The sequence below is a fragment of the Chitinivibrionales bacterium genome (assembly GCA_035516255.1).
In the GTDB taxonomy this organism is placed as follows: Bacteria; Fibrobacterota; Chitinivibrionia; order Chitinivibrionales; family FEN-1185; genus FEN-1185.
In genome coordinates this window covers 1-97,664 of the sequence record DATJAL010000035.1, presented here as the reverse complement: position 1 = coordinate 97,664, position 97,664 = coordinate 1, and the positions used below count along the sequence as shown (strand labels likewise).

General features: G+C 54.2%; 72 protein-coding genes and 1 pseudogene. 31 read left to right on the top strand and 42 right to left on the bottom strand.

The genetic code is table 11. The features are described from left to right. Positions 1-426: 426 nt before the first annotated feature. From VLX68_10860 to VLX68_10850, 3 genes are all read left to right on the top strand, one after another. Positions 427-1,674: a FlgD immunoglobulin-like domain containing protein gene (locus VLX68_10860; protein ID HUI92737.1), complete on the top strand. Its 1,248-nt coding sequence runs from the start codon at positions 427-429 to the stop codon at positions 1,672-1,674. Positions 1,675-2,454: 780 nt separating this feature from the next. Beyond that, positions 2,455-2,736, top strand: coding sequence for a hypothetical protein (locus VLX68_10855; protein ID HUI92736.1), 282 nt, complete (start codon positions 2,455-2,457; stop codon positions 2,734-2,736). A gap of 159 nt (positions 2,737-2,895) precedes the next feature. Beyond that, positions 2,896-3,390, top strand: a complete 495-nt coding sequence (locus VLX68_10850) for an SRPBCC family protein (protein ID HUI92735.1) — start codon at positions 2,896-2,898, stop codon at positions 3,388-3,390. A 307-nt stretch (positions 3,391-3,697) separates the two neighbouring features. Here the strand turns inward: VLX68_10850 and VLX68_10845 are convergent, their stop codons facing one another. Next, positions 3,698-5,107 carry a hypothetical protein gene (locus VLX68_10845; protein HUI92734.1) on the bottom strand — a complete coding sequence of 470 codons (1,410 nt, stop codon included), beginning with the start codon at positions 5,105-5,107 and terminating at the stop codon, positions 3,698-3,700. A 30-nt stretch (positions 5,108-5,137) separates the two neighbouring features. Continuing rightward, positions 5,138-6,550: a beta-1,3-glucanase family protein gene (locus VLX68_10840; protein ID HUI92733.1), complete on the bottom strand. Its 1,413-nt coding sequence runs from the start codon at positions 6,548-6,550 to the stop codon at positions 5,138-5,140. Between the two features lie 789 nt (positions 6,551-7,339). Between VLX68_10840 and VLX68_10835 the strand changes: the two genes are divergently transcribed. Both VLX68_10835 and VLX68_10830 read left to right on the top strand, forming a co-directional pair. Then, positions 7,340-8,527, top strand: coding sequence for a carboxypeptidase-like regulatory domain-containing protein (locus VLX68_10835; protein ID HUI92732.1), 1,188 nt, complete (start codon positions 7,340-7,342; stop codon positions 8,525-8,527). A 935-nt stretch (positions 8,528-9,462) separates the two neighbouring features. After that, the gene (locus tag VLX68_10830) at positions 9,463-10,656 is read left to right on the top strand and encodes a hypothetical protein (protein ID HUI92731.1); all 1,194 of its coding nucleotides are present in this window, start codon (positions 9,463-9,465) and stop codon (positions 10,654-10,656) included. Positions 10,657-10,758: 102 nt separating this feature from the next. Here VLX68_10830 and VLX68_10825 read toward each other — a convergent pair whose 3' ends face one another. Then, the gene (locus VLX68_10825) at positions 10,759-11,106 is read right to left on the bottom strand and encodes a PAS domain-containing protein (protein ID HUI92730.1); all 348 of its coding nucleotides are present in this window, start codon (positions 11,104-11,106) and stop codon (positions 10,759-10,761) included. A gap of 488 nt (positions 11,107-11,594) precedes the next feature. Here VLX68_10825 and VLX68_10820 point away from each other — a divergent pair, with 488 nt between their 5' ends. Then, complete coding sequence (locus tag VLX68_10820; GenBank protein HUI92729.1) at positions 11,595-12,122, top strand: CxxxxCH/CxxCH domain-containing protein; 528 nt, start codon at positions 11,595-11,597, stop codon at positions 12,120-12,122. A 99-nt stretch (positions 12,123-12,221) separates the two neighbouring features. On the opposite strand, the gene VLX68_10815 is transcribed toward VLX68_10820, so the two are convergent. The 7 genes from VLX68_10815 to VLX68_10785 all read right to left on the bottom strand — a co-directional run bounded on the left by VLX68_10815 (position 12,222) and on the right by VLX68_10785 (position 19,559). Further along, on the bottom strand, positions 12,222-13,097 hold the full coding sequence (locus VLX68_10815; protein HUI92728.1) for an ATP-binding cassette domain-containing protein: 876 nt from the start codon (positions 13,095-13,097) through the stop codon (positions 12,222-12,224). 1 nt (position 13,098) lies between these two features. After that, positions 13,099-13,770: a molybdate ABC transporter permease subunit gene (gene modB / locus VLX68_10810; protein ID HUI92727.1), complete on the bottom strand. Its 672-nt coding sequence runs from the start codon at positions 13,768-13,770 to the stop codon at positions 13,099-13,101. Then, positions 13,767-14,171, bottom strand: a complete 405-nt coding sequence (locus VLX68_10805) for a TOBE domain-containing protein (GenBank protein ID HUI92726.1) — start codon at positions 14,169-14,171, stop codon at positions 13,767-13,769. The genes modB and VLX68_10805 overlap by 4 nt, the downstream gene beginning before the upstream one ends. Then, positions 14,168-14,890, bottom strand: coding sequence for a molybdate ABC transporter substrate-binding protein (gene modA, locus VLX68_10800; protein ID HUI92725.1), 723 nt, complete (start codon positions 14,888-14,890; stop codon positions 14,168-14,170). The genes VLX68_10805 and modA overlap by 4 nt, the downstream gene beginning before the upstream one ends. Positions 14,891-14,974: 84 nt before the next feature. After that, entirely contained in the window at positions 14,975-16,300 is a 1,326-nt protein-coding gene (locus VLX68_10795) for a hypothetical protein (protein HUI92724.1), read from the bottom strand. A 24-nt stretch (positions 16,301-16,324) separates the two neighbouring features. Beyond that, a complete protein-coding gene (locus VLX68_10790) occupies positions 16,325-17,191 on the bottom strand; it encodes a substrate-binding domain-containing protein (GenBank protein HUI92723.1) in 867 nt (288 codons plus the stop codon). Positions 17,192-17,441: 250 nt separating this feature from the next. Then, the gene (locus VLX68_10785) at positions 17,442-19,559 is read right to left on the bottom strand and encodes a hypothetical protein (GenBank protein HUI92722.1); all 2,118 of its coding nucleotides are present in this window, start codon (positions 19,557-19,559) and stop codon (positions 17,442-17,444) included. Between the two features lie 222 nt (positions 19,560-19,781). Here VLX68_10785 and VLX68_10780 point away from each other — a divergent pair, with 222 nt between their 5' ends. Then, positions 19,782-20,519 (top strand): sulfite exporter TauE/SafE family protein, encoded by a 738-nt coding sequence (locus VLX68_10780; protein HUI92721.1) that lies wholly within the window; start codon positions 19,782-19,784, stop codon positions 20,517-20,519. A gap of 27 nt (positions 20,520-20,546) precedes the next feature. Here VLX68_10780 and modD read toward each other — a convergent pair whose 3' ends face one another. Continuing rightward, positions 20,547-21,395 carry a ModD protein gene (gene modD, locus VLX68_10775; GenBank protein ID HUI92720.1) on the bottom strand — a complete coding sequence of 283 codons (849 nt, stop codon included), beginning with the start codon at positions 21,393-21,395 and terminating at the stop codon, positions 20,547-20,549. 28 nt (positions 21,396-21,423) lie between these two features. Beyond that, complete coding sequence (locus tag VLX68_10770) at positions 21,424-22,227, bottom strand: TOBE domain-containing protein (protein HUI92719.1); 804 nt, start codon at positions 22,225-22,227, stop codon at positions 21,424-21,426. A 118-nt stretch (positions 22,228-22,345) separates the two neighbouring features. On the opposite strand from VLX68_10770, the gene VLX68_10765 reads away from it, so the two are divergent. Next, positions 22,346-22,867 (top strand): hypothetical protein, encoded by a 522-nt coding sequence (locus tag VLX68_10765; GenBank protein HUI92718.1) that lies wholly within the window; start codon positions 22,346-22,348, stop codon positions 22,865-22,867. A 21-nt stretch (positions 22,868-22,888) separates the two neighbouring features. Here VLX68_10765 and VLX68_10760 read toward each other — a convergent pair whose 3' ends face one another. Further along, entirely contained in the window at positions 22,889-23,836 is a 948-nt protein-coding gene (locus tag VLX68_10760; protein ID HUI92717.1) for a hypothetical protein, read from the bottom strand. 95 nt (positions 23,837-23,931) lie between these two features. On the opposite strand from VLX68_10760, the gene VLX68_10755 reads away from it, so the two are divergent. Beyond that, complete coding sequence (locus tag VLX68_10755; protein ID HUI92716.1) at positions 23,932-25,305, top strand: hypothetical protein; 1,374 nt, start codon at positions 23,932-23,934, stop codon at positions 25,303-25,305. 74 nt (positions 25,306-25,379) lie between these two features. On the opposite strand, the gene VLX68_10750 is transcribed toward VLX68_10755, so the two are convergent. After that, positions 25,380-25,997, bottom strand: a complete 618-nt coding sequence (locus VLX68_10750) for a sulfite exporter TauE/SafE family protein (protein ID HUI92715.1) — start codon at positions 25,995-25,997, stop codon at positions 25,380-25,382. A gap of 11 nt (positions 25,998-26,008) precedes the next feature. Then, positions 26,009-26,752: a fibrobacter succinogenes major paralogous domain-containing protein gene (locus VLX68_10745; GenBank protein ID HUI92714.1), complete on the bottom strand. Its 744-nt coding sequence runs from the start codon at positions 26,750-26,752 to the stop codon at positions 26,009-26,011. Positions 26,753-27,137: 385 nt separating this feature from the next. On the opposite strand from VLX68_10745, the gene VLX68_10740 reads away from it, so the two are divergent. Then, complete coding sequence (locus tag VLX68_10740; GenBank protein HUI92713.1) at positions 27,138-28,556, top strand: fibronectin type III domain-containing protein; 1,419 nt, start codon at positions 27,138-27,140, stop codon at positions 28,554-28,556. A gap of 412 nt (positions 28,557-28,968) precedes the next feature. Here VLX68_10740 and VLX68_10735 read toward each other — a convergent pair whose 3' ends face one another. The 13 genes from VLX68_10735 to VLX68_10675 all read right to left on the bottom strand — a co-directional run bounded on the left by VLX68_10735 (position 28,969) and on the right by VLX68_10675 (position 44,178). Continuing rightward, positions 28,969-29,901, bottom strand: a complete 933-nt coding sequence (locus VLX68_10735; protein ID HUI92712.1) for a hypothetical protein — start codon at positions 29,899-29,901, stop codon at positions 28,969-28,971. A 62-nt stretch (positions 29,902-29,963) separates the two neighbouring features. After that, positions 29,964-30,410 carry a hypothetical protein gene (locus VLX68_10730; GenBank protein ID HUI92711.1) on the bottom strand — a complete coding sequence of 149 codons (447 nt, stop codon included), beginning with the start codon at positions 30,408-30,410 and terminating at the stop codon, positions 29,964-29,966. 431 nt (positions 30,411-30,841) lie between these two features. Next, a complete protein-coding gene (locus tag VLX68_10725; GenBank protein HUI92710.1) occupies positions 30,842-32,104 on the bottom strand; it encodes an exo-alpha-sialidase in 1,263 nt (420 codons plus the stop codon). Positions 32,105-32,162: 58 nt separating this feature from the next. After that, positions 32,163-33,266, bottom strand: a complete 1,104-nt coding sequence (locus VLX68_10720) for a 2Fe-2S iron-sulfur cluster-binding protein (GenBank protein HUI92709.1) — start codon at positions 33,264-33,266, stop codon at positions 32,163-32,165. After that, positions 33,245-33,535, bottom strand: coding sequence for a 4Fe-4S dicluster domain-containing protein (locus tag VLX68_10715; GenBank protein ID HUI92708.1), 291 nt, complete (start codon positions 33,533-33,535; stop codon positions 33,245-33,247). Before VLX68_10715 ends, VLX68_10720 begins: the two co-directional genes overlap by 22 nt. 16 nt (positions 33,536-33,551) lie before the next feature. Continuing rightward, complete coding sequence (locus VLX68_10710; GenBank protein ID HUI92707.1) at positions 33,552-35,270, bottom strand: acyl-CoA dehydratase activase; 1,719 nt, start codon at positions 35,268-35,270, stop codon at positions 33,552-33,554. 92 nt (positions 35,271-35,362) lie between these two features. Further along, positions 35,363-36,703: a 2-hydroxyacyl-CoA dehydratase family protein gene (locus tag VLX68_10705; protein ID HUI92706.1), complete on the bottom strand. Its 1,341-nt coding sequence runs from the start codon at positions 36,701-36,703 to the stop codon at positions 35,363-35,365. After that, positions 36,700-37,686, bottom strand: a complete 987-nt coding sequence (locus tag VLX68_10700; protein ID HUI92705.1) for a 4Fe-4S binding protein — start codon at positions 37,684-37,686, stop codon at positions 36,700-36,702. Before VLX68_10700 ends, VLX68_10705 begins: the two co-directional genes overlap by 4 nt. 1 nt (position 37,687) lies before the next feature. Next, positions 37,688-38,614: a hypothetical protein gene (locus VLX68_10695; protein ID HUI92704.1), complete on the bottom strand. Its 927-nt coding sequence runs from the start codon at positions 38,612-38,614 to the stop codon at positions 37,688-37,690. Beyond that, complete coding sequence (locus VLX68_10690; GenBank protein ID HUI92703.1) at positions 38,611-39,477, bottom strand: substrate-binding domain-containing protein; 867 nt, start codon at positions 39,475-39,477, stop codon at positions 38,611-38,613. The genes VLX68_10695 and VLX68_10690 overlap by 4 nt, the downstream gene beginning before the upstream one ends. Before the next feature lie 32 nt (positions 39,478-39,509). Beyond that, positions 39,510-41,861, bottom strand: coding sequence for a hypothetical protein (locus tag VLX68_10685; protein ID HUI92702.1), 2,352 nt, complete (start codon positions 41,859-41,861; stop codon positions 39,510-39,512). A gap of 38 nt (positions 41,862-41,899) precedes the next feature. Next, positions 41,900-42,388 carry a hypothetical protein gene (locus tag VLX68_10680; protein ID HUI92701.1) on the bottom strand — a complete coding sequence of 163 codons (489 nt, stop codon included), beginning with the start codon at positions 42,386-42,388 and terminating at the stop codon, positions 41,900-41,902. Between the two features lie 428 nt (positions 42,389-42,816). Then, positions 42,817-44,178, bottom strand: coding sequence for a glycoside hydrolase family 88 protein (locus VLX68_10675; protein HUI92700.1), 1,362 nt, complete (start codon positions 44,176-44,178; stop codon positions 42,817-42,819). Between the two features lie 241 nt (positions 44,179-44,419). Here VLX68_10675 and VLX68_10670 point away from each other — a divergent pair, with 241 nt between their 5' ends. Beyond that, positions 44,420-47,143 (top strand): beta-galactosidase, encoded by a 2,724-nt coding sequence (locus VLX68_10670; protein ID HUI92699.1) that lies wholly within the window; start codon positions 44,420-44,422, stop codon positions 47,141-47,143. Positions 47,144-47,189: 46 nt separating this feature from the next. Here the strand turns inward: VLX68_10670 and VLX68_10665 are convergent, their stop codons facing one another. The 3 genes from VLX68_10665 to VLX68_10655 are packed head-to-tail and all read right to left on the bottom strand — an operon-like array spanning position 47,190 to position 50,879. Next, positions 47,190-48,206: a hypothetical protein gene (locus VLX68_10665; protein ID HUI92698.1), complete on the bottom strand. Its 1,017-nt coding sequence runs from the start codon at positions 48,204-48,206 to the stop codon at positions 47,190-47,192. 32 nt (positions 48,207-48,238) lie between these two features. Next, on the bottom strand, positions 48,239-49,030 hold the full coding sequence (locus tag VLX68_10660; protein HUI92697.1) for a hypothetical protein: 792 nt from the start codon (positions 49,028-49,030) through the stop codon (positions 48,239-48,241). Positions 49,031-49,040: 10 nt separating this feature from the next. Further along, positions 49,041-50,879 (bottom strand): hypothetical protein, encoded by a 1,839-nt coding sequence (locus VLX68_10655; GenBank protein ID HUI92696.1) that lies wholly within the window; start codon positions 50,877-50,879, stop codon positions 49,041-49,043. Positions 50,880-51,162: 283 nt separating this feature from the next. On the opposite strand from VLX68_10655, the gene VLX68_10650 reads away from it, so the two are divergent. After that, positions 51,163-51,414, top strand: a complete 252-nt coding sequence (locus VLX68_10650) for a hypothetical protein (protein HUI92695.1) — start codon at positions 51,163-51,165, stop codon at positions 51,412-51,414. Continuing rightward, positions 51,405-51,860 (top strand): retropepsin-like aspartic protease, encoded by a 456-nt coding sequence (locus VLX68_10645; GenBank protein HUI92694.1) that lies wholly within the window; start codon positions 51,405-51,407, stop codon positions 51,858-51,860. Before VLX68_10650 ends, VLX68_10645 begins: the two co-directional genes overlap by 10 nt. A 4-nt stretch (positions 51,861-51,864) precedes the next feature. Here the strand turns inward: VLX68_10645 and VLX68_10640 are convergent, their stop codons facing one another. Together VLX68_10640 and VLX68_10635 are read right to left on the bottom strand one after the other, a co-directional pair. After that, positions 51,865-52,155 (bottom strand): hypothetical protein, encoded by a 291-nt coding sequence (locus VLX68_10640; protein HUI92693.1) that lies wholly within the window; start codon positions 52,153-52,155, stop codon positions 51,865-51,867. Then, positions 52,148-53,011, bottom strand: coding sequence for a hypothetical protein (locus VLX68_10635; protein ID HUI92692.1), 864 nt, complete (start codon positions 53,009-53,011; stop codon positions 52,148-52,150). The genes VLX68_10640 and VLX68_10635 overlap by 8 nt, the downstream gene beginning before the upstream one ends. An 897-nt stretch (positions 53,012-53,908) precedes the next feature. Here VLX68_10635 and VLX68_10630 point away from each other — a divergent pair. The 3 genes and pseudogenes from VLX68_10630 to VLX68_10620 all read left to right on the top strand — a co-directional run bounded on the left by VLX68_10630 (position 53,909) and on the right by VLX68_10620 (position 56,943). After that, a pseudogene (locus VLX68_10630) lies at positions 53,909-54,001 on the top strand (IS1 family transposase). Between the two features lie 529 nt (positions 54,002-54,530). After that, on the top strand, positions 54,531-54,866 hold the full coding sequence (locus VLX68_10625; GenBank protein ID HUI92691.1) for a hypothetical protein: 336 nt from the start codon (positions 54,531-54,533) through the stop codon (positions 54,864-54,866). Positions 54,867-55,290: 424 nt separating this feature from the next. After that, entirely contained in the window at positions 55,291-56,943 is a 1,653-nt protein-coding gene (locus VLX68_10620) for a hypothetical protein (GenBank protein ID HUI92690.1), read from the top strand. A 14-nt stretch (positions 56,944-56,957) separates the two neighbouring features. Here the strand turns inward: VLX68_10620 and VLX68_10615 are convergent, their stop codons facing one another. From VLX68_10615 to VLX68_10590, 6 genes are all read right to left on the bottom strand, one after another. After that, positions 56,958-57,230: a DUF4404 family protein gene (locus VLX68_10615; GenBank protein ID HUI92689.1), complete on the bottom strand. Its 273-nt coding sequence runs from the start codon at positions 57,228-57,230 to the stop codon at positions 56,958-56,960. 77 nt (positions 57,231-57,307) lie between these two features. Further along, complete coding sequence (locus VLX68_10610; protein HUI92688.1) at positions 57,308-59,359, bottom strand: glycosyl hydrolase family 28-related protein; 2,052 nt, start codon at positions 59,357-59,359, stop codon at positions 57,308-57,310. Between the two features lie 173 nt (positions 59,360-59,532). After that, a complete protein-coding gene (locus tag VLX68_10605) occupies positions 59,533-59,706 on the bottom strand; it encodes a hypothetical protein (GenBank protein HUI92687.1) in 174 nt (57 codons plus the stop codon). A gap of 217 nt (positions 59,707-59,923) precedes the next feature. Next, positions 59,924-60,901 carry a hypothetical protein gene (locus VLX68_10600; protein ID HUI92686.1) on the bottom strand — a complete coding sequence of 326 codons (978 nt, stop codon included), beginning with the start codon at positions 60,899-60,901 and terminating at the stop codon, positions 59,924-59,926. 132 nt (positions 60,902-61,033) lie between these two features. Then, positions 61,034-61,924, bottom strand: coding sequence for a methylenetetrahydrofolate reductase [NAD(P)H] (gene metF, locus VLX68_10595; GenBank protein ID HUI92685.1), 891 nt, complete (start codon positions 61,922-61,924; stop codon positions 61,034-61,036). Between the two features lie 406 nt (positions 61,925-62,330). Continuing rightward, positions 62,331-68,780 (bottom strand): fibro-slime domain-containing protein, encoded by a 6,450-nt coding sequence (locus VLX68_10590; GenBank protein ID HUI92684.1) that lies wholly within the window; start codon positions 68,778-68,780, stop codon positions 62,331-62,333. Between the two features lie 604 nt (positions 68,781-69,384). Between VLX68_10590 and VLX68_10585 the strand changes: the two genes are divergently transcribed. The 14 genes from VLX68_10585 to VLX68_10520 all read left to right on the top strand — a co-directional run bounded on the left by VLX68_10585 (position 69,385) and on the right by VLX68_10520 (position 93,161). Beyond that, positions 69,385-71,733 (top strand): PAS domain-containing protein, encoded by a 2,349-nt coding sequence (locus tag VLX68_10585; GenBank protein ID HUI92683.1) that lies wholly within the window; start codon positions 69,385-69,387, stop codon positions 71,731-71,733. Between the two features lie 175 nt (positions 71,734-71,908). Continuing rightward, on the top strand, positions 71,909-74,032 hold the full coding sequence (locus tag VLX68_10580; protein HUI92682.1) for a tetratricopeptide repeat protein: 2,124 nt from the start codon (positions 71,909-71,911) through the stop codon (positions 74,030-74,032). Between the two features lies 1 nt (position 74,033). After that, a complete protein-coding gene (locus tag VLX68_10575; protein HUI92681.1) occupies positions 74,034-77,075 on the top strand; it encodes a chitobiase/beta-hexosaminidase C-terminal domain-containing protein in 3,042 nt (1,013 codons plus the stop codon). Next, positions 77,063-83,119, top strand: a complete 6,057-nt coding sequence (locus VLX68_10570; GenBank protein HUI92680.1) for a tetratricopeptide repeat protein — start codon at positions 77,063-77,065, stop codon at positions 83,117-83,119. The genes VLX68_10575 and VLX68_10570 overlap by 13 nt, the downstream gene beginning before the upstream one ends. 185 nt (positions 83,120-83,304) lie before the next feature. Next, positions 83,305-84,408, top strand: a complete 1,104-nt coding sequence (locus VLX68_10565; protein HUI92679.1) for a carboxynorspermidine decarboxylase — start codon at positions 83,305-83,307, stop codon at positions 84,406-84,408. Between the two features lie 15 nt (positions 84,409-84,423). Then, complete coding sequence (locus tag VLX68_10560; GenBank protein ID HUI92678.1) at positions 84,424-85,767, top strand: saccharopine dehydrogenase family protein; 1,344 nt, start codon at positions 84,424-84,426, stop codon at positions 85,765-85,767. Between the two features lie 25 nt (positions 85,768-85,792). Next, positions 85,793-86,011, top strand: a complete 219-nt coding sequence (locus tag VLX68_10555) for a hypothetical protein (protein HUI92677.1) — start codon at positions 85,793-85,795, stop codon at positions 86,009-86,011. Continuing rightward, positions 85,983-86,177, top strand: a complete 195-nt coding sequence (locus VLX68_10550) for a hypothetical protein (GenBank protein HUI92676.1) — start codon at positions 85,983-85,985, stop codon at positions 86,175-86,177. Before VLX68_10555 ends, VLX68_10550 begins: the two co-directional genes overlap by 29 nt. Then, positions 86,158-86,337, top strand: coding sequence for a hypothetical protein (locus tag VLX68_10545; GenBank protein HUI92675.1), 180 nt, complete (start codon positions 86,158-86,160; stop codon positions 86,335-86,337). The genes VLX68_10550 and VLX68_10545 overlap by 20 nt, the downstream gene beginning before the upstream one ends. A 413-nt stretch (positions 86,338-86,750) precedes the next feature. Continuing rightward, positions 86,751-87,350 carry a penicillin-binding protein activator LpoB gene (locus tag VLX68_10540; protein ID HUI92674.1) on the top strand — a complete coding sequence of 200 codons (600 nt, stop codon included), beginning with the start codon at positions 86,751-86,753 and terminating at the stop codon, positions 87,348-87,350. Between the two features lie 2 nt (positions 87,351-87,352). Next, the gene (locus tag VLX68_10535) at positions 87,353-88,780 is read left to right on the top strand and encodes a hypothetical protein (GenBank protein ID HUI92673.1); all 1,428 of its coding nucleotides are present in this window, start codon (positions 87,353-87,355) and stop codon (positions 88,778-88,780) included. Between the two features lie 151 nt (positions 88,781-88,931). Next, complete coding sequence (locus tag VLX68_10530) at positions 88,932-90,878, top strand: tetratricopeptide repeat protein (protein ID HUI92672.1); 1,947 nt, start codon at positions 88,932-88,934, stop codon at positions 90,876-90,878. Between the two features lie 295 nt (positions 90,879-91,173). Beyond that, complete coding sequence (locus tag VLX68_10525; GenBank protein ID HUI92671.1) at positions 91,174-92,340, top strand: hypothetical protein; 1,167 nt, start codon at positions 91,174-91,176, stop codon at positions 92,338-92,340. Continuing rightward, complete coding sequence (locus VLX68_10520; protein ID HUI92670.1) at positions 92,337-93,161, top strand: hypothetical protein; 825 nt, start codon at positions 92,337-92,339, stop codon at positions 93,159-93,161. Before VLX68_10525 ends, VLX68_10520 begins: the two co-directional genes overlap by 4 nt. A gap of 39 nt (positions 93,162-93,200) precedes the next feature. Here the strand turns inward: VLX68_10520 and VLX68_10515 are convergent, their stop codons facing one another. The 3 genes from VLX68_10515 to VLX68_10505 all read right to left on the bottom strand — a co-directional run bounded on the left by VLX68_10515 (position 93,201) and on the right by VLX68_10505 (position 96,286). Next, the gene (locus VLX68_10515; protein ID HUI92669.1) at positions 93,201-94,226 is read right to left on the bottom strand and encodes a hypothetical protein; all 1,026 of its coding nucleotides are present in this window, start codon (positions 94,224-94,226) and stop codon (positions 93,201-93,203) included. Positions 94,227-94,457: 231 nt separating this feature from the next. Beyond that, positions 94,458-95,168, bottom strand: coding sequence for a pyridoxine 5'-phosphate synthase (locus VLX68_10510; GenBank protein HUI92668.1), 711 nt, complete (start codon positions 95,166-95,168; stop codon positions 94,458-94,460). A 116-nt stretch (positions 95,169-95,284) separates the two neighbouring features. After that, the gene (locus tag VLX68_10505) at positions 95,285-96,286 is read right to left on the bottom strand and encodes a divergent polysaccharide deacetylase family protein (GenBank protein HUI92667.1); all 1,002 of its coding nucleotides are present in this window, start codon (positions 96,284-96,286) and stop codon (positions 95,285-95,287) included. Between the two features lie 216 nt (positions 96,287-96,502). On the opposite strand from VLX68_10505, the gene miaA reads away from it, so the two are divergent. Further along, the gene (miaA, locus tag VLX68_10500; protein ID HUI92666.1) at positions 96,503-97,435 is read left to right on the top strand and encodes a tRNA (adenosine(37)-N6)-dimethylallyltransferase MiaA; all 933 of its coding nucleotides are present in this window, start codon (positions 96,503-96,505) and stop codon (positions 97,433-97,435) included. The last annotated feature ends 229 nt before the right edge of the window (positions 97,436-97,664 follow it).

The window sequence follows — 97,664 nt, the reverse complement described above, 5'->3', positions numbered from 1 at the left end:
ATGAACAAATTCCATAAAGGCCTCCTTTTTTAGGAATGTGGTTTGTGGAACGAAGTAACTATAAGCTACGTTCCGTTGGGGGCCTTTATCTATAATATCAACGCGCTAAATCATGACCGTCCGCATCTGCAAACACCCTTGGCTCGCGGGCGGCTAGTTCTTCAAGCAAGATTCGTGGTTTGCGCAGGGAAAATGCGGTCATAGTCCGGCATATTAGCGCGGCGTTATGCTTGAAATTGAAAGGCAATTAATCGAACAAGAAAAGATGATTACCACGGGGATATTTTCCGGAACAAGCCGGAATTCGATGGAATCGCTTCACACAATACCGAGTTGGCCAAAATTCTTGGCCTCCTCCCATTAAAGACTCGCGGGGAACAGGAAAAAATAATAACAAACAACAATTACAAGGAAGGGAAGGTTCATATGAAAAAGTTCCTGATTCGGCTTGCTCTTTGCTTGGGGTTGCTGGCTTTTTCTACGCATGTGGCAAGTGCTGGTTGGGTACAAACGTTTGATTCGTCGTGGAACATTAATGCACTTTCAATAGGCGCGGTTATCTGTGCTGGGACTGGGGGATTTGGTGTATGGATGACGCCGCCGGACATGTTAGGCAATGGTTGGAATAATGGCGAGTACGCCAGCAATATAGATGTCAAATCTCTTTTAATAAACGGCGCCAATATCTTTGCCGGCACAAATGGAAAAGGGATTTACTTTTCCAACGATTTGGGTTACTCTTGGGCAACGGTCAATTCCGGCCTAAATGCTGGATTTTCGCAAGAGGTATATGCTCTTGCAGTTATTGGCAGCAATATTTTCGCCGGGACTTGGAGTGGCGTTTTCCTATCCACGAATAATGGAACAAACTGGACTGCGACAAATTCCGGGCTTACGAATGTTTATGTCCATGCTCTTGCAGTGAGCGGCAGCAATATTTTTACCGGGACGGAAGGTGGCGTTTTCCTATCCACCAATAATGGAACAAGTTGGACTGCGGTAAATTCCGGGCTTACAACGACAGGGGGTGCAATTGCAGAATTTGTCAATTCTCTCGCAGTGAGAGACAGCACTATCTTTGCCGGTACTAATGATGACGGTGTTTTCCTATCCACCAATAATGGAACAAGCTGGACTACGGTTGACTCCGGCCTCACAAATACCATTGTTATGTCTCTTGCCCTGTGCGGCAGCAATATTTTTGCCGGGACTGATGGTGGTGGTGTCTTTCTATCCACCAATAATGGAACAAGCTGGACTGCAGTAAATTCCGGGCTTACGAATTTACGAATTCTGTCTCTTGGCGTGGACTCCAACAATATTTTTGCCGGGACTAGGGGCAGCGGTGTATGGTACAGGTCGCTTTCAGAAGTTGGAGTACTTAACAATAAACTGCAGCGAGGGAAATTAGACCAGGTATATTTGAGGGTACACTCTCCGGGCCATACTAACCCTATCGTAGCCATTGAATTTTCTCTTACGCATTCAGATCAGGTGGTGGTTAATATTTATGACCTATCCGGCCATGAAGTGGCAACTCTTATCAATAAGAATCTTGCATCAGGCGCGCACAGCATACTATGGGATACGCGCCATTTAGCCACAGGTTGTTATACCGTAAGAATGAGGGCAGGATCGGATACCTATGTAAGGAGTATTCCGATTTTCCGATAATTTGTTATAAAAACAGGCCCCCTTCACGCGAAGAGAAGAAAATGTGTGGGGGCAAAGAACTGTCGGCCAACAGCCCAAGTGATGCAATAGCTTGTTTGACGCCTCCGACGGTTTCATTCTGCACCGTCACATCGCGGCGATCAGGCCACTGCACACGGTTGGGCGCACGTTAATGGAGGCGAAAGACAATCAATTCGGAATTAATTACAGATTAATCACGGGATTCGCAGGAATCGGTTTTCACCAAACCGGATTAATGAAGGCAAGACGAAATCGATTCAAAAAAGGCAAAAAGAGAGAAAAGGCATAACAACGCGCTAAATCATGACCGTCCGCATTTGCAAACAGCTTTGGTTCGCGAGTGGTCGTTTCTTCATAGAAAGATTCGTGGTTTGCGGCGGGAAAATGCGGTCGTAGTCCGGCATATTAGCGCGGCGTTAGGCAGTAAAACAAAGAATGAAATGTTGTTGCCATAAGGCACACAATCAGTTATAATTCTACTATGGATTTCTTCTATTGGAACATTAAAAAGAATGAACGACTCAAGAAGGAACGTGGAATCTGCTTTGAAGATATCGTTTTGCGAATACATACCGACCATGTTCTGGCGATCGTGGACCATCCGAAGAAAGAAAAATATCCGAATCAGAAGATCATGATCATTAATGTGGATGGGTATGCTTACATGGTTCCTTTTGTGCCGCACGAAAAAGGTTTTTTATTAAAAACGATAATTCCAAGCAGGAAATACACCAAGAAATATTTGAGGAGGGGCTAATTATGAAATACAATTTGGATCAGGAAGAACAGGAAATTCTGAACGCATTTGAAAAAGGTGAATTAAAACCCGTCAGGCACCAAGCAGCCCTTATTTCGAGACTTCGCACTGCAGCTCGCAATACCATTAAAAAAGATAAAAGGGTTAATATCAGAATTTCGACAAAAGACCTGACTGAACTTCAGGTTTTGGCAATTGAGGATGGCATTCCCTACCAGACTTTAATGTCCAGCGTTCTCCACAAATACGCTAGCGGCCGATTAAGAGATAATAAAGCCGCCTAACAACGCGCTAAATCATAACCGTCCGCATCTGCAAACACCCTTTGTTCGCGTTCGGTTGGTTCTTCATACAAGATTGGTGGTTTGCGGCGGGAAAACGCGGTCGTAGTCCGGGATATTAGCGCGCGGCGTTAGCCGGACAATAAAAGAGGGCGTTACGCGATGACCGACTCCAATATGGTGACCGTTCATGGCGACTGGCTGGTGCACGCGGACCGCGCGTCGGTCTACGCGATTGTCTCGGACTTCGAGCGAATGCCTGAGCACTTTCCCAAGATCGCTCGCTCGATCAGACTCCTGAAGCGTGATGGCGATGTGCTTACACTCGAAGCGGAGGCCGGTTCGTTTGCCGCATGGCTCCCATCTGCCAAGATCGAGCTCACGGTGATGCTGCTACCGGGTCAAGGCTACCGCTGTACCACCCGCAACCTCACCTTCAACACGACCGGGGATGAGGAGCTGCTACTCGTCGATGACCCGGAAGGTACACGCATCAAATACACGTACTTCGTTACTGTGCGACGCCGTTGGTTCAAGCCGCTGTTTGAATGGATGGTCGCGACGTTCGGCCTTCCGTTCTGGAAGCGGTCGTTCGTCGATCCGCTCGAATCGCTGGTGGAGGCACGTCGCGACGGTGGCCCGATGCCTGCCGGCTAACAAGCGATTCAACTTGACGCGTGCGCTCCGCGCCTGCGTAAGTTAATCTCAATTCGTTATGGCCAAAAATTGAAATGCAATAAATCGGAAAATACAAGAAAATATTCGGGGATATTTTCGGGGAAATTCAAATCTAAAAATATCAGTCTCGTGGCTTCGGCTCGAAGCGTAAGAACGGCGGGTTTTTCAGGCGCAGGTTTTTTCAAAGAACCCGTAATCGAGGACAGATTCCTCGACCCCGGGCGGCCACCGTCGGCGGGTTCACGGCGAGCGTCGAAAAGAACACTCGCCGTGAAGGTTACTTCCTTTATCGATGGCTCACCAAAATGCGCTTGCAGCGTCCGTCCGGGGCAACAGAATAATAGACGCCTTGCATGAGTTTGGATGTTGATTGGGCATCCGGCACGAAGCGGCCTCTAATATCTACTATGTATTTGTTGCCTTGTAGCGGAATGCCGCGATACGCCAGGTGATTGCCAGGCACGGGTGCAATGGTTCCTGTTTGGCACGATGCATCTTGACATATCCATACCGCCGGGTGGCTAAGCCTTACGCCCGCGGGTAAATGCAGTATCATTGTCCAGGTGTTGGTATTGTAATTCACAAGCCAAATGGTCCCCGAGTCCGGCATACGGCTGCCGGCGCAAGAATCCGGGTGAAGCGAACAATTCCCATATGCAATGCAATCCCCGTCCCCCACGATATAGCTGGTGTCGTTGGTGTAATTCCAATCTTTGAAATCAGACCAGAAGTTGCTGCTTACGGCATTCAGACCTTGTGTGGAGTCCGTAGGACTCAGGAACAAATATTTTTTAGGCGCCCAGTTTACGCTGAAGGCCATGGACATTTCAAGGGCGGTTTGCCAGGCCACTGGGGGCGCGGTCTTCTCCTGAAAAGGAACCAGGATAAATGATTTGTGCCTGAGGAGGCAGAATTCATCGGCCATACAGCAGCACCATTGGTCGTACCCTGGATTGAAGCAGCCGATTGCCCCGTTATGGGACAGGGTACACATGCATCCCATTTGGGGAATACCGCCATTGCCGGTGGCCGGGTGCCACACATTGGAATCGGTGGCCGCGGCGCCGCTGCCGGGAAGGGTAACCATTGCCGGCCCATAATTGCACACTCCGGAATTCGGGTCATAGTCTATTCTGGCAAAAAAATGATCGCGCGCGCAGCCCATAGAAAACTCCAACGCTTTGGTGAATTGGGCGATAACACGGTCTGTGCCGAAGGTCGGTGCGGCATTTGTCGAAAAGGTGACAGGCACCGCGTGGACTGTTTTATCGCCGTTTTCTCTATAGACAACTTCCAGTTTCCCGCTGGGAGCGTTCCACCAGAACGTGCAGCTGCCGTCGCTGGTGGATGGATTGGTGGCGGGGACGGTGGTCTTGAACATGCCGTCAACGCGGATGAGCTTGACCCCGCCTCCATTGTAAAGGACCCACTGGCCGTCTTCCGTTATCTGCGTGCTCGTGGTATATTCACCGGCCGTGTTCGGTATCAATGCGGGAGCGTCATTTCCCAGGGAAGAACTATAGAGGCCGCCATTTCTTCCTCCGGCCACGACCGTACCCTTGACCGGGAGCGTGGCCCCGGAATCAAGGTACTGCGTTATATTGATTTTGTGGACAAACGGCGGCGTCGCCGCCCAAACCGCGCCGGTGCTCGCCAGCAACGCCGCGGCGAATGTCATGAGATCGATCCGTTTCATGCTTTCAACCCTTTTCTCTTTAGATAGTGATTACTCTTTCCAAATTTTTTGCGTTGTCGTGAGACCCTGCTTGTCCGTTATCCGCACACAATAGGTGCCGGCCGAAAGACCCGCAATGCTGAAGGCATTATTGTTCACCAGCACGCTCTTGTGAAGCGATTTTCCGTTCAGCGAAACCAGCGTGACTTTTTCAATGGGGTTTGCACTTTGAATGGTGACAATATCATGCGCCCCCATCCGGATCGCATGCGAGTTCGCCCGCGACTTCTGCTCCGGAACAACCGAGCCGACGGTGGCGGGATCGAACGATCCCAAATCAAAGACAAGGGAGTCGAGCGGTTGCGAGCTGCCCACAATCAGGACCGAACTCTGATTGTTGTTGTCGTCAAAGCCAAAACCGTAGGCCTTATTATGAATGCTGATCCTGTGCAGGAGATCGGCGAATTCGCTTCTGGTCTTGCTTTTGTGATAATAGGTGGAAGGGTTGTTATACCAACTGGAGTCCCGCGCCACTCCGCGACACAGTGCCGATGAAAGTGGAGCCACAAAGTTAAGACTCATCTGGTCAAAGCTGTTGTTGGCCCAGATCGACCTCGCGGTGGGCTTGCTCATTTTTCCTGAATTGCTACCGCTGACGGTCACCGTATCGGTACCATTTCCGGTTATCGTCCAGGTGCTGCCGCCGTATTTGAACGTGAACGGTTTAGCCGACCAGTCCGTCCAGAGAGAATCAAGAAGGGGTTTGAAATAGTCGGCGTAGGCGCCTCCAACATAGAACTGGCTCGAGTTTTGCGGTGCCAAAACACGGGTAGGTTTGATGGATGCCTGGAAAGGGGCCGACAGACTGTCCTTGAAGAGTTGCATGATCCGTGGCATAGACCAGCCGCTGCTGGTGCTTATACCGCAACTGTCCATGAAATGCGTTGAAGACTGACAGACTTTTACGGAATAGGGGAAACCGAAAATATCGACCTGGGTCGTATTGCCGCCGAACTGAAGTGCGTTATATGCGTAGGCCATTTCGTACCAGTCCCAGTAGGCATCTGCCATGGGATCACCCGGGTTCTGGGGATCGGGCAACGCGAACCCGCCGTCCGAGACGTTTACCAGGAACGGACTGCCGACCGACATGTAGAGTCGTCCGCCGCCGACCGAAGTCGGACACCTGAAATTGACCATATCGGAAAGACGGACGGAAACGGCGGCATAATTCTTGCCGTCCTTGGTATAATGCCCTGGCGCATTGACGTCTGCCGCTTGAAAGGGCTGCAGCGCGCCGTTTTTGTCAACCCAATATTTATTTTGCACCCAGAATAATACATAAATCTGGCTGTCGGCATACACCTTGGTATTGTTATGGAATATGACCGGGAAAGTCCCGGCCTGGCCGAACACTGCGGCACTGAACAGCGCAACGAGCAAAAGGCTGAGGTGCTTTTTCATACGCTCTCCTGTCTGTTAAAAGGGGGTATTCTTCTCGGAAGTTCCGGTTTACAGGGAGACGTCCCGTCCGGTGCGAAAAGTCTCTCCTGCCCATAAATATAAGCGCAATGGCTGGTTTTTGGGATGATTCCATACACGCTAGAGGTTTATCTGTTATATAATTTGGTAACAGGTAACGGCAGACACGGCAGGGACATGCGGCATTTTAAAGAAACGAGCGGTAGAATCTGGACCAAGGTGTGCGGCCGACTATACCCCGATGCTCAGGTCCATGACCGCGGGCCCGCTTCAGATCAATTTTCGCGGCGGCATTCCCAACGGCACGTACCTGCTGAGGGCATGCAATGCACGATGCATCAGACCAAGGCAATCACTATTGTAAAGTAAAGGCTTGTTTATGCGGCAATTGGAAAAGGGAGCTGATGCTCCCTTTTTTATTGGATTGGCTTTGCCATAAAAAGACGATGGCTGCCGATCGACAACCAGTGCGCGGATCCGAACGGTTTCTGACCATCATTTTGCACCCCTCATGACAAAATGGAACAATCCCCGCATCTTGTCTGCGCGGCAGAATCCTTCTGCCTCAGAAGCGGCGCCGGGGGCGGAAAAAAAACGATCCTGGCGCGGTGGTGCATGGTAACTCCATGATTAAAGCGCTTCAGGTCACGTGAGCTCCCGCGTAGTTTCCATATTGTAAATTTTGTCTTGTGAAAAACTGCTTTTTCTATTATATTTGTCCCTTCAAAATCGGCAGCTATTCCCTAAACCTTTTCAAATCAGGAGGTCTGTATGGTCGGAAGAAGAATCGCTCTGTGCGCGTTCGTGGCCGCGCTCGCACTTCGGGCGGGAGCGCAGGACATCAACATCACCGGGACCGTGATAGACGGATCGGGCAACGGCGTTTCGGGCGCCACGGTGAGCCTGATGTATGCGGGGCTTTCAACCACCTCGGCAAGCGACGGCTCGTTCTCGCTCGTTCAGACCACGGCGGTCAGGTCCATGCTTGAGTCCTCCGCTCCGGTTTCTGCGGCCGTTTCGGGCAACACGGTGTGTTTCAGCGTCGCCGCGCAGTCGCCTGTTCGTATCGATGTCTATGCCATGAACGGGCGCATGGTTTCTTCCTCGCTCAGCAGGATGCTGTGCAGGGGCGTGTATGCCTTCGCGCCCGGCCGGGAGAACATCACGCCCGGTATCTATTTTATAAAGGTAAGCATCGGCGCCTGGTCCACGGTGTGCAAAATGACGCTCGCCGGCGGGCAGACCGCGGGACCTGCGCTCAGGCAGCTTTCCGGTTCGGCGCAGCCGCTTTCCAAGAAGGCCGATGTCGCAGACACGCTTGTGGCGTCCAAGGGCGGATACAAGACGTTCAAGAAGTTCATTTCATCGTATACGCTTGCCAGCCAGATCTGCGTGCTCACCGCGATCACCAAGTCTCCCGAGACCGCCATTTATTCGCAGCGGGTGACCAAGAGCATAGACTGGGCCAATACCACCGTGCAGGTGTGGGATTACACGGCGGCGCATACGGATACGTCGCTTCACCTTACCTCCACGGCGCTTGACGGCGCAAACACCGTCGATCCCTACCCCGGCAACACCAAGTGCTGGCTCGTCACCTGCGGAACGGTCGGCTGGTCCACGTGGGGCTTTGTGGTGAGCGCCGCGGTCGGGTCGGTCGACATGTCCGGGTTTTACGGCGGCAACATTCATTTCTACATCCGTGGGAGTTCGCCGAGCGTGGGAGCGTTCATCGCCTCCACCGGCGGCGCCGGAACCGCGGTCGACCTCTCTACGCTGGGTTATGCGGCTGACAGCACATGGCATGAGATCACGCTTCCGCTTTCCAGCTTCCCGACGGTCGATCTTTCGGCGATTACCGACTACCTTATGTTCGTTGCGCCGGTCACCCAGGGAGCCGGGTATACTGCAGGCTCGTGGTACGCGCTTGACGACATCACGTACCGTCCGGCCCCGTAAGGCGGCTGATTGTTGTTTGTGAAGTTTGAGCGCCCCGTCTTGTAAATGACGGGGCGCTTTTTTTTCATGGCGTTATTAAGACACGGTAAGCTTTGGCTGGAAGGAAGTTGAGGAGTCGAGAAGTTAATAAGGAAAAAACGGCAAATAAAAACGCGCTAAATCATAACCGTCCGCCCCAAAAGGCCGCAAAATCCGCGCCAATTCAACTGGGAAATCCCGCGAGTAAATTCTTCCATTCAGATGTTATTATTTTAAAAAATTTGGAATAACGATCCTGATCATATGGTCGTTTCTCACGCCCTGGTCGATTTATTGACACAGGGCATTTTTATCACACCGACAAATATATGGGGGTTACATGAACTTCAAGAAACTTTGCACCCAGGCGATCATTGCATGCATTGCCATAGCCGGAGAAGCGGGGTTCCGGGGCCAACGAGGTTGACAGTTTCATATGACGCGCTGGGGCAGACGGTGATCTTGGCATGGAGTGGCGCGGATACGTCAATGATTACCGGATACAATGTGTGTCGGGCAATCAAGGGACAGAATTTCAGCCTCATAACCCAAACACCGTTGCCGGACACCGCGACGACGTATCGTGATTCAGCTATTGCAGTGGCAACACGGTCGTCGCAGCGCAACCGTTTTATTTTCGCGGCAAGATAATGAAATCAGCGTTACATGTTTTTGTAACGGAAAATGGCTTTTCGGACTCTATTCTCGGCGAGTCCTGTTTATAAATGCTTATATTGTTGACAAGCCGGTCATAGACATGACGAAATGCCGCGACCTGCTTTCCAAATGCGAAGTCGTCTTGAGCGCTTCTTACCCGGCATTCTTGCGTGAAATCAATGTATTTCGTGAGAAAAAAAACTGGACACACCCAATCGAATCGAGATTCTCCCGTCTCTAACCAAAAGTATGGAGGATGTATGAGATTTTCAAGGCGCTTTCCCGGTCCGTTGTCCTTTTCTATCATGGTCCTCGCCATATTCGTCCTCTCCGCACATTCTTTGGCCGGGAATCAGAAGGTGGTGGTCGCCAACGACTGTCCCATCACGCTCTGGATCCATTTTACCGGTAACCCTGCTCCTGACGGCGGGATAACCCACAAAATGCTTCCCATGGATACGCTGGTTTTCGACAACTGGCCTGATTTCGGCGCCGGGAGGTGCTGGGCCTATTATCACGATCCCGGCACGAAAACAAACCCGTCCGCTCCGATCTTGCCGGAAAACGGGTTTGTGGAAATGACCGTAAGCGGCGGATCCACGGGCGTGCAGAATTACAACATTTCTTATGTAGATTATGCCACGTTGCCGGTGAAGGTTGTGGGTGGTTGCTCAAGTTGTATTCCGACAATTGTGCCCGTTACCTTTAAGGAGATGCAAGGCCAACTCAAACACGGGTGTCCCACACAGCTCAATTATTACGATAGCACTTTGGGAATAGGCATATGCCTTGGTTCCTACAATTACTGCGTCCAGCCCGGATACGATACCGGAAATATATATTGCAATAAGATGTGGCTGGGCCACCACCACCACGGGACTGAAGTGTACGGCGGTTCGCTTAATCCCGGTTCGAGCGACAAATTATTTGATTCGATTGCTGCTTGGCAAAGAGGAACATTTTACCAGGACGCGGATTCTTCCCATTACTGGAAAAAACCGGAACAAGATTCGCTCGGCAATTGGGTAAATCCCTACAACCTTTTCGCCAAGTGGGTCCACAAAACCCTGGGGGCCCAGGTTTACGCTTTTGCCAACGACGACCATCAGAACCAGAGCGGGTTTCAGGCGTGCCCGAATAGTTGCGGCTATGGCGAGCTCCAAATCACCTGGTGCCCTTGCGAAGGCCCGGGAGGGTGCAAGGAGGATCCTCTGACGGCAGTGAAAGAGGAGAAGTATTCGCCGGTCATGCGCATGCAGGACGAGAAATTTATACGATATATTCTCTTCACGCCCGACGGAAGAACAATACGCTCCGGCATCGCCACCTCCATGGACGAGGCAAGCCGTTCAATTTCAAACAAGCTTTCACTTTCGAGAGGTGTGTATTTCATCGCACTCTACAACAAAGAGGGGGGCTTGGCCGCGAGCAAAAAGCTATTCGCGACGTGGTAAATATCGTTACGAATAAAAAGGGTTGGGCTGGAGAATCCGGCGGGGGTCAATGCGCGGTGATTCATGCACTGAACGGGCGACACGGATACCTTAAACTGACATTCAGCGCTTTCGCGAAAGGATGGAATCCGCCAACTTTTCGCCGGACAAATATTTTGTGATCCGTTCCTTAAAGATCTTCCCGCTTTCCTCGGTGAGGACGTCCAGCGGGCTTATCGCCGGTAGCTCCGCGCGGGTGTAATCATCGGGATGAACGAGCTTTCCGACCGCCGCTTTGTCAATCCGGCTCAGCTCATCGCTCGAAAATCCAGTCGCTTCTTGCGCAGACGGACTCATATATTCGAATTTGCCCGTCCGCAAATTCAACCTGTAGACAACGTCCCGGGAATTATCGAGCACCGGGCGGAACCGTTCTTCGCTCTCGCGCAAAACCATTTCCGTCTTCGTCACGTTATTCTTCCAGCGAAATACGTGGCAGATAATCGGTTCTTTGTAATATATTCGAGGATACTAGTTGTCAAGGCCTTTATCCGAGCTTGAGGTACATCGCAAAAGGCTCGGGAAGACATGTTTTTTTCCTTCTCCTCACAGCTTGCAGCGGGGTCTTTCAACGGTTCCTGTCTTGACGACAGCATCTATAAATATTTATATTTTTACTGGACGCTCTTTATATTTAAGCGGCGTATGCGGCATAGTATTAAAGACAAATTTATTCGCTTAAAATCAGGAGGAAAATGACAATGAAAACCCTCATTAAAATCCTTGTAGCGGGAATTTTTCTGGCAGGGGTCAATTGCACTGAAAAGGGCGCTCAGCCGCCAACCGGGATCACGAAAGCGACCTGCGGAAACTGTCACGCGCTTCCTCCCGCCGACGCAGGGCATTCTTACCATGTAGGGATGGGTTATAAATGCGGGGCTTGTCATAAGGGATATGCCATGGATTCGGCAACAAACCAGTTCGCCGTCAATCCCGCGACCCATCAAAACGGCGTTGTCGATGTTGTCTTCTCGGCCCCGTGGGACGACAGCGGCAAAGCAAATTATGCCGCGGCCGCAAAGCAATGCAACAATGTTTTCTGTCACGGCGGCATTCCCCAGGGAACCAATGCCTCCATTCATTGGAACGGCACCGACACGGTTGACCCTGCCAATTGCAGGGCCTGCCACAACCTTGATCAGACTTCCTCAGGGATATACGCCGGGCATTACGGGCATACTCGCAACGGGAAATTTGACAGTCTGGGGAACCAGGTGCGGGGCGCGAATGTGCAATACTGTTTCAATTGCCACGGGACATCCCTTACCGATTCTCAATATAATGTGGGCACCGGGAGCGTTGACTGGTCCCGTCACATCAATCCCAGCGGCACTTTTGGCTCGGCTGATTGCAAAGATTGCCATGCTCCCGACTGGACCACCTGGGCGCAGTACGTGGCCACCCATCCGGGCGCTCAACCGTTTTGAGTGTAAAGTACCCCACCTTGCCGTTGCTGCAAATGCCGATCGTGAGACGGCGTAATCCGCACGTGTTTTGAAAGGCGGCCATTGAGGAATTGACCGGCGCTATTTGACAATCTTGCGGACATCAGGGTTGAACGCCTTTACCGACACGCTCACCAGGTCCCCGACCGCCAGGCCCTCCGCCTCATCGGGGGAGAGCGCAATCCTCGATATTTCTTCCCCCACGGCGATCGTTACCACGTTGATCGCGCCGTGTTTCCTGTTGTCAAGAACCTGTCCGGACACCCTCATGCGGTCGCCGGGGGCGGCGAAAACCTCCTGCGGCGTTCCCGAGGCAGTGATTGACCCGTCGGCGATGCGCACCACCCTGGTTGCGAGCCTGAAGATCTCGCCGCAGTCGTGGCTCACCAGAAACGTCAGCACCGGCATGGCGCGCCGGGCGGAGCAAAGCGCTTCCTGCAGCGAGGTCCTCATGACCGGATCGAGCGCGGACAACGGCTCGTCGAGGAGCAGCACCGAGGGGTTTGCCGCAAGCGTGCGCGCGAGCGCAACGCGCTGCTGCTGGCCTCCCGACAGCATGGCCGGCAGGCGGCGGCGGAGCGGGGCAAGCCCGAAAGTTTCCAAAAGGGAATCGACGCTGCCCCCGGCGTCGCGCGCGAGGCCGTAGCGCACGTTCTGTTCCACGGTCATCCTGGGAAACAGCGCATACTCCTGAAACACGAGCCCCACGCGCCGGTGCTGGGGAGGCACATTGATGCGCGCCGCCGAGTCGAAGAGTACCCGGTCGCCGAGAGCGATGCGGCCCTCGTCGGGAACCGTGAGTCCGGCGATCATGCGCAGCAGCGTGGTTTTTCCCGCGCCCGAGTGTCCGAACAGGGCGACGCAGTCCATGCCGCCGGCGTCTATGCAAAAGTCAAGCTCAAAGGCCGTGTCGCCCGCCGTGAGCCGCTTGCGCACCGTCATTGAAAATGCGGCCATGTCACCACGTCCTTGCGAATCGCTTGTTGACGAGAATGAGCAGAAAGAGCACCGCGAACGAGACGATCACCAGCACCGCCGAATAGAGGTGCGCCGCGGCGAAATGGAGCGATTCCACGTCGTCGTACACCGCGATCGACGCCACGCGCGTCACACCCGGGATTTTGCCGCCGATCATGAGCACCATGCCGAACTCGCCGATGGTATGCGCGAAGGTGAGGATGAGCCCCGTGAGCAGGCTGGGCCTTATCGAGGGCAGCAGCACCCGCCAAAACGTGGTCCATCGGCCCTTTCCCAGGACAAAGCTCGCCTCGCACAGCGACCGCGGCAGCGATTCGAGCCCCGACAAGACCGGATTGACCATGAACGGCACGTTGAACAGCACGGACCCGACCACGAGTCCCTCGAAGGTGAACACGAGGCGCAGGTGAAAAACCTGCTGCAGGAAATGCCCGACCGGCGCCGAAGGGTTGAATAAAAGCAGCAGGTAGAACCCGACCACCACGGGAGGCAGCACGAGCGGCAGGTTGACAAACACGCGTGCCAGGTATCCGGCGGGGGAGCGCGTGAAATACAGCCAGAACGAAAGCGGCATGGCCAGGACCAGCAGGATGACGGCCGAGGCCGCGGCGAGCTTTACGGAGAGGAGCAGCGGCACGGGATCGAAGTTCATGCGGCCTCCGGCGCGATCATTACTTCGGTGGACTTGACAAGAGCAAACACCCGCGTCCCGGCCGAAAGCCCCAGGTCCCGGCCGCTTTCCGACGTGATGAGGGCCGAAAGGCCGGCGCCGCGGAAATCGAGGGACACGCGGCACAGAACGCCGTCGTCATGGACCGACGTCACAACGCAGGGGATGCGGTTGCGTATGCTCAGTTTGCCGTCGAACGTCGCAAGGGCGAGCGCGGTTTCCGATTCCTTGAAACACACGGTCACCGGCGCGCCCTGCACCGGCAGAAGGGGAGGTTCTTCGAGCAGGACCGCGGTTATCGTCACGGTACCGAGATCGACCCTTACCCGTGCGACCGACCCGCCGGATTCGCGCGAGACCAGCGTTCCGGTGAGGCGGTTCATGGCAGCGAATACCCGAACTGTTTCATGATGTCACGCGCCCCGGGTCCCAGCAGAAACGACACGAATTTTTCCGACGCGTCCGGGTTGTTGTCCGCGCCGTACCTGCAGACCATGACGCCCTGGGCGATCACGCTGTACAGCGTGCTGTCAACGTCCGCCCAGGTGCCCTTGTCCTTGTTCTGCGGCGACAAGACGATAGATTTCGCGGTGAACCCGATGTCCGCCGCGCCGGTGACGATATACTGCGCGGCCTGCGCGATGTTGTCGCCGTAAACAATGCGCGAGGAAACGGCATCATACACGCCGCCGTTTTTCATGGCGCGCTCCGATTCCCTGCCGTAAGGCGCGAGCCTCGGATCCGCTATGGCGATTTTTGAGATTCCGGCATCGCCAAGCCCTGCGACGCCCTTCTCGGCGAGTCCGGTCTTGAGCGACCAGAGCACGAGTTTCCCGTAGGCGTAGACTTTTGGCCTGCTTCCGGCATATTTCCATACGTAAAGGCTTTCCGGATAATCCATGTCCGCGGACACGAACACGTCGAAAGGCGCGCCGTTTTTTATCTGCGACGTGAATTTTCCCGACGAACCAAAGACCGATTTTATCCGGCCGCCGGTCTTTTCATACGCGATTTTGATCTCCTCCATGGCGGGCTGCATGTTGGAGGCGCAGGCGACCGTGATCTGGGAATAAATATTTTGGCAAAAAAGGAAAGCTGCCATTATTCCAGCGTGGAGAAATATTTTTCTCATATTTTTTCCTCTGTTTAAAATAATAAACGGCCTGTTTGATCCCGAACATCCCGTTTAAAATTGGAGCTGAAAATTGATCGCCGCCATGTCGCCGCGCACAGTCACGTTGCCGTTTGCGTCGGGCGGCGCGCTCTGATAATTGGACTTGGGCCGTCCTCCCTGCCAGATGTAATGCACCGCGATCTTGAAGTTATTTTTATTGACGTACCAATTAAGCCCGGCGTCCAGGATATGGTCGATGCCGTTGGGATAGACCGCCGACGCCGCATCGCCGTCGAATTCGGTGTACATGAGCGCAGGCTCGAGAAGCTGCTCCTTGGGAAGGGGAATGTCATACCCGCCCCTGATATGATACACCCGGTCAGAAAAGTTCGCGGCCGCGGCCTTCACGAGCCCGCCGTGGTACGAAACGCCGTTCACGCTGCGGGTCATGACATCGTATTCGCCATCGACGGAAAGGCCGAAAATATTCCCCACAAAGTCGCCGCCGAACGATCCGTTTTTCTGAAATCCGCCCACGTACTTTACGGCGCCGGAATAGGTTTTTGCGGCGGCGTTATATTTTACGGCGCTGGTGTCCCAGGTCTCGTCGGTCGCGCCCTGATAGCTGTAATGGCCGCCGAGCGTTATTCCCCTGCGCGCCCCGAAAAAATTGATCTCCGGGGAAAGTTTATACGAAGGCATGTCGGCATCAAAAAAGCTGAGCGCAAGCCTGCCCGTGCCGAGGGGGTGCCATTTGCGCGGACCGCCGTCGGTGCCGGCGATCAATTGCTGGTTCGGATCAAACGCGCCGACGTTGTAGTCCACGCCAAACCATTCGACATGATAAAAACCGCCGAAATTAACGCCGGTTTCGCGCCCGCTCGTCCTGCCCGTCAAAAAATTGCGAAGATAAAGGCTCGTCAACCCTTTGTCGAGGGAATTGACCCCCGCGTCGGGCGCAATGTTCTCGTGGCCGGTTTGCGGACGCAAATACCCGAAGGTGAGATTTGCGAAGGTGGAGTCTATCGCATAGGTCATAAAAAGGTCGTAGAGCAAAAAGGTGTTGTTCGTGGTGGCCTGGCCGGTGCCCAGCGAGCCGGTGAATTGGTCCTTGCCGAGATTGTCAAAGGCGAATGTCGTGGAATAGGTCAGGAAGGGGAGCACGTGCCCTTTGACGCCGATCCTGCCCTGTTTGAGAAAAAGATCCGCGCATGAACTGGTTGCCGGCACATCGTTGACATTTCTGGTGTAGGTGCCCCATAATTGATACGATTGCATCAGCTCCAGATCGCTGTTTCCATTGTTAAAGGTGAATTTCGGACTTGCAAAAAGGGAGGGTGCAGCAACGAGCGCAATTACCAGAAAAACTACCATTGCAGAGACGATGCTACGTTTCATGATGAGTCCTTTCATGGGATATTGTTATTTCTTGTCCTTTTGCTGCTTGCTGATTTTTACCGCCAAGGGAATGAATGACTGCCGGTGAAATTTCTCTATGCCGAAATCGGCGATGTATTTCTGGACCTCCGGGGAGGTTATGAAGCCGATGAAGAGCATGGCCGAAACGTAATTCGCTTTCGGGAATCTTTCGGGATTTATCGCCATGATATCGTAATTCGTGAACAGTTTCGTCGTGTCCTCAACCAGCGGCACCAGATCGACCGTTTCCTCCATTTGTTTGAACGACGCCCATTGGGAAATGAAATACGCCCTTTTCTTTGCGGCAATGACCAGCGTTTCCGATGTCCCGACCCTTGTTTTGATATACCAGTCACCCGCGGGCTTAATCTTGACCATCTTCCACAGCCGCATTTCCAATGAATGCGTGCCCGACGAATCGTCCCGTGAACAAAAGTTTGCCTTTGCTTTGGCGATAATTTTTAGGGCCTCCAGTGCGTCCTTCACGCCCTTGACCTTGGCCGGGTCTTCCTTCGGTCCCACAAGCACGAAATCAGAATAGCACACCTGCCGGAAATTGACCGCGAACCCGTCCTTGATGAACTGCTCCTCGGCTTCCTGGTCATGTCCCATCATGACGTCAACGTCCAGGTCGGCTTCATGTTCCTTGACAAACTTGATGGCATCGCCCGTGCACAGTGAAAGAACCTTGACGGGTATTTTGTACTGGGCTTCGAACAGTTTTGCCAATCCGTTCGCCAGGCCGGGTGAAACGCAGGTCACGGGAAAAATGACTTTCAGTTCCTTGACGGGATTTTCAGCGGCCTTTATTCCAGGCGTCCATCCGAAAAAAAAACCTAAAACGATTAAGGAAAAAACTCTTGCGGCCATCAAAACCCCCTTTTGGAAAGCGCGGCGCGGAATGCGGCGCTTTCGTAATATAATAAAATATATAACGATATCAAAATCAAAAGTGTTTGAAAAGAAACGCCTTGGCAAATAAATCAGGGGAAAAAAAGGACAGGACGAATTTTTGTTTTTTAAAAGGTTTTCACACAAAGACCGACGCCGTGAAAACGATCACTTTTTCCGACGGGCGTCCGACGGATGCGCGTGGTAGCCACTTCCAGGCAGGGGACACCTATTTGACAATAGGCAAATTTTTTGAAAACATCCGTGATCCGGCCTGCATTTTTACAATATAGCAACCCCGGGCCAGATTTTGGATGTTCCACGGTATGGAATAGGAACCCGGGGCGAACCTTGCATTGATAAGCGAGGCAATTTCCTTTCCGGAGAGATTGAAAATTTTAACGACGACAACGTCCGATTGAGCAAGATTGAATTCAACGGCGACAGTATGGTTTCCGCCGCTTGGAAGGCGTATCGTCATGCTGCTTTGGCGTAAAATTCCCTGGTGAGGTCCATGGATTACCCCGAGCATTTCCGAAAGCGGCCTGCGCCATGCGCCGAATCCCCATGGCCCGGCAAAGACGTCGGTGCTGCTCACGCCGAGAGAATGCACCTCGGCATCCGGCGGCAATCCTGTGTTGACCTCGGTCCAACTCTCCCCGCCGTTGTTGGTGAGAAAAACGCCGCCGTGATCGGTTCCGGCAAAAATGTTGCTGCCGCTCGCGGCAAGAGACCAGACTGAGGGATTCGAAAGGCCCGTGTTGACCTTTGTCCAGGTTGTCCCGTTGTCTTTTGAGAGAAAAACGCCGTCGCCTTCCGTCCCGGCAAAAATGTCGCCGCCGCTCACGACAAGGGAAAAGACGAAACCCGCATAATAACTGGTGTCGCCGAAATTGACCAGGTTCCAGCTTTTCCCAGTGTCCGTCGACATAAAGAGGCCGCCCCCTGCGGTGCCGGCAAAGACGTGGTTGCCGAGAACGGCCAGCGAAGCGACTGCCGTGCTGGTGAGGCCGGAGTCGGCGGGGTTCCAGTCCGATCCACTATCAGTCGATAAAAAAGCACCGCTATAGGTGCCTGCGAAGACGTTGTTGCCGAGCACGGCGAGAGCCTTTATGGAGCAATCCGCCGGCAGACCCGAGTTGACCGCTGTCCAGCTTGCTCCGCTATTGGCGGAAAGAAAAACACCGCCGCCATCAGTCCCGGCGAAAATTTTATTGCCGTTTGCGAAAAAAGACCAGACATCAACATTGGCGAGGCCCGCGTTGGCGGGTGCCCAGCTTGCGCCCTCATTAGAAGACAGAAAAACGCCGCCGCCGTAGGTGCCGGAAAAAATGTTGTTGCCGATCACGGCAAAGGCCCAGACATCGGTATTAACTATGCCTGAGTTGACCGGCGTCCAGCTTGTCCCATTATTGGGTGTAAGAAAAACTCCACCTCCATCAGTGCCAACAAAAACGGTGCCTCCGCTCACGGCAAAAGACTTGATAAAGGAATTTACCGGCAAACCTGAGTTGACCGGCGTCCAGCTTGTTCCGTTATTAACGGAATGAAAAACGCCGCTTCCATTAGTCCCTACAAAGACGTTGCCGCCGCTCGCGGCAAGAGCATTAACAGGGGTAGGGGTGCCCAAACCTGAGTCGACCGGATTCCAGCTGGCCCCGTTATTGGTGGAGAGAAAGACGTCGCCGCTGGTGGTCCCCGCAAAGATAGTGCCGCCGTTTACAAAAAGAGCATTAACGGCCATAGCGCTCGTATCACCCAGCCCTGAGTTGACGGGAGTCCACGTTGTTCCATTATTTGCGCTAAGAAAAATGCCGCTGTTAGTTCCGGCAAAGACATTGCCGCCGCTCACGGCAAAAGAATAAACACTGACGGTCGCAGGCAACCCGGAGTTTATCGCGGCCCAGCTTGTCCCGTTATTAGTGGAGAGAAAAACGCCTCCTCCGCCGGTCCCTGCATAGATATTACCGCCCTTTATCGCAAGAGCCACGATATAGGTCTTTGTGAGGCCTGAGTTGACCGCGGTCCAGCTTGCCCCGTTATCGGTGGAGAGAAAAACACCGCTCGCATCAGTCCCGGCAAAAATGTTGCTGCCGCTCGCCGCAAGGGAAATGACGGCGCTTGTTCCAGGCAGACCTGAGCTGACCGATGTCCAGCTTGTTCCGTTGTTGGCGGAAAGAAACACACCGACATTGGTCCCTGCAAAGATATTGCCGCCGCTCAGGGCAAGGGCATTTATGTGTCCGCCGTAGGGACCATTTGCTTGAATCCACTGAGCGGCTATCATGCTTGAAGATCCGATTAAAAAGGTGATGCTCATTGCGACAAGGGTCAGTTTCTTTCTCATTTTCATGCTCCTTTTTTTTCGTCTTGAATGGTGATTATAATATAACAAAAAAGGGCTCCCGGCGCTACAGCAGATTCTTTTTCCGGTCACAGCCCGCAGTATCTGCGCAAAAACTTTTGGCGGCATCGTTCGGATATTTTACCGACGGACGATTCGTATTTTTTTTCCTTTTTATCACTCAGCGCAAATTATTTATTACTTCTCCCGAAAGGATTCCACAACGTGGATGTTGTTGTCCTCTGGCTGACGCTCCTGTTTTTTCTCGTGGCATTTTTATTCAGCTCTGTTGGCCAAGCGGGCGCCTCGGGCTTTATTGCGGTCATGGCGCTTTTCAGCGTTCCGGTGGCTGAGATAAGGCCGATTGCGCTTGTGCTGAATATCATCGTGGCAGCCATCGGCACCTACAAATACGTAAGGGCAAAGCGGTTCTCGTTAAGAACGTTCATCATTTTTGTGCTGCTTTCCATTCCATTCTCGTTTGTCGGCGGAGCAATACAATTGCCCGGTAAACAGATAAAACTTGTCATTGGCATCGTTCTTATATTGTCCTCCTTGTGCATGCTATTGAGGGTGTATCTCAGACGTGAGTATGAGGTCAAAAAGGTCCCTGTCCCGGCGGGGTTCATTTGCGGAAGCATCATCGGTTTCTTTTCCGGGTTGACCTCGATAGGAGGGGGCATCTTTCTCAGCCCGCTGCTGGTATTCTTCAAATGGTCGAGCGTTTGGAGCACGTCGGGAATCACGTCGGCGTTCATACTGGTCAATTCAATTTCAGGACTGATGGGGCAGTTGAGCCAGGGCGTCATTATTAATTGGAGAATCTGGCCGTTTGTGGCGGCGGTCGTGGCGGGCGGCTATGCGGGATCGGATGTGGGTAGCAGGATAAAAAACAATCGCGCCATAATAATGTTATTGATCGTTGTTCTTATTATCTCCGCTATTAAAATAATTATAACATGAGCCGATTCTATTCCCAATTACCAATTTTCAACGGCGTTTTTCAATCTTGAATCCGAAATCCACGGGCGGGCCGAAATAGACGCTTGAGGTCGCGATGACCTGCGCGCCGGTTCGGGCATAAGCCTCGATGTTGTCAAGGGTGATGCCGCCGGTCGCGATGATGAACGCGCGCGGCGCAGCGGCCGCGGCTTTTTTTACAATTTTTTTGATTTGCCCGGGCGGAACCTTGTCGCATTGGACGCCGTCGGCGCCGGCGTCGACGGCACGCGCGGCATCCTCCGCATTGTCAACTTCAACAACGAGCTTTTTCTCCGGGCACTCGGCCCGCAACCGGGGGATCGCCGCAAGCAGCCGGGAAAATCCTCCGGACAGATCGTAATGCTCCCTGAAAAATAAAACGGTCTCCGCAAGGCCGAGCCGGTGGGGCATGGCGCCGCCCGCGTACACCGCTTTGACGGACAGGTCGCGCGTTCCGGGAATCGTTTTTCTGGTTGTGGTCAGCGCGACCGCCGGGTTGATGCGTCGCGCGGCGTCGAGCAGCGTCCTGGTCCTGGTCGCGATGCCGCTGCAATAGCCGAGCAGATTGACCGATGTCTTCCATGCGGCATGCAAAACGCCGGCGGAGCCTTTTGCCCCAATGACGGTTTGACCTTTCTTCGCCCTTTCCCCGTCCTCGCAAAAGCCGGAAACCGCGCCTCCCAGTTTTTTAATGATCCGCGATGCCTCATCGGCACCGCAGACAACACAATCCTGGCGGGCGATGAAAGAAGCTTTTGCAGACACGTCTTTCATGTCCAGCAGCGCGGTGGAAAGGTCACCGAAGCGTATGTCCTCCTCAAGGATGGTATCGACGATTGATTCGCGGATGAAATACATGTCGTCCCTTCAACAATGAACCCGGTTCTTATTCCGTTACCGCAAGAATGACCTGCGAGGCGTTGAACACGGCGCACACGTTGCTGCCCGGCGACAACTTCATGGCTTCCGAGCTTTGTTTGGTGATGGTGGCCACGATGGTCCTGCTTCCGTCGAGCGCGATCTTTATTTCGTTGTTCACCGCGCCCCTGGTGATTCCGGAAACCTTTCCGCAGAGGCGGTTCATCGCGCTTGTCTTGGTTTTTCCGTCATCGATCATGATGATTATGGAGGGCGCCTTGACAAGCGCTATCGCTCTGCCGCCCTTTTCAAGCCCGAGTATTTTAGCGCTTTCGCTCGTTATCACCGCAGTGATCGCATCCGTTTCGCTGATGCGCAGAACGACCTCGGTTGAAACCGGGCCGGGGACGATCTTTTCAACAACGCCGGAGAATTGGTTGCGCGCACTGGTTTTCAAGATAAGGCTCCTTGTAAAATCGGTGAAAAGAGCAAAATCATTTTCTTTCCCGGACAATGTTTTTTTGAAAACCTCGAATTGCTCCTTGTGGTGATTATATTCATCGAGTATCTTTTTGCCGTAGTCCGACAGCCTGCATCCGCCGCCGTGCCTGCCTCCCGTGCTTGAAGCGACGAGCGGCTTCGACGAAAGGTTGTTGAGCCGGTCGACGAGGTCCCAGGCGGTCTTGTAGCTGATGCCGACTTCCCTTGCCGCCGACGTGATCGATCCGAGCCGGTCAATGCTTTTAAGGAGTTCGAGCGCGTTTTTTTCGAGCAGATGGCGGCCGCCGAACAGGAGCCACAACGGGCCTGAATAGGGGGAATGGTTTTCCATGGAGTTCCAGGATCGGTTAAAGGAGCATAACTGCCTTTACAAAGAAAATAGCCTTATCCCGTTATCAAAACAATATTCATTAAAGTGATGATAAAAATATGCAAGGTAGGAGGCAATCATGATGAAACGAACGGCGCTGGTACTTTTTATTTCGGTGGTCTTCTGCTGGATTTCTTCTTGTTCATCCCCGCCTCAGCTTCTTTGGCCGCAAAAAGACATGGATTCAAGCTCAGTAAACGACCCGGCCCTTGCCAAGAAAGTACTCATCGCTTCACGCAAAAGCGATTTCAAACAGGCGCTTGTTGAGAAAATCAAAGGCGCTCTTGCCTATGATTCAGTCTATGTCAAATGCATCGGCCTTACCCTTCTTAAAAACGAGGATGCCTCAAAATATGGCGCGATCGTGATCATCAATACCTGCATGGGGTGGGACTGGGACAGGAACATACGAAAATTTTTCAAGGGAAAACAGGACGCGGCGAACGTGATCGTGCTTACCACCTCGGCGAGCGGAAAATGGCTGCCGAAGAAGAAACCTTCCGGCGTGGACGCGATCGCTTGCGCATCGGAAAAGCCCGTTGCGGACAAGGTTTCGGCCGATCTCATCGGCAGGGTAAAGTCGTTGCTTGCGAAGCGATGACGGCACGGGAAGCTACGTTTGTCAACTTCCGCCGGCTCTTTCGTTCTGGAGGATCTTCGCGCAGGCTTCCCGAACCGGATAGTTCAATTCCTTTACGCTGAACCCAGCCTTGCCGATATAGGCGTGCGTATAAAATGGATCGTTTTTTGATACTTCCTGGATTTTTCCCATCAAATCATTTTCACCGCTTTTCACCAGCATTCCCGCAAGTTTTACCGCCTTGATCCTGATGACGTAGCCGTTTTTTGAATCCCCGTAGCCCATGCAGTCAAGGACGAATTCCTTCATCTCCTTTTTCATTTTCTCGCCGGGTTTGTTGTTTGCCAGCAGATAACTTTCGTACAGGTCCAAAAGGCCGTAGCGCGAATCCTTCTCGAGCATTTCAATGACAAATTCTCTTCCCGGATAAACGCAGCAGAATTTTTCTTTTATCATCTGCAGTCGTTTTAAAGAGGCTGCAGCCAGTTCTTCGCTCATCGGTATCATTTTCAGAATATCCGGATGGCCGCGAAGGTAGAGAAAAGACCGTGCCAGCGTCCCCTGCGCCGTCTTGCTGTCAGCTTTTCCCAGGACATTGAAGAGGGGAGTGTATATTCTCATGTCGTCATCGTCCTCTTCCGAGCCTTCAGGGTTGTACCATCCCAGCAGCCTCGAATCGATGATGTCCGCGGCGCTGCCGACTGCTTTTAGGTCTCCGGATAGCTTGCTGAATATGAATTCAGCCTTTTCGTCACCCTTCTTGAGCCCTTCAAACGCCTTCAGCAGGATGATGCAGCCGGCATCCTGCACCAGAGGGTCTTTCGAAAGCAGGTCCTTCTTGACATTGTCGACAATCGTGGCGGCGTCACCGTGTTCGTAGGTTTCCAGTATCCACAGCTGGTCCTGCAACTGTTTTGCATCGCAGCATGCATTTTGCACGAACATGAAGAGGAACGCGAAAATTGGGTAAATGATGTTTTTTTTTGCCATGCTATGCCCTTTTCTGAAAATTAAAATGCAATTCCACTACGATTATGGACGTATATTAATTTAATCCATGAATACATTTTAATCGAGGAGAAATTATGCGTTGTTCTTCATCCATGCGGATCTCTGTTGAGATATCCCGTTTTATCCTCGCCGTCGCTGCCCTCATGGGCTTCTTATCCCGCCCGGCCGAAGCCAAACTGCCGCAGCAGGTGATCCTCGTGGAGAACCACAGCGATGTTCTCGTGCCCTGGATTAAAACCGGCGTTAAAGGCGCCATCGTGGTGAACGTTGATGCCCATGACGATTGTACTCCGATCACACCGGAGCAGATCGACAAACTCAAGCTCCGCTTTGCGGCCGGTGATCTGGCCGCAATCAGTCGCGCAAACGGCGTCTCAGACTCAGGTTTGTACAACATAGCCGATTTCATCACCGCAGCCTATAACCTCGGCATCGCCCGTGAAGAGGTGTGGGCGGCGCCCCTGCCTGGGAACCTGAGCAGAGTATTTACGCATCTTCCCTTTCGGACCTGGCTCATAGACTCACTTTCCGCGCTCAAGCTTCAAGGGCCTGTGCTGCTCACCGTGGACGCTGACGTCGTGGACCATTTCGCCAATTACCGTTGCATCAACTTGGTCGAAGCCGTGCGCAGGATCGCGGCAATCATCCGGGCACTGCCCTGGGACGTGAAACATTTGAGCGTGGCCTATTCTTGCGACGGGGGATATCTCCCGATAAATATACGCTGGATAGGGTACGCCATGAAAGAGGCGCTTGAAGGGAAGGACCTGTCCCGGCCGCAGGCGCCGTGGCTCACGCTTGTCAAGGTAGAGGATTGGCGCCGCAGTCTCCCGCCGTCCGAGATTGTCAAGCGGGTGAGGCCGCTGGTGCTCGCGCAGCCGGCTAATCCCTGGCTCCATGTTTACATGAGCGATGCCCTTTTCAGGGCAGGGGACGTACCCGGCGCACTGGCCGAAGGCAAAAAGGCGGTGCGCTTGGACTCGGGCTGCTGCCGAATTCTGGCAGAGCTTGGCGGCCAGCTGGCCTCGGCGGGCCGCCTGGACGAGGCGGAGCGTTTCATCGCGGCGGCCCCGGGCGTGGTAAACACTGATGCAGAGTTCACCCTGGCTCAAGGCCTGGACCAGAACGGACACACTGTCGAGGCAATCAAGCACTACAGCCGGATCAGCAAGCTGGAGGCCAACTACAGCATGGATCTGTTGATCGGGTACGGGTACGAGCGGCTTGGCGATACTGCCAGGGCCCGGCAGTATTACCTGCACGCGGTCGCCTTACTCGCCAATCCCGTCAGCGAGATGGCCGGCTTTGCAGATCTTACCCGATCCGTTGCGGCTGCCGAGAGTTACTTTCGGTCCGCCGGGGACGCTGCATCCGCGCAAGCTCTTCGCCGGGATCATCGGCTCACCAAATACTTCACTCAAGATTCCTCGGGAACCTCCGGTCGTTAAGCCGAGGATCCGAGAAAGACGAAGAGGATCCGCAGGGGGGCTTCCATGCGTGGATGCCTCAAGGCATTAAAATCCTACCTGAAGTAGTCATACGCCAGCAGGCCCGCAAGAATCAGAAACCATGCACTTACGGCAACCGCTCCCCAGCGTGCAATCGAGCGAAAAATTCTTCGCTCGCCGAGCAGCCCGAACGCGGCTATCGGCAGCAGAAAAAGTGATGTGCCGGTGAAGAATGCCGCAAAAAGCGTTGCGCCTGCGGCCGGTCCGGACCCGCCGAACGCTTTTGTCAACGCCAAGAGAAAGGGAGGGCAGATATTGATGCCGGTAAGTATTCCCAGGACCAGCGGCCGGTCGATGATTCCCGCCCAGCGGCCCATGGAGCAATTTTGGTCGCGCCGGTACGTTCGGAATGCGGTGGCCAGCAGAAAAACGGAGAACAGGAAGTAACCAGCCGCCGTGATGAGTCCTTTTCCCTCAAAGTGAATCTGCCTGCCCAAAAGTCCGGCGGACGCGCCCACAACAATGTAAGAAAAAAACCTGCCGGCCGAAAGTTCAAGAATTACGAGCAGACTTTTCGCCAAGGTCCGGTCGTATTGCATCAGGTAGGGTGCATAAACCGGTCCGCACGTGGCCAAGCAGGTGGTTCCGGTGGCAAGGCCGAGAAGAAAGCCTTCAGCCAAGGTAGTAATCATATGAAGTAATATTATTTCCTGTCTCTCACCAATCTGACCGGGTAGCCGCAGGTTTTGAGCCAGTCATGTCCATATTTTATCAGGTAGTCGGCGCAGAAGCCCAGCCCATAGACACATGCGATTGACTCGGTGACCTCGGTGGCGCTCCACCACGCAGCCTTATGGCCAGCCGCCCAAAAAACAGAAATACGATGCCAATTTGCGGTGTCACGTGAATCGTGGCGATAGCCGGCGGCAAAGCCCGAAAAACCGCTTCTGTTATTGTCCTTCATATTGTTTCCGGGCATGCCTTCGATGCCGAACGGTTTCCAACCGCTCTGTGCAGCCAAGGATTTTGCTACTCTATTATCCCTTCTCTCGCCGTCCCAGTTGTATCCATGCCTGATCAGGTAATTCTGCAAGGTGTCCCAATCATCATCCGTGGGGACATGCCACCCCGGCGGAGCAAATTTTTTCGAATCGACGCAATACCAATTGTAAAGCGCCCCGAACCGCTTTATGGTGTCGGCATTGTTCGTATTCCCATAATAGCAATAACCGGGTGTCGTAAGGGAATGCCAGGCGACGCTGTCTGAAACGTGTGGAATGGGCGTGCCGTCGTTCCATTTGGTAGCCCTGAAATTTTCAACCATCCAGACTTGCTTGCCGATTTTAACCGTATGGTAAATGTTTCCATCCGCGTCGGTTACTGTATTTCGCGTACAAGACGAAAACAAAACCAAAAAAATCCAAGCCGACAACAACAATTTATTCATGAAATCTCCAGGCAATATTGATGTAATGATGCTGATTATGATTCCAAAATACAACCTGCCAAAGACTCCATAATTTAAAAACGGTGCGGCTATTTTTATCTGTAGAACAATTTTGAAGTTTAAAATCTCCTGTTTATAAACGGAATCGGAGTTTTCTTTTCATGCCAGGTTTGAGCGAAATTCCGATTGACTCCAACACGTAACACATTGTCATGTCATGCGTTATATAATATTTTATATAACGGAAATATTAAAAACTTTGACATTTTCTATCTTTTAGTTATATATTGTTTGTTGTGTGAATCCTGGATCAGGCAAGACTGGTTTCAAATATATTTTTCTCCATCAAAATTTAAACCATTAAATGACTCAAGAAGGGGGTCCAATGAAAAAGTCGCGTATTTTAAGGTGGAGCGGCTATGGGCTGCTCGCGGTGCTTTTACTGGGCGTTGCAGTGTTTCTTTTTCTTAACAAAACCTCATCGTCCAAAATAGTTTTGGCTGATGAGGCAAAAGAGCATAGTATCATGCTCCACAACGCGAACGGCGATCACGCGTGTGACTGTTTCCAACCGTGGATTTCGGGCGTCACGATTTCGAATATCACGGCCACCTCTGTCGACGTATCGTGGACGAGCGGAAGTGTCAACGGCACGACTGATGGTGCCGGCGGTACATATCAGGTTCCCTATGGTACGACTTCGGCGAAGTCCAGTATCTACCCGACCACCCAGCCCACTGTCATGTATAACCAGCATACCGTCACCGTGCCGAACCTTACCCCCGGCACCCTCTATCATTTTGGAGTAAAGGGCTGCTGCCTGAGCAACTGCATTAGAGGCGGCGCTCCCGACCATTGCAAGACTGTTCAGCAAAGCGGCGGCACCAGCGATTGGACCGCCACCACATTGGCACAAGGGAATACCTATACCATATCCGGCATTATTGGCACAACCGCCAGCGGAAAAAGAGCATTGGCAAAAACAGCCACGGGAATTACCGGCGTCATTGTTACTTTGTCAGGCGGTGCTTCAAAGATCGATACTACCAAAACCGACGGGACATACACTTTTTCCGGTTTGGGATTGGGCACCTATACCGTTACGCCCACCAAAGCCGGCATAACCTTTACCCCTCCGAGCAAGACCTTTACGGCTTTGAGCGCGAACCAGACCGCTCAGAATTTTATGGGAGTGTCGACCGGCGTACTGAACCAGGCCGGGGAAAATGCCGTCTTGTCGAACACTGCGGCTAAAGTAACGGCACAAGAGGTGACGATCACTTGGAAAACGAACATACCGGCAACATCTTCTATCCAGTATGGTTTGACCACTGATTATGGAATGTTTAGCGGATTGAATACCGAGATGGTTTATAACCACGATATTCAATTATTCGGGCTCCAGAAAGGCGCTATGTATCATGCCAGGGCCGTGTCATACGGGTCAAACTCTGGGGAAGCCACGTACTCCTCGGACCTCACTTTCAAAATACCGGCAACCGAAGATAGGATAGCCGACAGCAAGCGTATTTTAAATGAGCCCAATCCGGCTGCCCATTGGACCATGTTCAGTTATTTTCTCTACCAGCCGGCCAAGAGCGTGACCATAAATATCCTTACGCTTTCTGGAAAACTGGTGGCGACCCTTGAAAGCCCATCGAGCTCGCTGAGTGGAGGCTGGAACAAAGTACGGTGGGACAACATCAATCTTCCAAACGGCCTGTACGCCTACCGAATGAAATTTCAAACCGCCGCCAACCTGGAAGAGCAATACCTGTTCTCGAGCTTGAGGATAGAAAAATAACGCGAGTAGATTGACAGGCGATATGCGCGGTTCCCCCTCGACTTCCCGGTCGAGGGGGAACTTTTTTTTCGACCGGCCTTGTTCCCATGGGTTCGGCCGGCCGCCGCACCCTATCCGCACGATTCCGCTTTTTGGATTTACGAAAGAGAATAACAACCGATGCCTGGATGATGCAATCATCAAACAGGCTATAAACGACCTCAAACTGCACATGCTGCCGGTTTGGCGACACCGGGGCGACCGACGCTGAGGCGGGGAAGCAAATAGCGGCGATGGACACGCTGCGAAGCCGCGATATGCCCGGCTTTTGTTTGTTTATAAGTATTAAGACGGATTAGAAAAAAGATGCGGGATACATTCTTAAGTGCAGATCAGAAGTGAAGCGAGGAAAATTGAATTCGCTTCATATATTTTATTCGAACAGTTCCTTCATAACATCGCCTTTTGCATACGGGGTGGGTATATTGCAGAGCGCTCCCGCTGTTTTACAGACATCGATGAGGGTTCTTTCTTTATTGGAAACGAAATTCTTCTTGATCCCGGGCCCGATTGCCAAGAGAAAAAGCTGGGTGCAGCCCCGGCACTTGTCGCCATAACCATGGTAATCGTCGGTGTGCCTTCCATGGGCGCTCAACACCAGAAAAACCGTTTTGTCCTTATAGACATCCACTTTCTGAATCCGGTCCCAGAGGTCATAAGTAATCTGATCCATGAGGATTATCGATTCGTAGTAGGTATTCAGCCCCGATGCCCCGCCGCAGGCATCCTTCTGACCTTTCAATGGGCATTCAGCAGCAAGTTCTTTTTCCGGTGTCTCCGTGCCGCCACCGGCGTTAAGGCTGAGATACACGAAGGAAGGGTGTTTTTCCATGATATGGGGTAAGGCTTTTTCATAAATCGCGTTTTCGTGTTCATCCTCCTTCTTGCTGGACTCAAATAAGGGCGCATAGCTTGCCCCAAACTCGGCATGATCGCTGAAGGCCAGAATTTCAAATTGAGGCCTGCATGAGGCGAAATAGCAGGATTTTGTCGGCTCCTTCTTGGCACCGTTCCAATATTCAAACAGGGTGGGGAAGGCGGGACGAATGGTTTCGCTGAACGGATTTTTAAAGACATGCCACACGCCGGTAAGCAGGCTCATCTGCGCCGGGATGGGCAGGGTGAGTTCGCGGTTCTCGAACTTGGTGCAGATGGTCCCCAATGGTCTGAGCTTGTTCCAAATATTATCGATATAGAGGTGGTTCTTGTCGCCGAACGCATCGCTGTAGCGCACGCCGTTCATCACGATGATAAAGAGATTCCGCGCCTGGGATTTTTGGGGAACGGGCTGGCCGCCGGCATTCAACGGTATGGCCGTGCAAAGGAATGTCGCAACGAGAGAGCGTATGAATCTTGGGGAGGGCATTTTTATTTGTTCTTGACGAATAGGGCCACTTCGGTTATCCTGTTTCTTCCGTCCTTTACTTTCAAGAGAATATCCTTGGTGAATATGGGCTTGTCCAAGTCAAAGGTAATATGGTCGTCATGCCCGCAGTTGTCCACCTTTCCGGCCCACTGCAGGCGGTCGAACTGGTCGGTATAGCCAAGTTCGCAATTGAAAAGCACGTTCTTCCTTTTCAAACTGTCCGCAACGGTATATACCGTTACCCGGTAGATATCCTGCAGTTGGGGCAACGTGATTTCAGCAATGAGCTCGGCGACGGGCCTCGTCGGCGCGTCCCGCTCAAATATATCGCCGAAGTAGGTGGTGTTGTCACCCGTGTCGGCCTCCGTCTTTCCGTCGATGATTTGTTTTATACGGAGCTTGTCGGTCCTGTTGGTGGTTTGAACGGTAATGCAGTCCACACTTCTCATGTTGTCACAGCAGAGGCAATGTCCTCCAACGATGTATTCACCCCACCCAAAAACGCGGATTTTTTTATCCGTTAGAGCGATGTTCGTCAGGCTAAGTTTTCCAAAGCTTGCAGTTTTTGGAGCGGATGTTTCCTGAGCGCCTCCGCCAGCCTTTGCCGAGGAATCTGCGGTTTTGTTCCTAGAAAGAGAATCCGCCTGGACACCGGTGGCCGCCGGAGCAGGATCCTCTTTGGGAATCCCCTTTATCGTGGACATCGACCCCTGGGCCATGGCTTGAAACGATGTCAGCATAAGGAGGATGGTTGCCGAACCCGTTATAAGGCTCGCGACTGGCGAACGCCCGAACAATGTGCCTTTTTTATATGGGATTTCAACGCGATCCGGCGCGTCTCGCCCACCGGCAGTCGTCGGCCGTTTCAGTGCTTTCACGGTCACATATCCTTCTTTTGTGGTTCCCAGTTTTCCCAGGTATCGCCATTGTCCTTGCTTGTCTTTAAAAATATTCTTGACCATTCCGATTTGTCCTTCGGTTGATCAAACCAGAACACATGCAGCAATCCGGAGGAGGTCCTCGTTATGATCGGATTATAATAGCTGCCGACGCCAGCCGTAAGGTCCTTCTTTTCCCTGAGAACTTTTCCCGTCTGATCGATTTCGCCGTAGGAGACGACCGACTCACCGTTAAAAAAACTTGCCCAGGTAAAATGGAGATTCATGTCTTTGTCAAACACGACCGACGGGCGTTTGGGCGACCGCTTTTCGGTGGGATACAGGTTCCTTCCGGTGATGGGACATTTTTCCATTTTCGGGTCGAACCGGGCGTAAAAAATTTCGCCGAGCTGGATATTGCGTCTGTCAAGCCAGAAAAGATACGATTGGACACCGTCCGAAAGCATTATGGGATTGTCAATCTCCTCCTTTGTTTCCTTGGAGACTTTGGTCGCCGACAGCACTTGCTCCCTGCACCATGTGCGACCGTTGTCGTCGCTCGTTCGAAGGACGACCGAGGAAACAGAATTGTCACTGCTTTTCCATAGGTTAAATCCATCGAATCCCAGGCTCAGCCCCTTTTTTTCCTCACTGAAATCGGTCCACACCACGGCCAATTCGTTTCCGCAGCAGGAAATGGCGGGCGGATAGCAATAGCATGAGTGCTTGCCCACTTTTCCGAGGAGTAGCTCTTTTTCCCAGGTGAAGCCCTGGTCGCGGCTGGCCTTGAAATAGACCTTGTTTTCCACGTCCTGCCAGATCAGGTAGACATTCTTATCCTTGCAGGCGAGCAACGGGTAGCGCGCGCTGTTTGCATCGGTGATGAGGATGCGGTTCTTTTCCCAAGTTTCTCCTCCGTCAAGGCTGCGCGAGTAGTAGAGCTCTCCGTCCACCGTCTCGCCGTAATCCACCCAGGCAACATGCACCGTTCCGGCGTTTACGGCCATCGCCGGGGGATACGCGTCGCTTCTGTCGTTGCTGAGCCTCCGTGAGCTTGTCCATGTTTTGCCCTCGTCGGCGCTGTGCCGGTAATAAATGCTTGTGGTGACCCCTTCCGTTGCCACCCATGCCATGAAGATGCTGTTTCCTTCCGAGGTGACGGCTGGGTATCTGCAGTCTCCCTGCATGGATATGAAGGCCGAAGTGGAGTCGGCTTTTTTCACTGATGGAGACGCGGATGCCGAGTCGGCCTTATTCGCGGACACGGAAGCAGAGTCAGCCGCCAGGCATATGGCGGACAGAAGCACGATATTTAAACAGGTTTCAATACAGGTCCGCGATCTCATCATTGACCTCGGGCAATTTCCCGTGTTTTTTGAGGAAATGTTCCAGCATCTCGGTTTCCCGCATGGTGTACATCCCGTGCTCTTCATATCTGAAGAAACGCGCCTTTGCCACCGATTTCCATTTCTCCTGCAGGTCCCTGCGGACGTTGTCGGTGCCCCGGATATAAATTACTTCCTGCTTGTCGTCGAAAAGCTGGTAGACTCCGTTTACTTCAGGGACTTTGGCGACATTCTCCTCGGTCATGGCAAGGTCATCCTCGGGGGGGAGAATGACGGGGGCGAGCCTCAGCTCCGCTTTCTTCTTCCAGGCGAGCCCTTTGTCCATCAAGGCGCCCGTCGGGCAAACCGTGACGCAGGCGCCGCAGAATGCGCAGCCCGATTCCCGGTGGGAAGGCCCCACGGTGCCCACGATAATTTCGCCTTTGCGAAGGGCAAATCCGATGACTCTTTTTCCCTCCGTCTTCTCGCATGCGCGTACGCAACGCGTGCACCCGATGCACAGGTTGGCGTCATAGGTAAAAAAGGGAGTGTTCACCACGGGGATATTCCTGAAAGCGTATTGGGAAATATCCTCCTTGAGCGTGACATGTCCGCAAACCTGCCGGAATTCGCAGTCGTCGAATTTGGCACAGCAACGGCAGTCCTCGTCGACACCCATGGTGCACTCTTCCCGGTCGCAGCCTTCCTGTTCCGCGCAAACGAAACAGGCATGGGGATGATGCGCAAGAATTCGCGCCAGGTTGTCTCTTCTCATTTCCTTCAGCGCGGCGGATTTTGTGCGGATGGCCATGCCGTCTTCCACCGGCGTGGTGCAGGATGGGGAAGTGCCTCTTCCCTCGATCTCGACGATGCAGATATTGCAACCTGCATAGGTGTTATCATGTGAATTCGGGTCCGCGTCGATTTCGCCGTGCCGGAACACCCTGTGAACGGCCTTTGTCCCGGGCCCGGGCGGAAGCGCGGGATGATAGCAAAGACGGGGAATATAGATCCCCGCCGTGTCCGCCGCTTCCATGACCGTAGCCCCCTCACGGGCACGAAGGACATGACGGTCAATGGTTATGGATGCTTCTTTTCCCATGTGGCGGCAATTGCTCCTTTTGGACAGGCCTTGACACAATGGATTTCCTTCTGCTTGTGGCAGGGCCCGCAGGTATACTGTATCTTTTTGCGGTGGTCCTCGTGGACAACGGCCACCTGTTTGTCCTCTATGTCAATCATCACCGTGTCAATCTTTATTATTTTTTGAGGACATTTTTCGATACACGCGTTGCACGCATCGCATTTTTCGGCGTTGATGCTCACGTAGTACTTGCCCGAACCGTCTTCGTAGCCGTAGTGGATGATCACTGGTGCCGCTCCTGTTTCATTTACCCTGTTCTTTTTCGAAAAGCGCCTTTGAAAAGAGGGCCGCGCCGATCGCGCCCGCCAGTTGAGGGTCCATGTCGTAATTCCGGGTTTTCGGCAGCGGAAAGCAATTGAACCCGATGAGCCGTTCTATCCTTTTTACGATGCCGATGTTTTTAGATTGACCGCCCGTAACGACAAATTCCTTTTCGATGCCAACCTTGGTCAGCAATTCGAACATCCGCTGGGACATCGCGTTGCAGTACGATGCAAGCACCATTTCCTTGGACCACCCTTTCCGTAGCAGCGACACGGCCTCGGATTTGGCAAAGACCACGCACGTCGAACTCACCGGGGGCGGGTCTTTCTCGACTTTCAGGGAGTATGCGCCCACCTCCTGGATGGGCACCGACAGAAGGTCAGAAATCACCTCCATGCCTCGTCCCGTGCCTGCGGCGCACTTATCATTCATGAGAAATGACGTTATCTTTCCCTTTTCGTCAACACGAATCGCCTTGATGTCCTGGCCGCCCACATCCAACACCGTCTTGACCGCCGGTCCCCAGATATACGACGCTCCCCGTCCATGGCAGGCGATTTCGGTGATGGCCTTTTTTGCCATGGGGACGTTTACCCGTCCGTAGCCTGTTCCAACGATGTATTTGATCTCGTTCTCAGGAATTCCCGTCCCCTCCAAGGCCCAGCCGAGAACGTTCCGGGCGCTGTCGGGACTGTTGGAGCCTGTCCGCATGATGGCCCAGGAAAAAAGCTCTCCGTCAAGCATGACCGCGGCTTTTGAACCCACAGACCCGACGTCGATGCCGGCGGTGATGACCTTGGCCTTTTTCGGGTCCATGCCCTCAACGGTCTTTCTATATTCCGGCCACCGCCAGTATTCCTTTTTTACTCCCTTTCCATTATCACCGTCGCCCAGCTCCACTTTCGGAAGGGTGATGACGCGGTCTTCAATATGTTCGAGCGAAGAGGAGAGGGCGGCTCCCAATGCCGAGGCGAATTCCGGTTCTTGCGGAATGAAAAGTTCTATGCCCAGGTTTTTCTTGAGGGAATTGACCAGGCCCACGTCCTTGGCAACCCCTCCCATCAGCACGACATCGTTGTTGATGCCCAACCGGCGGACCATTGAAGAAATTCTATCCGACATGGCGTCGTAGACCGCACGGGCTATGTTTTCCTTCGGCGTCCGCTGATGAATCAGGGTGACGACCTCGGATTCGCCGAAGATGACGCATTGCGCGTTCATCGGTATCGCCTTGTCCGCCTTAAGGGACATTGTCCCCATTTCCTCAAGTTTGAGCTCCAGCGCCCTGGTCATGGCCTCGATGAATGCGCCCGCACCTGCCGCGCAGCGGTCGTTGGCCACGAAATCCGCTATGTTTCCTTTGTCGTCGCATTTCACCGCCCTCGCATCCTCGGCGCCCACATCGATCACCGTTCTTGCCTTGGGAAAAAGGTACGTTCCCGCCTTTGCAATCGCGCGCACCATGCTCACTTTTCCCGTGGCATGCGACGTCATTTCGGCATTGACGCCCGTGGCGATGATCTGTTTGATCTCGCTTTCCGGGAGACCGCTCTGTTCTATGCCTTTACGCAACGCCTCGCTCGCCGAGGCAGCCGGATCAAACCCGGTGGGCACCATGGTCTTGGCAACCACTTTTTCATCATTAAGAATGACAACCTTTACATTTCTTGCGCCGACGTCTATTCCTGTGCTGATCATTGTAGGTAAAGCCCCCGTTTTTAAAAAAAAGTATACGCAGAAAACGTTACTGATATTTACTCAGAATTGATCAACGATCAAATGAATACCGGTCAATACAAATCATCAGTTGAAGTCTTGGTTGCCAGCATCTCGATAAAGGCCTCAATTCTGGTCTTCATCTGCCCGCTGTCCTCGCGGCTGTACTCCGTGTCAAGATAATATATCGGAATGTTCTCTTTGTCAAACAAGCGTTTCAGGCGCATGTATTCCATGGCATAGAGATGGCAACCGCGGATCACGTGGTAAATCACGCCGTTGATTTTATAGTCCTTGACCATGGTTTGCAATTTGTCAATTCTGTCCTGATTGCCTTTTTCGGAGGTGAAACAGGGACAGGTGCAGGGCAGAACATACCGTTCCGCGATTGCCTTGAGCATGTCGCCGCCCGCTCCCTCATCAACCCCGACGGGATCGAAGTAGACGCGGTCGCCGGAGCATAATTCATCGGCGACAATGAGCCCCGCCGGCTTTGATTCTTCAATGAGGTTGGGGATTTTCCAGCAGTCGGGCCAAACCATGGGGGAGCCGGTGAGCAGGATGCGCGGCGTTTCTGCCGGAGCAACGCTTGCCTTTTCCTTGAGTTTTGTCTCCAACTCGTCGCAGAGCTGGTTGGTTTTTTCGGTCCACCGCCGGATGTCGTCAAAGAAGGTCATCTGTTCCACCAGCATCGCGTCCCTTCCGGAAATGACGGCGGGGGAGCATTTCCGCAAATCCTGCAGCCGGCGGGATGCCGCCGTGGCTTTAAGGGTGGTGGCGATGGCGGAGCGCATCGCTTTTCTGTTGATCGCCCTGCCGGTGAGCTTTTCCATCTTGCGCTTTACTTCCTTCACCTGGTCAAGCCAGTAGGCTTTTGCCTGCGGCGTGTCTTTTACCCTGGGCACGTTCATTTCCCATACGGGAAAGGCGTCGGTGAGGATCTCGCATACCTTTGTTTTTCCGTCACAGGAGTTCGGCGAAATGATCACGTCGCACATTTCGAGGTAGGGGTGGAGTTCCGCCATGGTCAAGCCGATCATGGACCTCACCACCGGGCAGACCTCCACGGGAACGACCCGGTCACCGATCTTGCTCGGCGTGTAAAACCCCGAATCAATGCGGATGGGGATGGCCCCTGCTGCCAGAATGAGCTCAACGGGCGCCAGCATGCACGCGAATCCGATGACCTTTCCGCCATGCGCCTTGAATTCACGGATTTCCTTTTCCCGCATGCCGAAAAATTCGGACACCTGGTCGAAATACTCCATGGCCTTGGCCCGGTTCGGGACTTTTCTCATTTTCTCGATGTTTTCAGCGACCGTTTTCTGAACCGAGGCCTTGAATGCCTTCTGCAGTTCTTCCTTCTCTTCGGGGGGCAGCGCCGGAAGGTATTTTGCTTGACTGTTTTTGTTCACTGGGAAATCTCCTTTTGCAATTTTTTTGCTTTCACCGCGCTTGATTGTAAAAACCTTTTGAATTTCGACCGCGCGATCGGATAGTTAACGATGCCGACTTTTAAGGCGTCCTTTTCCGGGCACATTTCAACACAGCGGAAACACAAGGTACAGTCGGAAGACGCTATTTTCTCCTTCTCTTTTTCCTCGTAGACCTCCTCGACCTGCACGGGACAGCTTCTTTTGCAAATGCCGCACTTGGTACAGCGTTTTCCTTCCTTGCGCAATGAAAGAAAAGAGAACCGGTTGAATAATCCGAGGATCGCCCCCATGGGGCACAGCCTGCACCACAGCCTTCGGATGAACGAGGTGGTGAGCAGATAAAAAACAAAAACACCGATTGCGAGGTAGGACATCACGGCTGACAATGCGCTGATATTATCCACCGTCAGCATTTCCTTGAACCTTCCTTCACAAAAGGGGAAGACTTGCTTGCTCGGGCAGATTTGACAGAAGGGGGTGATGAGATCGTACTGGTATTCCTTGAGGAAAAAATGGGGAATGCCGATGCCCGCGGCGATGCATACGAGGGAAATCACCAGAAACCATCGGACAAATACCGAGGTCAGCTTTAAATTTTCCGACAAATTATAATATCCTATTCTCAGATATTTCCGAACACGGATGAACACATCCTGCACGAATCCCAACGGACAGACCCAGGAGCACCATGAACGGCCGAAGATGACCCCCAAAATCACTAAAAGTACTATGGAAGGAATGAGGGTGGTATACGCGACCTTCCAGCCGCCGGAAAGCCCTTCCTCCAAGGCGCGAAGAAAACATTGGGCTATACGGTGGTTCGTATAGTAACAGCTCAGCGTGGGAAGCACGAGGGAAATATTCTTCCACTCTATCAATCGGACTCCCGCGTAGCCGAGATAGACGATAAGGCCGAAACAAAGTATCTGGGATGCCAACCTCCAATTGGTTATTTTGAGCATATTAGTTACCGCCATTCAGAAAGAAATCGTCTATCATCGTTGCGTCTTTGTCCACCTTCGGGGTGGAAAAGCCGAGAATCTTGCCCACCGTGGGGCAGACATTAATCTGCCTCCATTTGTTTTCCGTGGAAAAGTTTTTCTTGATGTCGGGACCCAGCGCCACCATGACCAGATACCGCTTGCATTCGTCATCACAGTCCTGCTGCAAAAGGATGTCGCCATGGTCGTTGAGGAAGAAAAAGTCCGTTTTGTCCTTGTAGACCGGATCCGCCTGGACCGTGGTCCAGATCCGGTATATGTGATCATCCATCTCCTTCAGCTGTCTGCGGTAGCGGACCATGTCTTCCGGCACCTGTTTCTTATTAAAGCTGTGCGCGCCGCCCAGTATGACAAAGACAAGCTGGGGATGGTTCGCTTTCATATAGGCAAAGAGCTTGGTGCAGAGCTCTTCATCGTTATTTTTCTCTTTTGTGAATTCTGCGGTGGCGCCGAAATTTTCGCCGTACTCGTCGCTGTTGCTGTAGGTCAGGAAATTGAGCTCCTGCTTGCTGGTGATGAAATAGCATGATTTTTTGTCCTTGCCAAGACCTTTGCGGAAATATTCAAACATGGTGGGCTGCTCCGGAACATCATCCGGGTTTGAACGCCGCATATCTTTCCACGAGCCGGTGATTATGGCCAGATGGACCAGGGCCATGTAGGAAGGGTTGCCGTAAAACGTGACACAGCGGCTGGCGTTGGGAACCATATCGTTCCAGAGGTGAGGGACATTTTGATGGGTCCTGTCGCCGAAGGATTCATCGTGCCGGAATTGATCGCCGACGACAATGAAAACGTTTTTCGCTTTAAATTCGCCATAAGCAAGATTTCCGTTTAGGAGAATAAGAGGCAGGAACAATAGTAATGCACGCAGGATCCTCACGCTCATTTCTTTCCCTTCTGCTGCTGATTGGCTTTCACGGCCAGCGGGATGAAGGCCGGTCTGTGGTATTTTTCTATGCCGAACTCGCCGATGTATTTCTGGATGTCGGGGCAGGTTAAAAAACCGATGAAAAGCATGGCTGAAATATAATTCGCTTTCGGGAATCTCTCCGGATTTATCGCCATGGCGTCGTAATCCGTGAACAATTTCGTCGTGTCTTCCAGCAGGGGCACCAGATCGACCGTCTCCTGCATCTCCGCGTACGACGCCCAATGGGATATAAAATACGCCCGTTTCCTCATGGCGATATTCAGTGTCTCCGATGTCCCGACCTTTGTTTTAATATACCAGTCACCCTCAGGGTTTATCTTGGCCATTTTCCAGAGCCTCATTTCCAGGCCATGGGAGCCGGATGAGTCCGCCCGAGAGCAAAAGTTTGATTTTGTTGCGGCGATCCGCTGCAGGGCTTTCAGCACATCCTTCATGCCTTTGACCTTTGCCGGGTCTTCTTTCGGCCCCACAAGGACAAAATCGGAATAACAGACCGGGCGCAGATTTACCACAAAACCATCTTTCATGAATTGCGCTTCCTCGTCGGGTTCATGCCCGAGCATGACATCAACATCCTCGACGCCTTCGTGCTCCTTGATAAAATGGATGGCGTCCCCGGTGCACAGGGAGATTACCTTGACGGGTATTTTATATTGTGTTTCAAACAACTTGGCAAGGCCATTGGCCAAACCGGGTGAAACGCAGGTCACGGGAAAGATCACCTTCAGTTCCCGCGATAGGCTGTCCATCGCCGGAACACATAGCGGACACAGGAGCACAAAAGCCGAAATAACGTAAACCAGTTTATTCCTCGCCATAATTATTTGTTTCTATCTCTTTTACTACGCTCTTAGAACCCGCAGTGGATCTTGAGGAATAAATAGTATGACTGAATATTATCCGTTATACTGTTCCCCCCATACGGGTTACTGTACGGATCAGGTTCCGTAGGATTGTTGAAAGGATGATGAACCATCCCCTGGGAATTGTAAAAGACGTAATTATACAACGAAACCCCCGTCGTCACTATCATATTGAGGCCGGCGTACCTGTCTTTAATCATTAACTGAAGGGTCCAGTTTCCGTGATAGTAGTTCTGTAAAGGATCAAAGAAGTCATTGAACAGCTCGAATTGGATGCCGGTTGATAGCGAGGTTTTCGGCGTGAACTTCCAATCGTACACCAGATAAGCGTTATTCGACATGGTATTATTATGGTAAAGGGAGTCCATGCGCACATCCCCTCTGGGTCCGTAATCGTCCCATTCATAGATGTTTTTATACTTAGGGGTGAGAAACATGTCTTTTAAAAAGGGAAGAGCCCATATATATTCGCATTTGTTAACGAGAGTCAGCGAGGAAATGTTTTCTTCGGGATAATTGAAGTCGAGGTGGGGGAAATGCTTGGTGAATTCCCATTTGCCTCTCGTGGTGAAATTGAAGCCGCGGTTTCGGTAAATGTCATACTGCGCAACCAGCATTTCGACCAGCGCATCGCGGTAATCCAATTGGTCCACATTGGTGGTGTAATTCACGGCATCCGTATGCAGGATGAGATTATAGCCCACGGTGGAGGTGAGCCAATGGTTGGGGATGTTGTCCTGAACATAACGGAGATAATTTTTGAGGGTGAGCTTTTTCTCTTCCGTGAAATCGTGCTGGTACCACAGCAGGGTGTAAAGGTCCATGGACTTTTCAGGCAGATAGTCATAGCCGATCGGTGTCCCATTCTGATATTTCATTTGAAATGATCGCTCTTCACTCTGTTCGGCCATCCCGCCAAGGGTCAGGCTGAGTTTCGGAAGCAAGTCATATTGGCCGTACAGATGAAAGCCCGACAGCCCCTTGCTCACCTGCCGTTCCATGTTGAAAGGGATGTCGGCGGAATCCTTCACGACAGTGTCAATCCATTTGCCGGTCCTGTCATTCTGCTTTAAATATCGCTCGCCGGAACGATAGTAGCTTGGTACATAGGGATAATCCGGGTATGCGTCGTCTTCTATTTCATCCGGAACTCCATTGTTGTTCCGGTCGTAATACACGTCCGACTTGGGGGGATCGCAATCGTAGTTCAAAAAATCTTCTTCCCAATCGTAAATGCCGTTTTTGTTCTTGTCATACTTGACCGGCATCACTCCGTCCCAATCGCCCCCTCCGTACGGAAGGAAATTTATTTTGCCCTCCTGGCCGTTTTCCGGAAATTGATCCTTGTCGTCGTTGTCTTCAACAAGTTGATACAGGTATTTTTGGCTTGCAAGATCTCCGGTGGAACATGCCGGGTCGTAATATGTTGTTTTATACCTCGACTCCACGATATACCCTTCGCCGCCCAATTTCAACGGCTCGAGAACGTTCCAGAGAAAGTTAACGGCGCCCGCATTGCCCGGCTTGGGCCTGAAAGAGCCGTCAACCACTTCCTGACTTTGGGCCCATTCGCCGTACGCCTTGAGGGTGGGAAGGTTGCAGCTGCCGTTGAGCCCGTAAATTTGCAGCGCGCTCGCGGAATTTGGAAAAAGAGAATCGTAGGAACCGGCCAAAGAGCCGGGCTTACCGTTGACCTGATTGCGCATGTCTATCAGCGTGCCCCCGATATTAAAAATGTCCTTGATGTTCTTGTTCAGGTGAACTCCATGGAGCCAGTCGGAACTGGGTTCTATGTCGTAGTTCTCCATATACATGCCGTAAATTCCCGTATTTGAGATTCGCGAGTTGATGAATGTCAGCGAGTTCATTCCGTAGAGAAGGTCAAAAAACACGTCGATGCGCGCGCCGCAAAATAAGCTCTGATTGAACGTAAATGGCGTAAAATGGGTCGCCACCCTGTCGCCGGCCAAAACCATGATCCCGCGGTTATCGGCCATGTCGCCGACCTGCACCATGCCGTTCAGCCACTTTTTCAGAATGGGAGAGAGCGCGATGTCGGATTGCTCGCGGTTCGAATTGCCGTTCATTGACATGTCGAAAAGGTAGAATCCTTCGACGATATGATTCCCGAAAATGTCATAATAGTTCCATTCGGGAACCTCACCCACCCACGAGGGGTTCACATAGGTCCCCCGCTGGGCGTAATTTTCATAATTGGCAGGCCTCTGTATCGATAAACTAAGCGTGTCGGAGGATGGAAAATAGGCCAAAGCAAACGCGTCGGCCGCAAGAAAAAGGAGCGCTGCTGAGAACAGGCATGCCTTGTTGAGGGTCTTCATGGTGCGCAATCTCCTTGACGGGTGCAAATAAGCGGTATTCATTGTTGCCCTCCTGCCGCATGGGGATCGGTCAAAAGTATGGTGTCAAGCGGGTACTGAAGGGTGGTATCAAGCATATTCGGAATGGTATCGGGCGTGAGGTTGACCAGCGTAACAAAGAGCCGGCTGCTCGCAGGGAGTATGACCCCGGACGTACGAGAGGTGTCGACGAGCACGGTGTCGATGAATCCGCCGACATTGTTGAAGGTAAGCGGCAGGTGAACGATGCCGGCGTACGTTTCGACCGCAAGATCAAGGTAATTTAGCCGGATTTGGCTGGTATCAATTAACGTTCCCGGGCTGGTGACGATAGTTCCGTAAAACGTTCGTCCCGTGAATATTGAATCATTCCCTTTTATAATGATGCTCGCACGGGTGCCTCCTCCCGGGGGGTATTGATACACCCAGGTAACCGTATCGGCATACAAATGATATGTAAACGGGGAAAAATTATATTGCGTATCGATTGGGAAGACCTGTGTTTCCATCCTTCCATTGAAGACATTTAGGGATGCATTGTTGCTGCACTGCTGAACGATTAGCAAGATGCTTATTGCCGCTGCAATTATCGTTATCTGCCGCATAGCGCCTCCATTAGGCGATAAGAATTGAATCTTTTAAAGAATTGGAAGGAGTGTTTTGGATGGGACGATTTATTCGCTTTAATTCATGAATTCAACAGTCCCCTCCCGGCTTTTAGGCCGCCCCTGAAATTGGAAAAACATTTCTTAAAATACCTCAGGAGATTAATAGAGGCAAGCAGAGAAATTGCTTAAGTTTGTTAAAGAAAACGAATCAGACCAAATACAGCCGCAAACACGGAAGCGGCGCCATGAAAAGGGAAATCGTCTGCATAAGCGTCCGCGGACAACAGGATCAAAAGAATTGAGCGGTCTTCAAAAGAGGGATAAAGTGCTCAGGGATTCTGAAACTTCACGAGTAATGCCCCGGCCGCGGAAACCGTCTGCGGCAGGGTAAGGAACCGTTGCTTTCCTGATGCGTCAAGCATTTGCTCGTACACAAGCCGTCCTCTGATGTTGTAAATCTCCAAGCTGCGCGCGCCGACCGGAACAGCGATCCGTCCGGTCCCGAACGAATTCAGCGACCGGACCCGCGTTGACGACCCGGAAACGCCTGTTGCGACAGGTTTAACGGATATACTTGTCGATGCCATGAGCTTGTACAATTCGTTCCCCGCCATGCAGAACCCGCCGTCGGTCCATTCGTTGTTGTCGCCGGCCGTCACGGGCCCGGGCGACGACCATGCCCCTTGCGCATAGCCGATATGGTTGTCGCTCCCGATGCATCCCAAGAGCCCGGTCCACGCCTTTTTCGCGGCGCCCTCGAATGCGTTTCTGTCAACAATGCCGTTGTTGATCGCGTACAATATTTCGTAGAGGAAAAAGACCGAGCCGCTTGTTTCCTTGCTGGGATATACGGACTGATGGTTGATGTCGCTGCGCCACAGGCCGTCGGTGTCGTTCTGGAACTCGACGAGCCTGGTGATATGCGCCTTGATCATGGATTCGAACCACTGGGTGCCGGCGCGGCCCTTGGGAAGGTTCTTGTGGATGAGGCCAAGGCTTCCCGACACCCAGCCGTTTCCCTGGGCCCAGTAATGGATGTCGGGCGTCGTCGAGCATACGTTGAACACATTGCTTCCCCATAGGCTGTCCCTTGCACAGTAATGGTGCCTGTCGGCGTTGTTCTTGTAGAAGCTGTAAATCGTATCGAGCATCGCGGTGTCGTGCAGGACATGGCCCGTATAAGCTAGGGCGGGCGCAGACATGTAAAGGTGGTCGAAGATCGGCCACACCGGGTCGTTTTTGTTCCCGCCGAACGGGGGCGGATCCACATACGCCATGTATTTCGAGGCCACCGTGGCGGCCTTTACCCTGTAGAAATTGGCGGGCGAGGTGTCCTGTTCGAACACCTCGAAATATGCGTGAAAGCAGCACCAGCTGTCGAAATTGTTTTTAATGGTGTCGCCGTGGTTGCCGACGTCGTTGCCGTCGGTGTTGGGCATCCATTGGTAATAATTGCCCCAGGCGATGGCGGTGTCGAGATACTTTGCGTTTTTTGTCATCTGGTACATTGCCATGACGCCGTCCATGTAGGTCCCGCCCTGCCAGCCGCGGTCCATGCGGCTCGTGAGCCTGGAGTCTGCGACGCGCATGCACACCTTTATAATGCTGTCGGGTGAAAATTCAGGCTGGGGAAAGACGATCTGGACTATAATAAATAAGAATAGCGGAATTGAGATGATGATTGATTGCATGATCCCCCCTTTATAAAGAAAATATATTCAAATGATGCCATTTTCGCCATTGAAAGGATTGGCTGTTGATTTAATATGTGGATGACATAGTGAAAAACGATCAGGCTTAGGTCTTCGGTGGCATCGAAATATATTTTCATTAAAAGATACTCATTCATAATAGGATGAAAATTGAGCGACTGTCGCAAAGAATTCCCCGCAGGTCCTTGCCATTTTTGAAAAGGTGACCATGAAAGCAGGTATGAGGTTCACTATCGCCGGCGTTTTTATTGTAATGTTGTGCATCCCTGCATGCGTACTTGGCCAGCTCAACCGCGAAAAGGCCGTTGCGACATCATCCATTACCTACACCGACCGCGGGTTTGTCGTCAAGGGAAACCCGGTCTACGTTTTTTCCGGTGACATCGACTATTGGCGCGTTCCGCGGGAGCTGTGGCGCGACCGCTTGACGAGGATAAAACGGTCCGGGTTCAACGCGATCACGTTCTACACCTACTGGAATCTGATGGAGCCGGTGCGGGGCCAGTACCATTTCGAGGACAATCTTGACATCGACGCCTGGCTTTCGCTCATCGAGGAACTGGGAATGTACGCCATCGTCCGCGCCGGCCCGTACGTGTGCGCGGAGATCGACTTCGGCGGAAACGCGCCGTGGACCGTGGACGTGCCGGGCATACTCTACCGCTGCTCGAATGCGCAGTTTCTCCAGTGCGCCGACACCTTTTACGCAAAAGAATTCCCGATCATCGTAAAGCACCAGATAAGCAGGGGCGGCTGCGTCATCGCGGTGGCGATCGAAAACGAATACTACGCGCCGTCGCCGGACGCGGCGTACAAGCAACATCTCATTGACGAGGCGTATTCACTCGGCCTCGAGGTGCCGTACATCTGGTCGCTCACGAACAACGGCAACGAATTCGATCCCGGCACCTTTCCCCCGGGCCCGCCGCCATGGTTCGCCTCGGAGCTGTGGACGGGCTGGATCGGCCAATACGGCGAATTTTCCGATTCGGCAAGGGTCGACCGCGCTGTATGGAAGATTCTTGTGGCGGGCACGGCCGGAATGTCGCTGTACATGATTCACGGCGGCACGAATTTCGGGTACACGGCCAGCTCCGACCAGCGCATCACGAGCTATGATTACGGCGCACCGATCGGCGAGCTGGGGCAGTTTCGGACCGAATATTGGTCCATCAAGCAGGCAGCCATGCTCGCAAAAACGTTTGGCGCGGTCCTCTCGTCTTCCTCGAACGGCGGCCTTCTGGTGGGCCCGCTTCCGTCGGGCCTCAGGTCATGGGTGCACACCACCGTCACGGGAAAGATCGCCTTTGTCATGGACACGGCCGCATCGCCCGTGTCGTTCAACGTAAAATGGACAGATAAGAATATCACCGTCCCGGCAACCTATACCGAAACGCTTGCGCCGGGGAAGTTCGCGTATTTTCTTTCCGACGTTCCGGTAACGCCCAACGTCGCCATCGATTACAGCGCGGCGAACGTGCTTGACATGCAGGGTCTGGGAAACGACCGTTATCTTATTCTTTACGGCCCGCCTGCGGGCAGCGGCGAGCTCTCGCTTTCTTTCAGCACCGCGCCCGCGCCCCCGCCCGCATCGCCGTGGACATGGGACGCTCTCGTGCGCAAGGCGCGCCTGCTGTTCACCTATCCATCTGCAGATTCGGTGTTCGAGGCGGCGTGCGATGCCGGCAACGGCCAGACGCTGCACCTGCTCATCATGAACGAGTCCATGGCTGATCGGACCTGGGCCGACAGCGACTTCATCGTATGCGGCCAGCATTACGTTGATGAAAACCGGAACATTCATTTTCCTTCGGCCGGCGGACGCGCAATCGTGTACACGTCCGCGGGAAGGACCATGATCACCGGCGGAGCCGCTGCCGCTCCTGCGGCGAAGAACTTCTCATCGGGCTGGACCTGGACCACGGCCGCCGCGGAGGCCGGCGCGGCGTACGACGATTCATCGTGGCAGACCAGCGCAACTCCGCAAGATATGACCTATTACGGTTGGCCAAACGGCTACGGCTGGTACCGCGCGACCTACACGGCGCAGCAGGACGGAGCGGCCGCGCTTAGTGTCGCGAATGTCCAGGACGAGTATATCCTGTTTGTAAACGGTTCCTACGTGGGGCTCAACAGCACCCAGATGCAGCTTGTGAAGGGCGCCAACACCATCGCCCTGCTCGCCGTTGATTACACCAGGGACAAGGCGTTCGGCTCGTACGCGACGGGCCCGCAAAACATGTGGCGGTCGGGCATATTCGGCAACGTGACCATAAACGGTGCCGCGGTGACCGGCTGGCGGTTCAAAGGGGGATTCGACGGAGTTGCCGAAAGTCCCATGATGGGCACCATTTCACCGGCGGCCTGGTCCGCGCTGCTGGCGGGCCAATGGGCTCCGGCGTCAGCGGCGCCCAACGACAGCAAGCCCAAGCTCTGGCGCATGGATTTCAATTACACGCCGCCGTCCAACGCCCTGGAAACATGGACGCTCAGCGCCGCGGTAACCACAAACAGCCAGGGAGTGGTATGGGTGAACGGACACTGCCTCGGCCGGCAGATCACCAGCCAGCCGCCGCTGTTCGTCCCGCAGTGCTGGCTGGGCGGCATGAACAGCATCATTGTGCTGACGCACGACGGCTCCGCTCCGCAGGGATACGCCCTGACGCCGGTGGAGTATTATTCGTTTGTAAAGTTGCCGGCCACCGTCGTGAAACAGCCGCCCGCCCGGCCCGTGAAAGGCGCCTGCGTCGGGCGCATCTACAGCGTGACGGGCGATAGGTTTGTCGTGCCGGCCGAGCTTAAGGGCGGGAGGGTCACGGTCTGCGTGTACGACCTTGGCGGAAAAAAGCTGAACACGTTTACCGGAAGGAACGTGATACGCGTTCGGGGCAAGACAAACCGCGTCGCCGGAGTGCTGGTGGTGAAAATCGTGTCGGTAAAATAGCGCCCGTACAAGAGGCGAGGCCTGTTCGCCACCGTGTCAACGTATACTATTTGACAATATTCTGGAATTTCACAACCGCGTCATTCCCATTGTGCTTGACATATAGGAAATATACCCCGGGCAAAAGGTCGGGGATGGGGAAGATATGCCGTCCGGCGCTCATGCTGCGGTCGGCCAGGTCCGATAGTTTCCTTCCGCCGCAATCAATGATTAAAACCTCAGTTCTTCCCGCATCGGGCAGCGAAAACCCCGCCCGCGTATCGCTTATTACGATGTGGAAAGTATTATCGGCGGCTGTCATTTGAAACATCCGATTTGTCGCCAAAGTAAAATGCCCGGAATCCGCCGCGATATAAATGAAATCCTGGCTTATGCCGTCCGACTCGTTATAGAATTGCATCACCTGAAGGCCGGAATCGAGCGCCACCGAGGCAAAATCGTTGAACTGCCTCCAAGCGTGGCTGCTTCCGGTTCCCTGAAAAGTGATTGATGGTGTGTTTGCGGTGCGCGTGTCGGTCATGAAACTGATGTGGAACTGAATCGTCGCGGCCGCGGCGGCAAAAATCGAGCTGATCCAGTATGTGCCCGCCTTGGGGACGTGAATGGTAAACTTTGTCCAATCGCCCGAATGGCAGGACCCGATGTACCAGTCCGACACCGCGGTGTCGGCAACCGGATATCGCGCGCCGCTGGGATAATTGACGCCCGCGGCGTACAGGGTGTCGTGGTCCGGATGCCAGGTGAGAAAGAACGCGGGCCACGTGTGGTCGCCGTCGTTGTCTCTGCCGCCAGCGGTGCCGCCGGCCGAGGCAAGACCGTACGCGGTGTCTTTCTGGGAAAATGACACGTTCGGCCCGCCAACATCATAGTGATGAAAATCGATACGGCCGGGAACTTCATGCGGAATGTGACAGTTGTAGCATGAACCGCTGGGTCCGCTGATCATGGGATAAGGCCTGCCGCCGTAGCCGGCGGGAACCGCGGCGTAAGAAATTGAACTGGACAAAGACATAACGGTCGCGATGCGTACAAAAAGCCCCGAAAAATCGCGCACGTTGCTCATGAGTTTCTCCTTTATGACAAACGGGAAACGGATCATTGACCGTCCGGCCACTTGCCGCCGTGCCGGTTGGCCTTGAAATAGAACCTGAAATTGGAAATCGTGAACGAAAGTTTCGAGTTCATCAGGGTTGAAGAAAATTGGAATGTGGCGTGCTCCGGCACCGTCATCTTCCCCGAAATGGTGTCGTAGTCAATAACTAAGGTTGACGAATAAGCGTTTTCCACGTTCGCGGAAATGACGGCCGGGACAAGGCTGCCGTTGAGGCGATGAAAGTCGATTGAGAAAAACATGGATTGCGATTTTGATGAAAAGGTGGAATGAAGTTTTTCAAAATTTCTGGAAAAGACATCCCGTTGGTGTCCGCCGGTTTTATCATAATCCACCACAATGCTGTCCTGAAATTCCGAAACGGCCGGCTGCTTGAGAAACTTGGTTATCGCCGGTTCGCCCACCGTGCTTCGCCACTGATTCAAAAACCCCAGCGCCTGTTTCTTGTATCCGTCAACGATTTGCTGAATCCCGGAATCCGAAGCGGGAATTCCTATTGGTGAAACCGCTGAAGCTGTTGCCGCGGGATCGGCGCCGATATTCCAGGATGCGGATATCTTGAGCCGTTTCAACTGGTCAGCTTGGCAAGTGTAACCCTTTTTGACAAGAAGGTCGTAAATATCGGTAATTTTCTGTTGAATCTGAAGGCAGGTGAAGTCAAAAGAGATTCCTTTTATGTTGAGGGCCGAATAATTCAGGTATCTCCCGTTTATTTCTTCAATGGTAACGGCACGTGAAGTGAGGATCATCAACAGAATAAATAAAGATGCGCGCATGCGTTCGTTCCTATCTCACCACCGTGAATCGCCCGCTTATTGTCTCCTTTTCACTGGTCACCTTGACGAAATATACTCCATTTTCCTTCATTCCATTTGCACCAAAGCGCCAGGTAACGTTGTTCTCGCCCATGCCAGCAGCGAATTCCCAAAGCCCCCGGCCCTGGGCGTCGCAAACTGAAATACGATACGGCGCGGGATTTCTCAATGAAACGCGGAACACTGCCCGGTCGCCGGAGACCTTTTCAAGCAGTACCGAGGCGGCACACGATGCCGGACGAAATGCGGGCATACGCACTTCGTTCCCAGCGCCAACGAGCGGGTGCGGATAGGTGAACGGCGTGTATCCCGGCATGGGACTGTTATAGAAATCCCTGTTTTCCTTGATGCGCCACGGGTTCGTGCTGGTGATTTTTGCCAGGTCTGCGCTGCCGTTGACCGTGTTGTTCCATGCATAGGTCGGTTCCGGCGCCTGATGCGGCCAGGCCTGCGGCGTTATGCCGGTCCCGTACGGCGGCGCGTCGCCTGAAATAAGGTCTCCGATCCCTCTGCCGCGCTGGTCGATGCAGACCGTTGCGCGAAGGATCCGGAACTGGTCACCGTTGTTCCACGTCAGCACCGGCGCGTGCCAGGTGAGGCCGCTGGTCACCAGCGTGTCGGCGGTGTTCGAAACGATCAGGTCGCTCTGGCCCTTGGCAAGGTTGTGCACGTGATAACCCTGCCACTGGTTTGGCGTCCAATTCCTGTCGGCGCAGACCATGGTCTTGCTTCCGTTTGCGCCCGTGCACGTGCCCGAGTCGTAAGTGACGCCGTCGTTGACGTCGAACGGGCTCGTGCCGTCGCATTTTCCCCAGGGATCGAACGTGTCGTAGTCGCGGTAATTTTCTATCACGAACGCGCCCGGGAAGATGCTGGTGATGGTGTTGTTGAACACGATGAACGTGCCGCCGCGGAGCTGACCAACATAATAGTATTGCGCCGAGTCGTCGAGCGTGATCGTGTTGTTGTAGATTTCCATCATGCGCATGCTGCGCAGCCTGCCGGGCGAGTCGGTGCCGTGGTTGGCGATGGTCGCGTCGCGCAGCGTGTTGTAGCGGAACACGGCCCTGCCGCCCGACCATCCGTCAACGGCCGCGCTGTAGGGCGAGGCGTTGAAGACGTTGTCCTCAATGTAAATTGCCTTTACCGTGCCGGCGTACAGCGAATCGGCCCACGAGCCGTCGCCGTTTGCCTTCTGGTTCCAGTTCGGGTGAAATATATACATGCCGAAATGCCATCCGACCAGGTCGAATATGTTGTGGTCGATCACGCCGTAGGTCGAGCCGCCGGTGGTGATGCCGTTGCCGGTCCCCACGACAAAGTGCACGTGGTCGATGCGCCAGGTCTGGGAATAACCGCTGATGGAGACCATTGCCGGATTGTAAACATCGGGGTCAAGGTTGGGATACACCGCGCTGTTGAAGGTCATGCCGGTGATGCGCGTGAGGCCTCCCGCCTTCGTCGCAATGTCGAGCAAGGTACCCCGGGGATTGCCCGACGCCGGCGTCGGGATGCTGTCGATGATGACCGTGCTGTCCATGCCCGCGCCCTTTATCACGAGCGCAATGGTGTTCCACGCGGGCGGGTTCCACGCGGTCTCCGTGCCCACGGTCACGGTCTTTCTCCACACGGCGCTTCCTTTGGGAAGCGCCACCGTGTCGCCGTCATTGGCCGCGTTGATCGCGGCCTGGACCGCGGTGTCCGAGCAATTGACCGCTGCGACGGTCGCGGCTTCCGGCTGCTTGCAAATCATCGCACATAAGGTCATCACCATGAAAATATGAACCAGCGTTGATTGAACGGACTTCATGGATTCCCTCCTTTTCTTATTACATTTGTCATAACCACAAATATAACGTCAGAATTCATTCCTTGCAAATTGAGATTTATATTCTTTTCAGGGCAGGAAATTCACTTTTTGGTAGTGTCCTAATTTGAATATCCATTAATCAATAATTTTATATTTTCTATCTTGGAATAAAATAGATTTTGGCATTGTTATTGCATTTAAAAACAGGTAAGAGAACAATTCACTTTGCTCTTGATTGTAACTAATGGTACAATTTAAATTGAGTCAAACAAAGGAGCCTAAAATGCAGGACGAAAAAATACTAAAGGAAAACTACGAATTCTTCGTTTCCATTAAACAAAGTCTATTGGACGATGTTTCAAAAAAAGACAAGTTTATAGTGATTCATGATAAAGAAATAAAAGGCTCTTTTGATTCATTTGAAACTGCATATATTTGGGCAAAAGCCCAGTTCACTGACGAAAATTTCTTAATACAACAGGCAATAAATGAATCAGATGTTACCAATTTTGTTTGTGGCGCGATATGCCAATAGAAGCATATGGTAATAATGTTGGGGTTATTGTAGCAAGAGGGCCTGTGGTAAGTTGTGTAGTAGGTCTACCCATTGCACAACCACAGCCACAGACTCCTACTCCTAATATTCCAACTCCTGATCTTCACCCAGCAAATGGTTTGCTTGATACTGGCGCCTCGAATTGCTGTATTAATCCTTCGCTTGCTAAAAGCTTAAATCTTCCAATTGCAGGCTACAGACCTTCAACAGATGCTTCTGGAAACACTACCCAATGTATAGTTAGAAATGGTTGTTTTGGACTTATCTTGAGAAATTCTGTAGTGAGGTTTTTTCCTGCAGTTCAATTTATTGAGTTACCCAAAGACTTGCCTAACCACACGCTTATTATTGGACGTAATATGATGGTTACCTTTAGATCAATGTATTTTTCTTTTCGTACTGGCGAATACATGATTCACTTTTAAGTCCCTATTTATACCTACTTACAATATTTGCTTGAACAGCTGTTCTCGCAGAATTCACTGGCGGTAATTCCAGAACTACCACATAGCGGGTTTCTGAATCGTTTATTCCTTCGGCATGACTCCAAGCATAACATCTCTTGGCTTTTGGGTGGCCGATAAGATTAAACACCTCAACGACACCTTCCCACACCGTCTGGCCCTTGAAGGTCTCTTTGACTGGAACAGACTCTGTATACTCTGAGTCGCAGCCGTGGAGTTTCTTAATGGCCTTCCTCAGAGATTCTATGTTATCCATTATTTTCTTTTTTCATCTCTGGAGCTGGTTCTGTTTTGACATGGACAGGTTCTAGCATTTCCAATTGAAAATCCAGCTGTTTCTTCATACGGTCCCAATCCTCTTTGGTCATAGGGAAAGGTATGGTAAAACTTCCTTGCGATCCGTCTAAAAATGTTATTGGGTATGTGCGCATTTCTCCGCCTTTTTTGGGAATAATAAAAGCGGGAGGCTTTAGATCATCGCCCTTGGGGGGAATTTGATTACCTTCTGGCTTAGGTGGGTCTTTAATTCCTTCCCCTTGTCCCGCAGGATCATCGCCACTAATATACGATGATTCTGGAGATTTGTCAATACCAGAATGAGCGATTGTTGACCTAAATTCTTTAATAAATTCATCCGCCCCCGTTTCACTAAAGCCTTTTTTTCTAAGATTATATTTTAAATTTTCATTCGATGGAAGGTGACCATTGTACTCTTTCCATAAACTGCTATGTATTTCAGGGGTCAAGGCTAATTTTTTAATTAATTCGTCCCTTTCAGGTGATTCGGCTCTGTTATCTATCAAAAATTCGATAGCATCTTTCGTTAGCCTCGCTTCTTTTTTATCACTTAATCCCTGAGTTTCTAATATCCCAAATTTTTTCATAGCCGCTATAGTGACCATAGCCGGGCCAACCTTTGCATTCTTATATCCCCAATGTCCGACAACAACCTCTATATTAGCCCAATTCTGCCTATCCTTTTCGTATAGTTCACGTGCTCGTTCTAATGCGGTTTTAAGGTCTATTCCTGGATAGCTTGGACTTCTGTCAAACACGGTTCTTTTTTTTAAAGTGGCACTGTCGTTCTGGACTTGAGCTTTCTGATTTTGCATATTTCCTCCGTTCTACCATATAATATATACTTAAAAACGATAAAAGTCAATATTAATCTCTGATCAATTGTATTGTTTTAGAAATTAATCTCTTTTTTATCTTGACTTTCGTGCGATAAAAAAGTATATTTATAATATGAAGAACGAAAACAAAAAAGCCCCAAGAGCTGTAACTCTCAGGGCTATTCAATTTGGTGGGGGCAGGTCATGGTGACCAAGGCGGACTCTACATTCTCCCAGGTCGGTTCAATTCCGACTGCCTCCATCTCTTCTCTGTAAATATACATCTTTTACAGGAGCTTTGCAATGTATAAATTAACACGAGACCGCCAGATTCAAGCTATCTCCGCTTTGGCAGAGGGCGCAAGTATCCGCTCAGTCGAGAGAATGACTGAAATTCATCGTGACACTATAATGCGCCTTGGCGTTCGGGTTGGAGACGCTTGTGGAAGACTGCTTGATGAAAAGATGAGAAATCTTTCTTGTGAAAATATTCAGGTTGATGAGATATGGGGCTATGTCGGTAAGAAACAGAAAAACGTATCCCAAATAGATAAAGCTTTTGGCCTCGGTAGTGTCTGGACGTTTATTGCTATTGATGCAAACACAAAGGCCGTTCCCTGCTTCAAGATCGGGCAACGTGATTCTGAAACCGCCAATGCATTCATAAGCGATCTTTCTACACGCCTTAAAAACAGAATTCAGATTTCATCGGACAGCCTTCCGGCCTATGTGGAAGCGATTGATAACGTTTTTGGATGTAATGTGGATTATGGTCAAATAGTAAAAACCTACTCCACAACTGATAATTCTACGGAAAGTAGGTATAGTCCTGCTCAAATAGTGAGCGTGAAGAAAACGAAAATAATTGGTAATCCCGAAAAAGAAGATATCAGCACTTCATATATTGAAAGGCAAAATCTGACCATGAGAATGCATTGCAGACGGCTGACAAGACTAACAAATGCATTCAGTAAGAAACTTGAAAATTTTAAATCGGCGGTTGCATTACATTTCGGATACTACAATTTTGTGAAGATACACAATACTCTTAGAATGACTCCAGCTATGGCTGTTGGGGCCGTTTCAAAGGTGCTAACTGTGGGCGATTTGGTCGATCTGGCAAATTAAAATTTAAAAATACAACGGAGATCAAATCGAAATTAAATAGGAGTAGTAAATTTTCGTTATTTAGGTAAAAATGATAACTATTGGCACTCGATAACAAAGAGTGCTAATACTTGACCAAAAATATCAATATACTGTATATTATAAATGCATTCATGCCTTTTAACACTATACGTAGGTAATTAATTTTAAGCGATTTTATTAGAAAGGCTGCCAATGTCACCATAACAAAATAAGGGAAGCTTTCTCTCGGTTAGCGGCCTAAGAAGCTTCCCTTTTACCAACCCCTTGTTAGGAGTCGGACCGCAACGGGCTTGCGACCGTGCGGATTTTTTGTTACCATTAACTACGAGCAATTAAAATAATAATTGCCCAACAAAAAGGATATTTTATGAGTGAATGTAGTTGGCCTTATAATAAACAGCAATCTATTTCCTTCAGTATTTATGGTCTTAACACAGAGTGGAACAATGTTGCTGGTCTTTATATTTTTGCCTATAAAACGAGTGCTAATATTTGGTATGCACTTTATATAGGCCAAACAAACGATTTTTCGGTTCGACTTCCGAATCATGAAAGGCTGAATGAGGCAATCCGACGTGGTGCGACCCATATACACGCTCGGGTTGTTTCGCTGCAAAAAGACCGTGATTACTACGAAGAAGAGATGATTCAGTATCTCCAGCCTCCAATGAATGATCAGTTGAAGAAAGCAAGCAATTTTTAAATTTTAATATTTTCATTTGCTTTGCATTAAGGCCGTTTATAAACGGCCTTTTTATTATGTGTACAACATTATACTATATTAAATATATATTAACTACTTGAATATTTCAAGTAGTTTTTGTAAATGATATACTATAATCCCCAAACCGACATATCGCTATCTGAGGCAGCTAAAAGGTTGGATGTAACCCCTCAAGATATGTCTTTTTTGGTAAAAAAGAAAACTTTTAAAACGGCTAGAAGAATTGGTTGGCATGTTTTTATAGATATTAAAGAGATTAATGCATATATTCCGAATAAAGGTGGCAGGCCAAGAAAGCAAAGGAAACCATAAAACATTCTCTAAATTCAAATTAGGACACTACCCACTTTTTTCCGAATTTGCAATTATCCAGAGGATTGTCTATTTTCTTGAAATAGGCCATATGAAAAATATAATGCTAGTCTTTCTGGTAGCATGCCCGGCAGCGTGGGGAGCCACGTACTACATCGCGGCGAACGGCTCGGATTCTCACACCGCAGCCCAGGCACGGACCAAATCCCTTGCCTGGGCGCACCTGCCCGGCATGGCCGACTGCGGCGCCGCATGCGCCTCCTTTGCGCCCGCGGCGGGGGACAGCTTCATTCTCCGCGGCGGCGATACATGGGGAGCCTCAAGCCAGGTCGTCGACTGGCATTGGCCGGGAACCGCCGCCTCCTGGATCTACATCGGCGTGGACAAAACCTGGTATGCCGGGGGCTCCTGGAAGCGGCCGGTGTTCGATTGCCGCGGAACGGCCTGCGCCAGCGGCGGCAACCAGCTCCAGGTGAGCGGCAGCTACGTCATAATTGACAACATGGAATTCACCGGATTGTACAAGGACACCGGGGGCGGCGGCGCGAACAGCGTATTGACGCTGAACTCCTTCATCGAGGTGAGAAACTGCTACGTGCACGGCTGGACGCACGCGGCCGGCAGCACGGACAACGGGCAGTCGTATTCGATCGAGGCGCACGGCGGATATCCGCACGACGAGACGTCGTTCCACGACAATGTCATCGACGGCGCCGGCGGAGCGCAAAACGACGGCAACGGCATCCTCAACGGCACCTATGTTTACAACAACGTCATACGGTACGTGGTGAGCGGCCTCCTGGGCGACTTCAACGTGGTGCACGACAACCTCGTCGAGCACAATGTCCTTTCGTACGCCGGCGACCACTGCAACCTGATTTTCGTCTTTCATCCGGAAAGCGGGTCAAGGCTCCTCGCGTACAACAACGTGGTGCGGCACTCGGGCTGCGCCGGCGGAATGGCGTTCTGGCTCAACGGCAACGCCGGGTGCGCCAGTTGCACCACCTACGCCTTCAACAACGTGCTGTACGACGTGGACAACGGGATCATGGCCATCGGCGCGCATCCGTCAAGCGGGAACACCGGCACGTATTACGTCTATAACAACACGGTGATGAGCAACGGCGGCGCGTGCATGGGAAACGGCGAAGCGTCGCCCCGGTCGGTCACCCACTACGCGAACAACCATTGCGTCAACGCGAATTCCTATTGCGACGTCACCGGCACCACGGGCGTCAATGACGGCGGCAACGTGCTGCAGACCACGGCGCAGGCGGCCGCGCAGGGGTACAACGCCGGTCAGCTCTATGCCCTTTCACCCGCCGCCGCGAACAACGCGACCGTCGGCGCGGGCGTCAACTTCTCAAACCTGTGCGCGACCATGCCTGATTTGTGCAGGGACGCGACGTACGCGGTTGAATACGATTCGGTGAACCATGCCGTGGTTGCGCCGGCGAGGGCCCCCAAGCCGCGTCCGTCAACCGGAAATTGGGACGCGGGCGCATACGAATACGGTGCGGCGGGAATAATAAGGGCGGATGCCGGGCCTCGCGCTCTTTCGTTGCGCCATGCGAATCCCATGAGCGTCGGCATGTTCCGGCGTTATGTCCAATCAAACAGGGGTTTGATGGTGTATGATCTTGCGGGGAAACGGGTGGATAATCGCTCAATCCCAAATAATGGTTTCTTTTTTATCAGTCAGAATGAAAATTCCCCGCTCGAAAAGGTGCTGGTGCTCCCGTAACAGCTTTGCGGCGCTCAAATTCCCATATTGTTAAGCGCGTTCACCACGGTCCTGATCGTCGCCGCGAGCGTCGGGTGCGACGAATCGAAATGCCGCGCGCTCTCGGCGAGCCGCTCCTTGATCGGCGCGTGATGCGGCGACGGCGTGGCGCCCTTGTGCGCCAGGAGCGTCCTGACGTCGGCCTGGATTTCCGCGAGCAGCGTTTTCGATTCCTCGTCGACAGCGTCGATGGTCTGGAGCTCCTCGTGCAGGTGCTCGAGGTGTTCTTTGAGGATGAAGTTGTTCATGGCTCTCCTTGTAAGACGTAACTTCTATTAAAAATAAATTAAAATCCGGGTGCCCCGGCGCTTCGCGAGGCAGTTTGTCATCTTGAAATTACCACTCTTGTTGATTCAGAATGCCCGTTTGCTTTTATTATAACACAATAAACGCCGGAATGAAAAATGGTTGATTCTTTTCCTTTCCAAAATGCCTGATGAAATCCGGCTTCTTCATTGCCGCTTGCCAGCGATTTAACCAAGCGGCCATTCAAATCAAAAACCGAAAGGTCAACATGCGACGCTTTCGGAATTTGATAGCAGACCCAAAGAACTTGACCGCTGCGACTGTATCTTGCCTTAAGGCCAAGTCCCTGATAAAACGGCGCCGTGCTTATCCCCCCGTCAACCGCATTCGCGCCCGGCGGATCGATGCCGTTGACATACCGGTATCCCGCCGGTATCCTGCTGATGTTCGCGTTGTTGAATGCGCCCGGAGGCGAGGCGGGATCGAACGGCGGCCACGCGAGCGTTCCGAAAAACGCCGGCTTGACAGCACGGTAATAGCTGTTCGGAATGCCGTGGTCCGCAATCGTCGAGTCCCACAGGACCGCCTTGTTCAGGTAGTCGTAGTTCCCGTGGCGCAGCATGGTGGCCTTGACATTGAGGTCGAGCTCCTGCAGCGAGTTGCCGCCGCTGCCGTGGCCGTCGCCGCCGGGCTGGTTAACGGATTGCAGCGTGTAATCAGGCGGGGTCGTGGGGCCCCAGGTCTGGGAGAACCCGTTGTTCCCCATGTTGGGGAATCCCAGTTTGTAAATCACCTGGCTCGCGTAGCTGAACGATGCGACCGGCTGGAACAGGCCGGTCGCCGGAAACGCGCTCGTGCCGAGAATGTTGCCCACCACGCTGAAATAATTGTTCCACCTGCCCACGTTCACGGCGATGAGGTTGTCGGTGCCCGTGGGGTGCGTGGCCGTGAACCAGTTGCGCGCGAGCAGGATGTGGCTCGTGGAGCCGAAATACCCGTCGCTGCCCATGCCGCCCGCGATGTTGCCCTCCACCAGGTTGAGCATGTTGTGCGGCCCGTGGCTCACGGAGATGTCCATGCCCGCCATGGTGCTGTCGCCCGTGTTGACATCATAGGAAAAATTGTACGCGATCACGTTGCCCACGCACCCGCCCCGCGAGTCGCCCAGGATGATGCCGGGGAACCCGCCATTGTACGTGATGTTGTCCTCGACCAGGTTGAAGGAGCCGTCCTCGTAGAAGTCGATGCCCTCGTGGTTGGGCCCGCCGCCCACGACGCTGTGCGTGTAGTTGTGCCTGACCTCGCCATTGACAAAACAGACCATGAACATCTGGCGGCCGGTCGAGTTGATGATCTCCACGTTCTTCACCCAGCAGCCCCACGCCTGGTCGAACTCGATGCCCGTCCACGATGAGTCGTTGCAGTCCACGGTGAGGTCTTCCACGCCGGTGCCGCTCAGCGGGGCGATCGAATACTGGACGAGCGCGGGAGACTTGGTGAAATCAAACGGCAGCGGGGGAGCAATGGTCACGGTGGTCGCGGTCTTCGCAGTCACCTTGAACATCGCGGTCATTGCCTTGGTGTCGGTCGTGGGCTCGGACCCGGAAATGACATAGGACAGATTGTCCTGCTCCACCCGCACCAGTTTACCAACGGTAATGCTCGACGCGTCGGCGACCGTGAGCACCGAGCTTCCCTTGGCCGCGCCCGCCGTGATCGCGAGCCCCGCGGTCGGCCGCGGCCAGTCGCTCGTGCCGAGCAGCAGCGTCTGGCCGGACTCGTTCGCCTTCAGCACGGTTTTTCCCATGCCCGCTCCCCGTATGGTGATATCGGACGCATAGGCGCGGTACACGCGGCTGTCAAGACGGTAGGTGCCGCCCGGAATATACACCACTTGCCCGGAACCGCATGAGTCAATGGCTGCGCCGATCGCGGCCGAGGCGTCGACCTTTCCCGTTCCAAAAGCGGCGGAATCAACTTTTACGCCTATGACCGTGCGGTTCGGAATGCCGCCGGGCACGCCCACAATGACGTTGGGGGTCCAGTCCGTGATGCGGTCAGACGGGATTATTTGGGAATAAGCGCAAACAGCTGCGAGGATAAGAATCAAGATGGATTTTGGATAGGGCATGAGGTCCCCCTATACTATAAAAAAGGAATTCGAAGAGGATATGGTGTTATGTATAAATTATAATGTTGAGGAGCGGGAAATGTCTTTAATAATGCAGATGAGTGTCCGAACTACCCATGAGCGCGATCCCAACAATGCGGCTCAGGCAAGCAAGCGCTGCCGCCGCGCTCAGATTAAGGTTTCCTAAAGAATCTCAAATAGAAGGCAACGAACACCAGGACAATGCCGATGTTCGCCATCAACCGTTCCCAGAACCAGACCCGGTGCCTAAAGAAAAGTAAATCTACACTGACGATGACGGCTATCATGGCCACGGGGAAAAGCACGGAAATGAGGGTTTTTGGCATTTTTTATTTCTTCCTTTACTGTTGCATGATATGAATTAGACTGTAAGGTGTGCGCAACCCGCCTGTCGTGCCCGCCTACAATCTCGCCACCCGACGGAAGCCACGACGGAGTCTTCGACATGACTTTGCTGACATGACGGGTGCGAAACCGTCATGTCAAGCGGGCATGGCACGGCTGCGTGTGTTGGTGGCTTTGCATGTGGCAAATTCATAATTCTTAGATGGTTTGGAATGTTGATGTGATGTCAACTAATGACCCAATTGATAAAAGCAACGGTTCTAATTCCTTTGAAGGTTTTCCTATGGGAGGAAGCAAAATTAGTCTCGTTTCGAATTGGTACCAGTATTTTATGTCCTTTGCCATCGATGCCATTGCATATTTTGATGCCTCATACTTGTCAAAATATCCGACTTTGAAAAACCATGGAATGCATTCCCATTCGAGGCTTTGTGCCTCAATTGCGGCTCTAATTCGTCTTATAAATTGCACCGGATTTTCGATGAAAACGCATGCTTCGGCGTTAAAATCAAGAAAATGCCGAGGGTCCGGTCCATACGTCGTTGAAAATAGGTAATAATTAGTACCTATTTTCCTAGATATTTTTAAATTCGTCGAGTCAATGATCGGGATTTTCTTTTCCGGTTCATCTAAGGTTGATATTGTAACACCGGCGGGATTTATGTAGCTACTATATTCAATTTCATTGTCTTGCTGAGCTATGGTCAAGGATTTGTCTTGGAACCGTGTCGCAGGAGAGAATTGAACAATTCCCTTGTTAATGAAGTCTTCCAAATGTTGTTTTTTAATGAACTTCACTGGTTTATCGGTGCCTGCTCGGGGAAGACGCCGACCACCCATCATTGATTTAATCGATTTTCGGCCTATCCCAATATGTGCATCAAGAGATAGAAAAACTGTCTCACTGTCAAGATGCCTACGCTTGATTTCTGAAATACACTGAACTCCAGATTTCCAAATAGGCAGATCACGCACTAAGAACCTTGTTACTTCAAGATTCGGACCGAATATCCACATACTATCGGCAAGTTCTGCGAATCGAAGCAACAAGTCCTCGTCATTCAATTTTTCTATTGCATGAGGAGACGATGCTTTGAAGTCCGCCTTTTCTGCTTCTTCTAGATCACAGAAAATTCTACCTGTGAAACTCTGATATCTTGGTGGACCACTATTCAAGTTAAAACCCTTTACTTATATTGCCACATGCTTTGACACCAACTAGGCGTATGATAAACTTTCAAAACCTCAAAAATCAATAAAAAGTTTATCCTACGCGCTCGAACGGAACATTGTATAAACTTTTTCCGCCTACTGTTTCAGTCTCGCCGAGCTCGTCACTCCCAGCTCATCATAAATTTTTAACGTCGCCTTTGACCTGTTGAGCGTGTAGAAGTGGACGCCCTTTACCCCGTTGTCAATCAGATCGCGCACCTGTTCGGTTGCCCAATGGATGCCCACGGTCTCAACGTGCCGGTCGTCTTCGGCGCGCGAGAGCGCCTTGAGCAGGCGGGCGGGGAAGTTGGTGCCGGGCGAGAGCTCTGCCATACGGTGCATGCCCTTGATCGAGGTGACGGGCATGATGCCCGCGAGGACGGGCACGGTGATGCCCGAGAGCAGGCACCGCTCGCGGAAATCGAAGAAGTCGTGGTTGTCAAAGAAGAACTGGGTGCACACGAAGTCCGCGCCGGCGTCCACTTTTTTCTTGAGGAACTCCATTTCGCGCAGCCGGTTTGGCGTTTCGGGGTGTCCTTCGGGGAACCCGGCAACGCCGATCCCGATTTTCGGAAAATGTTTTCTTATGAACGCGACGAGCTCCACGGCGTGGCCGCAGCCGTCGGGCGCGGGCACGAATGATGTCTGTCCCCTGGGCGGATCGCCGCGCAGGGCCATGATGTTTTCTATGCCGTGTGCGGTGTAGGTCTCAAGAATTTTGAGCAGTTCCTTTTGCGAGGACCCCACGCAGGTGAGGTGCGAGATCACAGTAAGACCGGTTTCCTTTTGTATGCGCAGCACAAGGTCGTGCGTGAGCGTTCGCGTGGAGCCCCCGGCGCCGTAGGTGACGCTCACGTACGACGGCCCCAGCGGCATGATGTCCTTTATCGTGTGGAACAGAAGCTCCGACGCGGCCGCGTCTTTGGGCGGGAAAAACTCAAAGCTGAACGTGGTCTTGTCCCGTTTGAAAATGTCGGTTATGTGCATGGGTATAATATAATATCCAAGATATGGTGGGGGAAGTCTCCCCCTGGCCCCCGGCTTCCGCCGCCGCGGCATTGTCAAAAAGGAAAGCATGGCGCGGCGTCGGCGATCCGGGGGCACACCCCTCTTTGGCGCCGGAGTCCTGTGGTTCGCGGAATCCCGGGTGGCTGGCGATCCATCCTCGGCAGGTCCAACTCTACACGGCGGAAAAAGAAAACATTATAGCTATTGATATGCTCTAACAATCGGGGCCTGTTAAGAATATGAAAGCAACTAAAAATCTCTAACGGATTTTTATCGCCGCGAAGCGGCATACCGCTGAGGTTGCATGGTTATTTTAGAAGTTTATTTATTATCACAGGCACGGTAACGTCGACCGGCAGGCGCCATGATTATTATATTTTAAAAATTATCTCGTTATTCCAATGGTCCCGTTCAGCCTTCTCTTCTGTGTGTCATTATCAAGGAAGATGAACACCTTGTACAGCCCCGTCGCTACGCTCATGCCCTGCTGGTTCGTGCCGTTCCAGTACAGGTCCATGTCGTGCGCGGTGGTCGCGCCGGTCCGCCAATCGGGCGGAACGATGTCGTCGCTGCTCGCGGAGTTCACCAGGTTGCCGATGGCGTCGTAAATCATGAGCCGCGCCCTGATTTTTTCAGTGGAACCCGAAAGCGGCATGAGCTTGAAGGTCATGAGCACGCCCGCCTGGTCAAAGCGCACCCAGTTTCGCGCGAGCGGATTGTAGGCGCACACGAGCGTGCCCGCATTCTGGCGGTTGAGGCACGGCTTTGACGGGTTGGGCACGATGAGCACAAGCTCGGGCAGGTCGGTGTGTATCTTGACGGACACGCGCTGGTTGAGCGGCACGGGCGTGTTGAGGTTCGGGGAGCCATCCGCAACCGCGGGCGTGTCGCTGCGCAGGTTGATGAGCTGACGGTCGGTGAGGTCATTGCCGTTTGCCATGTAGAACTGCACGGTGCGGCCGTCGTTGCTGATCTTGAACATCGACGAGATGCTGTCGAGGAACGAAGCGACAATGACCGTGTCCCCTGTGTTGGTGATGGTCCACACGTTGAACATCTGCTTGGGCGTAATCGATGCCGAGAGCATGTTGCCGTTGCGGGACACGATGGGCTCGCTCAGCACCACGGTGATCAGGTCCTGTTTCCGGTCGCCGAGGCTGGTGATGGTCTTGGTCACGCTCCATACCACCGGGCCCGCGCCGTCCTGGGCAAGCACGCTGTCGCCGCCGCCGATGTCGGGCATGCCCCTGATGACCACCGACGGCAGCCACGCGCTCTGCGGGTCGGTGGTCTGCTGTTCAACAAGGTAGAGCGTGAACACGGTATCGGAGTCGGCGGCCGGCTTGCTCACACTGTCGACCGCGAATACGGTACCGTTGTACGACACCGTGAACGCCGTGCTTGCCTGGATGGTGACCTTTCTGCTGAAATGCAGCACGATCTCGTCAAGCAGGCCGTTGCCCGAAACGTCACGGGTCACGGCGGACACGAGCCGCGCGGGCGGTGCGGTGATCCTTACAAATACGCTGTCGCCGCGGACGCCGCCGCTCGTGTCGTCCGAGATCGCGATGATTTTACCCTGCTCGTTGATCTGGATGTCGCCCGACGGATAATAAATGCGGTACACATGCTGCGCATTCGTGATCGTGTGTAGGGAGCCGGTGGCGGTCCAGTCGCAGTATTCGATGCCCCGCTCGTTGCCGAACCGGTCGAAGCCCACGGCCATGATGCCTTTTGATTCCGAAGGTGCGACGAGCGTGATGGAATCGCCGATGTCGTTGCCCGAAAAGTCCTGCAGCGCGACGGCGCGCAGGGCGGCGGGAAGCAGGTTGAATCCGTTGGTGGCCGCGGTGAGGCTCCCGAGCTTTACAAACAGCTGTTGCACGCTGTCCGTGTTGTACGGCGCGTTATACAGTACCACCTTCACGGTGTCGAGGCCGTCCGTAAAGCATTCGTCGTTCTTGATGGAATCGGCGGGGAATTGGTTGAGCAGATTTTCTGTTCCGTCAACGACAATGACCGCCGGCGGCCGCGTGCCGCTGCCCAAAAGGGTCTGGAACACGGCGGGGTCGCGCGTGGAGCCCGAGCCGTAGCAGTACTTGCCGGCGATGAGGCCCGTCCGGTTCTGGATCCTCACCACGGCAAGCATGGTGTCGCCCGCGATCAGCTTCTCCGGCGGCGTGATGATGTCGAAATGAATGACGATGGGCGGCCCCTCGATGAACAGGGCGCGAACCGTGTCAGGGGTCGTTATCGAATCCATGCCCATGGTGACGCGGATTTTTCCGCTGCCCGCCGCCGAGGGATAGAACGTCCATGCGGCCGCCTGGTCGGGCGCGGAGGGCGACATCGAAAGCGTGCCCGATACTTGCCACTTTGCATAGGTGTATTCCCAGGTTTTTGAGTCGGAGCGCAGGCCCATGATCCGCAGCGTGGTGTCGTCGTTGGTGGTAAGAAAGAGCGAATCGATGTCGGTGGAATCGCCGACCACGATGCGCAGGCGCTCGTAGTAGTAGTTGGCGATGGTGACGACCACCGAATCGGTGAGTTGCGTATTGTCAAGGTCGACCGCCTGAACAATGGTGCGGCTGCCGGGCCCCGTGCTGCGCGAGATCACGCCTTCGCCCACGCTCGTGACGCCGTCCTCGACGTGCGCCACCGCCGTATCGGCCGCGGTCCAAAGGGTGTGGTGCGAGTAATCCACAAAGTTGCCGAACCGGTCCCGTATGACGGCGTACACCGACGCGGTCTTCTGGTTTGAAAGCAGGGTGATGCTGTCGATCGGATTGTCGTGATTGGGGCTGCTCTGCCAGTTTGAATTGGGCTCCACTACCAGGTGATAGGCCTGTCCTGCCGTCACCGAGATCTGCACCGTATCGCTGCATTCCTTTGCGCCGAGTTTGAACTGCGCGATGACGTACACGTTGTTGTAGGCGCGCGTCGACCGGAACGAGCTCAGGTATCCCGCGGTATTGATGAGGCTGTCGGTGGCGGGATTGCCCGAAAGCTGCTCGATCCACCAGGAGATGGGCGCGGACACGTTCGCGTACTGGCTCAGCCAGTTTCCGTTTGCGTCAAGTACGCGCGCGACCATCATGAAGGTGTCGCCCGCCGCGACCGCGATGGCAGAAACGGGACTCGGCAGCGGCGTGTTCTGGTTGGGCTGGTTCGCGCCCGGATAAAGCGCGAGCCTGAAGGGGAGGCCCACCTGGAAGGAGACCCGCACCGTGTCGGGCACCGAAGTTCCCATGGTCACCACGACGATCCCGCTGCCGGTGTCGAGCGGCGCGAACGCCCAGTTGATCGACGATTGCGGAGGCGTCGGGTTGGTGGTTATTGAGCCGGCAAGCTTCCAGTTTGCAGGCACGTATTCCCAGGCGTGATTGTCGGAGCGCTTGCCCTGGACCCAAAGCGTGGTATCCTGGTCGGTGCGCAGCACAAGCTGGCTGATGCTGCTCGAATCGCCGATCACGATCCTCAGCGAATCGTAGGAAATATTGTTGAGCCGCACCTCCACCGTGTCGGCGAGCGAGAAGTCGGCTGAATGGACAACGACCCGCGTGTCGCCGGCGTTTCCCTTTCTGGTGATGACGCCTTCGCCGTTTGCCGCGAATCCGGTTGCCGCCTTGACAAGAGTGGTGTCAAGGCTCTGCCAGATGCCCTGCGTATAGGCGCTGATGTAGTTGCCGTAAACATCGCGCAGCACCGCGTACGCGTAGCGAACCGTGTCGGCCGGGCCGAAAACGATGTTGCCGATGGGATTGTCCGCATTCGGGCTGGCGGTCCTGTCCGGGCTCGCCTCGATCACCACATGGTTGAGCGCCGCCGGCTTGACATAGATCTTGACCATGTCGGAAATAAGGTTGCCGCCCACCGCAAGCTCCGCAACCACATAGACCGTGTTGTACGCCTTGGTGGGGGTGTAGGTGGTGGTGTATCCTTGGCTTGACAGAAGCGTGCCCGTGGGCGGGCTTCCGGCAAGCTCCTGCACGCGCCAGGTGATGCTGCTCGGGTTCTGCTCGTACTGGCTCAGCCACACGTTGTTTTGGTCGAAGACTTTGGCATAGAGCGGCAAGGGCGTGCCCGCGACGACGGTGTCGTTGACGGTCGGATCAGGATATTTGTCCGCGGGCAGGGGCTGGCCCGGCTTGTCATAGAGTTCAAGTTTCTGCGCGAGTCCGGGGAGAAACACCACAACAACGGTATCGCGTACCGTTATGCCGCCCGTGCCTATTGTGCTGATCATGATCATGCCGCTGTTGGGTGACACGGGCTTGAACGTGAACATGCTCGCGAGCGCCGGCGCCGCCGGGTTCGTGACCACCCCTGAATTCTGCCACGCCACGGACACGCTTGTCCAGTTCTTGGTATCGGAACGCTGGCCCAGCGCGTACAGCGTGGTGTCCTGGTCGGTGCGCAGTACGAGGGTGTCGACGTCCTTGAGGCCGTTTGAGTTCACCATGATTTTCACCGCATCGTAGGTGATGTCGGTGACGCGCACTTGAACCGAATCAATCATGGCGCCGAGCTGCGCAACCACCCACGTCTGCGACGCTGCCGTGGCGATGCGGGTGATGGTCGCTTCGCCGAGGCTGAGACTCGGCCCGGCCGCAACGGCCACCACCGTAGTATCCCTGCTCAACCACAGAGCCGAATCGGCATGGCCGATATAGTTGCCGTAAAAATCGCGGATGATCGCATACACGGGCTGGCTCGTCTGTGCGCTCTGCAAGTCGACCCGGGGAATGGGGTTGTCGGCGTTGGGGCTCGATGCACTGTCCGGGCTCGCCTCAATAACGATATGAGCGGGCGTGCCCGCTGCGACGCCGAACCGCACGGTATATTGCAGCCGTATCGCGCCCTGAGCAAAAGTCGCGGTGATGAGGTAGGTCCTGAACGCCATGGTGGGTGTGAACAAGGTACGGTGGCCGGTTGGCGTGCTCAACGATCCCATCGCGGGCGTAAAGGTGCCGGTGGCCGAGTCAACCACCTGCCACGTAATCAGGTTCGACAGGGCCGGAGTGGTCTCGTACGCGCTCAGCCACACGTTGATGGGGTCGAACAGCTTTGCCGAGAGCGGAATGGCGGTGCCGGCCTGATACCGGTAGGTGGTGGACGTGAGATACGGTGCGTTGTCGTACTGCGCCCCGGGCTGGCCGTCGTTGGGATAGATCACCATGGTGGTGGGCTGGCCCGGCTGCACAACGACCGTCACGTTGCAGTTGAGTGTTCCCCAGCTCACCGTGATGGTACCGTGCCCCGTGTCGCTCGGCGTAAAGCTCCAAACGCTGTCCGATGCGGGCGGCGCGGTCTGCGAGCGCAGCGAGGCCGACATGGTCCAGGAACCGCTTACCGTCTGCCACCCATGGTCGCCGAGCCCGTCGATGCGGTGGCCCTCGACCCTGAGTACCGTGTCCTGGCCGATGTTGATGGTAAGGCTGGTGATCTTGGTTTTCTGGCCGCCTTGGCCGGTCACGACTCGCACCGAATCGTACGCGATGTCCGACACGATCACGTGGAGCGTGTCGTGGTACTGCGGGTTGGTTGAGTCGCTCGCCACGATCCATGCATCGCCGGCGGGCCCCACCTTGGTGATGATGCCCGCGCCGAGCGCGGCGTTGCCTCCCGCTATAGAAACAATTGACGCACCGGAAATAATAGTCCAGGCCGTATGCTGTGACGGCGACACAAAGTTGCCGTACGGGTCGCGGAGAACGGCGTACACCGTGTCTTTGGCCGCGGTCGCCGGGATGGTAAGGGTTCTGAGCGGATTGTCGTTGCGCGGGCTCGAGGAAGCCAGCGGACTGCTCTCGATCAGCAGATGGCTTGCGGACCCGTGCTGCACGCACAACTGGATGGAGTCGCGGATGATGTTCGTGGCGTCTTCCGGATCTACGAAGGTGAGCCTTATCTTGATGCAGCCGTACGCCTTGGTCACGCACAGGTGGTTGGTGTCGCTTACCGTGTCGAAGCTGATCTTATTGCCCATGGAGTCGAAGATTTCCCACTGGATCAGCGAGTCGTATTCAGGCCGCAGGCCGAGCGTGTCGTCCACGATGTGCAAGGTGAATTTCACGCACTGTCCGGCCGTGAGCGTGGTATCCCTGACGGTGATACCCGTATCGCGTGGGTTCACGGGCAGGGTGTCGGGCCGGACGATGATGCCGGCCGGCCGCGGCTTGAACAGGTCGGTTTGGATGCGGATGGTGGAGGCGGTGGTGTGGCGCTCGGCGTAGAAGAAATCGAAGTTATAGGTTTTTCCGATTTGTAAATTGAGCTTCGATGCCGCATTGTCGAGGATGATCGAGTCGCTTCGCGCCGAGTGCACGCCGCCGATGTCCATGGCGAGCTGGCCGTTGATGAACGCCCACACATCGTCGTCGCCGGTAAACCGGAAGACCTCTCCTCCGGTGTAGGTGAAGGTGGTGTGGAGCTCCATGGTAAAGGAGAAATTGTGGCCCGACCCGGCAGGCTGGGTGCCCCATCCTTTTCCGTCAAGCAGGAAAAACTGCTGGTTGTTGTACTGGTACATGCCCTTCACGCTGTCGATGAGCTGGAACGGCAGCGAGTCGAACATGATGATGTCCGCCATCGCGTACGAGGGATTGAAATCCGGACCAACCCATTCGTACGGCCGCGTCACGCCGCCCGGAGCGTAGTTGACAAGACCGGTCCAGGTCCATTCCTTTTGCACGGGGTCATAAATGAATTGCGTGGCCGGCGTGTCGGGACCGTTCTGCCCGCTTGCCCTGAACCATTCTCCGACCCTGTCATTGCATGCAAGGTCTGCCTTGAAAACAGGTTTTCTCCAAGAATCGAGATAGCTTTGGATCATGCCAGCCTTATAACCGGGGTTGCAAGCCTGGAAGTTTGGGTTTGAACCGTCTGCTTTGAAGTCGTAGAAGATCACTTTCATCCAAATCGTATCAGGATAATGCACGCTATATACGGAAGTGGCTGACATTAACGCCAATAGGAGGGCGATAACCAAGGGTTGTGCTATTTGCCGCAGAATTGTTTTCATAGTCAATCCTCCTTAAAATAATAAAACGATGAAGGAGGTTTATTTTTAAATTTGTTAAGCGTTTAAAATTTATTTGGCAAGTATCCCTCAGTTCTATATTCATTATAACGTTATGGCAAGTATTGTTTCAATATAAAAAAGGGTTAAAATTCCTTTTTATTCCAACACGCAGTTACTAGAAATTATAGTCGCAAAAGAAAGGGCCGAAGTTTAAAAAATGCAATTTGATGGAGACTAACTACTATATTATAAACAAAACCGTCCGTTGCGTACCAACTGATTTTCTTCTTGCCATCACAACAGGATTTTTTTTCCACTTGATTCGTGTGTTAATTTCTCGAGTACAAGACGAAGTTTTAAACGCTATAGTAAAATAAAGTAATAAATAAACCTAGGGTTTTTCGGGGTGTCTTTGATGAATAAGAGACGGTCCAAAAAAGACGACGATACCGACCAGTTAAAGTTGACCGTTGCGCGGCTTGAGGCTGAACTTGCCTTTATGACCGAGCGGAACCGGCTGCTGCTCGATGCGTCCGCCGACATGGTTTTCATCGTGGATAGAGATGGGAAGTTTCTCTTTGTCAATACCACCGCGTCGAAAATCATGGGAAAGCCACCGGCCGAGCTTGTGGGGAAGACGTTTTCCGACTGCATGCCGCCCGATGTGGCGCACCATCATTCCATGCTCATCCAAAAGGCGTTCGCCACCGGCCAAATTCTTTCCAATAACCCGCCCTTCCTGCTCCCGCCGGGCAACCTCTGGGTGGAGGGCTCGCTATATCCCATGAAACAGAGCGACGGCGACGTTGTGTCGGTGCTCGGCATCATCCGCGACGTTACCGAGCAAAAACTCGTGGAGCGCGCCCTCAAGGAGAGCGAGGCACGTTTCAGGCAGACCGTGCAGCAGATGCCGTTTCCGGTGCTGGTGTGCTCGCCCGACGGCACCGCGGTGATCGTCAATACATCGTTTCTGGACCTGTTCAAGATTCCCTCCGATGACATCGTTGTCGGAAAAATGAATATCTTAAAAGTGCCCCTCACCGCCGAACCCGGCGTGCTTGCAGAATTAAAAAAAGCATTTTCCGGCACCACCGTGCTCATCCCTGAAATTGCGGTTTCCCCTGGAAAACGTGGTGAAGAATGCGGCGGCTCGGACGGCGGGCTGATCGTGGAGCTCACGGTGTTCCCGGTCTATCTCAGGCCGGGGGAGATTTTCCAGGTTGCGGCGATTTTCAAGGACGTCTCCGGCCGCAAACGCGCCGAAGAGGCCCTGCGCGAAAGCGACCGGAAGGCACGCACGCAGTATAAGAGCTTTCCGGTTCCCACCTATACCTGGCAAAAAACCGGTAATTCGCTCATCCTTGTCGATTACAACGATTCCGCGCACAAGATCACCGGCGGCGAGGTGTCGCACATGCTTGGCATTGCGCTTGAGGAAATGTATGGCGACGAGCCGCAAATCATCGAAGACATGAACCGCTGCCTGGCGGAAAAAACCGTGATACGCCGGGAGATGTCGCTGCGTTTCCGCTTTGCAAAGAAGGACAAGCGGCTTGCGGTCACCTACGTGTTCGTGGAACCCGACCTTGTCATGGTGCACACCGAGGATATTACCGAACGTCAGAAAATGGAGAAGGAGATAAGAAAGGCTGAGCACCTTGAGTCCCTCGGCCTTCTCGCGGGCGGCATCGCCCACGATTTCAACAACCTGCTGGCCGGCATTTTCGGATATGTCGGCCTCGCGCGGGAGTACGGCAGGGACAACAAGGACGTAAAGGAAAATCTTGACAAAGCCATGGTGGTGTTCGGACAGGCCAAGTCCCTCGCGCAGCAGCTGCTCACCTTCTCCAAGGGAGGCGCGCCGGTGCGGCGGCTCGCGTCCGTTTCCGAATTGCTGGCCGATGTCGCCGCCTTTGTGCTTTCGGGCACTAATGTGAGGCCGGAACTGGTAATGCCCGAAGGGCTCTGGGCCTGCGAGGTGGACTCCGGGCAGTTGAGCGAGGTCTTCGATAACATTCTTATCAACGCCCAGCAGGCAATGCCGGGCGGCGGCACCGTCTTCATAGCTGCTGAAAACGTTCACCTTGCCGGCGACGGCAAGCTCCAATTGAAACAGGGAGATTATGTGAAGATCACCGTCCGCGACACCGGTGTTGGCATTGACAAACAGGATCTTGCAAGAATTTTCGACCCGTTTTTCACCACAAAGGAGAAAGGAAGCGGCCTGGGCCTCACCATCGCGTATTCGATCATTAAAAAACACGACGGATCTATTGACGTTTCGTCCGAGCCCGGTGCCGGCACCGCTGTCACCATTTATCTGCCGGCTTCGGGCGCGCAGGCAAGCGTCGCGGCGCCTGAGAGGGGCGGAATCACCAAGGGCAGCGGAAACATCCTTATCATGGACGACGAGACCTACGTGCTCGACGCCCTGTACAGCGTTCTGGGGGCGCTGGGATACAGGGTCGCGACCGCGCAGAGCGGCAACGACGCCATCCGCCGCTACAAGGACGCAGAAAAAGCCGGCATGCCGTTCGATGCGGTGATCCTCGACCTCACCATCCCCGGCGGGTTCGGGGGCAAGCAGGTGATCGCGGAGCTCCTCGGGATAGACGCGTCCGTCAAGGCCATCGCCACGAGCGGCTATTCCGACGATCCGGTCATGTCGAACCCGCAGGAGTTCGGCTTCAAGGCCGCAGTGATGAAGCCGTTCACCATAGAGGATCTGGGGAAGACGCTGGCAGGTGTAATATCCGGAAAATAAAAAGGGCGTTTCCTTCGCTTTCAATATATTTAGGGTGCGGCGGAACTGCATTCCTTAGGGAAGCATTCCCCCCGCCAATGAAAAAAAATGTTATTTATATAAAAATCATTATTTATAACATCAATTTATTTATCTATTATGATATCAATATCTTATTTTTCCTTCTATCATGCTTTTGCCACGAAAAACCCGTGTAGCACCCGCAATCCTGATATTCGCCCTGGCGGCGGTTTTTCCCTCTTTTGCGCTGACGAAAATCGCGGTATTTCCATTAGTCAATAAGACCCAGGACAAAGTCTACGACTGGATAAGCGCGCTGGTGCCCGAATATTTCTCGCGCCATATGCTGAACTGCGCGGAGCTCCAGGCGCTTTCGCCCGTGTTTCTCTTTTCGGCCGACTCCACGGCCTGGACCATGGACTCGGACAGCCTTTTAAAGGAGCACCGGGCGCGATGGGGTTGGGACGCTGCGTGCGGAGGGACTTTTACGGTTTCCAGCGGCAGGATTTTCTGCGAGCTGCGCACAATGACGGTGCGCGGCGATACTCCGGTAAAAACGGTGGTTTCCCAGATCGCGTCCATTGATTCGGCCGTCCCGCTGTGCGCCGGACTTTTTGCCAAGTTCGCGGCCGCAATAGGGTATGCCTTGACAAAAGCGGATGACCAGGCCCTGCGGCGGGCCCTTTCGCAGAGCAGCGGCGCCTATGCCACCTACTGCGCGGGCTACTGGTTCGAATTGCGGGGGAACACCGCCGCCGCGCTCACCTCCTACGCGCGCGCCGCAGAAATGGACCCTTCGTTCGGCCATGCCCTGTTCCGCATGGCGCGCCTGTCGCGCATCTCGGGCGACATCACGGCGGCACGCCTCCTGTTCCATAAAGCCGTTGCGCTCTCCGGCGACGCGCCGGAGGTCACGGCGGCGGCCGCCAACTTCCTGGAGGACTACGATTTACCCGACAAGGCACTTGCTTTTGTCAATAAGAACCAGCCGGCACTCGAGCGCTCGGCCGACGGCATGATGGCGCTGGGAAAATCGTACCTTATTTCCGGCGACCTGCAGCGCGCCATTGCCCTACTCGTCCGCAGCGTCGCGTCGGGTCCCGCCGACCTCGAGCCCGAGTTCGCGCTCGGAAAGGCCTACCTGGCAGCAGGCGATTTTACCTCGGCATGCGACGTGTTCAACCGGCTCGTGAAATACCGTCCCGACTGCACCCGCTACGATGCGCTGCTCGGCGCGGCCTACCGTAACACCGGGCGCCTCATGGAAGCGGTGCATGTCCTCGAATATTCCGCAAAAGGCCATCCGGATGATGTTCCGGTGCTGGTCAATCTCGCGCAGGCATATCTTGAGCTTTCGTGGTACGAAAAGGCGCGTCAGCTTCTGCTGCATGCGCAAGAACTGGACCCCGACCTTCCCGACATAACGGTGAACCTCGGCGTGCTTGCTTGGTACACGGGAAAACCCGACGAGGCGAGCAGGCTCTTTGAAAAGGCTGCCCGCATGGGCACCAACATGCAGTCTGCCCTCAATGACGAGGCCAATGTCCTGTTGCTGAGCGGTACGGCGGGACCCGCGCTCGGCAAATACCGAAAGGCTGACCGGATCGGCGCAAAGAACGGGGCGGTGCTCTGCAACCTCGGCAATACCTGCATTGCGCTGGGGAGGCTCGGCGACGCGGCCTCCGCGTTCGAGGCGGCGCTCGCGCTGGCCCCGGCGAGGATTGACATACTGGAAAAACTCGCCTCGATCGCGGTGATGCGGAAGAAAAACGCGGACGCGGTCGGGTATTACCGCAGGATCCTCGAGCAGGATTCGCGCGACCAGGACGCGCTGGTGAAGATGGCCGAACTCATGGCGGGGCTCGGGCAGTTCAAGGAGGCCGTCGAGCCGGTGGAAGCCTATCTGGCGGAGATGCCCGGCGAAAAGAAAATCATGCTGCTGCAGGCCGACCTGTACCGCCAAATGGGGTGGTACGAAGTCGCGGTTGTCAAATACCAGGGCGTCACGCATGATTTTCCCAACGACGCTGATGGATACATGGGCCTGGGAAAAAGCATGTTCGACGTCATCCAGTACAAAAACGGCACGAATTTCGAGAGGACGCTCGAAGTCCTGAGAACGGCGTTGCGCCTTGCGCCCGGATCATGGGAGCCGGAGTATATCATGGGACTCATTTACCTTGATTATGACCGGCATCCGGATCAGGCGAGGGGAATGCTGCAGTCCGCTTTGTCAAAGACGAAAGATCCCGAGACCGTGAGAAAGATCTCGGAACTCATCGAAAAGGCAGGCAAGTGAAATGCGCCTGATCATTCTTTTCCTGTTCGCCGCAAGCATGCCGGTTTTTGCCGCGAAGCAAGACACCACCTCCATCGACACGGTGCCTCCGGTCATACAGGCCGAGCCAAAAGAAACGTACCAGACCTCGGTTTTCCACATTACCTTCAAGTCCAACGAACAGGCGACCATCTGGTACCGCCTCGGTTCGTCCAAGCAAATGGTGCAGTATCGCGAGCCCGTGACCGTGACCGAGGAAGGAACGACGCGGATTTACTTCTACGGCGAGGACCTGGTGGGAAACAAGTCGAGGCCCGATTCCATGCTTTACATACTCGACACGCGCCCGCCGGAAATTTATGTGTCGCCCGAGCCGGGCCGCTACCGTTCCCCGGTCGCGGTGCACGTCACCGCAAACGAGCCGTGCACCTTTTTCTTCACGACATCGCTTGTCGAAACGGGCCCCGGGATGTTGTCCGTGAAGGATTCGCTCGTTGTCAAGGATTCCCTTGCCGGATATTTTGTCGCCATCGACCGGGCGGGCAACAAGTCGTTTACCAAAAAGTTTTCCTACAAGGTGGAGGCCGGCGCCATAAGCGTGGACATTGTTCCCAAGGAAGGGGTCTATAATGCCGCGCCGGAGATTTCCTTCAAGTCAACGCCGTCCGCCGACCTGTTCTATACGTTCGACCCTTCGGCGCCCACGCGGCTCTTCACGCCGTACGAGCACCCCGTGAGGATTCCGGTGGGCACCACGATCATTCGATACTTTGCTAAAAATTCGCTCGGGTGGGAATCGGACCTGCGGCAGGCCACCTTCGTGGTAGACACCGTGGTGCCGAAGCTCCGCTTCGAGCAGATCCAGGGCGCCTCCGTCGATTCGCTTGTCCTTTCCGTCAAGAAGCCGGCCGTCATCCGCTACACGCTCGACGGGACGTTCCCCACCGAGATGAGTCCGCAGTACACGCGGCCCGTGGCGGTCGCGCGGAGGGGGAAGTGCATGCTCAAGGCGTGGGCGAAGGACCTTGCCGGCAACCGTTCCGAATTGTTGGAATGGGAATACAAGTACGATAAAAACGCGCCGGTCATATCCGTGTCGACGCCCGGCGGCCTTTTTCAGTCGCCGCAGCGCATCACGGTAACCACCGACAAACCCGCAACGGTGTTTTATTCCCTCGACGGCAGCGCGGCCACCAAAAATTCCTTCGTGTATAGGAACGGCATCGCCATCACCAAGGAAGGGACCACCAGGCTTTCCCTTATCGCAATCGACGACCTGGGGAACACCAGCGACGAGAAGCGGGAGGAATTCGTCGTCGACACCAAGCCGCCTGTGGTAACGGCACGGATCGAGGAAGACGCGAAGCAGAATGTCTTTCTCGTTTCGCTTTCCGCCGACGAGGAAGCGGTGATCCGCTACGAAACGAGCGGCGTACCCGGCCCTTCGTCGCCGCAATACAAGGACCCCATACCGCTGCGCATGGGACAGGTCCTGCGCTACTTTGCCGTTGACAAGGCGGGAAACAGGAGCGAAACCAAAACCATGGATGAACTCAGGCACCCCCTGGTGGGCGTGGCGCCCCCGGGAGGCCTGTACCGTAACGCGCTGCGGATCGCCTTTGCGGTGAGCGCGGGAAGCACGGTGCAGTGGCGCCTGCTGCCGGACACGCTCTTCAGGCCCTACCGGGATTCCCTGGCGCTTTCCCGGGAAGGAACCTACACGCTCGAATATTTCTCGCAGGACCCGAGCGGCCTCAAGAGCCCGCTGCGGAGGGCCGAATACGTCATCGACGTCACCCCGCCGTACACCGACGTGATCGTGAAGAAGGGGGTAAACGACTCGGTCTCCGTGTTTTTCGAATGCAGCAAAAAAGCCACGATCTATTACACGCTTGACGGAAGCAACCCTGCCACGTCCGCCGCAACGCGCACTGCGGGCAACAAATTCCTCGTGTCGCATGACCGCATCAGCATTCCGCGGCGCGACGACGTGAAGCTCGCCTTTTTCGCAGAGGACGCGGCGGGCAACCAGAGTCTGGTGCGCGTAATCGATGTTTTAAAACCGCACGCAGTGCCCGACATTCCGGCAGGGCCGCAGCGCGTGTACGACCGCGTCCTATCGGTCTCCCTCAACGCGTTTGACGGCAAAAGCACGGTCTATTACGCGCGGCACGGGCATATGCCCACCGCCGATTCGCAGGTGTTCAAAATACCTATTACCCTTGCCGCATCAGATACCATCATGGCGTTTGCGATGGACGCCGCAGGGTTCAGCGGCCCGGTGGACACCTTTGTCTATCTCGTCGACCTTCCGCCGTCGCCTGTGTTTACCTATCTGCCCGCCACGGTACGGCAGGGGACGGCCGTGACGTTCGACGCGTCCGCCTCCATCGACTTCGAGACGCCAAAAGGAAAACTCGAATACCGGTGGGACTTTGACGGAGACGGCACGTTCGACACCGATTTTTCACCCGACCCCCGGGTTGTCCATTCATATCTGTCAAGCGGCACGTTCAAGGTCACCTGCGAGGTGCGCGACGCCATAAAGCACGTCGGCGCAGTGACCCACGAGGTGCGCGTGCAGCAGCTCTGCCCGCCGGGCATGACCTCGCTGGCGCGCGACAACGGCGCCACCTTCTGCATCGACACCTACGAATGGCCCAACATAAAGGGCGAAAAACCGCTGGTCTCGGTGTCGTGGGTGCAGGCGAAAATCTTCTGCATGGATGCGGGCAAGCGGCTTTGCACGCGCGAGGAATGGACTGCGGCATGCCGCACCGCGAAAAAGACCGCGTATCCCTACGGCCAGAAATACCAGAAAGGCAAGTGTCCCTCCGAAGGTTGCGAGCCCTATAAATCGGGCGCATTTCCCGACTGCGGCGAGCCCGGCGGCGCACGGGACATGGCGGGCAACGTGTGGGAATGGGTCGAGGACAAGAAGGGCGACTATCCGTACATGCTCGGCGGGTCGTTCAAATACGGTGAGACCGCAGACTGTTTCCTGTCCTCCGAGGGCGGCGTCGGCCTCAAATCTGGCGATGTGGGGTTCCGATGCTGCAAGTGACGCGTCGCATCCTTTTTGCGCTCTCCATCGCCGCCTGTCTCTGGCCCGCGGCCGCGCTTGCAGCTTCAGGCCAGGGCGAGCCGGCGCCCGACGTGGGCTGGCTGTTCGACGACGCGCTCAGGGAAGACCAGATCAAGCTCAACCCGAACTCGGTGGTGATGCCCCAGGACTATCGCAGGGCCATCGACCTGTACAACAAGGGGAGCTACCAATTAGCGCTGCACGTGCTGGAAAACCTGCGCGACCTCAATCTGCCCGACGGCAGGCTCGACTTCATCCACTTCGCGCTCGGCGAATGCTACCGGCAGTGCAGGCTGCGCGACTTTGCCGTTGAATCATACCGCACCGTGGTGCGCAGGTTCCCGGCCAGCGACAAAGTGGCTCCGAGCTATTTCAGGCTGCTGCAGTACGCGTGCAGCGAGCGTGACACGCTTCAGGCTGACACCATCAGCTCGCTTTTCCAGCTGCGCTTCAGGTCATCGCCGCTGCTGAACTCCGTTCTTTACATCACCGGCAGGCTTCGCTGGACCCAGGAGCGCTACGATGACGCCATAGCTTTTCTTTCGCAGGTTTCGCCCGCTTCCTCCTCGTACCTGCAGGCACAGTTCCTCAGCGCCCTCTGCTACATGGGGAAAAAGCAATGGGAAAAGGCGATTCTGATCCTCGGGTACGTGCGGAAGAACTCCTCGGCGCCCGCGGTCGCCGGCGAGGCGCGCATCCTGCTGGCCGACATCTATTTCAACAAGGGGCAGTTCGCCACCGCGCTTGAATTGTACAAAAGCGTACCGCGCTCGGCAAAGCGGTATTATTATTCTCTTGTCAAGATGTCGCGCGTATATCTGGAAATGGGCCAGTACGCGAAGGCCCGCGACCTCGCGAAGAACTTCATCATCAAAAACAAGGCGAACGAATATTTCTTTGAAATGGTTTCCATCCTCGAGCAGGCGTACGCCAAGCTCAACGACAAGGCAAACGCCGAGCGGATGCAGGGGCTCATTTTCCAGCAGCTCAAGACCGCCCGGCTATCGTTCGAGATTTACGACGAGCTGAGCCGTGTTTCGGACATGATCCGTATGTGGCAGGTCATCGAGTTCAAGGCGATCCAGCAGGGGAACGAGGCCCTGCTCGCCGCGAGCCGGCAGAACATCGAGAAGCTCAAGGCCATGGGCCAGAGCTACCGGGGTTTGCTCCTTGACATCGGCATCATCACCGTGCAAAAGGGGGACGAGGGCATCCCCGGCCTCGCCGAACGCCGGTACCTCGACATCATAACTGACAAATCGGAAAAAACACGCGACACGGTGAAGGTCGCGGTGAAAATACTGGACAGCCTGAAAAACAACCTCGTGGTGAAACCGTCCGACAGCGTTTCCGCGGCGCTCATCGCGAAGATGACGCCCGGCTTCGACAGCCTCAAGGAGCGGTACAACGCCGGGGTGCGCGAGCAGCAGCTCGTGCTCAAGGAATGTCTCGGCGGCATCCAGGGCATGCGTCAGGCCGACGAAAACCTGCAGGCGAAATTCGTGGATTGGGCCTTTTTGCGGTACCAGGACAAAAAGATCGAGTTGGCCAAGATGAACAAGGAGTTTTTAGAAGCGAGTCACGCCAAGGCGAAAAAGGACACGCTGCAGCCGAAGGCGGCCGAGGCGGCGGCGCCGAAAAAGGACACGCTGCAACCGAAGGCTGTCGAAGCGGTAAAGGCGAAAAAGGATACGCTGCAGTCGAAAGCGGCGGCTGCGGCTTCGGCGGCGAAGGCGAAAAAAGACAAACAGCAGCCGAAAGCGGTCGAAGCGAAAAAAGACACGTTGCAACAGAACTCCACCGAGGTGACGAAGGCGTTTTCAGCACAGGACATCGACAAACTGCAGCGCTCGATCGTCGAGGACCGCACCATGCTGGTGAACCACATCACCTCCATGCAGTACGTGTATCCGCAGAGCAAATACATCCCGCAGCTGCTCTTCAGGCTTGCCGAAATCTATTTCGACCAGGCGTCCGACGATTTCGACGTGAAGCTGCGCGCCTACGAGAAGAAGCTCGCCGAGGGAAAAGACACCGCGCACCTCGTGTTCCCCGAATACGACCTGAAGAAGGTGATCGACACGTACGATTACCTCGTCCGCATGTACCCGGCCGATCCGCTGGCGCCGGCCGCCCTGTTCTACAAGGCGCTGTCGCTGCAGAAACTCAACGAATACGACAAGGCGAACGACGCCCTGCTCGAGCTCACCGAGAAATACCCGGAGAGCGAGTACTACGTCGAGGCGAACATGAACATCGCGCGGTACTATTTCGAACACCCGAAGATCCAGGGCGGAAAGGGATACAAGCTCGCCGAGGAAACCTATCACAAGGTGCTTTACTATCGCGACCATCCGCAGTTCGTGTCGGCCCTCTACAGCCTGGGCTGGTGCTACTACATGGAAGACCAGTATGATGAGGCCATCGCGGTTTTCAAATATCTTGTTGAGGAGGTCGCGCTCGATTTCGACGTCACCAAGCTCGACGAGAAAAAGCAGGTGAGCAACCCGCTGCTGCGCGACGAGGCAATCGACTACATCGCCATCAGCTTCGACGAGGAGAGCCGCATCGACGACGCGGTGAAATTTCTGCAGCTCATCGGCAACGTGGACTACGCGGCGCTGGTGCTCAAGCGCATCGCGGACCTCCGCGTGGAGGACATGGACTACCGAACGGCCGTGCGCGTGTATAAACGGCTGATCGCAGAATACCCGCAGAGCATCGCGGCGCCCGACGCGTCGCTTTCCCTCATCAAGGCCTACGAACTCCTGAACCTGCCCGACAGCGCCATGCGCGAACGGGAGAACTTCTTCACGACGTATTCGAAGGGCGGGCAGTGGCAGGATCTGGTATGGAAGCGCGATTCGCTCCTCATTCCGCGGGTGGACTCCATCGCCGTGACCATGGGACTTTACATTTCGGACGCCAACTACCGCAACGCCGACGCGAGAAAAGACCAGGCGGGCTACGCCGCCGCCGCGAAATTCTACGGCGGGCTGGTGCAGAAATACCCCACCGACAAGCGGGCCTCCGAGGCCCTCTGGAACCTGGCGGTGCTCCTCGACGCGAAGCTTGACAAAAGCGCCGACGCGTACGCACAATACCTCGCCTTCAGCCGGAACAAGAGCGCCGACGCCAAGCGGCGCGAGCAGGCGGCGCAGAACGCCGTCGCCATCGCCCAGAAGATGCTCCCGTCCGACACCGCGGCCGAGGAGGGCAAACTCGATTCGGCGGCGCTCAGGGTGATCGAGGCGGTGAACAATTACAAGGAGCTGTTCCCGACGGGGCCGTCGCTCTACAGCGTGCTGCTGACGGGCGCCTCGGTCTATTTCAACAGGAAAATGTACGCCAACGCGGCGGAGTTCTATGAGGCGATCGTCAAAACCGGCGTGACAAACGAGAATTTTTACGAGGCGCTGTTCCTGCTCGGACAGTGCCATTTCGGCAAGGAGAACTGGGACCTCGCCGCGCAGGCGTACGAGAAAGTGTGGAAGGGCTCCGGCGATGCCGCAAGAAAGTCCAAGGCCTACAAGCTGCTGTTGCAGTCGCTGTTCTCGAGCGCCAACCAGGCCTTTGCGTCGGGCGCGTTTTCCAAGGCCGCGTCCGCGTTTGCCGCCATCGATCAGAACTACCCCGGCAGCGAATACGGCGACGCGGTGCTGTTCAAGGCGGCGGAATCGTATGAGAAAACCGAAGACTGGATAAAGGCGTGCGACAGCTACTACCGGCTCAAAAACAACTATCCGACCTCGAAGCTGGCGCCCAGCGCGCTGTTCAACGCCGCCACGGACTATGAAAAGGCGAACAAGTTCGACAAGGCGGCCGAAGCGTACGAGCTCCTGGTGGCGTCGTACTTGTATTCCGACAAGGCAAAGGACGCCCTGTTCAACCTCGGCCTGTGCTACGAAAAACTCGGCAAGCTCGACAAAATGGCCGAGGCCAACGAGCGATACACGCAGCAGTTCCCCGGCGAGAAGGACGTGGAGGCCATGCTCCTGCGCTCGGCCCAATACTATTATAAGGCGAATATGTTCGACAAGGCGATCAATGCCTACCGGAATTTCATCCGGCGCTACACGCAGAGCCCCAAGGTCATCGAGGCGCTGTTCATGATCGGCAAGATGTCGCTCGAAAAACAGGACAAGGAGATGGCGGTGCTGTCGTTTTCACAGGCCGAGCAGCTCAACGCCAGGCTTGCCACCGCAAACGTGGAGCGCAACGATTATTTCGCGTCCGAGGCGGCCTATTACCTTGCCAACATGAAGCGGGACGAGTTCGCGGCGGTCAAGTTCGTGCAACCCGATGCGAAGTTCAAGGCCGACCAGAAGCTCAAGACCCAGCTCCTCCAGGAGGCGACCAAGGCGTACGAGAAGGTGATCCAGTACCGGAGCGAGCGGCTGTTCGAGGCGGCGTATCGTATCGGCGGCATGTACGAGGACTTCGTGGAGACCTGGAAAAACCAGGAGCGTCCGAAACTCCCGCCCGTAAAGCTCGCGGTGCTCGAGAAGGACATCGCGCAGGCGGCGGCCGTGCTGATCCAGAAATCGTTTGCTCCCTATAAAAAGGTGATCGAAATAGGGGCGGGGTTCGATTCGCTCAACGCCGAGCAGAAGCTGTGGGTGTACAAGGCCAAGGTGAGCCTGGCAAAGAACATGCTGGCCGCGGGACAGTATCTCTGCGATGCCTACCTGGCCATGCAGAACGCGCCCATCCCGCCCGAGATAAAGGACAAGCCACTGTACTATTACCAGTACCTCAAGCAGGTGCTCGACGCGGTGGCGCCCATGAAGGCGCAGGCGCGCGCGTTTTACCTCTTATCTGTAAAGCAGCTCGATTCCATGGGGCTTCAGGGCGAAAACAGCGCAAAATGCCTTGAGGCGTTCCACCAGACCAACTACCTGACCGGCAGCGAGTACGACAAGCTGGCGGAGAAGATCCTCAAGGAGCCCGAAATCCCCGCCACCCTTTCGGCGCAGGAAAAGGAGGACCTGTCCTTCCAGCTCGAAGACGTCGTGTATGAACTGCAGGACAAGGCGATCGCCAGCTACGAGGAGGCTCTGGCCGTTCTCAAAAAGGAAAACATGCAGTCGAGCGAGTGGTACGGCAGGATCATGCTCGGGCTGGCAAGGCTCTCGCCCGAAAAATACGGCAAAGCCGTGTTCAAACGGGTGGTCGTGGCCGCTTCCAAAGAGTGGGCGGTCCGCGGGGACAGCGTTCCGGGATGGCGGTCCAGCAACATTCCCCTGGAGGGCTGGAAGCAGGCCGCCGAGATACCGGGGCTTTCAAGCAACACCGCCGGCATGACCGTGCCGTATATTTGGCACCCGGACACCTCGGCGCGCAACCTGTATTCGTGGCAGCACGTGTTTCTGCCGGGCCAGCCGCGCGACGCGATGTTCCACATCCGGGTGAGCGGGAAATACTGGCTCTACATCAATGGAACGCTCACCGCGAGCGACACCGTGGGAAAGCGCAGCCCGCAAAAGCTCGACAGCATTTCGGGCATTCAGTCGCTTGTCAAGGGCGGCGACAACGACATCAGCATCCACGTGACCAACGTTGACTCAACCTTCAAGGGCTTTTCGGTGGTGTTCAGCGCACTGCTCGACACGTCGCAGCATTTCAAGGAGGCGGGGAAATTCCCGTTCAAGCAGCAGGCGCCTGAAACGGCCGCGCCGGCTCCCGCGCCCGGCGACACATCGCATCAGAAAGGCGCGACCCAGGCACATGAAAAGAAGGCGGGCGCTGTTGCTGCTTCGCAAGAAAAGAAAACGGCGCCTTCTTCTGCCGGGATAAAAGACACTGCCGGCGCGGTGAAATATAAAACGAGCAAGGACGTGATGAAGGCCGTGGTTGAATACCAGAAAAAGACCGAACTGCTTAATGCGGAAATAAAGAAGGAACGGCTCGAGGTGCAGAAATTGATCATCAAGAACGAGGACCTGGACTCGCAGATCAAGAAGGTGAAAGAGGAAACGGGACATCTGGAGAAGAAGCCGGAAGGGACGGGAAAAAGCAAATAAAAAGTAAAAAGTGAAGAATGAAAAGGTAAGAATCGAGAGATCGAAGCTGCCGCATTGTTTTGGATCGTAGCCGGTGGACAATAGGCAAGTAGTGACTGGATATACTCCTTGTCACGTAAATGTCCCTGACGGGACTTCATCATAAAGGCCGATATCAATTGTCGTCAAATTGTTTTTAAAATGACATGAAATTAAAAACTCCTTATTACCTCATCGACGAGCGCAAACTCCTCCGCAATTTAAAGAAAATCCAATACGTCCGCGAGTCCTGCGGAGCAAAATCACTGCTCGCGCTCAAATGTTTTTCCGCCTGGGCGGTGTTTCCCCTCATGCGGAAATACATGGACGGCACTACGAGCAGCTCGCTTTTCGAGGCACGGCTCGGGCATGAAGAATTCGGCAAGGAAACGCACGCGTACTGTGTCGGGTACACCCGTGAAGACGTCCGCGCCGTGAAGAGAATCGCCGACAAGATCATTTTCAACTCGCTGTCGCAGCTCAAAATGTTCCATGGCGAAGTGCGCGGACTCGCCGTGGGGCTCCGGGTGAACCCGCGCATCAGCTATTCCCATTTCGACCTGGCCGACCCTGCGCGCCGCAATTCGCGGCTCGGGGTTATTGACATAAAGGAACTGCTGGCGCATGCGCGCCTTTTTTCCGGCATTATGTTCCATTTCAACTGCGAAAACGACGACTTCGGCCATTTTTCCCGATCGCTCGACGCCATCGGCCGGGTATACGGGAGGTTGCTCGAAAAAATGGAGTGGGTGAGCCTCGGCGGCGGACTGTATTTTACCAAAGACGGTTATCCGCTCAAGGATTTCTGCAACAGGCTCGGTGAATTCGGCGCAAGGTTCAATGTCCGGATTTATCTGGAACCGGGGGAGAGCGCGATAACAAGGTCGGCTGAGCTGGTAACGAGCGTGGTTGATGTTGTGCACAACGAAATCGACATCGCCATCGTTGACGCCTCAACCGAGGCACACATGCTCGACCTGCTCATCTACCGCACGCCCGCGAAAATGGACCTGCCCGGCCGCGGCAGGTTTACGTATCAGATTGCGGGCCGGTCGTGCCTGGCGGGCGACGTGTTCGGCACCTACCGGTTCCCGCACCGGCTCAGGCCGGGCAGCATCGTGCGGATCGCCGACGCGGCCGGGTATTCTATGGTGAAGAAGAACTGGTTCAACGGCCTTGCCATGCCGTCCATCGCGGTGAAAAGGCTCGACGGGTCGCTTCACGTGGCCCGGCAATTCGGATATGAAGATTTTAAAAACAATTTATCGTAAGAAGGGTACCGTATCATGAAGAGAAACGTCCTGATCATCGGAGCCGGGGCGGTCGCGCACGTGGCGGCCCACAAATGCGCCCAGCATAACGACGTGCTTGGCGACATATGCATCGCGTCGCGTACCCAGTACAAGTGCGACGCCATCATCGACTCGATCGGCCGCAAGAACAGCATCAAGAACAAGGCGGGCAAACTGTATTCGCGCCAGATCGACGCGCTCGACGTTCCCGCGACGGTCAAGCTCATCAAGGAGACCAATTCGCAGATCGTGATCAACCTCGGAGCCGCATTTGTCAACATGTCGGTGCTCGAGGCGTGCATCCAGGCGGGCGTCACCTACATGGACACGGCCATCCACGAGGAGCCCGACCGCGTGTGCGAGGACCCGCCGTGGTACGGAAACTACGAGTGGAAGCGGAAGGACCGCTGCAAGCAGCGCGGCATCAACGCCATCCTCGGCGTGGGGTTCGACCCGGGCGTGGTGAACGCCTACTGCGCGTTCGCGGTGAAGCACCACTTCGACGCCATCGACACCGTTGACATCATGGACGTGAACGCCGGCAACCACGGCAAGTATTTCGCCACCAACTTCGACCCTGAAATCAACTTCCGCGAATTCATCAAGGTGTGGACATGGATCGACCGCAAATGGGTGTGCAAGCCCATACACAACGAGAAGATGGTCTATAATTTTCCCGTGGTGGGAAAGCAGACCGTGTACCTCAACGGCCACGACGAGCTGCACTCGCTTTCCAAGAACATCGACGCCAGCAGCATCAGGTTCTGGATGGGGTTCTCCGACCATTACATCAACGTGTTCACCGTGCTCACCAAGATCGGGCTCCTGTCGCACCAGCCCGTGACCACGGCCGAAGGCCTCGAGGTCGTGCCGCTCAAGGTGGTCAAGGCGTGTCTGCCCGACCCGAGCACGCTCGCGCCCAACTACACGGGAAAGACCTGCATCGGCAATCTTGTCAAGGGCAAGAAGGACGGCAAGGAAAAGGAAATTTTCATTTATAATGTATGCGACCATCAAGAATGCTACAACGAAGTCGAGTCGCAGGCCATCAGCTACACCGCGGGCGTGCCCGCGGCGGCGGCCGCGATGCTCGTCGCCAACGGCACGTGGAACCCGCGCACCATGGTGAACGTGGAGGAGCTTGACCCCGACCCGTTCCTCGCACTGCTTGACACCATGGGACTTCCCACCGACCTAAAGTTCATCAAGCCGCCCAAGTCGCCCGCGGTCAGGGCGGTGAAAACAATTTCGGCGAAACCCAAGCTGAAGCCGGCCAAGCCGCCGAAGACGAAAAAGGCGAAGAAGGAAGAGGAGACGGTGACGGGGGTGAGCAGCTGATTATTTTAAATAATCATTTTTTAAAATGAAGGATTTCACCAAGAGGATTTCTCTTGGTATGGACGGCGCTGCAATTCAATCGGCACTCAAGGAAATCGAATCAACGCGCGACCTTCTTGAACGTGGCCTTAAGCTCGCGGGTTTGATCAGCGCTCTTTTTGCCAAGCGGGGCATTGAGCTGTTTGTTGTGGGCGGTGCAGCCATTCGAACGGATTTTGATCGCCTATTATCCTCGGCCGGATAAAGAATCTGAAGTCTGCGCCAGAACCCTGCTGGCCGAATGCCTTTCGGGTAAAGTAGCCATCGACTGGGACGAAGTGGACCGTCTCGCGGCCGATAAACGATACGGCGTAACTGAAAAGCTTTCCATTTTAAAGAAAGAAGTCGCCGATGACCTCAAAAAAAGATGAACCCGCGTCACGAATAATGACGTGGGAAGAATGGCAGGCCCGGCGGCCGGAGCTCAGAAAGATTGCCAGGAAAATCTGTCCCGGGGGACTGCGGCGCAAGGAAAGCTCTTCGGACAAGCGCCTGCGCGCGGCGTTTGAGGGAAAAAGGGCGCCGTCGTGAGTGGAAGGGCCTTTATTTCCTTTACTGCGGTCATTTTGCTTTGCCCTCCCTCAACAATGAATTAGTTACCTGTAAAAATATTTAACAGGATAAAAAAAATCGCCTCTTCAACATTCTCCGACCTCAAATCCTCCTTTTTTGAAACCCAATCCCAGTCCCGCGTCTTTCTTATACATTCTTACCTCGCCTGAGCCTTACCACGCGCTCGATCTGGATGGGCATGAGCATGACCCTGCATTATCTGATAGGGTTCACCATGGACATGGCGGCGATGTGGCATATAATCCCGTTCCCCCAAATCACGCAACGCTTGCCTTTCCCTTCCGATGATCGTATAGTTTATAAGCAGTTCATTTTTCTTTTGGTTGTTTATCCATCATTCACAAAATTGCAATTTACAAATGGAGGGAGCGATGAAATACGGAAGGCAATTTTTTCTCTGGGCGGCAGTCATACTATTCCTTGCGGGATGCGCCACAAAAGTCACCAGAATCAAGACCGATTCCACCACCGACCTTACCGGGCGCTGGAACGACACCGATTCGCGGCTGGTGGCCGAGCAGATGGTTTCCGATTGCCTGGGCTCGGCGTGGCTGGGCACCTGGACCGGCGGCGGCAAGCGCCCGAAGGTGATCATCGGCACGATATCGAACCAGAGCCACGAGCATATCAGCGTGGGTACCTTTACAAAAGATATTGAGCGGGCGCTCATGAACAGCGGAAAGATCGATTTTGTGGCAGGCAAATCCGAACGAACGCAGCTGCGCGAGGAAAAGGCCGACATGATGGCGGGCAACACCTCGGAGGCGACCACGAAACAGGCGGGCAACGAGTCGGGCGCCGACCTGATGATGATCGGGACGCTCAACACGATCGTGGACCAGGAGGGGAGCAAGGCGGTCATCTATTACCAGGTCAACATGGAGCTTGTGAATATAGAAACCAACGTCAAGGCCTGGATGGGCGAGAAGAAAATTAAAAAATACGTCGAACGGTCCACGGTGACCTTTTGACCATGAGCCGGCGCTTCCGATTTTGTTTCATCCTTCTTGCCGCGGGTGTGCTCCTGCTGGCGGCATGCGCCCCGCGCCACGTCCATCGCCACGTCAAGCCGCGCGTACCGGTGCAACAGGTTGATTTCCAGTCTGAAATCAGGGCGATAGAGCACAATGAAAAGCAGTATGGAACAACGAACAGGCTCCTTTATTTTTGGGATTTGGGGTCGCTCTTCCATTACGCGGAGCAGTTTGATTCGAGCACGGCTTACCTGCTGAAGGCCTCCGACGTTTACGACGGGCTGTTCGCACGGTCGGTTACAAATGAGGCCGCATCATTTTTGACAAACGACAATGTGCGCCCGTACCGCAGCAGGCCGTTTGAGCTCGTTCTCCTCCATCAATTCCTCGCTATGAATTATGCTGCCGCCGGCAACGTCGACGACGCGCTGGTGGAAACGCGTCGCATGCAGCTTTTGTTCAATGAATGGGAGCGCACCGGGGCCCATGACGGAAAATATGTTTCCGACGGCATGTTCCATTACGTTTCATCGATGCTGTATGACGCGAAGGAACAGACCGACGATGCCATGATTTCGCTGTACAATGCGGTAAAAGCGTTTCAGACGGGACCCGTTCCGTTGCCGGAACGGGTGAAAGATTACGCCTGCGGCATGTTGACAAAAAACAACCGGGCCACCGATATCGATCAGTTAAAAATAGCCGTTGACACTTCCCGGGGGAAATCGCCGGACACGATTAACGGGCAATCGGAAATAATTCTTGTCGGCTACGCGGGGAAAGGCCCTGGGCTCAAGGAAGAAATGTGGTGGGGCACCTATGTCATCGACGGGCTGCTCGTACTGTATCATACGGCCGCAAACGGGCACAAGGACATGCTGACACTGCCCGCCCCGCCGCTCCCGGAAGGGGAGAATGCGAAATCCGGCGCCACCTTCCACCTTAAATTCACCCTCCCGCAAATCAAGACATTTGCCTCGCAGACTTGTTATTTCACGGTGAAGGGAGATTTCCTATTGTCGCCGGTGCAAGCCGAGATCGTCAATGATCTTGACGCCCAAATGCAGAAAAGCCTTGACGATTCTCGGAAAGAAACGATTACCCGGACGGTCATCAGGGTGGCACTGCGGACAATAGCGGCGCAGACGGCCAAGGAGAAGCTGCAGGCCTCGCTACCGGTCGCGAACCTGCTCCTCAATGCCGGCACCGACGCCCTGACCGACCAGCTCGAAAAAGCGGACACGCGGTCCTGCTTTTTGCTTCCGAAAACAATCCAGATTGCCCGGGTGCCGGTGAACCCCGGCGTCTACTCGCTGGCCGTTGAGGCCCGCGACCGGTCGGGGTCGGTCATTTCCACCCGCCAATACGCTGACCTGAAAGTCCAACCGGGTCAGAAAAAGTTCATTTTCTGCAGTTCTTTTCAGTGATGGCGGGACTGCCAATCAAGTACGCAGCGGGCTTCTTGCATTGGATAAGTCACCTATGCGCGACTTTCCCGGCCGTGTTTTTTTCTTTTCCCGCAATCACGCAAAACTCACCGTTCACCGCTGGTGATGATTTAATTTATAAACAACAATCATGAATCAATCGACCCGTTCAAAACGACCTTTGACAGCAGGAATCATCGTCGCTGCAGCCGTTGTTCTTATCGCTGCCCTCGTTTTTCTTCCCCGGCTCGTGCCTCACCGTGACGAACTATGCACCAGCATAATCGTGGAGTATCCGTACGAGGGCAGCCTGTTTCCCGCCGACATCGTCGCGCCGACGTTTAAATGGCGGGACATCAACCTGAACGTGGGCTTCTGGAAAATTACAATGGAGTTCCAAGACGGCGGGAGGCCGTTGTCCTACCGTGCCGATGCGAAACAGTGGCGGCCTTCAAAAGAAGCTTGGGAAACAATTAAAAAGCGGTCCATGGAAAAGAAAGCCAGCGTCATGATACGCGGCTTTTCAGACGAGAGACCGCGAACAATCGTGTCGGAGGGTACCTTCGAGTTCGGGACCTCAAAGGACGCGGTGGCTGCGCCCATTTTCTACCGCGAAGTCAATTTGCCCTTTGAGGAAGCGGTGAAGGACCCCACGAACATCCAATGGCGGTTCGGCTCGGCCTCTTCCGATGACCCGCCACGCGTCGTGCTCCGGAAGCTGCCCGTGTGCGGCAATTGCCATTCGTTTTCAAAGGACGGCGCAACCATCGGCCTGGAGGTTGATTCCGGCAACGACAAGGGCGCCTACGCGGTCATGCCCGTCGCGCAGGACATTCTGCTTGACAGAACAAAAATCATCAGCTGGGCTTCATATAAAAAGGAAGAAAAGGACCCTACCTTCGGCCTCCTTTGCCAGGTTTCACCGGATGGCCGATATGTGGCCGGGACGGTCAAGGACCAGGCGCTCGCGGTCTACCGCCCCGACCTCATGTTCTCGCAGTTGTTTTTCCTTATCAAGGGGATCATTGCGATTTACGACCGGCAGACCAAAACCTTCACGGCACTTCCCGGCGCGGACGACCGGCGCTTCGTGCAGACCAACGCCACCTGGAGCCCGGACGGCAATTATCTCGTGTATCCCCGGAGCAAGGCGTACGACATCGAGGCGATCCGCAAGCTGCACACGGCGCTTGTGGGCGGGCCCTTGGCGGAATCCTTCATCGCCCACGACGGCAGTTCCTACAAGTACGATCTGTACCGGATCCCGTTCAACGGCGGCAGGGGAGGGGCGCCCCAGCCCCTCGCGGGAGCATCGAACAACGGCATGAGCAACTATTTCGCGAAATACTCGCCTGACGGCAAGTGGATTGTCTTTTGTAAAGCTGCCAATTACATGCTGCTCCAGCCGGACAGCAAGCTGTACATCATGCCCGCGCAGGGGGGCGAGGCGCGGGAGCTCGCGTGCAACACGGCCCGCATGAATTCGTGGCACAGTTTTTCGCCCAACGGGCGCTGGCTGGTCTTCTCGTCGAAGGTGAACGGCCCCTATACCCAGCTTTTTCTTGCGCACATCGATGAAAATGGGAACAGCGCGCCGCCCGTCGTTCTCGATCATTTTACGGGCGATGACCGCGCCGCGAACATTCCCGAATTCGTGAACAACGACCCCGGAGCGCTGGTGAAAATCCGGGAGGACTACCTGGACGCCTATTCGTATTACCGGATCGCCAACATCTTTCACCAGTGCGGTGATTTCGACCGGGCGATACCGGCCTACCGTCTCGCGCTCAAGTACAATCCCAAGGATTACCACGCGCACAACAACCTCGGCGCGCTGCTGTATGGAAAGGGAATGCGCGAGGAGGCGGCACGGGAATTTAATGCCGCCATCGACCTGCATATCGACGATGCGGATCATTATGAGGCGCATACCAATCTCGGACTGTATTACCTCGAGATCGGACGCTGCGACCAAGGCCTGCGTGAACTGAAGACAGCGTATAAGCTGCATCCGGACAGCGTTACCATGTCGAATGTCGAAAAGGCCGCGCACCGCGTCAAGGAGATAAAAAGACAGACTGCGCTGCAATACCAGTGATGTGTCGGGCCGTTTTCGATTTTTATCATCTTGTAAATGCCGTGGCGCATTTCCTATGAAATTGTTTGCTGAGAAACGGTAATTGCTTCAGGAGACATTTTTCCCGCATTCCCCATTGTTTTTCAAGCGCAATCATCATATTCTTAATATCTGGATTAAAAACCGTCGGCATTGGACACTGACGCTTTACAGCCGCGCAGGATAAAAGGGGTGCCTTGAAATGCAATCATACACCCGGACGCACACGAGTTTCATGAGTGCCATTTTGATGCTTTTTATTTCTGGATCAGCAGAAATGAGCCCGCCTGCGGCTCAAGAGCAAAGCGGGATCACCGAGCAGGGTGATACGATAATCATAAAGAAAAGCGCACCGGTAAACACCCTGCCGGCACAGAAACCGTTGCGGGAGAAAGAACCGGCAATAGAGGAGGTTGGGAATAATCGGGACACCGTTCCACCCGTCATCGCGCCGAAAACGCAACCCGAGGAGCAGACCTTTCCGCGGTTTTCGCTTTTCAATTACGGAAAGACCATCGCGGTCGGGCCTCAGGCGAGCTATTTCTATTATAACGAGCATATCGAGATCGATCCGCTGGTGCAGCAGTTCCGCGACCAGTATCTTCGGTCCCCAAAAATTTCGGGCGAGCCCAAGAGCTCCGAATACGGCGGTATGCTTGGGGTCAATTTCGGCATAACCCGTTATTTGCCCGGGCCGCACCTGCTCATCCGTCCCAGAGTGGCGCTGCTCGTCGGCATGGGCAACACTTACGACGGCTCCGAGCAGGGCGGCGTTTTGGACAGCGCGGGCGTTCCCGTGGGAATCGAGTTCGTTCCACACAAGGACCAGAAGGACAATATTTTCCTCATGGGCGGTTGCGACATAGGCTATGTCTTTACAAATGCATCATGGCCGACGGCCGTTTATTCCGGGCTGGACGCCAAGCTGTGGTACCGCGACATGGTTCTTTACAGCGAGCAGGCCTATGTGCCGCCCGGAACGACCATGTCCGAAACCTATTACTGGTTTAGCGTTCCCATCGGCGCCGTTATCACAAAACCGCTTTCGGGCCGGTGGCTGCTGGGCATCGAACCGCGCGTTGACCTGATGTTCTTCGGCCAGATGCAGATCACCGAAGACGTGACCGGTTCCGACGTCAGCTATAATTACCCGGCGGTCACCTTGGGCAGCAAGGCATCATTCCGTCTGGACCTGTATATGCAGACCCGTCTCGGCAGCAGCATATCGCTCAAATTCGGGCCATACGCGATGCTGTACGGTTTCGGAAAAAGCAACACCGATACCGCCACGGCGAGCGTTTACGGCGAGCCTGCGGAAAAGATGTCGTTCTGGGAACCCGCCAGCGCCAGCTATTGGATCGGTTTTAACCTGCAGGTATTGTTCCTGAAGAATCCGATTCATGGCGGACCGTCGAGTAGTCCGGGACAGAAGGAATCACCATGAACAAAACCATGTTTCGCACCCTGATTCTTTGCGTGTTTTTCGGCGCATGCACCTGTTCCGACTATTTCATGCCCTGGACCGCGTTCCTAAAACCGGACCTCAATCCCGGCGATTATCCGCTAAAAATGCCAAACCTGCGGCTGCTTGACATCGGCGACAGCATAGGGCAGGAATTTGTCGGACCTGGCGGGACGAACTGGTACGCGATTCCGGCGAAAAAGGACTCCACGTATGTCCTCGCGCTGTATGAACAAGTTGACTTACAATACACCGTTATCAAGGCCGGAACTTTCTCCCTTGTCACCACCGGTTCAGGAAGAACGTACAATGATTTCCGCCCGGTCGTTTGGATAAGCGATACGACCGACACAGCATACGTTCGGATTTCCGCGACCTATTCATATGATTCAGGAACGTACTGCCTCACTTTGAAACCGTTTCAAACCGTTTACGGCAATTCCATCGACAGCCAAGAACCCGACTCAAAAACCAGTCCGCAGCAACTATATCCCATTATGACAGGAGACGCGGAATTCTTCACCATCCGCACCCTTACGCCGGGCGACACCGACTGGTTTTATTTCACGTCGTTCTCTTCTGACAATTATATCATCCGAACCGTGGGCAACGCCGACACGAAGATCTGCCTTCAATCGGCGAACGGCGACAGCGTGACAGCGTCGGACGACAATTCCGGCGGCGCCTTGAACGCGAAGCTCGCGGTGCCTCCCATGGACGCCGTCCGATATTTCTTCGTGACCGGCGGCACGGGTTCCACGAGCGGGGTGTACGGGGTTTCGGTGAGGTATTCAAGTAATTGACAAGTAAGATCAGCGGTCCAGATGCCAGGAATAATTTCCTTATTGCGACAGCTTGTCGAGCATCGCCTGCACCTTTGTGCCGTTCTCCTGCGCCTTCTTGAAATTCCGCATATTTTCCGCCTTCTCTTCCGCAGCGATGGTCTTGCGCACGGTGTAATAAAAACTCTGCTTGTCAAGGCATAATTTCTGCAGTGCCCTCAGGTATTCCACGACAGCGGCCGTTTTGCGTTTTTTGCGCGCGAGCAGATCCTGCAGGCATTCCAGCTTCGCGCCGACGGTTTTATCATTATCCTGGAGAATCGGCTGGTATTTGAATATCACCTGGTCCCGGTGTTCGATGTCGCTGCTGTCTGCGCCCACGACCGCGACAATGCTGTCGACCTCTCTCTGCAAGGCGAGGGTGTCGACAGGCGCAGCCTCAATTTTTGAATGGGCTGGTGAATCAGCCCGGACGATTGAATCGGCTCTCGAAAACATGCGCGCAATGGAATCGGCCAACCGGGCGGAATCGGCCTTGATCGCTGCGAAAATGCTGTCGGTCGCGGAAATTTTTTTGGCAGGCTCATCTGTAAAGCCGGTATATCCCAGCCCGCGGCTGGGGTACCCGAGCTTGCCGCTCCATGTTATTGAATCGGGAAGGGCAGAAACGAGATGCGCGAGTTCGGTCTTGAGAGAATTCCGGAAGCCCGCCTGGCAGTCTTTGGCGTGCGAGCGAATGTTTTCAAATGCGATTTTCAGCGAATTCGAGCGCGAGGTCAGGACCATGAAATACTCGGTGACGCTTCCGCTTCTCAGGGTCCTGCAATCGGCAAGCAGGGTTATCTGGACGACGCCAGAATCTTTAAAGGCAACCGATAAAAAACCGTACTTGTCCCTGTTTCTGTCCGCCCACTGTAAAAGTTCCTGGTTGCATTGCCGGTATCCGGCATTGTGCGCGATCGCAGTGTCCCAGCAGATTCCGGTTTTTTCGCGAAGTTCCTGAACGGGTTTATTATAATAATCGGAGGGCTCCTGTGCAAAACCGCAAAAAGCGGATAATAAATAAAGCATAAAGGCTTTTTTCATGGCGGGGTTATTCCCTGAAAAACTTTATTCTTCTTTGACAAACTAAAATTACAATTAGATCTGAAAAGAATTGATGATGAGACGCCCGGATCGTTTAACCGGGCCAATAGTGGAATTTGAATAGTTAAAGAAAAGATACGCTTCTGACAGTCGGGTAAGCAACCATTATTCCATTGCCAGAATGGAAAAATTAATTACGGAAGGCCCGGCTATTTTTTTATAACGAACTATTTATCCAATCAACGCTATCATTTCCCTCACCGCTTCATCGAGCCCCACCAGCACCGCGCGTGAAATGATGCTGTGCCCGATGTTGAGCTCTTCCATTCCGTCAATGCCGGCCACCGGCGCCACGTTGTGGTAATTGAGGCCGTGGCCCGCGTTGACGTGGAGGCCGAGCTTGCGCGCCGCGAGCGCGGCGTCGCGCAGGCGCTCGAGCTCGTCGAACGACGCCTGGCCTTTTGCGTTGGCATAATAGCCGGTGTGCAGCTCGACATGCGACGCGCCCGTGCGCTTTGCGGCCTTGACCTGCGCGATGTCGGGATCGATGAAAAGGCTCACGAGGATGGTGTTGTTGTGGAACGACTCGATGGTCTTTTCGAGGTCGCGCTCCTTGCCGTTGAGGCGCAGGCCGCTTTCGGTAGTGCGCTCCTCGCGCTTTTCGGGCACCAGCGTCACCATGAAAGGAAGGACGTCAATGGCGATCTTGACGATCTCGGGCGTGGCGGCCATTTCGAGGTTGAGCCGGGTGGCAACGGTCTGTTTGAGCAGGTACACGTCTCGGTCCTGGACGTGGCGCCGGTCCTCACGAAGGTGCACGGTGATGCCGTGCGCGCCCGCTAGTTCCGCGATCACCGAGGCCTGCACCGGGTCGGGCTCCTTGCCGCCGCGCGCCTGCCGCAGGGTGGCGATGTGGTCGAGATTCACGCCGAGGGTGGCCATGGGGTTTCTCCTTTTCTTATACAAGAATAATTAATTGCGTTTTTAAGTAGGTACTACAAAATGGTTGTTGAATGAGAAATCTTTTTCCCCGCTCAAAATCAGGGCATTCATGGCGCTCAATCGCCCGCGCGCTTGACTATCTCGGAAACATAGACGAGCCGGATGCCGTTCTGCCTGAGAAACGGAAGGGACGTCTTGAGCGCATCGGCAAGCTGCCTGCCCGCCTTCGCGCGAACGGCAATCGTACCCTTCACCTGCGCGACAGCGGCCCAACGCTTGATTTCTGCGATAAGCTCGGCCGGAGCGGTCTTCTCGAGCTGGCCGGCCATTTCGGCGTAGGGCAGACCGGCGGACGCGGCGGCCGAAGCCGCGACCGAATTTTTGGCCGCCGGCGCCTCGATGAAATATCCGTGCTGTTTTTTCATCTCGTCAAGCACGATCGCCATGAGCCGCGAATCCTCGAGGCCGCGCGAGCCCCAGAGGTTGGAAAACCCCTTTGCATCCGGGATGAGCCGCAGCGCGCCGGCAATGATCGGGTGGATTTTCTCCCGAGTAAAGTGAACCATGATCGTCGTGTTTTCGAACTCCGGCGGCACCGTCGCTGCCGGCTCGAGCGGCAAACGGATGATGACCTCCTTTTTATATTGGCCGGCAAGCTGCGCCATAAGAGAAGCTTTCTTGCCGACCGGCGCAATGGACACCGAAAACGGTTCCGGAAACGAAAGCAGCGCCGCCGCGGTCTGGTATTCGGCGTTTTCCAGGTTTTCAACGATTACGGCCATGAGCGCGGTCGCGCTGGAATAACGGTCCGAATTGAGCACCACCAGCGTCAAGGGCGGGTCGTTTTTCGACGACGAGGCGAATTGCATGGTGTACGACTGCTTTTTTTCGTCAAACACGCAGTCGGCGAGAGTGTAAGGCGTGCCTTCCACCGAAGCGGCGAGCTGTGACACGATCCATTCCGCGGGTTTACCCCTGGGAACCGCGGCCTGCAGGATCACGGAACGGTTCGGCAGCGTTTTGACCATGATGTCTGAGGGGCGCACTTCAAGCTCGCCAAGCTGTTTCCGCAAAACGGATTCCAGGGAACCGCTGCCGGCGCCCGTTGTATTTTTCATTTTGGTTTCCGCTGCGGCGACCATGGCCCGGCCCTTGTGCAGCAACCCTGAAAAACTGCGGCGCTTTACAATGACCACGGCGAGGCACAGGGCAAAAACGGCAATGAAAATACCAGCGGAGCTGAAGAATTGGCTGCGGAAAAAGGAAGGTTTTTTGGTAATGGCTGTCTCCCGGATTGTAGGTAAAAATACCCATTGCTGAAGAGGCGAGTCAACTTGGGCGCGAAGGAAAAAATAAAGGTCCCGGTGCTGCTCGGCCCCACGTCCTCGGGAAAGTCCGATGCCGCGCTTTACGCGTGCGAGAGCCTCGGCTGCGGCATCGTGTCGTGCGATTCGCGCCAAATATACAGAAAAATGGACATCGGCACGGCAAAACCGTCGCCTGAGGAATCGTCGCGGGTGCGCCATTGGTTGATCGACATCATTGATCCCGATAAAAAATATTCGGCATTCAATTACGCCCGGGACGCGTCCGCGGTCATCCGCGAGCAGGCGGCGGCGGGCAGGCGCGTGCTCGTGTGCGGGGGAAGCGGGCTGTATTTCCAGTGCCTGAGCCAGGGGATCGGTCCGCAGGTCGAGGAAGACAAGGATCTGCGCGGGCAGTACCGGAAAATAGCTGAAGAGTCGGGAGCTGAAGTCGTGTTTGCCGAGCTCGCGAAAGTTGATCCGCTCACCGCGTCGCAGAGCCATGCGTCGAATATCAAAAGAAATATCCGCGCGCTCGAGGTGTATCACAGTACCGGCGTTCCATTTTCCGAACTCAAAAAACGCACCGCGCCGCCGGATGATTTTGAATTTTATGTCATGGTGCTGACCCGGCCGCGCGAGGAACTGTATGCGCGCATCGACAGCCGCGTTGACGGCATGATAAAAACGGGGCTTTGGAAGGAATTCATGTCGCTGCGCGGCCAGGGGTACGACAAAAACTCGCCCGGTATGTTTTGCGTGGGATACAGGGAGCTGTTTGACGTAGAGGAAAAAAAGGCAACGCTTGAGCAGGCCATTGAAAAAATAAAGCGGAACACGAGGAACTATGCGAAGCGGCAGGTGACGTGGTTCAGGCATCAAGTAAAAGGAAGAGAGGTTGAGGCGGGAGCAAAGACGGGGAAGATGGTTGAAGAATTTATAGAAGAATGTTTCAAAGGATGAAAAGAATCCCGGTCCGCGTGTAAACGATGAAGCAATTTCCCGTCGATCGTTTAAAAATCGTTTTTTACTTTGTCGCTTGTTGCCCTTTCACGTATCGGCTCATTTAAAAAGGTAACCGAAGGCTCAAAGTCGTCGTCTCACAAATGAGGTAACCAAGACTTGTTTGAAAATGGCTTTGAGTTTTCGTTCTATTGCATCTTTGAGAGAAAATGGATTCAGTTCTGTATGG

Coding starts and splice junctions, on each gene's coding strand:
- VLX68_10645 (HUI92694.1), top strand. CDS start 51,405: ATGCCAATAGAAGCATATGGTAATAATGTTGGGGTTATTGTAGCAAGA.
- metF (HUI92685.1), bottom strand. CDS start 61,924: ATGCACATAACCGACATTTTCAAACGGGACAAGACCACGTTCAGCTTT.
- VLX68_10605 (HUI92687.1), bottom strand. CDS start 59,706: ATGCCAAAAACCCTCATTTCCGTGCTTTTCCCCGTGGCCATGATAGCC.
- VLX68_10845 (HUI92734.1), bottom strand. CDS start 5,107: ATGAAACGGATCGATCTCATGACATTCGCCGCGGCGTTGCTGGCGAGC.
- VLX68_10680 (HUI92701.1), bottom strand. CDS start 42,388: ATGGAAACACAGGTCTTCCCAATCGATACGCAATATAATTTTTCCCCG.
- VLX68_10520 (HUI92670.1), top strand. CDS start 92,337: ATGAACAAAACCATGTTTCGCACCCTGATTCTTTGCGTGTTTTTCGGC.
- VLX68_10570 (HUI92680.1), top strand. CDS start 77,063: ATGCTGCAAGTGACGCGTCGCATCCTTTTTGCGCTCTCCATCGCCGCC.
- VLX68_10525 (HUI92671.1), top strand. CDS start 91,174: ATGAGCCCGCCTGCGGCTCAAGAGCAAAGCGGGATCACCGAGCAGGGT.
- modA (HUI92725.1), bottom strand. CDS start 14,890: ATGGCAGCTTTCCTTTTTTGCCAAAATATTTATTCCCAGATCACGGTC.
- VLX68_10615 (HUI92689.1), bottom strand. CDS start 57,230: ATGAACAACTTCATCCTCAAAGAACACCTCGAGCACCTGCACGAGGAG.
- VLX68_10610 (HUI92688.1), bottom strand. CDS start 59,359: ATGCCCTATCCAAAATCCATCTTGATTCTTATCCTCGCAGCTGTTTGC.
- VLX68_10675 (HUI92700.1), bottom strand. CDS start 44,178: ATGCAATCAATCATCATCTCAATTCCGCTATTCTTATTTATTATAGTC.
- VLX68_10540 (HUI92674.1), top strand. CDS start 86,751: ATGAAATACGGAAGGCAATTTTTTCTCTGGGCGGCAGTCATACTATTC.
- VLX68_10685 (HUI92702.1), bottom strand. CDS start 41,861: ATGAAGACCCTCAACAAGGCATGCCTGTTCTCAGCAGCGCTCCTTTTT.
- VLX68_10670 (HUI92699.1), top strand. CDS start 44,420: ATGAGGTTCACTATCGCCGGCGTTTTTATTGTAATGTTGTGCATCCCT.
- VLX68_10755 (HUI92716.1), top strand. CDS start 23,932: ATGCGTTGTTCTTCATCCATGCGGATCTCTGTTGAGATATCCCGTTTT.
- VLX68_10805 (HUI92726.1), bottom strand. CDS start 14,171: ATGAACCGCCTCACCGGAACGCTGGTCTCGCGCGAATCCGGCGGGTCG.
- VLX68_10545 (HUI92675.1), top strand. CDS start 86,158: ATGACCTCAAAAAAAGATGAACCCGCGTCACGAATAATGACGTGGGAA.
- VLX68_10745 (HUI92714.1), bottom strand. CDS start 26,752: ATGAATAAATTGTTGTTGTCGGCTTGGATTTTTTTGGTTTTGTTTTCG.
- VLX68_10795 (HUI92724.1), bottom strand. CDS start 16,300: ATGAAACGTAGCATCGTCTCTGCAATGGTAGTTTTTCTGGTAATTGCG.
- VLX68_10555 (HUI92677.1), top strand. CDS start 85,793: ATGAAGGATTTCACCAAGAGGATTTCTCTTGGTATGGACGGCGCTGCA.
- VLX68_10700 (HUI92705.1), bottom strand. CDS start 37,686: ATGCTCAAAATAACCAATTGGAGGTTGGCATCCCAGATACTTTGTTTC.
- VLX68_10730 (HUI92711.1), bottom strand. CDS start 30,410: ATGAGAAGTGTGGACTGCATTACCGTTCAAACCACCAACAGGACCGAC.
- modB (HUI92727.1), bottom strand. CDS start 13,770: ATGAACTTCGATCCCGTGCCGCTGCTCCTCTCCGTAAAGCTCGCCGCG.
- VLX68_10720 (HUI92709.1), bottom strand. CDS start 33,266: ATGGGAAAAGAAGCATCCATAACCATTGACCGTCATGTCCTTCGTGCC.
- VLX68_10850 (HUI92735.1), top strand. CDS start 2,896: ATGACCGACTCCAATATGGTGACCGTTCATGGCGACTGGCTGGTGCAC.
- VLX68_10740 (HUI92713.1), top strand. CDS start 27,138: ATGAAAAAGTCGCGTATTTTAAGGTGGAGCGGCTATGGGCTGCTCGCG.
- VLX68_10710 (HUI92707.1), bottom strand. CDS start 35,270: ATGATCAGCACAGGAATAGACGTCGGCGCAAGAAATGTAAAGGTTGTC.
- VLX68_10660 (HUI92697.1), bottom strand. CDS start 49,030: ATGCGCGCATCTTTATTTATTCTGTTGATGATCCTCACTTCACGTGCC.
- VLX68_10785 (HUI92722.1), bottom strand. CDS start 19,559: ATGAGAAAGAAACTGACCCTTGTCGCAATGAGCATCACCTTTTTAATC.
- VLX68_10515 (HUI92669.1), bottom strand. CDS start 94,226: ATGAAAAAAGCCTTTATGCTTTATTTATTATCCGCTTTTTGCGGTTTT.
- VLX68_10650 (HUI92695.1), top strand. CDS start 51,163: ATGCAGGACGAAAAAATACTAAAGGAAAACTACGAATTCTTCGTTTCC.
- VLX68_10750 (HUI92715.1), bottom strand. CDS start 25,997: ATGATTACTACCTTGGCTGAAGGCTTTCTTCTCGGCCTTGCCACCGGA.
- VLX68_10585 (HUI92683.1), top strand. CDS start 69,385: ATGAATAAGAGACGGTCCAAAAAAGACGACGATACCGACCAGTTAAAG.
- VLX68_10530 (HUI92672.1), top strand. CDS start 88,932: ATGAATCAATCGACCCGTTCAAAACGACCTTTGACAGCAGGAATCATC.
- VLX68_10790 (HUI92723.1), bottom strand. CDS start 17,191: ATGGCCGCAAGAGTTTTTTCCTTAATCGTTTTAGGTTTTTTTTTCGGA.
- VLX68_10770 (HUI92719.1), bottom strand. CDS start 22,227: ATGGAAAACCATTCCCCCTATTCAGGCCCGTTGTGGCTCCTGTTCGGC.
- VLX68_10830 (HUI92731.1), top strand. CDS start 9,463: ATGAGATTTTCAAGGCGCTTTCCCGGTCCGTTGTCCTTTTCTATCATG.
- VLX68_10860 (HUI92737.1), top strand. CDS start 427: ATGAAAAAGTTCCTGATTCGGCTTGCTCTTTGCTTGGGGTTGCTGGCT.
- VLX68_10640 (HUI92693.1), bottom strand. CDS start 52,155: ATGGATAACATAGAATCTCTGAGGAAGGCCATTAAGAAACTCCACGGC.
- VLX68_10505 (HUI92667.1), bottom strand. CDS start 96,286: ATGAAAAATACAACGGGCGCCGGCAGCGGTTCCCTGGAATCCGTTTTG.
- VLX68_10835 (HUI92732.1), top strand. CDS start 7,340: ATGGTCGGAAGAAGAATCGCTCTGTGCGCGTTCGTGGCCGCGCTCGCA.
- VLX68_10635 (HUI92692.1), bottom strand. CDS start 53,011: ATGCAAAATCAGAAAGCTCAAGTCCAGAACGACAGTGCCACTTTAAAA.
- VLX68_10565 (HUI92679.1), top strand. CDS start 83,305: ATGAAATTAAAAACTCCTTATTACCTCATCGACGAGCGCAAACTCCTC.
- VLX68_10575 (HUI92681.1), top strand. CDS start 74,034: ATGCGCCTGATCATTCTTTTCCTGTTCGCCGCAAGCATGCCGGTTTTT.
- VLX68_10815 (HUI92728.1), bottom strand. CDS start 13,097: ATGGCCGCATTTTCAATGACGGTGCGCAAGCGGCTCACGGCGGGCGAC.
- VLX68_10690 (HUI92703.1), bottom strand. CDS start 39,477: ATGGCGAGGAATAAACTGGTTTACGTTATTTCGGCTTTTGTGCTCCTG.
- VLX68_10655 (HUI92696.1), bottom strand. CDS start 50,879: ATGAAGTCCGTTCAATCAACGCTGGTTCATATTTTCATGGTGATGACC.
- VLX68_10765 (HUI92718.1), top strand. CDS start 22,346: ATGATGAAACGAACGGCGCTGGTACTTTTTATTTCGGTGGTCTTCTGC.
- VLX68_10620 (HUI92690.1), top strand. CDS start 55,291: ATGAAAAATATAATGCTAGTCTTTCTGGTAGCATGCCCGGCAGCGTGG.
- VLX68_10625 (HUI92691.1), top strand. CDS start 54,531: ATGAGTGAATGTAGTTGGCCTTATAATAAACAGCAATCTATTTCCTTC.
- VLX68_10560 (HUI92678.1), top strand. CDS start 84,424: ATGAAGAGAAACGTCCTGATCATCGGAGCCGGGGCGGTCGCGCACGTG.
- VLX68_10760 (HUI92717.1), bottom strand. CDS start 23,836: ATGGCAAAAAAAAACATCATTTACCCAATTTTCGCGTTCCTCTTCATG.
- VLX68_10820 (HUI92729.1), top strand. CDS start 11,595: ATGGATTCGGCAACAAACCAGTTCGCCGTCAATCCCGCGACCCATCAA.
- VLX68_10855 (HUI92736.1), top strand. CDS start 2,455: ATGAAATACAATTTGGATCAGGAAGAACAGGAAATTCTGAACGCATTT.
- VLX68_10695 (HUI92704.1), bottom strand. CDS start 38,614: ATGAGCGTGAGGATCCTGCGTGCATTACTATTGTTCCTGCCTCTTATT.
- VLX68_10510 (HUI92668.1), bottom strand. CDS start 95,168: ATGGCCACCCTCGGCGTGAATCTCGACCACATCGCCACCCTGCGGCAG.
- modD (HUI92720.1), bottom strand. CDS start 21,395: ATGTATTTCATCCGCGAATCAATCGTCGATACCATCCTTGAGGAGGAC.
- VLX68_10535 (HUI92673.1), top strand. CDS start 87,353: ATGAGCCGGCGCTTCCGATTTTGTTTCATCCTTCTTGCCGCGGGTGTG.
- VLX68_10840 (HUI92733.1), bottom strand. CDS start 6,550: ATGAAAAAGCACCTCAGCCTTTTGCTCGTTGCGCTGTTCAGTGCCGCA.
- VLX68_10665 (HUI92698.1), bottom strand. CDS start 48,206: ATGAGCAACGTGCGCGATTTTTCGGGGCTTTTTGTACGCATCGCGACC.
- VLX68_10590 (HUI92684.1), bottom strand. CDS start 68,780: ATGATCCAAAGCTATCTCGATTCTTGGAGAAAACCTGTTTTCAAGGCA.